Source organism: Branchiibius hedensis (assembly GCF_900108585.1).
Taxonomy (GTDB): domain Bacteria; phylum Actinomycetota; class Actinomycetes; order Actinomycetales; family Dermatophilaceae; genus Branchiibius; species Branchiibius hedensis.
In genome coordinates this window covers 1,145,525-1,258,639 of the sequence record NZ_UESZ01000001.1, presented here as the reverse complement: position 1 = coordinate 1,258,639, position 113,115 = coordinate 1,145,525, and the positions used below count along the sequence as shown (strand labels likewise).

111 protein-coding genes and 2 riboswitches (2 of these 113 only partly in view) are annotated in these 113,115 nt (G+C 66.9%); of the genes, 48 read left to right on the top strand and 63 right to left on the bottom strand.

Features of this window, described 5'->3' with window-relative positions; translation table 11 throughout:
• Positions 1 to 775 carry the 5' portion of an NAD-dependent epimerase/dehydratase family protein gene (locus DR843_RS06205; protein ID WP_109684585.1) on the bottom strand. Its footprint begins 206 nt before the window's first position, so only the first 775 of its 981 coding nucleotides appear in the window; the start codon lies at positions 773 to 775; its stop codon lies beyond the left edge, outside the window.
• 48 nt (positions 776 to 823) lie between these two features.
• On the opposite strand from DR843_RS06205, the gene pafA reads away from it, so the two are divergent.
• From pafA to DR843_RS06190, 3 genes are all read left to right on the top strand, one after another.
• Complete coding sequence (gene pafA, locus DR843_RS06200; RefSeq protein WP_109684584.1) at positions 824 to 2,185, top strand: Pup--protein ligase; 1,362 nt, start codon at positions 824 to 826, stop codon at positions 2,183 to 2,185.
• Between the two features lie 66 nt (positions 2,186 to 2,251).
• Positions 2,252 to 3,274, top strand: coding sequence for an FKBP-type peptidyl-prolyl cis-trans isomerase (locus DR843_RS06195; RefSeq protein ID WP_146202498.1), 1,023 nt, complete (start codon positions 2,252 to 2,254; stop codon positions 3,272 to 3,274).
• A 25-nt stretch (positions 3,275 to 3,299) separates the two neighbouring features.
• Positions 3,300 to 3,716 (top strand): FKBP-type peptidyl-prolyl cis-trans isomerase, encoded by a 417-nt coding sequence (locus DR843_RS06190; protein WP_109684582.1) that lies wholly within the window; start codon positions 3,300 to 3,302, stop codon positions 3,714 to 3,716.
• A gap of 111 nt (positions 3,717 to 3,827) precedes the next feature.
• Here the strand turns inward: DR843_RS06190 and DR843_RS06185 are convergent, their stop codons facing one another.
• The gene (locus DR843_RS06185) at positions 3,828 to 4,907 is read right to left on the bottom strand and encodes a DUF3866 family protein (protein ID WP_109684581.1); all 1,080 of its coding nucleotides are present in this window, start codon (positions 4,905 to 4,907) and stop codon (positions 3,828 to 3,830) included.
• Positions 4,908 to 4,959: 52 nt separating this feature from the next.
• Between DR843_RS06185 and DR843_RS06180 the strand changes: the two genes are divergently transcribed.
• The 6 genes from DR843_RS06180 to DR843_RS06155 all read left to right on the top strand — a co-directional run bounded on the left by DR843_RS06180 (position 4,960) and on the right by DR843_RS06155 (position 11,536).
• Positions 4,960 to 5,940, top strand: coding sequence for a helix-turn-helix transcriptional regulator (locus DR843_RS06180; RefSeq protein WP_109684580.1), 981 nt, complete (start codon positions 4,960 to 4,962; stop codon positions 5,938 to 5,940).
• Positions 5,940 to 6,944: a helix-turn-helix transcriptional regulator gene (locus DR843_RS06175; protein ID WP_109684579.1), complete on the top strand. Its 1,005-nt coding sequence runs from the start codon at positions 5,940 to 5,942 to the stop codon at positions 6,942 to 6,944. The genes DR843_RS06180 and DR843_RS06175 overlap by 1 nt, the downstream gene beginning before the upstream one ends.
• Before the next feature lie 75 nt (positions 6,945 to 7,019).
• Positions 7,020 to 7,331, top strand: coding sequence for a Sec-independent protein translocase subunit TatA (gene tatA / locus DR843_RS06170; RefSeq protein ID WP_109684578.1), 312 nt, complete (start codon positions 7,020 to 7,022; stop codon positions 7,329 to 7,331).
• 43 nt (positions 7,332 to 7,374) lie between these two features.
• Positions 7,375 to 8,211: a twin-arginine translocase subunit TatC gene (gene tatC, locus DR843_RS06165; protein WP_245934021.1), complete on the top strand. Its 837-nt coding sequence runs from the start codon at positions 7,375 to 7,377 to the stop codon at positions 8,209 to 8,211.
• 9 nt (positions 8,212 to 8,220) lie between these two features.
• Positions 8,221 to 11,010 (top strand): DEAD/DEAH box helicase, encoded by a 2,790-nt coding sequence (locus DR843_RS06160; RefSeq protein ID WP_109684576.1) that lies wholly within the window; start codon positions 8,221 to 8,223, stop codon positions 11,008 to 11,010.
• A 4-nt stretch (positions 11,011 to 11,014) separates the two neighbouring features.
• On the top strand, positions 11,015 to 11,536 hold the full coding sequence (locus DR843_RS06155; RefSeq protein ID WP_109684575.1) for a PH domain-containing protein: 522 nt from the start codon (positions 11,015 to 11,017) through the stop codon (positions 11,534 to 11,536).
• 2 nt (positions 11,537 to 11,538) lie between these two features.
• Here the strand turns inward: DR843_RS06155 and DR843_RS06150 are convergent, their stop codons facing one another.
• Positions 11,539 to 12,441 (bottom strand): 5'-3' exonuclease, encoded by a 903-nt coding sequence (locus tag DR843_RS06150; protein WP_109684574.1) that lies wholly within the window; start codon positions 12,439 to 12,441, stop codon positions 11,539 to 11,541.
• 70 nt (positions 12,442 to 12,511) lie between these two features.
• Here DR843_RS06150 and DR843_RS06145 point away from each other — a divergent pair, with 70 nt between their 5' ends.
• Positions 12,512 to 12,985, top strand: coding sequence for an Lrp/AsnC family transcriptional regulator (locus tag DR843_RS06145; protein WP_109684573.1), 474 nt, complete (start codon positions 12,512 to 12,514; stop codon positions 12,983 to 12,985).
• Between the two features lie 10 nt (positions 12,986 to 12,995).
• Positions 12,996 to 14,168, top strand: a complete 1,173-nt coding sequence (locus DR843_RS06140; RefSeq protein ID WP_109684572.1) for a nucleotide sugar dehydrogenase — start codon at positions 12,996 to 12,998, stop codon at positions 14,166 to 14,168.
• A 22-nt stretch (positions 14,169 to 14,190) separates the two neighbouring features.
• On the opposite strand, the gene ybaK is transcribed toward DR843_RS06140, so the two are convergent.
• Positions 14,191 to 14,661: a Cys-tRNA(Pro) deacylase gene (ybaK, locus tag DR843_RS06135; RefSeq protein ID WP_109684571.1), complete on the bottom strand. Its 471-nt coding sequence runs from the start codon at positions 14,659 to 14,661 to the stop codon at positions 14,191 to 14,193.
• A gap of 319 nt (positions 14,662 to 14,980) precedes the next feature.
• Between ybaK and lnt the strand changes: the two genes are divergently transcribed.
• Complete coding sequence (lnt, locus tag DR843_RS06130; RefSeq protein WP_245934020.1) at positions 14,981 to 16,564, top strand: apolipoprotein N-acyltransferase; 1,584 nt, start codon at positions 14,981 to 14,983, stop codon at positions 16,562 to 16,564.
• Positions 16,561 to 17,313 carry a polyprenol monophosphomannose synthase gene (locus DR843_RS06125; RefSeq protein ID WP_109684569.1) on the top strand — a complete coding sequence of 251 codons (753 nt, stop codon included), beginning with the start codon at positions 16,561 to 16,563 and terminating at the stop codon, positions 17,311 to 17,313. The genes lnt and DR843_RS06125 overlap by 4 nt, the downstream gene beginning before the upstream one ends.
• A gap of 81 nt (positions 17,314 to 17,394) precedes the next feature.
• On the opposite strand, the gene DR843_RS06120 is transcribed toward DR843_RS06125, so the two are convergent.
• On the bottom strand, positions 17,395 to 17,751 hold the full coding sequence (locus DR843_RS06120; RefSeq protein ID WP_109684568.1) for an RNA polymerase-binding protein RbpA: 357 nt from the start codon (positions 17,749 to 17,751) through the stop codon (positions 17,395 to 17,397).
• A gap of 206 nt (positions 17,752 to 17,957) precedes the next feature.
• Here DR843_RS06120 and DR843_RS06115 point away from each other — a divergent pair, with 206 nt between their 5' ends.
• Positions 17,958 to 18,506, top strand: coding sequence for an FxsA family protein (locus tag DR843_RS06115; RefSeq protein ID WP_109684567.1), 549 nt, complete (start codon positions 17,958 to 17,960; stop codon positions 18,504 to 18,506).
• 9 nt (positions 18,507 to 18,515) lie between these two features.
• On the opposite strand, the gene DR843_RS06110 is transcribed toward DR843_RS06115, so the two are convergent.
• Genes DR843_RS06110 through DR843_RS06090 form a run of 5 tightly spaced genes read right to left on the bottom strand, consistent with a single transcriptional unit; the run spans position 18,516 to position 25,050 of the window.
• Positions 18,516 to 19,877: an MFS transporter gene (locus DR843_RS06110; RefSeq protein ID WP_109684566.1), complete on the bottom strand. Its 1,362-nt coding sequence runs from the start codon at positions 19,875 to 19,877 to the stop codon at positions 18,516 to 18,518.
• Positions 19,874 to 20,839 (bottom strand): GDP-L-fucose synthase family protein, encoded by a 966-nt coding sequence (locus DR843_RS06105; protein ID WP_172461483.1) that lies wholly within the window; start codon positions 20,837 to 20,839, stop codon positions 19,874 to 19,876. The genes DR843_RS06110 and DR843_RS06105 overlap by 4 nt, the downstream gene beginning before the upstream one ends.
• Positions 20,836 to 21,867, bottom strand: coding sequence for a GDP-mannose 4,6-dehydratase (gene gmd, locus DR843_RS06100; protein WP_109684565.1), 1,032 nt, complete (start codon positions 21,865 to 21,867; stop codon positions 20,836 to 20,838). The genes DR843_RS06105 and gmd overlap by 4 nt, the downstream gene beginning before the upstream one ends.
• 13 nt (positions 21,868 to 21,880) lie before the next feature.
• Positions 21,881 to 23,254, bottom strand: coding sequence for an O-antigen ligase family protein (locus tag DR843_RS06095; protein ID WP_109684564.1), 1,374 nt, complete (start codon positions 23,252 to 23,254; stop codon positions 21,881 to 21,883).
• On the bottom strand, positions 23,251 to 25,050 hold the full coding sequence (locus DR843_RS06090; protein WP_109684563.1) for a glycosyltransferase family 2 protein: 1,800 nt from the start codon (positions 25,048 to 25,050) through the stop codon (positions 23,251 to 23,253). The genes DR843_RS06095 and DR843_RS06090 overlap by 4 nt, the downstream gene beginning before the upstream one ends.
• Before the next feature lie 201 nt (positions 25,051 to 25,251).
• Here DR843_RS06090 and DR843_RS06085 point away from each other — a divergent pair, with 201 nt between their 5' ends.
• Positions 25,252 to 26,046, top strand: a complete 795-nt coding sequence (locus tag DR843_RS06085; protein ID WP_109684562.1) for a WecB/TagA/CpsF family glycosyltransferase — start codon at positions 25,252 to 25,254, stop codon at positions 26,044 to 26,046.
• Positions 26,047 to 26,114: 68 nt separating this feature from the next.
• Here the strand turns inward: DR843_RS06085 and DR843_RS06080 are convergent, their stop codons facing one another.
• Positions 26,115 to 27,554 carry a tyrosine-protein kinase domain-containing protein gene (locus tag DR843_RS06080; protein WP_170119763.1) on the bottom strand — a complete coding sequence of 480 codons (1,440 nt, stop codon included), beginning with the start codon at positions 27,552 to 27,554 and terminating at the stop codon, positions 26,115 to 26,117.
• A gap of 177 nt (positions 27,555 to 27,731) precedes the next feature.
• Between DR843_RS06080 and DR843_RS06075 the strand changes: the two genes are divergently transcribed.
• Genes DR843_RS06075 through DR843_RS06065 form a run of 3 tightly spaced genes read left to right on the top strand, consistent with a single transcriptional unit; the run spans position 27,732 to position 29,335 of the window.
• A complete protein-coding gene (locus tag DR843_RS06075; protein WP_245934019.1) occupies positions 27,732 to 28,031 on the top strand; it encodes a DUF1905 domain-containing protein in 300 nt (99 codons plus the stop codon).
• Entirely contained in the window at positions 28,028 to 28,897 is an 870-nt protein-coding gene (mmuM, locus tag DR843_RS06070) for a homocysteine S-methyltransferase (protein WP_109684559.1), read from the top strand. Before DR843_RS06075 ends, mmuM begins: the two co-directional genes overlap by 4 nt.
• 9 nt (positions 28,898 to 28,906) lie before the next feature.
• Positions 28,907 to 29,335, top strand: a complete 429-nt coding sequence (locus DR843_RS06065; protein WP_109684558.1) for a GNAT family N-acetyltransferase — start codon at positions 28,907 to 28,909, stop codon at positions 29,333 to 29,335.
• Here DR843_RS06065 and DR843_RS06060 read toward each other — a convergent pair.
• Both DR843_RS06060 and DR843_RS06055 read right to left on the bottom strand, forming a co-directional pair.
• Entirely contained in the window at positions 29,329 to 29,832 is a 504-nt protein-coding gene (locus DR843_RS06060; RefSeq protein WP_109684557.1) for a mycothiol transferase, read from the bottom strand. The two genes, DR843_RS06065 and DR843_RS06060, sit on opposite strands and share 7 nt — an antisense overlap.
• 23 nt (positions 29,833 to 29,855) lie before the next feature.
• Positions 29,856 to 30,281 (bottom strand): cupin domain-containing protein, encoded by a 426-nt coding sequence (locus tag DR843_RS06055; protein WP_109684556.1) that lies wholly within the window; start codon positions 30,279 to 30,281, stop codon positions 29,856 to 29,858.
• Positions 30,282 to 30,312: 31 nt separating this feature from the next.
• Here DR843_RS06055 and DR843_RS06050 point away from each other — a divergent pair, with 31 nt between their 5' ends.
• Both DR843_RS06050 and DR843_RS06045 read left to right on the top strand, forming a co-directional pair.
• Positions 30,313 to 31,110 carry an alpha/beta fold hydrolase gene (locus tag DR843_RS06050; protein WP_245934018.1) on the top strand — a complete coding sequence of 266 codons (798 nt, stop codon included), beginning with the start codon at positions 30,313 to 30,315 and terminating at the stop codon, positions 31,108 to 31,110.
• Positions 31,107 to 31,604: a helix-turn-helix domain-containing protein gene (locus DR843_RS06045; protein WP_146202497.1), complete on the top strand. Its 498-nt coding sequence runs from the start codon at positions 31,107 to 31,109 to the stop codon at positions 31,602 to 31,604. Before DR843_RS06050 ends, DR843_RS06045 begins: the two co-directional genes overlap by 4 nt.
• Here DR843_RS06045 and DR843_RS06040 read toward each other — a convergent pair.
• Entirely contained in the window at positions 31,597 to 32,151 is a 555-nt protein-coding gene (locus DR843_RS06040; RefSeq protein ID WP_109684553.1) for a carboxymuconolactone decarboxylase family protein, read from the bottom strand. The two genes, DR843_RS06045 and DR843_RS06040, sit on opposite strands and share 8 nt — an antisense overlap.
• Positions 32,148 to 33,017 (bottom strand): SDR family oxidoreductase, encoded by an 870-nt coding sequence (locus DR843_RS06035; RefSeq protein WP_211310188.1) that lies wholly within the window; start codon positions 33,015 to 33,017, stop codon positions 32,148 to 32,150. The genes DR843_RS06040 and DR843_RS06035 overlap by 4 nt, the downstream gene beginning before the upstream one ends.
• A gap of 18 nt (positions 33,018 to 33,035) precedes the next feature.
• On the opposite strand from DR843_RS06035, the gene DR843_RS06030 reads away from it, so the two are divergent.
• Genes DR843_RS06030 through DR843_RS05995 form a run of 8 tightly spaced genes read left to right on the top strand, consistent with a single transcriptional unit; the run spans position 33,036 to position 41,195 of the window.
• Positions 33,036 to 35,393: an ATP-binding cassette domain-containing protein gene (locus DR843_RS06030; protein ID WP_109684552.1), complete on the top strand. Its 2,358-nt coding sequence runs from the start codon at positions 33,036 to 33,038 to the stop codon at positions 35,391 to 35,393.
• Positions 35,390 to 35,890: a hypothetical protein gene (locus DR843_RS06025; protein WP_109684551.1), complete on the top strand. Its 501-nt coding sequence runs from the start codon at positions 35,390 to 35,392 to the stop codon at positions 35,888 to 35,890. Before DR843_RS06030 ends, DR843_RS06025 begins: the two co-directional genes overlap by 4 nt.
• A gap of 41 nt (positions 35,891 to 35,931) precedes the next feature.
• The gene (locus DR843_RS06020; RefSeq protein WP_109684550.1) at positions 35,932 to 36,729 is read left to right on the top strand and encodes a DUF1295 domain-containing protein; all 798 of its coding nucleotides are present in this window, start codon (positions 35,932 to 35,934) and stop codon (positions 36,727 to 36,729) included.
• Positions 36,722 to 37,192, top strand: coding sequence for a low molecular weight protein-tyrosine-phosphatase (locus DR843_RS06015; RefSeq protein ID WP_109684549.1), 471 nt, complete (start codon positions 36,722 to 36,724; stop codon positions 37,190 to 37,192). The genes DR843_RS06020 and DR843_RS06015 overlap by 8 nt, the downstream gene beginning before the upstream one ends.
• A complete protein-coding gene (locus tag DR843_RS06010) occupies positions 37,168 to 37,956 on the top strand; it encodes a fructosamine kinase family protein (protein WP_109684548.1) in 789 nt (262 codons plus the stop codon). Before DR843_RS06015 ends, DR843_RS06010 begins: the two co-directional genes overlap by 25 nt.
• Positions 37,957 to 38,001: 45 nt before the next feature.
• Positions 38,002 to 39,483, top strand: a complete 1,482-nt coding sequence (gene aspA / locus DR843_RS06005; protein ID WP_109684547.1) for an aspartate ammonia-lyase — start codon at positions 38,002 to 38,004, stop codon at positions 39,481 to 39,483.
• The gene (locus tag DR843_RS06000; RefSeq protein ID WP_109684546.1) at positions 39,480 to 40,796 is read left to right on the top strand and encodes an anaerobic C4-dicarboxylate transporter; all 1,317 of its coding nucleotides are present in this window, start codon (positions 39,480 to 39,482) and stop codon (positions 40,794 to 40,796) included. The genes aspA and DR843_RS06000 overlap by 4 nt, the downstream gene beginning before the upstream one ends.
• 15 nt (positions 40,797 to 40,811) lie before the next feature.
• The gene (locus tag DR843_RS05995; RefSeq protein ID WP_170119762.1) at positions 40,812 to 41,195 is read left to right on the top strand and encodes a DUF732 domain-containing protein; all 384 of its coding nucleotides are present in this window, start codon (positions 40,812 to 40,814) and stop codon (positions 41,193 to 41,195) included.
• Here the strand turns inward: DR843_RS05995 and DR843_RS05990 are convergent.
• From DR843_RS05990 to DR843_RS05975, 4 genes are all read right to left on the bottom strand, one after another.
• The gene (locus DR843_RS05990; RefSeq protein ID WP_109684544.1) at positions 41,185 to 41,535 is read right to left on the bottom strand and encodes a ferredoxin reductase domain-containing protein; all 351 of its coding nucleotides are present in this window, start codon (positions 41,533 to 41,535) and stop codon (positions 41,185 to 41,187) included. The genes DR843_RS05995 and DR843_RS05990 overlap by 11 nt on opposite strands.
• 58 nt (positions 41,536 to 41,593) lie before the next feature.
• A complete protein-coding gene (locus DR843_RS05985; RefSeq protein WP_109684543.1) occupies positions 41,594 to 42,085 on the bottom strand; it encodes a Dps family protein in 492 nt (163 codons plus the stop codon).
• A gap of 386 nt (positions 42,086 to 42,471) precedes the next feature.
• On the bottom strand, positions 42,472 to 42,786 hold the full coding sequence (locus DR843_RS05980; RefSeq protein ID WP_109688628.1) for a DMT family transporter: 315 nt from the start codon (positions 42,784 to 42,786) through the stop codon (positions 42,472 to 42,474).
• Between the two features lie 16 nt (positions 42,787 to 42,802).
• Positions 42,803 to 42,865: riboswitch (guanidine-III (ykkC-III) riboswitch) on the bottom strand.
• A 7-nt stretch (positions 42,866 to 42,872) separates the two neighbouring features.
• Positions 42,873 to 44,075, bottom strand: coding sequence for a cysteine desulfurase-like protein (locus tag DR843_RS05975; protein WP_109684542.1), 1,203 nt, complete (start codon positions 44,073 to 44,075; stop codon positions 42,873 to 42,875).
• A 202-nt stretch (positions 44,076 to 44,277) separates the two neighbouring features.
• Between DR843_RS05975 and DR843_RS05970 the strand changes: the two genes are divergently transcribed.
• The 4 genes from DR843_RS05970 (at position 44,278) to eutC (ending at position 50,159) form a co-directional block, all read left to right on the top strand.
• Positions 44,278 to 46,287, top strand: a complete 2,010-nt coding sequence (locus DR843_RS05970; RefSeq protein WP_245934017.1) for a S53 family peptidase — start codon at positions 44,278 to 44,280, stop codon at positions 46,285 to 46,287.
• Between the two features lie 163 nt (positions 46,288 to 46,450).
• Positions 46,451 to 48,040: an amino acid permease gene (locus tag DR843_RS05965; RefSeq protein ID WP_109684541.1), complete on the top strand. Its 1,590-nt coding sequence runs from the start codon at positions 46,451 to 46,453 to the stop codon at positions 48,038 to 48,040.
• Positions 48,037 to 49,434, top strand: a complete 1,398-nt coding sequence (locus DR843_RS05960; protein WP_109684540.1) for an ethanolamine ammonia-lyase subunit EutB — start codon at positions 48,037 to 48,039, stop codon at positions 49,432 to 49,434. Before DR843_RS05965 ends, DR843_RS05960 begins: the two co-directional genes overlap by 4 nt.
• Positions 49,431 to 50,159, top strand: a complete 729-nt coding sequence (gene eutC / locus DR843_RS05955) for an ethanolamine ammonia-lyase subunit EutC (RefSeq protein ID WP_109684539.1) — start codon at positions 49,431 to 49,433, stop codon at positions 50,157 to 50,159. Before DR843_RS05960 ends, eutC begins: the two co-directional genes overlap by 4 nt.
• On the opposite strand, the gene DR843_RS05950 is transcribed toward eutC, so the two are convergent.
• From DR843_RS05950 to DR843_RS20515, 4 genes are all read right to left on the bottom strand, one after another.
• Positions 50,145 to 51,857 carry a threonine/serine exporter family protein gene (locus DR843_RS05950; protein ID WP_146202496.1) on the bottom strand — a complete coding sequence of 571 codons (1,713 nt, stop codon included), beginning with the start codon at positions 51,855 to 51,857 and terminating at the stop codon, positions 50,145 to 50,147. The two genes, eutC and DR843_RS05950, sit on opposite strands and share 15 nt — an antisense overlap.
• Before the next feature lie 42 nt (positions 51,858 to 51,899).
• The gene (locus tag DR843_RS05940) at positions 51,900 to 53,207 is read right to left on the bottom strand and encodes a glycosyltransferase (RefSeq protein WP_245934016.1); all 1,308 of its coding nucleotides are present in this window, start codon (positions 53,205 to 53,207) and stop codon (positions 51,900 to 51,902) included.
• Positions 53,204 to 55,432 carry a glycoside hydrolase domain-containing protein gene (locus DR843_RS05935; RefSeq protein WP_109684535.1) on the bottom strand — a complete coding sequence of 743 codons (2,229 nt, stop codon included), beginning with the start codon at positions 55,430 to 55,432 and terminating at the stop codon, positions 53,204 to 53,206. The genes DR843_RS05940 and DR843_RS05935 overlap by 4 nt, the downstream gene beginning before the upstream one ends.
• Before the next feature lie 99 nt (positions 55,433 to 55,531).
• Complete coding sequence (locus tag DR843_RS20515) at positions 55,532 to 56,218, bottom strand: efflux RND transporter periplasmic adaptor subunit (RefSeq protein WP_245934015.1); 687 nt, start codon at positions 56,216 to 56,218, stop codon at positions 55,532 to 55,534.
• Positions 56,219 to 56,309: 91 nt separating this feature from the next.
• On the opposite strand from DR843_RS20515, the gene DR843_RS20510 reads away from it, so the two are divergent.
• A complete protein-coding gene (locus DR843_RS20510) occupies positions 56,310 to 57,143 on the top strand; it encodes a hypothetical protein (RefSeq protein WP_245934014.1) in 834 nt (277 codons plus the stop codon).
• A gap of 468 nt (positions 57,144 to 57,611) precedes the next feature.
• Here the strand turns inward: DR843_RS20510 and DR843_RS05925 are convergent, their stop codons facing one another.
• From DR843_RS05925 to DR843_RS05910, 4 genes are read right to left on the bottom strand one after another with little or no spacing between them, the layout of a single operon-like run.
• A complete protein-coding gene (locus DR843_RS05925; RefSeq protein ID WP_109684533.1) occupies positions 57,612 to 58,493 on the bottom strand; it encodes a DUF5666 domain-containing protein in 882 nt (293 codons plus the stop codon).
• A gap of 2 nt (positions 58,494 to 58,495) precedes the next feature.
• A complete protein-coding gene (locus DR843_RS05920) occupies positions 58,496 to 59,725 on the bottom strand; it encodes an ABC transporter permease (protein WP_109684532.1) in 1,230 nt (409 codons plus the stop codon).
• Positions 59,722 to 60,414, bottom strand: a complete 693-nt coding sequence (locus DR843_RS05915; RefSeq protein ID WP_109684531.1) for an ABC transporter ATP-binding protein — start codon at positions 60,412 to 60,414, stop codon at positions 59,722 to 59,724. The genes DR843_RS05920 and DR843_RS05915 overlap by 4 nt, the downstream gene beginning before the upstream one ends.
• Positions 60,411 to 61,727, bottom strand: coding sequence for an efflux RND transporter periplasmic adaptor subunit (locus DR843_RS05910; protein WP_109684530.1), 1,317 nt, complete (start codon positions 61,725 to 61,727; stop codon positions 60,411 to 60,413). The genes DR843_RS05915 and DR843_RS05910 overlap by 4 nt, the downstream gene beginning before the upstream one ends.
• 110 nt (positions 61,728 to 61,837) lie before the next feature.
• Here DR843_RS05910 and DR843_RS05905 point away from each other — a divergent pair, with 110 nt between their 5' ends.
• Together DR843_RS05905 and DR843_RS05900 are read left to right on the top strand one after the other, a co-directional pair.
• Complete coding sequence (locus tag DR843_RS05905; RefSeq protein ID WP_109684529.1) at positions 61,838 to 62,968, top strand: methyltransferase domain-containing protein; 1,131 nt, start codon at positions 61,838 to 61,840, stop codon at positions 62,966 to 62,968.
• Positions 62,969 to 62,989: 21 nt separating this feature from the next.
• Entirely contained in the window at positions 62,990 to 64,177 is a 1,188-nt protein-coding gene (locus DR843_RS05900; RefSeq protein ID WP_109684528.1) for a CapA family protein, read from the top strand.
• Here DR843_RS05900 and rraA read toward each other — a convergent pair.
• The gene (gene rraA / locus DR843_RS05895) at positions 64,174 to 64,647 is read right to left on the bottom strand and encodes a ribonuclease E activity regulator RraA (protein ID WP_109684527.1); all 474 of its coding nucleotides are present in this window, start codon (positions 64,645 to 64,647) and stop codon (positions 64,174 to 64,176) included. The two genes, DR843_RS05900 and rraA, sit on opposite strands and share 4 nt — an antisense overlap.
• A 20-nt stretch (positions 64,648 to 64,667) precedes the next feature.
• On the opposite strand from rraA, the gene DR843_RS05890 reads away from it, so the two are divergent.
• Together DR843_RS05890 and DR843_RS05885 are read left to right on the top strand one after the other, a co-directional pair.
• On the top strand, positions 64,668 to 65,672 hold the full coding sequence (locus DR843_RS05890) for a bile acid:sodium symporter family protein (RefSeq protein ID WP_109684526.1): 1,005 nt from the start codon (positions 64,668 to 64,670) through the stop codon (positions 65,670 to 65,672).
• Positions 65,673 to 65,679: 7 nt separating this feature from the next.
• A complete protein-coding gene (locus DR843_RS05885; RefSeq protein WP_109684525.1) occupies positions 65,680 to 66,135 on the top strand; it encodes a YdeI/OmpD-associated family protein in 456 nt (151 codons plus the stop codon).
• Here the strand turns inward: DR843_RS05885 and DR843_RS05880 are convergent.
• Together DR843_RS05880 and DR843_RS05875 are read right to left on the bottom strand one after the other, a co-directional pair.
• A complete protein-coding gene (locus DR843_RS05880) occupies positions 66,116 to 66,553 on the bottom strand; it encodes an SRPBCC family protein (RefSeq protein WP_109684524.1) in 438 nt (145 codons plus the stop codon). The two genes, DR843_RS05885 and DR843_RS05880, sit on opposite strands and share 20 nt — an antisense overlap.
• 27 nt (positions 66,554 to 66,580) lie before the next feature.
• Positions 66,581 to 67,165: an NUDIX hydrolase gene (locus DR843_RS05875; protein ID WP_109684523.1), complete on the bottom strand. Its 585-nt coding sequence runs from the start codon at positions 67,163 to 67,165 to the stop codon at positions 66,581 to 66,583.
• A 10-nt stretch (positions 67,166 to 67,175) separates the two neighbouring features.
• Here DR843_RS05875 and DR843_RS05870 point away from each other — a divergent pair, with 10 nt between their 5' ends.
• Positions 67,176 to 68,144, top strand: a complete 969-nt coding sequence (locus DR843_RS05870; protein ID WP_170119760.1) for an alpha/beta hydrolase — start codon at positions 67,176 to 67,178, stop codon at positions 68,142 to 68,144.
• Here the strand turns inward: DR843_RS05870 and DR843_RS05865 are convergent.
• The 7 genes from DR843_RS05865 to DR843_RS05835 all read right to left on the bottom strand — a co-directional run bounded on the left by DR843_RS05865 (position 68,081) and on the right by DR843_RS05835 (position 73,667).
• Complete coding sequence (locus DR843_RS05865; protein ID WP_146202495.1) at positions 68,081 to 69,496, bottom strand: hypothetical protein; 1,416 nt, start codon at positions 69,494 to 69,496, stop codon at positions 68,081 to 68,083. The two genes, DR843_RS05870 and DR843_RS05865, sit on opposite strands and share 64 nt — an antisense overlap.
• A gap of 64 nt (positions 69,497 to 69,560) precedes the next feature.
• On the bottom strand, positions 69,561 to 70,538 hold the full coding sequence (locus tag DR843_RS05860; protein ID WP_109684520.1) for a quinone oxidoreductase family protein: 978 nt from the start codon (positions 70,536 to 70,538) through the stop codon (positions 69,561 to 69,563).
• Positions 70,535 to 71,134, bottom strand: a complete 600-nt coding sequence (locus tag DR843_RS05855) for an N-acetyltransferase (protein WP_146202494.1) — start codon at positions 71,132 to 71,134, stop codon at positions 70,535 to 70,537. The genes DR843_RS05860 and DR843_RS05855 overlap by 4 nt, the downstream gene beginning before the upstream one ends.
• Before the next feature lie 5 nt (positions 71,135 to 71,139).
• The gene (locus DR843_RS05850; protein WP_109684518.1) at positions 71,140 to 71,760 is read right to left on the bottom strand and encodes an L-threonylcarbamoyladenylate synthase; all 621 of its coding nucleotides are present in this window, start codon (positions 71,758 to 71,760) and stop codon (positions 71,140 to 71,142) included.
• Positions 71,760 to 72,707, bottom strand: a complete 948-nt coding sequence (locus DR843_RS05845) for a GNAT family N-acetyltransferase (protein WP_109684517.1) — start codon at positions 72,705 to 72,707, stop codon at positions 71,760 to 71,762. The genes DR843_RS05850 and DR843_RS05845 overlap by 1 nt, the downstream gene beginning before the upstream one ends.
• Before the next feature lie 5 nt (positions 72,708 to 72,712).
• Positions 72,713 to 73,246, bottom strand: a complete 534-nt coding sequence (locus DR843_RS05840) for a DUF1697 domain-containing protein (RefSeq protein WP_109684516.1) — start codon at positions 73,244 to 73,246, stop codon at positions 72,713 to 72,715.
• Positions 73,247 to 73,250: 4 nt separating this feature from the next.
• Positions 73,251 to 73,667 carry an OsmC family protein gene (locus DR843_RS05835; RefSeq protein ID WP_109684515.1) on the bottom strand — a complete coding sequence of 139 codons (417 nt, stop codon included), beginning with the start codon at positions 73,665 to 73,667 and terminating at the stop codon, positions 73,251 to 73,253.
• A gap of 17 nt (positions 73,668 to 73,684) precedes the next feature.
• Here DR843_RS05835 and DR843_RS05830 point away from each other — a divergent pair, with 17 nt between their 5' ends.
• Positions 73,685 to 74,311 carry a histidine phosphatase family protein gene (locus DR843_RS05830; RefSeq protein ID WP_109684514.1) on the top strand — a complete coding sequence of 209 codons (627 nt, stop codon included), beginning with the start codon at positions 73,685 to 73,687 and terminating at the stop codon, positions 74,309 to 74,311.
• A gap of 4 nt (positions 74,312 to 74,315) precedes the next feature.
• On the opposite strand, the gene DR843_RS05825 is transcribed toward DR843_RS05830, so the two are convergent.
• On the bottom strand, positions 74,316 to 75,788 hold the full coding sequence (locus DR843_RS05825; protein ID WP_109684513.1) for a glutamate-cysteine ligase family protein: 1,473 nt from the start codon (positions 75,786 to 75,788) through the stop codon (positions 74,316 to 74,318).
• Between the two features lie 58 nt (positions 75,789 to 75,846).
• Here DR843_RS05825 and DR843_RS05820 point away from each other — a divergent pair, with 58 nt between their 5' ends.
• From DR843_RS05820 to DR843_RS05805, 4 genes are read left to right on the top strand one after another with little or no spacing between them, the layout of a single operon-like run.
• Positions 75,847 to 76,995: an exonuclease SbcCD subunit D gene (locus DR843_RS05820; RefSeq protein ID WP_109684512.1), complete on the top strand. Its 1,149-nt coding sequence runs from the start codon at positions 75,847 to 75,849 to the stop codon at positions 76,993 to 76,995.
• A complete protein-coding gene (locus DR843_RS05815) occupies positions 76,992 to 80,075 on the top strand; it encodes an AAA family ATPase (protein ID WP_109684511.1) in 3,084 nt (1,027 codons plus the stop codon). The genes DR843_RS05820 and DR843_RS05815 overlap by 4 nt, the downstream gene beginning before the upstream one ends.
• Before the next feature lie 24 nt (positions 80,076 to 80,099).
• A complete protein-coding gene (locus tag DR843_RS05810; protein WP_109684510.1) occupies positions 80,100 to 81,320 on the top strand; it encodes a pyridoxal phosphate-dependent aminotransferase in 1,221 nt (406 codons plus the stop codon).
• Positions 81,321 to 81,335: 15 nt separating this feature from the next.
• Positions 81,336 to 82,004, top strand: coding sequence for a DNA alkylation repair protein (locus DR843_RS05805; protein WP_109684509.1), 669 nt, complete (start codon positions 81,336 to 81,338; stop codon positions 82,002 to 82,004).
• Between the two features lie 263 nt (positions 82,005 to 82,267).
• Here the strand turns inward: DR843_RS05805 and DR843_RS05800 are convergent, their stop codons facing one another.
• The 22 genes from DR843_RS05800 to DR843_RS05695 all read right to left on the bottom strand — a co-directional run bounded on the left by DR843_RS05800 (position 82,268) and on the right by DR843_RS05695 (position 102,637).
• Positions 82,268 to 83,614: an HNH endonuclease gene (locus DR843_RS05800; RefSeq protein ID WP_109684508.1), complete on the bottom strand. Its 1,347-nt coding sequence runs from the start codon at positions 83,612 to 83,614 to the stop codon at positions 82,268 to 82,270.
• Positions 83,615 to 83,650: 36 nt separating this feature from the next.
• Positions 83,651 to 84,178, bottom strand: coding sequence for an AAA family ATPase (locus DR843_RS05795; protein WP_109684507.1), 528 nt, complete (start codon positions 84,176 to 84,178; stop codon positions 83,651 to 83,653).
• Entirely contained in the window at positions 84,175 to 85,212 is a 1,038-nt protein-coding gene (locus tag DR843_RS05790) for a phosphotransferase family protein (protein WP_170119759.1), read from the bottom strand. Before DR843_RS05790 ends, DR843_RS05795 begins: the two co-directional genes overlap by 4 nt.
• Entirely contained in the window at positions 85,209 to 85,961 is a 753-nt protein-coding gene (locus DR843_RS05785; RefSeq protein ID WP_109684505.1) for an alpha/beta hydrolase family protein, read from the bottom strand. Before DR843_RS05785 ends, DR843_RS05790 begins: the two co-directional genes overlap by 4 nt.
• Positions 85,954 to 88,794, bottom strand: coding sequence for an aminomethyl-transferring glycine dehydrogenase (gene gcvP / locus DR843_RS05780; protein WP_109684504.1), 2,841 nt, complete (start codon positions 88,792 to 88,794; stop codon positions 85,954 to 85,956). Before gcvP ends, DR843_RS05785 begins: the two co-directional genes overlap by 8 nt.
• Positions 88,795 to 88,870: 76 nt before the next feature.
• Positions 88,871 to 88,960, bottom strand: a riboswitch (glycine riboswitch).
• Positions 88,961 to 88,984: 24 nt separating this feature from the next.
• The gene (locus DR843_RS05775; protein ID WP_281268793.1) at positions 88,985 to 89,581 is read right to left on the bottom strand and encodes a MerR family transcriptional regulator; all 597 of its coding nucleotides are present in this window, start codon (positions 89,579 to 89,581) and stop codon (positions 88,985 to 88,987) included.
• A gap of 128 nt (positions 89,582 to 89,709) precedes the next feature.
• Entirely contained in the window at positions 89,710 to 90,216 is a 507-nt protein-coding gene (locus DR843_RS05770) for a bifunctional nuclease family protein (RefSeq protein WP_109684503.1), read from the bottom strand.
• 20 nt (positions 90,217 to 90,236) lie between these two features.
• A complete protein-coding gene (gene ftsR, locus DR843_RS05765; RefSeq protein ID WP_109684502.1) occupies positions 90,237 to 90,908 on the bottom strand; it encodes a transcriptional regulator FtsR in 672 nt (223 codons plus the stop codon).
• Positions 90,909 to 90,922: 14 nt separating this feature from the next.
• Entirely contained in the window at positions 90,923 to 91,384 is a 462-nt protein-coding gene (locus tag DR843_RS05760) for an FHA domain-containing protein (RefSeq protein WP_170119758.1), read from the bottom strand.
• Between the two features lie 15 nt (positions 91,385 to 91,399).
• The gene (gene gcvH / locus DR843_RS05755) at positions 91,400 to 91,789 is read right to left on the bottom strand and encodes a glycine cleavage system protein GcvH (RefSeq protein WP_109684501.1); all 390 of its coding nucleotides are present in this window, start codon (positions 91,787 to 91,789) and stop codon (positions 91,400 to 91,402) included.
• Positions 91,786 to 92,694, bottom strand: coding sequence for a DUF881 domain-containing protein (locus DR843_RS05750; protein ID WP_245934013.1), 909 nt, complete (start codon positions 92,692 to 92,694; stop codon positions 91,786 to 91,788). The genes gcvH and DR843_RS05750 overlap by 4 nt, the downstream gene beginning before the upstream one ends.
• A gap of 16 nt (positions 92,695 to 92,710) precedes the next feature.
• Positions 92,711 to 93,043, bottom strand: a complete 333-nt coding sequence (locus tag DR843_RS05745; protein ID WP_109684500.1) for a small basic family protein — start codon at positions 93,041 to 93,043, stop codon at positions 92,711 to 92,713.
• Positions 93,040 to 93,903 carry a DUF881 domain-containing protein gene (locus tag DR843_RS05740; protein ID WP_109684499.1) on the bottom strand — a complete coding sequence of 288 codons (864 nt, stop codon included), beginning with the start codon at positions 93,901 to 93,903 and terminating at the stop codon, positions 93,040 to 93,042. The genes DR843_RS05745 and DR843_RS05740 overlap by 4 nt, the downstream gene beginning before the upstream one ends.
• A complete protein-coding gene (locus DR843_RS05735) occupies positions 93,900 to 94,472 on the bottom strand; it encodes a CDP-alcohol phosphatidyltransferase family protein (protein ID WP_245934012.1) in 573 nt (190 codons plus the stop codon). The genes DR843_RS05740 and DR843_RS05735 overlap by 4 nt, the downstream gene beginning before the upstream one ends.
• 25 nt (positions 94,473 to 94,497) lie before the next feature.
• Positions 94,498 to 95,127, bottom strand: coding sequence for an MBL fold metallo-hydrolase (locus DR843_RS05730; protein WP_109684497.1), 630 nt, complete (start codon positions 95,125 to 95,127; stop codon positions 94,498 to 94,500).
• Positions 95,127 to 96,215, bottom strand: coding sequence for an S-(hydroxymethyl)mycothiol dehydrogenase (locus DR843_RS05725; RefSeq protein ID WP_109684496.1), 1,089 nt, complete (start codon positions 96,213 to 96,215; stop codon positions 95,127 to 95,129). Before DR843_RS05725 ends, DR843_RS05730 begins: the two co-directional genes overlap by 1 nt.
• Before the next feature lie 46 nt (positions 96,216 to 96,261).
• A complete protein-coding gene (locus DR843_RS05720; RefSeq protein ID WP_109684495.1) occupies positions 96,262 to 96,804 on the bottom strand; it encodes a DUF4916 domain-containing protein in 543 nt (180 codons plus the stop codon).
• Positions 96,805 to 96,817: 13 nt separating this feature from the next.
• Positions 96,818 to 97,855: a tryptophan--tRNA ligase gene (gene trpS / locus DR843_RS05715; protein WP_109684494.1), complete on the bottom strand. Its 1,038-nt coding sequence runs from the start codon at positions 97,853 to 97,855 to the stop codon at positions 96,818 to 96,820.
• 162 nt (positions 97,856 to 98,017) lie between these two features.
• Complete coding sequence (locus DR843_RS05710) at positions 98,018 to 99,547, bottom strand: carboxylesterase/lipase family protein (protein WP_109684493.1); 1,530 nt, start codon at positions 99,545 to 99,547, stop codon at positions 98,018 to 98,020.
• A gap of 18 nt (positions 99,548 to 99,565) precedes the next feature.
• The gene (locus DR843_RS05705; protein ID WP_170119757.1) at positions 99,566 to 100,249 is read right to left on the bottom strand and encodes a GAP family protein; all 684 of its coding nucleotides are present in this window, start codon (positions 100,247 to 100,249) and stop codon (positions 99,566 to 99,568) included.
• Positions 100,250 to 100,298: 49 nt separating this feature from the next.
• Positions 100,299 to 101,984, bottom strand: a complete 1,686-nt coding sequence (locus DR843_RS05700; protein ID WP_109684491.1) for a hypothetical protein — start codon at positions 101,982 to 101,984, stop codon at positions 100,299 to 100,301.
• Positions 101,981 to 102,637, bottom strand: a complete 657-nt coding sequence (locus tag DR843_RS05695) for a response regulator (protein WP_245934011.1) — start codon at positions 102,635 to 102,637, stop codon at positions 101,981 to 101,983. The genes DR843_RS05700 and DR843_RS05695 overlap by 4 nt, the downstream gene beginning before the upstream one ends.
• Positions 102,638 to 102,733: 96 nt before the next feature.
• Between DR843_RS05695 and DR843_RS05690 the strand changes: the two genes are divergently transcribed.
• From DR843_RS05690 to DR843_RS05670, 5 genes are all read left to right on the top strand, one after another.
• Complete coding sequence (locus DR843_RS05690) at positions 102,734 to 104,446, top strand: amidohydrolase (protein ID WP_109684490.1); 1,713 nt, start codon at positions 102,734 to 102,736, stop codon at positions 104,444 to 104,446.
• Positions 104,434 to 105,714 carry a M20 metallopeptidase family protein gene (locus tag DR843_RS05685; protein WP_109684489.1) on the top strand — a complete coding sequence of 427 codons (1,281 nt, stop codon included), beginning with the start codon at positions 104,434 to 104,436 and terminating at the stop codon, positions 105,712 to 105,714. The genes DR843_RS05690 and DR843_RS05685 overlap by 13 nt, the downstream gene beginning before the upstream one ends.
• Positions 105,715 to 105,724: 10 nt before the next feature.
• Complete coding sequence (locus DR843_RS05680) at positions 105,725 to 107,284, top strand: MFS transporter (RefSeq protein ID WP_109684488.1); 1,560 nt, start codon at positions 105,725 to 105,727, stop codon at positions 107,282 to 107,284.
• Positions 107,285 to 107,327: 43 nt separating this feature from the next.
• Positions 107,328 to 108,260, top strand: a complete 933-nt coding sequence (locus DR843_RS05675; protein ID WP_109684487.1) for an FUSC family protein — start codon at positions 107,328 to 107,330, stop codon at positions 108,258 to 108,260.
• A gap of 180 nt (positions 108,261 to 108,440) precedes the next feature.
• Positions 108,441 to 109,790: a lipase family protein gene (locus DR843_RS05670; RefSeq protein WP_170119756.1), complete on the top strand. Its 1,350-nt coding sequence runs from the start codon at positions 108,441 to 108,443 to the stop codon at positions 109,788 to 109,790.
• 63 nt (positions 109,791 to 109,853) lie between these two features.
• Here the strand turns inward: DR843_RS05670 and DR843_RS05665 are convergent, their stop codons facing one another.
• From DR843_RS05665 to DR843_RS05655, 3 genes are all read right to left on the bottom strand, one after another.
• A complete protein-coding gene (locus DR843_RS05665) occupies positions 109,854 to 110,354 on the bottom strand; it encodes a DUF2505 domain-containing protein (RefSeq protein ID WP_109684486.1) in 501 nt (166 codons plus the stop codon).
• 136 nt (positions 110,355 to 110,490) lie between these two features.
• A complete protein-coding gene (locus DR843_RS05660) occupies positions 110,491 to 112,335 on the bottom strand; it encodes a phosphoenolpyruvate carboxykinase (GTP) (protein ID WP_109684485.1) in 1,845 nt (614 codons plus the stop codon).
• 224 nt (positions 112,336 to 112,559) lie between these two features.
• On the bottom strand, positions 112,560 to 113,115 hold the 3' portion of the coding sequence (locus tag DR843_RS05655) for a S1C family serine protease (RefSeq protein ID WP_109684484.1). It continues 437 nt past the right edge of the window; only the last 556 of its 993 coding nucleotides appear in the window; its start codon lies beyond the right edge, outside the window — the gene reads right to left on this strand; its stop codon occupies positions 112,560 to 112,562.

The window sequence follows — 113,115 nt, the reverse complement described above, 5'->3', positions numbered from 1 at the left end:
ATCGCGGTCCGGACCAGGCCGCGACGCCGTGCTCGGTGAGCCATGTCGGCGCGGCGGCGACCACCGGACCCGAGTGGCCCGTGACCGATCGAACCGTCGTCAGGTGGTCCGCGAAGGACGTGGCGGGACCCGCTGCGTCGAAGGTGCCCGCCAGCGCCGCTTCCGCGGCCGCGACCAGCCAGTCCGCCAGGTCGCGCACGTCGATCCACTGCACCGGCTGGTTCGGTGCATCAGGGATCAGCACGGCACCGTCGTCGGTGGCGGGATGGGCGAACCGCAACGGCCAGTAGCCCGTTCGGTCCGTGCTGTCGCCCGGCCCGGCAATCAACCCACTGCGGGCGATGAAACAGCGGTCCTGTCCCATTCGGTCCCGGATCAGCTGCTCGCAGCGGACTTTCGCCTCGCCGTACTGCTCATCGCTGTAGTCACCGATCAGGGCCGGCAACAACGGGGACGTCTCATCACCACCGGGCACTGACTGATCGGCGTACACCGAGCACGACGACACGAACAGCCAATGCCCCACCCGGTCGGCGAGCGCGTCCAGCGCGGTGGTGACCAGCGCCGGGTCACGCGCGACGTCGATGACCGCATCGAACCGCCCCGCCGGGTACGCCTCGACCCGGCTCCGGTCCCCGCGGACGAACCTGACTCCCGACGGCGGTGGTCCCGATCGGGCGCGGGCCATGGTGGTGATCGTGTGACCTCGCGTCACAGCCGTGCGCACGACCTGTGCGCCGAGCCACGCCGTACCGCCCAACACCAACAGGTCCATCCCGCCAGCCAACCAGGCGGGGAGCAGCAGCGCGACTACTGTTGGTGTATGGACCGTCGGATCTTCGGGATCGAGAACGAGTACGGCGTGACGTGCACCTTCGAGGGGCAACGTCGGCTCACGCCGGACGAGGTCGCGCGCTATCTGTTCCGCAAGGTCGTTTCCTGGGGACGATCCAGCAACGTGTTCCTGTCCAACGGTTCACGGCTCTACCTCGACGTCGGTAGCCACCCCGAATACGCCACGCCCGAATGCGATGACGTTCGCGAAGCGGTCATCCATGACAAGGCCGGTGAGCGGATCGTCGAGGGCTTGGTCGAGGACGCGCAGTTGCGCCTGGCCGAGGAGGGCATCGAGGGACAGATCTACGTCTTCAAGAACAACACCGACTCGGCGGGCAACTCCTACGGCTGCCACGAGAACTACCTCGTGGGGCGGCAGGGGGAGTTCCAGCGGATCTCCGATCACCTGATCCCGTTTCTTGTCAGCCGCCAAATCACTTGCGGCGCAGGCAAAATCGCGCTCCTGGGGCACCGCCCGACGTACTGCGTCAGTCAACGCGCCGACCACATCTGGGAGGGCGTATCCAGTGCCACCACCCGGTCGCGGCCGATCATCAACACGCGCGACGAGCCGCACGCGGACGCCGAGCGCTACCGCCGGCTGCACGTCATCGTCGGTGACAGCAACATGAGCGAGACCACCACGATGCTCAAACTGGGCTCCGCGGATCTGGTGCTGCGGATGATCGAGGAGGGTGTCGCGCTGCGCGACCTCAGCCTGGAGAACCCGATCCGCGCGATCCGCGACATCAGCCATGACATCACCGGGCGCAGCCCGGTCCGGCTGGCCAACGGCAAGGAGATGTCGGCGCTGCAGATCCAGACCGAGTATTTCGACCGGGCCAAGGCGTTCGTCGACCAGCGCGGTCTGGTCGATGCGCAGACCAAGCGGGTCATGGACCTGTGGGAGCGCACGCTGCACGCCGTCGAGTCCGGCAACCTCGCCCTGGTGGACACGGAGATCGACTGGGTCATCAAACACACCCTGTTGGATCGGTACGCCGCCAAGCACGGGCTGTCTCTCGATGACCCCCGGATGCTGCAGTTGGACCTCACCTATCACGACATCAACCGCCGTCGGGGGCTGTTCTACCTGCTGCAGCGCAGTGGTCGGGCGGCCCGGGTCAGCACCGACGTGGAGGTTTTCGAGGCCAAGACCCGCCCGCCGCAGACGACCCGGGCCAAACTGCGCGGGGACTTCATCCGCGCAGCGCAGGCGGGTCGACGGGATTTCACCGTCGACTGGGTGCATCTGAAGTTGAACGACCAGGCTCAACGCACGGTGCTCGTCAAGGACCCCTTCGTCGCGGTGGACGCCCGGGTGCAGCGGCTGATTGACGGTATGTGAACCGCTCCTAAGTAACCGGGTTATGGTGAGCCGACCATTCCCCGCTCAACATTGAGGTTTGCATTCGTGCGCCGCACTCTGCGCCTGGCCGCCGCCGGCACCCTGCCCCTGCTCCTGCTCACCGCCTGCGGGAGCGACAGTTCCAGTTCCTCCTCGGCGAGCGGCGCCAAGTCTTCGACCGCGACCTGCACCGCGCCGCCGACCGCGTCGGCTGCTGAGGTGTCCAGCCTGTCGACGGTCACCGTCGACACCAAGGACGCCAAGAAGCCGGTGGTGACTCTGGCGAAGAAGCCGTTCAAGGTCGCCAAGACCGAGACCAAGGTGCTCAAAGCAGGCACCGGTGCAACCCTGACCAACAAAGACCTGGCCACGGTGAACTACACGTTGGTCAACGGCACCTCCGGCAAGGAAGCCGCCAACACGTTCGCCAGCAAGTCGGTGGTCTTCGACCTGACCGACACCACCTTGGTCAAGGGGCTGTCCAAGGCCCTCATCGGGCAGAAGGTCGGCAGCACCCTGACCATCGCGGTGCCGCCCAGCGAGGCGTTCGGCTGCGACGGACAGACCAGTCTGGGGATCACCGAGAACGACACGATGGTCTTCTACATGGACATCATCAGCGCCACCCAACCGCTGACGGAGGCGACCGGCACCCCGGTGGCACCGAAGGCGGGCCTGCCGACCGTGAGCGTCCCCGCCGGTAAGGGCAAGGAAGCCACGATCACGATGCCGAACGCCAACCCACCCTCGACGTTGGTCAGCCAGGACCTGATCACCGGCAAGGGCGCCAAGGTGGCCGAGGGTGACACGGTGATGGTCAGCTACACCGGCGTGATCTGGGCCAACGGCAAGAAGGGCACGGCGTTCGACTCCACCGCCAAGCAGGGTGGCCAGCCGACGACCTTCCAGCTGGCTCCCGGTCAGTTGATCAACGGCTGGGTCAAGGGCCTGGTCGGCAAAACCGTGGGCAGCCGGGTGCTGCTGGTCGTGCCCCCGGCCGACGGCTACGGCACCGCCGGCAACACCCAGGCCAGCATCAAGGGCACCGACACCCTGGTGTTCGTTGTCGACATCCTCGCCATCACCTGATCCGCGACTCGTTAAGGAGCACTCCATGGCCCACGACCCCAACGTCAAACCGGAGATCGACTTCCCCGGCGACCAGCCGCCGACCGACCTGGTCATCGAAGACATCACCGTTGGTGACGGCCGCGAGGCCCAGGCGGGCGACACCATCCAGGCGCACTACGTCGGCGTCGCCTGGTCCACCGGCGAGGAGTTCGACTCCTCCTGGAACCGCGGCGCGCCGCTGCGCTTCCAGGTCGGTGTCGGTCAGGTCATCCAGGGCTGGGACACCGGCATCCTGGGGATGAAGGTGGGTGGCCGCCGCAAGCTGACGATCCCTGCCGACCTGGCGTACGGCGATCGCGGGGCTGGCAACGCCATCGGCCCGGGGGAGACCCTGATCTTCGTCGTCGACCTGGTCAGTGCCGACAAGCCCGGCGCGGGATCGGCGTTCGGCCTGCGCTGACCCGGCTCAGCTAGTCCGACTTGTGCAGCGCAACTCACCCGAAGACCCAGTCTTCGGGTGAGTTGCGCTGCAAAAGCCCGGGAGCAGTGTTCGAATCCAGAGCAGTGTTCGCTAGAGCAGGCTGGCGACGTGCTTGCCGGCGGCCGCGGCAACCAGGAACGCCGCCTCGTCCTGCGCCAGGCCGCGGCCCATGGACTGCATGAGCACGGGTGACTCGTCCAGCACCTCGCGCATCCCGGTGATGTCCACATCGACCCGCCGCAACCGGCCGTCGGTGCTGGCGATCAGCTCGTCGACCTGGTCCGACAGCGACCGGCCGAACTCGGAATCGATCGTGGCGATCGGCACGTCGGCGGGTACGAGCGTGACCCGGCCGTACGCCGTACGACTGTGGTGGGACAGGCCACGGTGCCGGGGACGTTCGTCGGCCTCGGACACCCGCAGCGCCGCCACCCCGCGGCCACCGAGCGTGTGTGCGGCGTTGAGGGTCTCACCGGCCGATGTCCCGGAGAAGCCCCACCGGGTCCCGGTGCCCAGGTTGCCCGGACCCTGACTGACCACGGCCACGTCGGCCCCCAGCACCAGCCGGGCCGCCAGCAGACCGGTGTGCACGTTCACGGCTTCGAGAGTGCCGCCGAAGGCCTGGCCGACGGTGATGGCGCCGGTGAGCCAGTTGGCCCGCCGCAGGCCGGCCACGTTGCGTGAGAAAGCCAGCGGCAGCGCGCCACCGTCGGTCATGACGTAGACGACCTTCGCGTCCGGCTTCTGCGAGCGCAGGCCGGCGATGATGGCCGGTACCGAGGAGTGCAGATCCGCAGCGATCACCGGCATCCCGTCGATCGAGTCGGCGTCCGCCAGCACCTGGTGGTGTGGGCTGTCTTGCTCATCGACACCGAGGACCATGTCCTGCAACGGGGTGTAGCGCGCCTTGACGACGTGCCCCTGAGTGAAGGCGGGGTCGCTGGGCAGTCGGTCCGGTGTGGCCACGACCAGCGCGAGACCGCCGGTGCCCAGACCCTTCTCCAGCGCCGTGACGTTCAACAGCACCCGGTCGCCGACTGCTGGGCGTCCGGTGAGCGCGACGTACGCGATGGCCGGGACCAACTCCTGACCGACCCGCGTCTGCACCTGGCACGCACCGGACCACAATTCTTCGACCGTTTCAACAGTTCCCTGACGCCACTTGATCACGCACGCAGGGTAGTACGGCGCATACCGGTGCCGGTGGGATACCGTCGGCGCTGTGAGCGCACCGTCACCGGCCGTGAAGACCGAGCGGCTGCTCAACCTGGTGATCTGCCTGCTCTACACGCGCCGCCCACTGTCCAAGGCCCGGATCCGCGAGGCGGTCCCGCAATACGCGCAGACCGTCTCCGACGAGGCGTTCGACCGGATGTTCGAGCGGGACAAGGACGAGCTGCGGGAGTTGGGTATCCCGTTGCGGACCGAGCCCCTTGACGCGTTGTTCGACGACGAACCCGGCTACCGGATCGACCAACGCGACTACGCCTTGCCACAGATCGCCTTCGAACCCGATGAGTTGGCCGTTCTGGGCCTGGCCAGCCGCACCTGGCAACAGGCCAGCCTGGCTGGTCCGGCCGCCTCCGCCCTGCGCAAACTCGAGGCGTCGGACGTCGAGCGCGACGCGGCCTCGATCATCGGCCTGGAACCGCGGGTGCGCACCAGTGAGCCGGCTTTCGCGCCGATCAAGGATGCGGTCCTCGACCAGGTCGCGGTGCGGTTCACCTACCGTCGCCCCGGTGGTGCAGCGACCGAGCGCACCATCCAACCGTGGTCGGTGGTCAATCACCTCGGCCGCTGGTACGTCACGGGCTTCGACCAGGACCGTCAGGCGGCCCGGGTCTTCCGGTTGAGCCGGATCGAAGGTGCGGTGCGGCGTACCGGCAAACCGGGGGGCTACCAGATCCCGGCGCATGACGCGATCGCGATGATCTCCGGCACCGACGGGCCGCAGGTGACCGGGCGCGCCCGCGTGCTGGCCCAGCCCGGTTCCGCGCATGCGCTGCGCCGTCGCGCCGTCGCAAGCCGCGACGACCCGTCGGGCTGGACCGAGCTCACCTTGGAGTACGGCGACGCCGAGAGCCTGGCCGAGGAGATCGCCGGGTTCGGTCCGGTCGTGCGCGTGCTCGAACCACCCGAGGTCGTCCAGGGCGTCGTACGCCGATTGCGCGCCGCCCTCGATGCCAACCAGGAAGGTGCGTGATGGCTGTCGAGTCGGCGACGCAGCGGTTGGCGCGGTTGTTGCAGTTGGTTCCCTGGCTGGTCAACCGTCAGGGCATCGACATCGAACAGGCGGCCGCCGAGTTCGGGGTCAGCCGGGCGCAGATCGAATCCGATCTGGCTCTGTTGTTCATGTGCGGAACGCCGGGGCATATGCCCGATGACCTGATCGAAGCCGAGTGGGAGCAGGGCCGGGTCTTCTTGCGCAACGCCGAGACCATCGCCCGGCCGCTGCGGCTGGGCGTCGACGAGGCGCTGGCGCTGATCGTTGGCCTGCGCACCCTCGGCGATGTGCCCGGCCTGGGGGATCGGGACGCGATCGACCGGGCCCTGGCCAAACTGGTCGAGGCCACCGGCGATGCCAGCGCCGCGTCCGCGAACATCCAGGTGCGGTTGGCCGATCTGCCTGCTGCGTTGTTGGCCGACCTGCGTGGTGCGGTGCGCGATCATCGCCGGGTACATCTGCGCTATCTGGTCGCCTCGCGCGATGAGACCACCGAGCGCGACGTCGACCCGATGCGGGTGCTGTCGATCGACGGCCACTGGTATCTCGAGGGCTGGTGCCACCGGGCCCAGGACCAGCGGTTGTTCCGACTGGACCGGGTGGAGTCGTGGCAGGTGCTAGATGAGGACGGCACTCCGCCGCCGGAGGCAGCGCCCCGGGATGTGGCCAGCTTCAACGCCGAGGTCTTCACCAGCGGACCGGAGGACATCGTGGTGACCCTTGCGTTGCAGCCTCACGCCGCTTGGGTTGCGGATTACTACCCGGTCGAGTCGGCGCAGGTGATGCCGGACGGGTCGGTACGGGTGCGGTTGCGCACGGCTGACCTCACCTGGCTGCGGCAACTGGTCTGGCGATTGAGTGGTGCGGCGCGGGTGATCGAGCCCGAGCAGTTGCGCGACGACGTCAGCTGCGGTGCCACCGAGGCGTTGGCGCAATACCCGGATCTGCCCGGCCTAGCCGGTACCACAGGTGACGTAGGGTAGTGCCGAAGCGGTCGGTCTTCCGTGATCGGCCACTGGCGCGGCAGCGCTAGATCTACTGAGGGAGCAGGTCACACCATGCGAGCACTTGAGCCATGGCACATCATCATCATCGTGTTGCTAGTCGTGATCCTTTTCGGCTGGAAGCGCCTGCCCGATGCCGCGCGCAGCCTGGGCCGCTCGGCTCGCATCCTCAAAAGCGAGATCGGCGATATGAAGGACGAGGGCAAGAGCCCTGCCGCCGGCAGCACTGTGCCCGGTGAGACCGTTCCGCCGCAGCAGTCCGGCACTGTGCCCGGCGAATCACCGGTCCAGCAGCCGCCGACCCAGACCTACCCGCAACAGCCCGTGCAGCAGCCGACCAACACCAACCGCGGCACCGGCGCCTGACGCCTGACCACTGACTTCGCTCTGCTGATCCGTCCGGGCGCCCATGGCCGTACTGACCCGTAAGAACAATCCGGAAGCCCGGATGTCGCTGGGGGAACACTTCAAGGAGTTCCGCAACCGCACCCTCATCGCGGTGATCGCGATCTGTATCGCTGCGGTCTTCGCCTGGCTGAAGTACGACGTGAAACAGCCCGACGGGACCCATGTCGGTATCTGGCCGTGGCTGCAGCATCCGATCCTGGAGGTGGCCGCGCGTCACCCGGGGCAGGAGATCGCACCGAACTTCACCTCGATGACCGACGCCTTCGGCGTGAAGCTGAAGGTGTCGCTGTGGGCCGGTCTGATCATCTCCAGTCCGGTCTGGCTCTGGGAGATCTGGGCCTTCCTGGCTCCCGGCCTGACCGGCAAGGAGAAGAAGATCGGCGTCGGGTTCATCGCGACTGCGGTGCCGCTGTTCCTGGCTGGCTGCTGGGTGGCGACGCTGGTCATGCAGAACGCGGTGGGCTTCCTGTTGGGCGTCACTCCCAGCGGTGCCACGAACCTGTTCAGCGCCCAGGAGTACCTCACCTTTGTCACGAAGTTCATCCTGGCCTTCGGCTTCGCCTTCCTTCTGCCGGTCTTTCTCGTCGCGCTCAACATGGCCCATGTGTTCCCCGGGCGCATCATGCTCAAGGGGTGGCGGATCGCGGTGATGGTGATCGGTGTGTTCGCCGCCATGATGAGCCCCACCCCCGATGCCTGGTCCATGCTGGCGTTGATGGCACCGATGGTGGTGCTGTACTTCGCCGCCTGTGGGATTGCCCTGCTGATGGACAAGCGTCGGGACGCTAACCGCCCCGAGTGGTTGGACGTCCCTGATGACGAACGGTCCTCGCTCTAAAGTGGGTTTGTGAGCGCCGCGCAGCCCGAGGACCCGGCCAAGCGGTTCGACCGTTCCCACCTGACCCGCTTCACGGAGTCCTTCGACTTCGAGTTGGACGACTTCCAGATCCGTGGCTGCACAGCGGTCCAGCAGGGCCGCAGCGTCCTGGTCGCAGCACCCACCGGTTCCGGCAAGACCGTCGTCGGTGCGTTCGCGGCCTATCTCGCTCTGCACACCGGGCGCAAGACCTTCTACACGACGCCGATCAAGGCGTTGTCCAACCAGAAGTACAACGAACTGGTCGAGCAGCACGGCCCGGACAAGGTCGGCCTGCTGACCGGCGACTCCTCGATCAACGGCGAAGCCCCCGTGGTGGTCATGACCACCGAGGTGCTGCGCAACATGATCTACGCCCGGTCCAGCACGCTGCTGGACCTCGGCTTCGTGGTGATGGACGAAGTGCACTACCTGGCTGACCGCTTCCGCGGTGCGGTCTGGGAGGAAGTCATCATCCAACTGCCGGCATCGGTCCAGTTGGTGTCCCTCTCAGCGACGGTCAGCAACGCCGAGGAGTTCGGCGACTGGCTGCGAGAGGTCCGCGGCGACACCGAGGTCATCGTCGAGGAACACCGTCCGGTGCCGCTGTGGCAACACCTGATGGTCGGCAAGCGGATCATGGACCTGTTCGTCAACGCCAGCGAGAACGCGCGAGTCAATCCTCAACTGCTGCAGAGTATTTCGGCGCAGGAAGCGGAGTCACGGCACGGCCGGCGCGACGATGCCGGCGGGCCACGGGGCCGCCGCGGTCAGAATCGTGGCGGACCGAAGGGACCGGTGCGCGGTGGCCGCCCCGGCCGCGGACCCAGTCGCCCCGAAGTCATCGAGGCACTGGATCGCGAAGCGCTGCTGCCGGCGATCACCTTCATCTTCAGCCGGGCCGGCTGCGACGCGGCGGTCTCCCAGTGCCTGGCGTGGGGCACCCGGCTCATCCCGCCGGAGCAGGGTGAACGCATCCGTCGCCAGGTGCAGGAACGCGTCACGTCGATCCCCGAGGAAGATCTGGTCGTCCTTGGCTACTGGGAGTTCCTGGAGGGACTGACCCGCGGGTTCGCCGCGCACCACGCCGGCATGCTGCCGACCTTCCGGGAGATCGTCGAGGACCTGTTCACCAGCGGTGACCTGCGCGCGGTGTTCGCCACCGAGACGTTGGCCCTCGGGATCAACATGCCGGCTCGCAGCGTGGTGCTCGAACGGCTGGTGAAGTTCAACGGAGAGACGCACGCCGACATCACACCGGCTGAGTACACCCAGCTGACCGGGCGTGCGGGTCGCCGGGGAATCGACATCGAGGGACACGCGGTCGTGCTGTGGCAGCGCGGCGTCGACCCCGCCGAGGTAGCCGGCCTTGCCTCCACGCGCACCTACACGTTGCGCTCCTCCTTCGTCCCCACCGCGAACATGGCCGTGAACCTGGTCGGACAGGTGGGGCGGCAGCGGGCCACCGCGGTGTTGGAAGCATCGTTCGCCCAGTTCCAGGCCGACCGGTCCGTCGTGGGGGTCGCTCGCTCGATCCAGCGCAACCGGGAGGCGTTGGAGGGCTACGCCGACGCCATGCGTTGTCACCTGGGCGATTTCGAGGAGTACGCCGCACTGCGGCGGGAGCTGAGCGACCTGGAGAAGCAGGCCCGCAAGGCCCGGGTCGCCTCGGAGCACGTCGCAACGCAGGTCTCCCTCGAGGAGCTCAAACCCGGTGACGTGATCCATCTCGCCGAGGGCCGTCGTGCCGGTCTGGGCATCGTGATCACCCCGCACCGGACCGGCAAGGCCTCCTCGCCAGTGCCGACCGTGCTCACCCAGGACGCCCAGGTACGTCGCCTCGAACCCTCCGATGTGGACGGCCCGGTGCGCCCGATCGCCCACATCCCGGTGCCCAAACAGTTCAACCCGCGCAACCCCAAATCGCGTCGCGACCTGGCGGCGACCGTCCGCGCGAAGGCCGGTCGCGACGTCCCGACGGCACGGGAGATCAGCCACGCGGCGCAGGAGACGCAGGAAGCTCGCGAAGCCCAGCGATCGACGTACGACGAGCAGATCGCGACGCTGCGCGCCCAGATCCGGGCGCACCCCTGCCACGGCTGCCCCTACCGGGAGCAGCACGCCCGCTGGTCCCAGCGCTGGTGGCAGTTGCAGCGGGAGACCGAGGGGTTGCAGCGCAAGGTCGACCGACGCACGCACACGGTGGCACGCACCTTCGAACGGATCTGTGACCTCCTGGCCGGGCTGGGTTACCTCGACCCGAAGGGCACGACCGTCACCGACCAGGGTCAGGTGCTCGCCCGGATCTACGCCGAGAAGGATCTGCTGGTCGCGGAGTGCCTTCGCCAAGGCACCTGGCGGCAACTGGACGCTGCGTCGCTGGCGGCCGTCGTCAGTGCGTTGATCTATGAACCGCGCGGCGACGCGACGGGGGAGCCGCCGAAGATCCCCAACGCCGACGTGCGCGATGCCCTGGAGGACCTGCGCGACATGTGGTCCGGCCTGGTCGCTCGTCAGCAGGAGGCCGGAGTGCCACAGATGGGCGAGCCGGACGGTGGCCTGGCCTGGAGTATCCATCGGTGGGCCAGCGGCGGACGCCTCGAGACGGTGCTCCGCGATGGTTCCCTCACCGCCGGCGACTTCGTGCGCCGCTGCAAACAACTGGTCGACCTGCTCGGGCAGATCAAGGACGCTGCACCCGACGAGGGTCTGCGGCGCACCGCGGACCGCGCCGTGGACGCCATCCTGCGTGGGGTCGTGGCCGCGGACAGATTGGATTGAGCGCATGGTCTTCACCGAGGACGAGCTGACCCAGAACGAGTACGTCGTGGCCTCCCTGCGCACCCACAGCAAGGAGATCTGGGGTGCACTGGCGATCCTGTTGGCGACGGCGATCGCGCTCGTGGTCGCACTGGTCTACCTGCACGACAAAGGCACCTGGGTGGTGCTTGCGCTGATCATCGCCGCGCTGTTGATCATTGCGATCTGGGTGCTGCGGCCGATATCCCGTTGGTACAGCACGCATTTCGTCGTGACCAACAAGCGCATCATCACCCGGCACGGCATCGTGTCGACCACCGGTCGCGACATTCCCCTGCACCGGGTCAACGACGTCTCCTCCGAGCAGGGGCCGTTGGATCGCATCCTCGGCTGCGGCACGCTGGTCATCTCGGATGCCTCCCAGCAGACCGGGCTATCGTTCCGCGACATTCCGCAGGTCAAGAAGGTGCAGGTGGAGATCACCCAGCTACTGCTGGACCTGCACGATGGCAGCGACGACGACGGCACCCAGTTCGACGAACACTGAGGTCAGATACCCAGTGCCGTGCGCAACCGGCTGACCGGGTTGCCCACGCGGTAGGTGTCGATGAGGGCAGTCAGGGCCACCGGATCCGCGACCGCTGTCGGCAATGACGGGTCGAAGTCGGCCGGCAGCGGGGCATCGCGTGCCACCTGCACCACTGCCGGGGCCGCGTCCAGGTAGTCACTGGCCGCCGCCAACTTGCTGCGTTGGGAGGGTGTGAAGCCCGCATCCCCCTCTGCCAGCGCCGCCCGCAAGGTGGCCAGATCGCCGTACCGGCCGATAAGGGTGGCGGCCGTTTTCTCGCCGACGCCCGCCACTCCCGGAAGTCCGTCACTGGTGTCGCCGCGCAGGGTCGCCAGATCGGCGTACTGCGCCCCGGTGCGCACGCCGTACCGCTCGAACAAGGCGGCTTGATCGATGACGTCGGGGGCCCGCACGCCGCCCTTGGCGGTGTAGAGCACCCGGACACCCGCCGCGTCGTCGACGAGTTGGAACAAGTCGCGGTCGCCGGTGACGATGTCGACGGGCCCGGTCGCGCCGACGGCCAGCGTCCCGATCACGTCATCGGCTTCGTACCCGTCGCTGCCGACGCGGCACAGGCCGACCGCGGCGAGCAGGTCGACGATGACCGGCACCTGCGGGGTGAGGTCCTCCGGCGACTCTTCCTGCACGGCACTGCCGGGAGTCAGGCGGTGCGCCTTGTACGACGGAATGGCGGCCACCCGGAAAGCGGGTCGCCAATCGTTGTCCCAGCAGGCAACCAGGTCGCTCGGTTGATGGTCGTTGATCAAGGTGGCGATCATGTCGGTGAAGCCACGGATCGCGTTCGTGGGGATGGGCGCACCGTCGCTACGGGCGGGCACCCCGAAGAACGCCCGGAAGTACAAACTGGCCGAGTCGAGCAGCATCAACCGCGATGTCACGAGCCCACTGTGTCAGAAGCCGGCCGCGACGTCGCGAGGCGCTATCTTTCATCACGTGGAAGCGTTCGACCGGCAGATCGTGCAACTCCTGGGCAACGACGGGCGGTTGAGCTTCACCGACCTCGGACGATTGACCGGGATGTCTACCTCAGCGGTGCACCAGCGGGTCCGTCGGCTCGAGGAGCGCGGGGTGATCAAGGGCTATCGGGCCGTGCTCGATTACGAAGCGGCCGACATCCCGTTGACCGCGATGGTGTCCGTGACCCCTGTGGACCCCGCCGCACCGGACGATGTGCCGGACCGGCTGCGGCACCTGGAGGAGATCGATTCGTGCTTCTCGGTCGCGGGGGAGGAGAGCTACGTCCTGAAGGTGCGGGTCGCCAGCCCCGGCCGCCTGGAGGAACTGCTCGCCCGGATCCGTGCGGCCGCCGCGGTGACGACCCATACGACAGTGGTCTTGAGCACACCCTGGGAGGATCGCTGCGTCATGCGGCCGGAACTGGACCAACCACCGGTCGGCGACAACTAACCTTTCAGGCATGGATGCCAAGATCGCGGTCGCCGGTGTGGGGTACGTCGGCCTGTCGAACGCCGTGTTGCTGGCGCAGCACAACGATGTCATCGCGTTGGACCTGGATGCGGCGAAGATCGCGCTGTTGCAGGCGGGTTCCAGCCCGATCGCCGACCCGGAGATCGAGCAGTTCCTGCGCGATGAGCCGCTGCGCCTGACCTTCACGACCGATCCGCACCAGGCGTACGCCGAGGCGCAGTTCGTGATCGTGGCAACCCCGACCGACTACGACCCGCAGACCAACTACTTCAACACCGGCAGTGTCGAATCGGTCGTCGCCGAGGTGGCCCGGATCAACCCCGACGCGGTGGTCGTGATCAAGTCCACCATCCCCGTCGGCTTCACCGCAGCACTACGCGAGAGCACGGGCAACCCCAACGTCATCTTCTCCCCGGAATTCCTGCGCGAAGGCAAAGCGCTCTACGACAACCTGCACCCCTCGCGCATCGTGGTGGGCGAGGACAGCCCGCGAGGCAAGGAGTTCGCCGATCTGCTGCTCGAGGGGGCGATGGACGACGCGCCGGTGCTGTTGACCGACAGCACCGAGGCCGAGGCGGTCAAGCTGTTCGCCAACACCTATCTGGCAATGCGGGTCGCCTTCTTCAACGAGTTGGACACCTTCGCGGTACGCCACGGGCTCTCCAGTCGCCAGATCATCAACGGCGTCAGCCTTGATCCCCGCGTCGGTGGGCACTACAACAACCCCTCGTTCGGGTACGGCGGGTACTGCCTACCCAAGGACACCAAGCAATTGCTGGCCAACTACAACGACGTGCCGCAGAACCTCATCGAGGCGATCGTCTCGGCGAACACCACTCGCAAGGACTTCATCGCCACCGAGATCCTGGCGCGAGCACCCAAGACTGTCGGGATCCACCGGCTGATCATGAAAGCCGGCTCGGACAACTTCCGGGCCAGCAGTGTGCAAGGTGTGATGAAGCGGATCAACGCCAAGGGCGTCCCGATCGTGCTGTTCGAACCCGAACTCGAAGCCGACGAGTACTTCGGCGCACCGGTGCTGCGGGATTTCGACGAGTTCTGCGGACGCTCCGATGTCATCGTGGCCAACCGGCTCGTCGAGGAGTTGGAGCCGGTGCGTGAGAAGGTCTACACCCGCGACCTGTTCGGCAACGACTCCTGAGGCCACGACGTCGAAGGGGCGCTCAGCGCGCGACGGGTGCCACCACGGCGTCCAGCAGTCCCACCAGATCCTGCGGATCCACCTCGATGTCGAAGCCACGGCGACCACCGCTGACCAGAATGCTCGCGTGCCCGGTCGCGGACTGATCCAGCACCGTCGGCAACTGGCGGCGCTGGCCGAAGGGGCTGATACCACCGACGACATATCCGCTGCTGCGTTGCGCGTCCGTGGCTGCCGCGAGGCTCACCTTTTTGACCTCGAGCGTTGCCGCGACGGATTTCAGGTCCATCATCGCGGCGACCGGCACGATCACGACCGCCAGGCCGCTCTCAGACTCCACGATCAGGGTCTTGAACACCCGGTCCGGCGACACACCGAGCGCAGTCGCAGCCTCCTGGCCATAATCGGTGACCGCCGGGTCATGGTCATACACGTGCTCGGTGTAGGTGATCTTGGCGGCGCGCAGCGCACGGGTAGCGGGAGTCGCGGGCATGTCCTCATTCTGCTGGCTGCGGCTGCCAACCCGCCGTCACCCGGCGTGTCGAGCGCGACACGCCGGTAGGACGAAAGAAATCCAGTTTCTCGTTGGCTGATGTTCACCCTTCTGACCAGCGATAACGCGCGTTTGCGCAGGCCACAGGCCGGTTGACAGGACCGTGGGCGACGGAGTTTTCTTGCCTGCGTCGGTAGTTGGTCCGACGGCCCATCGCGGTGGGTCTCGGTCGCAGTTCTAGTAGAAAACGCGCGCACGCATTTACGTGCGGCGGCCCCAACGACGTGGCCGAGACCCACCCGCCGACTACGCTGAGGCAGTGCTGCGCCGCCTCCTTCTTGCCGCCGCTTCCGGTGTCGCGCTCTGGGCCGCGTTTCCCACGATCAACTGGTGGTGGCTGGCGCCCATCGCCGTCGCCGGGCTCGCCCTGGCCACCTGCGGCGTCCGGGCCCGCGTCGGCCTGCTGCTCGGTTTCAGCTCCGGCCTGACGATGTTCGTCCCGGGGCTCGCCTGGTCTGGCACCTACGTCGGGCAGTTGCCCTGGTTCGCTCTTGCCATCACCGAATCTGTCTATCTCGCGGCGATGGGTGGGCTGCTGGCCTGGTTGCAGGGGCCGCCGGGGTCGGCACGGGTGCGGCCGGTGGTGGTCGCGTTGCTCTGGGTCGTGCAGGAGTGGGTCCGCGGCACCGTGCCGTTCGGTGGGTTTCCGTGGCTGCAACTGGCGTGGTCACAGGCGGACAGCCCGCTACTGCCGATCGCCCGGTTCGCCGGTTCGACCGGACTGACGTTCGCGGTTGCTCTGATCGGTGGTCTGCTGGCAGCGGTCGTCCGCGACCGACGTACACCCCGCCTGGCGGTTGCCGCCGCGGCAGGTGCGCTGGCTCTGGCTCTCGCGCCCCTCGCGGTGACCGTGCCCGTGGCCGGGCAGCCGTTGCAGGTGATGGGGATCCAAGGCAACGTCCCGACTGCGGGGCTGGACTTCAACGCCCAACGTCGCGCCGTGCTGGACAATCACGTGCGGCTCACCCAGACCGCGGCCGAGCAGGTCGCCAGCGGGCAGCTACCGCAGCCGCAGTTGGTGGTGTGGCCGGAAAACTCCTCGGACATCGATCCGTTGCGCAACGCCGATGCCGCCACCGAGATCCTGCAGACGGTGGCCGCGATCAAGGCGCCGCTCATCGTCGGCGCTGTCCTGCAACAGCCCTCGCCCAAGGTGTCGAACGCCTCGCTGCTGTACCTGCCGGACAAGGGACTGACCCAGACCTACATCAAGCGTCATCCGGTGCCGTTCGCCGAGTACGTCCCCTACCGGTCGTTCTTCCGCTTCTTCAGCAAGCAGGTTGACCTGGTCCGGGCCGACTTCGTCGCCGGCGATCAGGTCGGCCTGTTCCAGGTGCCCACCACGAGCGGCGTGGTTCCCGTGACCCCGATCATCTGTTTCGAAGTGGCGTACGACGGGTTGGTGCGTTCCGGGGTTGATGCCGGTGCACAGTTGATCGCCGTCCAGACCAACAACGCCACGTTCGGGTACAGCGCCGAGTCAGCCCAGCAACTGGCGATCTCCCGGGTCCGGGCGGTGGAGTTCGGGCGCTCCGTGATCCATGTGTCCACGGTCGGCATCAGTGCGCTGATCACGCCCGACGGGCGCACGCACCAGCGCACCCAGTTGTTCACCCCAGCCATCCTGGACGGCACGTTGCCGCTGCGCACCGAGACGACGCCGGCCGATCGCATCGGGGCTGCGCCGGTCTGGCTGGCTGTGGCCGGCACGGTCGCTGCAGGCGTCCTGCGGTGGCGTCGGCGCGCGGTCATCGCACGCCCAGCTGAGCCCGGTATCGTGGACGACCGACCCGAGACGGCCGACACGCAGTCGGCCATCGATGAGCTTGATCGGAAGACATGACCGCGCATTCCCCGTCCGCCACTCTCGTTCTCCTGCCGACCTACAACGAGATCGACAACCTGGCCCGGGTCATGCATCGCATCCGCTCGGCGGTGCCGGAGGCCGACGTGCTGGTCCTCGACGACGACTCGCCGGACGGCACCGGCAAGCTCGCCGACGAACTGGCCGCTGAGGATCCCGCGATCAAGGTGCTGCACCGAACCGCGAAGGACGGTCTGGGCGCTGCGTACCTCGCTGGCTTCGAATGGGGTCTCGAGCACGGCTACGACTTCCTGGTGGAGATCGACGCCGATGGCTCCCACCCCCCGGAGGTGCTGCCCGCGATGCTGGCCGCCGCCGCCGACGGAGCCGATCTGGTGATCGGTTCCCGCTACGTGCCCGGGGGAGCGGTGGTCAACTGGCCGGTGCACCGTCAGTTGCTCAGCAGGGTGGGCAATCAGTACGTCCGGGTGTTGTTGGGGATGTCGGTGCGTGACGCCACGGCCGGATTCCGGGTCTACCGTGCGGACGCGCTGCGGACGCTGGCCCTGGACACGGTCGAGTCGCAGGGCTACTGCTTCCAGACGGATCTGACCTGGCGTGCGGCCCGGGCCGGCCTGCAGATCCGCGAGTTGCCGATCACCTTCACCGAGCGGGAGTACGGCGACTCCAAGATGAGCGGCGACGTCGTGCGCGAGTCGATGCGCTCGATCACGGGGTGGGGCCTGAAGCACCGAGCCGATCAGGTGCGCTCCCTGGTCCGTCGCTGACCACGCCACGAACGGGTCCGGGCACAAAGAAATGCCCCGATGTGCCGAGGGGCACATCGGGGATTCCCCCGTTCAGATAGCTCAGGCGGTGCGCTGAGCCGACTTCTCGCCGCGGGAGGCACGCAGCAGCGTCAGGCGCTCCTGCAGGAGTTCCTCCAACTCGGGAATGGTGCGACGCTCGAGCAGCATGTCCCAGTGGGTACGGGGTGCCTTGGTGGGCTTGCGGTCCGGCTCCGGGCCGTCAACCAGCTTGGCTTCCGCACCGCAACGGCACTCCCAGATGGCCGGGACGTCAGCCTCGACGGAGAACGGCAACTCGCTGACGTGGCCCTCGGGGCACACGTAACTCACCATCTGACGCTCACTGAACGTGATGCCGTCCTCGGTCTCGAAGGACAAGGTGCTCAAGTTGGTACCGCGCAGGGAACGCTCTGCCATGTCGGTTCCTTCCGACTCGTTCTGATTACAAGGCTGCTCACCACGATGGCGGATCCGGCAGCCAGGCGGGAGGCCGGTCCGGCGCTCCGTACTGTCAATGGGTGTAACGCCCCACCGGCCCCTGGTGTTCCATCCGGATCCTGTGATTTTCCTGTGTTGAGTCCTGCTCGCGGAATCCATCGCCGCTGTCACACGTTCTGCTTGGTATGAACGCCCCCTTGGCTGCCGGCTCCAGTCGCCGCCGTCCCCGCTGGTTCGCGGTCGGGGCCGTGCTGTGGCTGGTGATCGAGATCGCCGTGCTGTACGCCGTGGCCCAGTTCATCGGCTGGGGACCAGCGCTTCTCGTGCTGCTCGCGGTCAGCTTCGCCGGTATCAGCGTGACCCGCCACCAACTGGCCGCGGCCATGCGGACCTGGCGCGAGGGCGGCACCCGATCGCGGTACGGCGCGGAGACCGTGGTCACGCCGGTCAACCCCGCCACGGTCGGCGGTTCCGCGGTCGGTATCGCCGCGAGCATGCTCATGGTCGTCCCGGGCTTCGTCAGTGCCGTGATCGGCGCGCTGTTGCTGATCCCCTGGGTGCGTCGGCCCGCCGGGCGACTGCTGGCCGGTGTGGTCTCAGCGCGGGCGGTGTCCGTGGTCGCCGCAGCGCAGCAGCCAACCGTCCCCGGTCAGACCCATCGTGCGGGCGCCCCGGCCACGGAGGATTCACGCAACGGCTTGCCGATCATCGAGGGCGAAATCGTCAAGGAGTGAGGACGGTCCTCACCTCAGGGTGGCCGGGACCTGGTTTCCGACCGCGGCGATGCCAGCACGGATATCGACCGTGCGGAGGATCGCGGCCCCTGCGGCGAAGAAGACCACCAGGGTCAAGATCGACCAGCGGTAATCGTGCACCCACTGGAAGATCAGCCCGAACAGCAGCGTCCCGAACCAACTCGTGCCGCGTTCCATCGCCTGGTAGAAGCTGAAGTACTTCGTCTCCTCGCCGCTGGGGATCAGGTGACTGAACAACGAGCGGCTCAACGACTGACTGCCTCCCAGGACCATCCCGATGCCGGTTGCCAGCAGGAGCCAGAGCAGGAACGCGCCGCGGGGGAGGAAGAAGGCGACCGTCACCACCACGGTCCAGGCCGCCAGGCTGTACAGGATGCTGCGTTGGGAGCCGAACCGGGCTGCCAACCGGGCGAAGCCCAGCGCTCCGGCGAACGCGACGATCTGCACCCAGAGGATCGTGAGCACCAACTGGTTGTCGCTGAATCCGAGTTGTCGGTTGCCATAAAGACTCGCCGAGCTGATCACCGTCTGGATGCCGTCGTTGTAGAGCAGGAAGGCCACCAGGAAGCGGAAGGTCTGCGGGTAGCGGCGGATCTCCCCGAAGGTCGCCCGCAGCTGGCTGAGCCCAGCCCGTAGAGCAGCGGCGAGCGAGTCGGTCGGACTCTGGTTGCGCACACTGCCGAGTCCGGTCGCGGAGTACCACGCAAAGGCCGCCCACCACAGACCGGAGAGCAGGAAGATGACCCGCACCGCTCCCGTGGTGCTCAGTCCCACTGCGTCGTGCACGCCGAGCAGGACCAGCGCGACGATCAGCAGGAGCGCGCCGCCGATGTACCCGAAGGACCACCCGATGCTGGACACCCGGTCGCGGTCTTCGGCCGGCGTGATGCGCACCATGATGGCGTTGTAGACACTGGTGCTCAACGCGATGCAGACGGTGGAGATCATCGCCAGTACGACGCCCAATCCCCACCGGGTACCCGTCACCAGCGACAACCCCATCGCTGCCAGCGAGCCGACGCTGGCAAAGAACGCCAGCAGGCGGGCGGGTCGCCGCGCCCGGTCGGCGATCGCACCACCCAGGATCAGCAGCACGGCCGCCACGATCGTGCCCGCGGTCAGGGTGTAGGGCACGACCGAGCCGGGGGCGATCGGGACACCCAGGACGTGCAAGTTGGTGCGGCACGTCTGGTCCGTGGGTTGACCAGGGCACGCAGCCGCGTTCGCAACGGTGGTCAGGTAGGGGCCCAGCAGCACCGTGATCGTGACCGTCAGGTAGCCGGTGACCCCCAGATCGTTCCAGTACCAACGTCGCTGCAGTTGCCGCTGCTGCGGGGTGGACACGCTCACCGCCGCAGTGCGCTCTGGTGTTCCAGGAACCACTCGTAGGTCGACGCCAGTCCGCTGGTCAGGTCGATCCGGGATTTCCAACCCAGCGACTCCAAGAAGCTGACGTCCAGTAGTTTTTGCGGCGTGCCGTCGGGTTTGCTGGTGTCCCAATGGGTTTCACCGGTGAATCCGGTGACCTGCGCAACCCGCTCGGCGATCTGTGAGATCGACTCGTCGCGGCCGACACCGACGTTGACCTGTGTTGGTCCGTCGTAGTTCTCCAGGAGGAACAACACTGCGTCGGCGAGATCATCGACGTGCAGGAACTCACGCCGCGGTGTGCCGGTGCCCCAGTTCGTGACCGACCCGGCGCCGTCCCTCACCGCCTCGTGGTAGCGGCGGATCAACGCCGGCAGCACGTGCGATCCCGTGGGGGAGAAGTTGTCTGCGGGACCGTAGAGGTTGGTCGGCATGGCGCTGATCCAGGCGAGACCGTCCTGTCGGCGTACCGCCTGCACCTGCAGGATGCCGGCGATCTTGGCGATCGCGTACGCGTCGTTGGTCGGTTCGAGGTGACCGGTCAGCAGCGCCTCCTCCCGGATCGGCTGCGGCGCCAGTTTCGGGTAGATGCACGACGAACCCAAGAAGATCAGCCGTTCGACGCCGTAGTGACGAGCAGCGTCCAGGACGTTGACCTGGATCTGCAGGTTCTCCGACAGGAAGTCGACCGGGTAGGTGTTGTTCGCCATGATTCCGCCGACCTTGGCGGCGGCCAGGGCGAGGTACGTCGGGCGGTTGGCCTCGACGTACCGGAACACTGCGTCCCGGTCCCGAAGGTCCAGTTCGCTGGAAGAGGCGCCGACGACGTCGGTGAACCCGGCCTGCTCGAGACGGCGCACGATCGCCGACCCCACCAAACCCCGGTGCCCGGCAACATAGAACCGGCGGGAGCGGTCCAACGGACCCGGGATGAAGCTAGTCACGCGACCCAGCTTGGCAGGTCGACCCGATCCACCCAGGGCGTGCCGGCGCACTTCAGTGCGGCAATGTCGGCATCCACCATGAGCCGGGCCAGGGCGTGTCCGTCAACGGACGCCTTCCAACCCAGATCCGCTTCGGCATGTTTCGGGTTGCCGACCAACGCATCCACCTCGGTCGGGCGCAGGTACCGCTCGTCGAAACGCACGTGATCCTGCCAGTCGAGCCCGGCGTGTTCGAACGCGGTCTGCAGGAAATCACGCACCGTGATGCCGACACCGGTCGCCAGCACATAATCATCGGGAGTGTCGGTCTGCAGCATCCGCCACATACCTTCGACGTACTCCGGGGCGTAGCCCCAGTCGCGCACCGAATCCAGGTTGCCCATGAACAGTTCCCGTTGCTGGCCGGCTTTGATGGCGGCGACCGCACGGGTGATCTTGCGCGTGACGAAGGTCTCGCCGCGCCGCGGCGACTCATGGTTGAACAGGATCCCGTTGACCGCGAACAGGTCGTACGCCTCGCGATAGTTCTTGGTGATCCAGTAGCTGTAGAGCTTGGCGGCGGCGTACGGCGAGCGCGGGTAGAACGGGGAGTTCTCGTCCTGCGGTGGGGGAGTCGCGCCGTACAACTCCGACGACGACGCCTGGTAGAAGCGGGTCTCGATGCCCGCCAACCGCACCGCTTCCAACAGCCGGACCGCGCCGGTCCCGGTGACGTCAGCCGTGTGCTCCGGTTCGTCGAACGAGACGCGCACGTGCGATTGAGCCGCGAGGTTGTAGACCTCGGCCGGGCGGATCTCGCTGAGCAACGTGACCAGTCGCGCCCCGTCGCCCAGATCGGCGTAGTGCAGGAACAACCGGGCCTCGGGGTCGTGCGGGTCCTGGTACAGGTGGTCGATGCGTTGGGTGTTGAAGGTGGAGGCGCGACGGATCAGCCCGTGCACCTCGTACCCCTTCGCCAACAGCAGTTCCGCCAGATAGGAACCGTCCTGTCCGGTGATTCCGGTGATCAGGGCACGTTTGCGAGCCATCGGAGTGGTCGTCTCACTTCTCTTGGTTACGGAGTCGTCGGTGGGGTGGTCGATCGGGTCCGCCCGATCCTATGGCGACGGTCCCCGGCGGATGGGGCAGCGCGGCAGATTCCGCGGAATTGTCGGTGATGCCCGCCTCGATGCTGTGCGGCGCGTAGGACATCAGCCGCACACAGACGCCCACCAGGACCATCCACAAACTGCCGGCGCCGTCCCAGGCATCCAACGCCACGAAGGTCCCACAGCCGGTGAAGACGAACAGGCCCAGACCGAAGTCGAGCCGGCGACGCAACGCCACGATCGCGATGGCGACGAGCAGGAAAACGAGGGCGACTCCCAGCCAACCCAGCCGCATCGCGGACAGCACCCACTGCGAGTCGACGGTCGCGGTGATGTCCGTCATTTCGCTGGGGCCCCGGATCAACCAGACGCCCGTCGGGAGGTCACCCAACCCGTAGCCGAACGGCTGGGCGAGCAGGATGCGCGGGAGCAGGGAGTAGATGGCCGCCCGGTACTCCATGCTGTTGGCGAGGGTGTCGGTGCTGGTGGTGACCGGCTGCCAGACCCGACTCGCGAAGTACCACAGCACGCCGAGACCCACCATCACCGCGAAGAGCAGCGTCCCGAAATGCCGACCGATGAACCGCGCAAGACCGGGTACGGCGAGCAGCACCACCACACCGATGCTCACCCCCCATGGACCACGGCTGCCGGTGACGTACACCCCGGCCAACAGCACTGCCAGGCAACTCCACCGCAGCCACCAGCGTCGCACCGCCCGGTAGGTGAAGGGCACGGCGACGCACAACAACACACCAAGGATCAGCGGGTGCTCGGCGCCGACGACCGCACGCGCGGAGTCGCCGCGCACGTACGTCTCGAACTCGGCGTCCCGGCGGAACAACGAATGGCCCGTCGCAAACTCGATGATCGCGAGAACGGCAGTGAGCGTTCCGACCGTCGCGATCGTGCGCGCCAGATAGTCCAGCCCGGCCCGGGAACACGCCAGCACCCAGCCGGCCGCAACGGCGATCGGAAAGGTCATCAGGAAGCGTTGCCCGTTGGAGGAGGCGACCACACTGCCGGAGATCAGCGAACTGAGCGCAAACCCAGCGCCCACCAGGAACAAGGCGGTGAGATAGCCCGCGCCGGGGATGCTCGTCAGCGGGCCGTGCGGGCCGATACCGGTGAGTAAGACGGCAAGAAGTAGCGCTGTGATGACCAGCCGCGGCGGCACGCCCACGATCCGCAGAACATCCAGGTAGTAGACGCACAGCACGAACGCCGGAACCACGATGCGTAGGGTCCAGGTCAGCCGCTCCTGGGTCGGCGGCGGCAGGTGCCGCCCGGTGCTGCCCCGGGTGAGCGCCAGCGCGGAACTGCTCATGCCGCCACCGCCGTCCGTTCGGTGACCGCCACCAGGGCAGTGCGCAGGGACTCCAGATCGTCGTACCAGTACACGTCCGCGGCACCGGCCGGAGCCAACTGGCTGACCACATCGCGCAACTCTTCGTGGACGATCACGGGTCGGCCGGCGGCGATCGCTTCGCACAGTTTGTTCGGCACACCGCTGCCGCCCCGGTTGGAGATGAAGGCCACCGAGTTGCCGGCCAGCAACTGGTCGGTGCTGGCCGCCCAGCCGCGATACACGACCTGGTCGGGCAACGGGCGGGCCGGAGCCGACGGGCCGAAGAGTTCCACGGGTATGCCGACCGGCGCGGTGCGCACCGCCGCGCACAACAGGTCGAGACCGGCCGCATTGTGGAACGACGCGAAATCACCACCGCACACGACCCGCTGCGCCGGCCACCGGAACGCGGGCAGATTGGCCACTGTCGCAGGGGCACTGGCCGGGATGATCTCGACCGGACGCAGCCGGTTCAGGACACCATCAGCCCGGTTGTCGCGCTGGCTGATGTAGGCCGCGGGAAGCATCGGCGACGTGGCGTGCAGCGCGATCATCCAGGCTCCGACCGCCAGCAGTTTGGGATCCGCCGCGGCGAGCCGGGCGCGCCACTGCAACAGCACACTGTCGGACAGGTCGAGGCGCACGGTGCGTCCTTGGCGGTGCAGCCGCCGCGCCAACTGCATCATCGGCGGCGACCCCAGGGCGAGCACGATCAACTCGCCGGCGTCGTCAGGTGCCTCGAAGGTCCGCGCCGCACGCAAGCGATTCCGCAGCGAGACTTCGGATCGGGGGCCGTCGTGCACCCACCGGACCTGCGCGTCCGGGTACATCGCCTGGGCGTGCCGAAGCCGTCCGGCCACACCGGTATGCAGCTCTTCGGGAGTGAACTCGCACAAAATGGTGACCCGTTCTGGTGGCGCGTCCGGGTTGCCCATGCGGCCGCACCGAGCCGCATCAACCCCTTGCAGCGCCGCCGCGAGATCCCATCGCGCGCCGCGTCCGATGACCCGCTTCGCTGCATCGCGAAGGATCACGCGGCGCCACGGGTACGGACGAAGGACGCCGGTGAACTTGTCGGTGAGATACCGGCTGTTACGGAAGCGTAGGTAGGTCGGATAGCGTCCCGGCTCCTGCCAGCCGATCGCCTGCGGCACCAGCAGGACGCGGTAGCCGAGGGTGCGCAGCGCAAGCTGCAGGTCGATCTCCTCGACGTACAGGAAATAGGCGGTATCGAAGTCGCCTACCCGCGCGGTGGCGTCCAGATCCAGCAGCAGCACCGCACCGTCCGCCCAGTCCACGCCGTAGGGCGCACCCGGGTCGGCGAGCGTCGCGCGAGGTTCGCCCTGGGCCCGATGACGGGTCTGGGCATCGGCCAGTAGGTCTCCGCCGGCGGAGAAGACAACCCCCGGGGCCGACACGTATTCCAGGATCGGCGCAGCCACCGCCGCTTGCGGGTCGTTGGCCAATGCGGCGCCGAGCAACCGGGATCCCTCTGCTGACAGGCGTGCTTCCTGGGTCATGACCAGGGCGTACCGAACGCCCAGCTCTCGCAACCGGGCGATCCCGATGTTCGCGGCAGCGGCATAGCCCGGGTTGTCCGGCGCCGGAACGATCTCGCAGCCCGCCAGCCCGCGGCCGTCCAACCCGACCGATCCGGCGCTGTTGTCGACCACGATCGTGTGCGCGGGGGGACAGTCCCAGTGGGCCGACTGCGCGAGGAGTTCCTGGATCGCCTCCGGCCGGCGGAAGTGGATCGTCACCAGACCGAAGTCCACACACACCTCCCGGTCGGAACCGGCGCGGATGTCGAGCCGGTAAAGCTACGCAAGCGTAATGCGCCACATTCTATGAACCAAGTCACATCTGACTGGACAAGACCGAGAAAAAGTTTGTGGCTACCGGAAGGTAGGAAACCATTGACCTACGCTTCCGTAAGTGCTGGAATGTGACGCGTGTTACACCCTAGCCCTGGCCTTGTGAGCCTCCCGTCCCCGCCAACGGAGAGAGTCTTTGCCCGGGGGTACGCCCCGCGCGAAGACCAGCACCGCGTCGGAGGAGTCGACTTCACGGTCGCCACCCTCGACACTGCGGTGGATCAGTTGCTACGCGACGCTGTGGATGAGCACCGGACCCGCGGATGGTCGGTCCGACTCGCGAATGCGTATTCGGTCGTCGTCGCCGACGAGGACAGCAGTTACGCCCAGGTGCTCAACGGTGTCGGTTCCACCTACGCCGACGGAGCACCGATCGAGTGGATCATGAAGCGCCGCAACGTCACTGGCGCCGGCCGGGTGCGTGGCCCGTCGTTGTTCAAAGAGTGCTTGCGCCGCGGTCAGACCCAGGGCGTTCGCCACTTCTTCCTCGGCACGACCGAAGAGACCCTGGCGGCCCTGGTGGCACAGGTGTCCCACGAATTCCCGGCGGCGAAGATCGCTGGTCAGTGGGCGCCGCCGTTCGGCCCCGTCGACGCAGCGTTCGTCAGCGCGGCCCAGGAACGGATCGGCGACACGGACCCGCACATCATCTGGGTTGCCCTGGGCACTCCGAAACAGGATTTCGCCGCTGCGCAGTTGGCGGCCGCGACCGGCGCGCTGTGCGTCGGCGTGGGGGCGGCCTTCGACTTCGTCGCCCAGACCAAGGCCGAGGCGCCGGAATGGATGCAACGCGCCGGTGTCGAATGGCTGTTCCGTCTGGCCAGCGAGCCGCGCCGCCTCGCGCATCGCTACCTGGTCGGCAACGCCCAGTTCGTGCGGATCGTCGCTCGTAGCTGAGGGAAACCACCCCGACACACCAGAAGGCCCCCGGTCGATTCGACCGGGGGCCTTCTGACGCGCGCCCGTCAGTTCTTGCTGCGTTGCCGCCGCACGGAACGCTCACGCGCGGAGCGCGCCGGTGGGTCCAGGTCACGGCCGTAGTAGGTGCCATACCCGCTGCCGTAGTACGACTGCATGTCGCGCTGGCTGAGCTTGTTCATCACGACACCCAGGACGTCCGCGTGCACCTCGTGCAGGCTGCGCAGCGAGGTCTCCAACTGGTGGTCCAGGGTCTTGCCCGCGCAGATCACGACCACGACGCCGTCGACCTGCGTGCCCAGGATTGCCGCGTCGGTGACCGGCAGCAGCGGGGGAGCGTCGATGACGACGAAGTACTCCTTGGCCAAGTCGTCCAGCAGCGTCTTCATCGCCTTGGATCCGAGCATCTCGCTGGGGTTGGGCGGGGTGAGGCCCGCGGCCAACACCGACAGGTTCGGTGTCTCCGGAGCGTCCTGGAGAACGTCGGCCAGGTCGACCCGGTGGGCCAGCACCTCCGCCAGGCCCGCACCGTCCAGCAGACCGAAACCAGTGGCGATCGAGGGCCGACGCAAGTCGGCATCCACCAGGAGCGTCTTCTCCCCGGAGAGGGCGACCGACGCGGCGATGTTGGCCGCCACCGTGGACTTGCCGTCATCCGGGTTGGGGCTGGACACCACGATCACCCGCAGCGTGCGGTCGACGTTCATGTACTGCAGGCTGGTCCGCATCTTCAAGAAGGCCTCGGCGGTCACCAGACCCTCGGTGTCGGTGCGAACCCCCTCGCCGACGACGATCGGGATCGTCCGTTCGGATTTGCTCAACTGCGCGTTCTGCGGCACAGAACCCAGGACCGGCACCCCGAACTGCTCGCGGACCTTGTTCGGATCGCGCAACCGGCCATCCATCTGACTGCGCAACATCGCCAGGCCGATACCCCCGAGCAGACCAACGATGCCGGCGATGATCAGGTCGAGCTTGGTGTTGGGCGAAATCGGCGAGGACGGCAACTGGGCCGGGTCCTGGACGTTGATGCGCAGCGAATTGGCGCCGGATCCCTCGATCTTCGCCACCTGGGCCGCCAGCGCCTTCACCCAGGCGTTGGCGATCGCCTGGGCCTGTTCCGGGCTGCTGGCGTTCGCCGAGATCCGTAGTAGCACGGTATTGGTCGGCTGATCCACGCTGATCTGGTTGATCAGGGCTGCCGGCGTGGTCTGCAAGTTCAGGTCATCGATGACCTGCTGGGCGACGGCGCGGCTCTGGGCGACATCGACGTACGACGTGGCGCGCGACTTGGCGAGTTGGTCACCGAAGGCTGCTTCGGACAGGTTCTGAGGCTGGCCAGCGGTCACGAAACCGGACGATGACGCCTGATACACCTTGGGCTGGAACAGGTCCCAGACAAACATCACCGCGATCGCGGCCAAGGTGGCCGCGACGATGATCTTCCAGTGTCGGCGCAGGATCCGGTAGTACTCATCGATGCGCAAAGGGAACCTCCCGAAGTCGCGGCAAGCGCGAGAACAAACGACCGGAAACGATAGGTGAGCAGCTGCTGGAGTAGCCGCACAGCTGGCTAACTTACCGAACCGGAAAGTGGCGTCCGTCACTTTACCCCAGGGATCCGGCGCAACCTACGGTTCCGGTCAGTTGCCGGGTGCAGCAGGATGCAGTCTGTGGATGTGTCCTTCGTCGGTGAGGTCATCGAGTGGCGCGGACCGGCGCCCTATCTGTTCGTCCCGGTGAGCGATCAGGCCGCCGAAGAGGTCGCGCAGTGGGCCCGGTTCAGTTATGGCTGGGGCTGCATTCCGGTCACCGCGACCATTGGCCATACCCGGTGGCCGACGTCGCTGATGCCCAAGGACGGCCAGTACCTGGTGCCGGTTCGGGTCGCCGTCCAACGTACCGAAGGCGTCGGCCTGGGCGACACGGTCCGGGTCCGACTCGATCTGCGGTTCGAGCGATGACGGTCGTCCTGGACGGCGGACTGTCCAACGCGCTCGTGGACCGTGGTCATGACCTGGCCGATGATCTGTGGACCGCCCGGCTGCTGGCCGATGCTCCCCAGGAGATCGTCGCCGTACACCGCGCCTATTTCGCGGCCGGGGCTCAGCTGGCCACCAGCGCCAGTTACCAAGCCAGTGTGCTCGGATTCACCGCGGCCGGTATGTCAACCAGCACCGCCGAGGAACTCATCCGGCGAAGCGTCCGTCTGGCGCGGGAAGCCACCGACGGCGTCCCGGGTCGGCTGGTCGCCGCCTCGGTCGGCCCGTACGGCGCCGTGCTGGGCGACGGTTCGGAGTACCGGGGCAACTACGGACTGACCGCTGCCCAACTGCGCGACTTCCACGCGCCGCGTCTGGAACTACTGATCGCCGAGCAGCCCGATCTGCTCGCGGTTGAGACGATCCCGGACCTGCTCGAGGCGCAGGTGCTGGTCGATCTCATCGCCCAGTTCGACGTACCGGCCTGGTTGTCCTTCACCATCGACGGGGCCCAGACGCGGGCCGGGCAACCCCTGGCCGACGCGTTCGCCGTTGCCACGGATGCGCCGGGGGTGGTCGCGGTCGGGGTGAACTGCTGCGCTCCACGCGAGGTGCTACCGGCCATCGAACTCGCCGGGCAGATCAGCGGCAAGCCAGCCGTCGCCTATCCGAACGCGGGGGAGACCTGGGACGCCGAGCACCACCGCTGGGTCGGCGAGCCGACGTACGACGTGCGCCTGGTCCCGCGCTGGCTGGACGCGGGCGCCCGGTGGGTGGGCGGTTGTTGCCGCGTCGGTCCAGCGGGCATCGCCCAGGTCGCCGCCGCGGTCGCGGCGCGATCGGCTTGACTGGGGGATGTGGACGAACGCTACGAGCTGATCGACAGCCCACCGCCGGTGGCGGACTACCTGCGGTTGCGCGCCGAATCCGGTCTGACCCCCAAACGCCCGGATCAGGCGCGCCCGGCGTTGGAGAACAGTTGGGCCTGGTGCCACGTCGTGGTGGCGGCCAGCGGTGCGGTGGTGGGGATGGGCCGGGTGATCGGGGACGGCGGCTGGTATTTCCACCTGGCCGACATGGCCACGGACCCACAGCATCAGCGCCGCGGTATCGGCCGTGCGGTCATCGACCACCTCCTGACCGTCATCGAGCAGAAGGCGCCGGCGGACCCGTACGTCACGCTGATGGCCGACGGACCGGGCGTGCGACTGTATGAGTCGGTCGGGTTCGTGCCCTCGGCGCCCACCACGATCGGCATGGTGCGCCGTCAGCTGCGCGCTCAGTAGCGAGTCATACCGAGCACGTACGCCGCCTGCCCGACGTGCTGAAGGTCGTCGGCCGCGATGGAGACAAGCCGGACGGCGAGCGTGACCGGCGGATCCCAGGTGTCATCGACGATCGCGTCGAGGTCGGCATCGCGCAGGGTGCCCAGGTACGCGTGGCTGCGCGCTGACACCGCCTCGAGATAGCCCGCCAACAGCTCGGCGCTCGCCGTCACCTGCGCAGCCTGCTGCCGGGACTGGCCGTACCCGGTAGCCGCGTCGTCGAAGGGCAACGCGAACCGCTGCGCCCAACCGACCGCCGTCCACACCTGCTCCTGACCTGTCACATCAGCGATCTGCGCGTCCTGGACGCGCGCGGTGTGCCACAGCAGCCAGGCCACCGAGTTGTTGCCGCCGGGTGCCGAGGCGAGATCCGCAGCGGTCACGCCGTCGAGAAGCGTCACCGCCTCGAGACGGACCCGGTCGAAGAGATCCTGGAGCAGCTGCGCCGACGTCGTCATAGCGTCACGTTACGGCGCGATGCTCACCCGGGAGACGGGGCCAGTTCGAAGTCCGCGAAGTCGAAACCGGGGGTGACCACGCACGCGACGAGCACCGCTTCGTCACCCGCGGGGCGCGCCGCCTGCCAGTGACCGCCGGGTACCAACGACTGGAACCGGTGCCCCGCTGACGGGTCCGACCCCAGGATCGTGCGATCGGCGTACGCCGGGTGCTCGCCTGATCCGCCCAGGTCCAGCTCCAGCGGGCCACCTCTCTGGTGGATCCACAGCTCATCGGAGCGCACCCGATGCCACGCCGACTCCTCACCGGGCAGCAGCAGGAAGACGATCGCGGTGGCGGTGACCCGGTCACCGATGGTCACCCCTGACCGGTAGGTCTCGGCGTACCAACCACCTTCCGGGTGCGGTTGCAGATCCAGTCCGTGCGCCCAATCGGGAAGGGATGTCATGGGTTCATCGTGGCCTAGTACCTTCGGTGCCGTGGAGCAGACGCAGATTCATGCGACCCAGATCGGTGACGAAGGCGCCCGCATCGTCTTCCTGCACGGGCTCTTCGGACAGGGCAAGAACTTCACCCGGATCGCCAAAGCGTTGACGCCGCAGTACACTTCGCTGCTGGTCGACCTGCCCAATCACGGTCGATCGGAGTGGACTGATCGCGTTGACTACATCGATCTCACCGATCGGGTCGCGCAGTTCCTGCGGAGTGGATTCGCGGCCGACAGCCCGGTGCACGTGGTTGGCCACTCAATGGGCGGCAAGGTGGCGATGGTGCTGGCGCTGCGTCATCCGCAGGTGGTCGACCGGTTGGTGGTCGCAGACATCGCCCCTCGCCACTCCGAGAGCGCCGGTCAGTTCGAGCACCTGTTGGACTCGCTGAAATCACTGGAGCTGAGCAGCATCCGTCGCCGGGGCGATGCCGATGACCAGCTACGGCCACTCGTGCCGGACGATGCGGTCCGCGGGTTCCTGCTGCAGAACCTGCGCTCATCCCCGGATGGTTTCCGGTGGCAGGCGAACCTGGACCTGTTGCGGGACAGTCTGATTCCGATCGCGGGGTTCCCGCAGATCGAGGCCACCTTCGACCATCCGGTGCTGTGGTTGGCGGGGGAGCGGTCGGACTACATCACCGACGCCGACCGACCGGAGATGGAGCGCTTGTTCCCGAGGATGACCTACGTGGTCATCAAGAACGCGGGGCACTGGCTGCACTCCGACCAGCCCGAGGCGTTCACCTCGGCCCTGCGAGTCTTCCTGTCGACACAGCGGTGGCAATGATGGCGTTGAGTGACGCTGAGGTGGTACGCCTGCGTGAGCGGTACGCCGCGGGCGCCCGACAGGTCGATCTGGCAACGGAGTTCGGGATCGCTCAGACGGCTGTGTCGGCGATCGTGAACGGACGCACCCGTGCCGCAGCCGGTGGTCCGATCGCCACTCGTGCCCCACGCCCGGCGCCCCAGCGTGCGGCGAGCTCCCCGCGAAAGACCCTGTCGGACGAACAGATCGAGCACGTACGCCGCCGGGTCGCCGAGGGAGACAAGCGCGCCGAGATCGCCGCTGACCTGGGCATCTCCCGGCACACCATCGACTCGATCATCAGTGGTCGCCGAGGCGCTAGCGCCCCGAAGCCGTTGAGCGACGACCAGATCCGGCGGATCCGTGCGGCGGCGGCCGCGGGCACCTCACAGACCCGGTTGGCGCAGGAGTACGGCACCTCACAGCAGGTGATCAGTCAGATCGTCCGCCGGGTGACGTACGCGCACGTCACCTGAGTGGCGTCTCCGGCTGGATCCGCAGCGCCCGGATCGCCGCCGCCAGCATGTCGTAATGCCCTGCCAACAGGACCAATTCGACCAACTGGCGATCATCGAGGTGCTCAGCGACCTCGGCCCAGGCGCAGTCATCGACGTCGCGGGTCAGCACCAACTGGTCGACCGCCGCCAGGATGACCCGCTGTCGATCGGTCCAATCGCCATCGGCCAGGTCGGTTCCGACCAGGGCGATCTGCTCCCGGCTGAGACCAGCGCCGCGGGCGATCCGGCGATGCTGGTGCAACTCATAGTCCGACCCACGCAGGGCAGCCACCCGCAGGATGACCAGTTCGGACTCCGCGCGGGGCAGGGTCCCGAAGGGCATCAGCCGACCGGCGAAATGCAGCCAGCCCCGAAAGAGCCCCTTGTTGCGCCCGAGTACCCGGAACAGGTCCATCGGTTCGGTCTTCGCCAGTCGACCCCCGGCGCGGGCCAGCACCCAGGCGGTGACCCCGATCTGACCGAGTCGTCCTGGTCGCACCCTCGGGTTCTGCCGTCCGGTACTCATCGCAGACTGCCTTCGGCCCGGTCGGCCATCCGGTTGGCCGCGTGCATCATCGCCGAGTAGGCCGGTGGCACGTAGCGTTGCACGGCATGCAGGGCGCGGATGTCGACGGAGGTGTAGACCAGCGTCTTGCGGGCGAGCATGCCGTTGACGATCCGTTCGGCCGCTAGTTGTGGGCTGACGGCGCGATGCTGGAACCGTCGCCGAAGCCTGGCGAACTGCGCTGTGCTGGTGTCGATCCCGGCGATCCGCATCGACTCGGTGAGCGGTGTGTCGACGGCGCCGGGGCAGGCGAGGGTGACCGCGATCCCGTGTCGCGCCAGGTCGAACCGCAACACCTCGCTGACCCCGCGCACTCCGAACTTGCTGGCGCTGTACGCCGCATGCCACGGCAGACCGACCAAGCCGGCAGCTGACGACACGTTGACCAGATGGCCACGACGCCCGTGCTGGATCATCGCCGGAACGAAGGTCTCGATGACGTGGATCGGTCCCATCAGATTCACATCGATCACCTGCTGCCACTGCTGCGCGGACATGTGCTCGACCTTGCCCCAGATCGCGATGCCGGCGACGTTCAGCACGGCATCGACCGCGGCCGTGCCGGCGTGGACCTCGGCGGCAAGGTCACGAACCCCGTCCAAGGACGTCACGTCAGCGCTCCGAGCGGTGGCGACGATGCCCCCGGAGGCGGCGATCGACGTACGGGCAGCGGACAGGCCTTCGGCGTCGAGATCGGTCAGGTGCAGCACGGCACCGCGAGCGGCGAGGTTCTCGGCGACGGCCCGGCCGATGCCACTGGCGGCACCGGTGATCAGGACGTGGCGGCCGGTGATCTCGGCGCGGCGGGGTCGCACGGAAGACAACATGCCCACCATCATGGCCACATGACGCGCTCCGGACAGTCAACCGCCCCGGCCGACCAACATGACGTGATCACCGTGCACGGTGCTCGGGTCAACAACCTGCGCGACGTGAGTGTGACCATCCCCAAGCGCCGCCTGACGGTCTTCACGGGCGTGTCCGGGTCGGGCAAGAGTTCCCTGGTCTTCGGCACGATCGCCGCCGAGTCGCAGCGTCTGATCAACGAGACCTACAGCGCCTTCGTGCAGGGCTTCATGCCCACCCTGGCACGGCCCGACGTTGACGTCCTGGACGGCCTGACGACCGCGATCATCGTGTCTCAGGAACGCATCGGCTCTGATCCACGCTCAACCGTCGGCACGGTGACCGACACGAACGCGATGCTACGAATCCTGTTCTCCCGCCTCGCAGTTCCGCACATCGGCGGGCCGCCGGCGTACTCCTTCAACACCCCGACGGTGCATGGCTCGGGAGCGATCAGTGTCGGTACGAAGCGGGCGACGAAGGCGACCTTCTCCCGGCTGGGCGGGATGTGTCCGCGCTGCGAAGGCCGCGGCAGCGTCTCCGACTTCGACCTCACAGCGCTCTATGACGACAAGCTGTCGCTGGAGGATGGCGCGCTGAAGATCCCCGGCTACTCGATGGACGGGTGGTACGGGCGGATCTTCAAGGGCTGCGGCTTCTTCCCGGCCGACAAGCCGATCGCCACGTTCACCGCCAAGCAGTTGGACGCACTGCTGCACAAGGAGCCCACCCGGATCAAGGTCGACGGCATCAACGTCACCTACGAAGGGCTGATCCCCAAGATCACCAAGTCCATGCTGTCCAAGGACCGCGAGTCGATGCAGCCGCACATCCGCGCCTTCGTCGACCGGGCCATCACCTTCTCCACCTGCCCCGAGTGCGACGGGACCCGCCTCGCCGAGCCGGCGCGCACCTCGCGGATCGGCCAGACCAGCATTGCCGACGCCTGCGCGATGCAGATCAGCGACCTGGCCGCCTGGGTGCGCTCGCTGGACGAACCGTCGGTCGGACCGCTGCTGGATGCCCTACGCGACAGCCTCGACGCGTTCGACCGGATCGGGTTGGGCTATCTGTCGCTGGACCGGCCGGCGGGCACGTTGTCCGGGGGAGAGGCGCAGCGGGTCAAGATGATCCGGCACCTCGGTTCCCCGCTGACCGACATCAGCTATGTCTTCGACGAACCGTCGGTCGGGTTGCATCCGCACGACATCCAGCGGATGAACGAGCTGCTGCTGCAACTGCGGGACAAGGGCAACACGGTGCTGGTGGTCGAGCACAAACCGGAGCTGATCGCCATCGCCGACCAGGTCATCGACCTGGGACCGGGAGCTGGATCATCCGGTGGCACAGTGACCTTCGAGGGAACAGTGGCCGGGCTGAAGTCGTCTGGGACCGTCACCGGGCGGCACCTGGACGATCGAGCGAGCCTGAAGGTCGACGTACGGCGAGCACGCGGCACCCTGCCGATCCGCGGCGCCCACGCGCACAACCTGCGGGACGTCGACGTCGACATCCCGCTCGGGGTCCTGGTCGTAGTGACCGGCGTCGCGGGATCGGGCAAGAGCTCCTTGATCGAGGGTTCCCTGACGGGGCGGGACGGCGTCGTCGTGGTCGACCAGACGCCGATCCGCCGGTCGCGCCGATCCAACCCAGCGACGTACACCGGTCTGCTCGAGCCGTTGCGCAAGGCGTTCGCCAAGGCCAACGGGGTCAAGCCGGCACTGTTCAGCGCGAACTCCGAAGGTGCCTGTCCGACCTGCGGTGGTGCCGGGGTGATCTACACCGACCTGGGCATGATGGCCGGGGTGAGCACGGTCTGCGAGGACTGTGAGGGCCGCCGCTTCCAACCGGAGGTGCTGGGTTACCTGCTCGGTGGGCGCTCCATCGCGGACGTGTTGGAGATGTCCGCGGGCGAGGCAGAGCCCTTCTGCGCTGAGGTGAAACTGCCTGCGGCAGAACGGATCCTGGCGCGACTGACCGATGTCGGACTCGGTTACGTCACGCTGGGACAACCCTTGACCACCTTGTCCGGCGGTGAGCGGCAACGCCTGAAGCTCGCCGCCCAGATGGGGGAGCAGGCCGACATCTACGTCCTGGATGAGCCGACGACCGGTCTGCATCTGGCCGACGTCGAACGGCTGCTGGCCCTGTTGGATCGGTTGGTGGACTCGGGCAAGTCAGTGATCGTCATCGAGCATCACCAGGCGGTGATGTCGCACGCCGACTGGATCATCGATCTCGGGCCGGGCGCGGGCCACGACGGCGGGCGGATCGTTTTCGAGGGCAGCCCTGCTGACCTGGTCGCCGGGCGATCAACGCTGACGGGGGAGTACCTCGCGGCGTACGTGGGCTCATGACCGACCGGATGCAGCCGTTCGAGGTCGCCAACGCGCTGCGGTCGCACGATCACGATTGGTACCGGCGCCTGGATGCCCGGCTGCATTGGTTCAGTTTCTGCGTTCCGCGGCCCAAGGAGAGCGAGCCGGACCGGTTGGCGATCGCCTTCCGACTCGATCACGCACCGGTCGAGGAGCTCGCGTCCCTACTGAACGTCTCTGCGGGGAACTTCATGGTGCAGACGCCGCAGGCCGGCCCGCTCGCCGGCATCGAACTCAGCAGCGACACTTCCCGGATGACGTTCGACAGCGCAGACGACCTTCAGCCCTGGCCGCTGCTGACCGTGACGTTATGGAATCCGCGCGACATGTGGCACGTCGATGACCAGCTCGTCGAGGCTGCCGCGCAGGCAGAGCAGGCGCTGGATCTGCTGCCGTTGCAACGGTGGCCCTTGGAGACCCGGCTGCTTGGTTGGTTGACGCCCGCACGACACCCAGAATTGTTCACCGCCACCTGACCCCACTTTCGGAGGCTGGTTCGGCGGTTACCGTGGCCGTAATGAATCTCGACATCCAGAACCTCCGACGCGTCGCAGGCGTATCCGCCCTCGCGGTGACGGCGATCCAAACCGTGACCGCCGCCGTTGCGATCCCGCGACAACGACGCGACTACGCCGACGGGGCGTGGGGTCCCGGACTGGCCGCCGTGGCCATCACCGGCGCGGCGCTGGGCACCGGTGATCCGGTACGCCGATGGACCACTGCCGCTCTCACGACCGCCTGGGCCGCGCGGCTGGAGCATCTGATGCTCGGTCGCTTGCGCGGCAAAGACACCGAGGACGACCGCTACACCGACTTCCTCGCGGGATCCTCGACGGCCGCAGTCATCGGCAAGGTGTTTGTGACACAGGCTGTTTCCCAACTACTCGTGTCGGCGCCCACACAGGTGGCAGCAGCCTCGACCCTCCCCAAAGGTCGGCGCCGACTGTTGTTCCCCCTCGGCGTCGCCATCATGGTCACCGGCGCAGTCGTCGAGGGGGTCGCCGACCGGCAGAAGGACACCTACTCAGCGCAACCCCGTGAGGAACGCCCGTCGGTGCTCGACACCGGTCTGTGGGCGTGGTCACGGCATCCGAACTACTTCGGGGACTCGCTGTTCTGGGACGGGGCCTACGTCGCTGCCGCTGCATCGCCACCGGCAGGGTGGACCTTCCCGGCGCCGATTGCGATGAACTACTTCCTGATCTATGCGACCGGCGCGAAACGCACTGAGACAAAGATGCAGGACCGGCCCGGTTACCGCGATTATCAGAAGCGTGTCTCCTTCTTCTTCCCGTGGCCGGGAAAGCATGCCTGACCCGTTACGCATCGTCTTCGTCTGCACCGGCAACATCTGCCGCTCACCGATCGGCGAGAAGGTGTTGCAACGCGAGCTCGATGACGCCGGACTCGGTGACGCGGCGACGGTGACCAGTGCTGGGACCGGCCCCTGGCACGAGGGTGAGCCCGCCGACCCTCGAGCCGCGGACGTCCTTGCGGCCGCAGGCTATTCGAACACCCACACCGCTCACCAGGTCACTGACGAGGACCTCACAGCGGACCTCCTGGTTGCGCTGGACGGCGGGCACGCGCGGGAGCTGCGCCGTCTGGGTGCCCCCGCGGATCGGGTGCGGCTCCTGCGCTCCTTCGATCCGGACGCTGACTCACCGGATGTGCCTGACCCCTACTACGACGGCCCGGCCGAGTTCCGCGACGTGCTCGCCATGGTCGAAGCAGCGACTCCCGGGGTGGTGCAGTGGGTGCGCGACCAGTCACGCTGAGCGACGGTCGCCGCGGCTTCGCCAAAGAGGCACCGCAGTCGGCGATCACCGCGGAAGCCGCCTCCCTGGAGTGGCTGAGGGTGCCGGACGGTCCGCCATTGCCGACGGTCCTGTCGCACGACCCCCAACGGCTGGTCACGGCGTACGTCGAGTCAAGCCGACCGGACCCGCAGGTCGCCGAAGACTTCGGTCGGCGGTTGGCGGCCATGCACTCGGCCGGCGCCGCGGGCTTCGGTGCCGCGCCGCCTGGTGGTCCTGAACTGGCCTGGTTCGGGGCGACCCGGATGCTGAACAAGCCAGTGCCGCAAGAGGATTGGGCCACCTGGTATGCCCGGGACCGGGTCGCTGCCTACGTCAGACAAGCCGTCGACGCAGGTTCGCTGACGCTGGGGGAGTCGGCCGTCTTCGACGAGGTGTGTGAACGGTTGCCGCAGTTGGCCGGACCCGCGGAGGCTCCGGCGCGACTACACGGTGACCTCTGGTCCGGCAACGTGTTGTGGTCCCACGACGGCGCCTGGTTGATCGATCCGGCCGCCCATGGCGGCCACCGGGAGAGCGACCTGGCCCTGTTGGCGCTGTTCGGGTGCCCCCACCTCGAACGCATCCGATCGGCGTACGACGAGGTGTCACCGCTGGCCCCCGGATGGCGCGGTCGGGTCCCGCTGCACCAGCTCTTCCCGCTGCTTGCCCACGTGGTGATCTTCGGGCGCGGCTACGCCGGCCAGGCGCTGGACGCTGCTCGTTCAGCGCTGGATATCGGCTGAAACCGACACTTCCGAACGATCCCGCCCAGCCACTAACGTTCGAGCATGACCACGCGCACCGAAGAGGATCTGCTCGGCTCGAAGCCCGTGCCGGCAGAGGCGTATTACGGCATCCACACCGTCCGAGCGATCGAGAATTTTCCGATTTCGGGCATCACGATCAACGACGTCCCCGAGTTCATCCGCGGCATGGTGCAGGTCAAGAAGGCTGCGGCGCTGGCGAATAAGGAGCTACGCGTCTTGCCGGTGGATGTCGCGGATGCGATCGTCGCCGCCTGCGATGCGATCCTGGATGAGGGCCGGTGCATGGATCAGTTCCCGGTCGATGTCTTCCAGGGCGGCGCCGGCACGAGCGTCAACATGAACACCAACGAGGTGGTCGCCAACCTGGCCCTCGAATTCGTCGGCTATGACAAGGGCCGCTACGACGTGATCAATCCCAACGATCACGTCAACAAATCCCAGTCGACCAACGACGCCTACCCGACCGGGTTCCGGATCTCGACGTACACGATGGTGCAGAGCCTGGTTCAGGAGGTGCAGGAGCTTTCGTTCGCGTTCTCGGCCAAGGCCCAGGAGTTCGCAACGGTGCTGAAGATGGGCCGCACCCAGTTGCAGGATGCGGTGCCGATGAGCCTGGGCAGTGAGTTCGAGGCGTTCGCGGTCAACGTCCACGAGGAGATCACCCGGCTGCGCACCGCGGCGGAGCTCCTTTTGGAAGTGAACCTGGGCGCCACCGCGATCGGCACCGGACTGAACACACCCCCGGGCTACCCGGCGGCCGCCGCCCGGCACCTGTCCCAGGTCAGTGGGTTGGGCACGGTCCCGGCAGCGCACCTGGTCGAAGCGACGTACGACAACGGTGCCTACATCGCGGTGCATTCGGCGGTGAAGCGGCTGGCGACCAAGTTGTCCAAGATCTGTAACGACCTGCGGCTGCTGTCTTCTGGACCGCGAGCGGGTCTGCACGAGATCAACCTGCCGGAAATGCAGGCCGGCTCCTCGATCATGCCGGCGAAGGTGAACCCGGTCATCCCCGAGGTCGTCAACCAGGTCTGTTTCAAGGTCATCGGCAACGACGTCACGATCACGATGGCCGCGGAGGCCGGCCAACTGCAGCTGAACGTCATGGAGCCGGTGCTGGCGGAGTCACTGTTCGAGTCGTTGCGGCTACTGACCAACGCGTGTGCCACGTTGCGGACCAAGTGCATCGTCGGAATCACCGCCAACCCGGAGGTGTGTCAGGCGTACGTCATGAACTCGGTCGGCATCGTCACCTATCTCAACGAGGTCATCGGCCACCACGCCGGCGACCAGGTGGGCAAGGAGGCTGCCCGCACCGGCAGGGGAGTGCGCGAGGTGGCCCTCGAGATGGGGCTGCTCAGCGAGACGCAACTGGATGAGCTGCTGTCGGCCGCCAACTTCCTCAACCCGACCTTCGCCGGCCGACTGTACGCACCCGACGAGCGGGGGATTCCGCTGCCGCAGAGCCCTCCGACGACCGACGCTGACGCACCGGCGTCATGATCGTCCTGCAGTTCCTGGTCGTTCTCCTTTTCGTTTTCATCGGAGCCCGACTCGGCGGCATCGCCATCGGTCTGGCCGGCGGCGCCGGTGTCATCGTTCTCGGTCTGCTCGGACTGCAGGTCGACCCCAAAACCGGTGTGCCGTGGGACGTGCTCGGCATCATCATCTGCGTCATCGCCGCGATTGCGGCGATGCAGGCCGCTGGGGGATTGGAGTTGCTGGTCTACCGCACCGAACGGCTCCTGCGGTCAAGACCAAGCAACATCACCTTCATGGCGCCGGTCGTCACCTATTTCATGACGGTCCTGTCCGGCACCGGCCAGATCGCCTTCTCAACGCTGCCGGTGATCGCGGAGGTGAGCAAGGAGGCCAAGATCCGGCCGTCGCGGCCGTTGTCGATTGCAGTCGTGGCCTCCCAGATGGCGATCGTTGCCTCGCCGATCTCCGCGGCGACGGTCGCCATGGCCGCCGTTCTTGAGCCAATGGGCGTCGACTTCATCAAGATGCTCACCATCTCCGGTATCTGCACGTTGACCGGCTGCATGATCGCCGCGTTCGTGGCGTCCAGACTCGGCTGCGAGTTGGAGGACGACCCGATCTACCAGGACCGCCTGGCGCGTGGTCTGGTCTCGCAGTCCGATCCGGCGGCGCGGGAGAACTTCACACCCCGCAAGGGAGCCGCGCTGTCGCTGATCATCTTCGCCGTCACCCTCGTGGTGGTGGTGCTGTACTCCACGGCGATCTCGGAGTCAGTCGGCCTGATCAGTGATCCGACGATCGACCGGTCGGCCGCGATCATGACCTTCATGATGCTGGCCGCGTTGCTCATCGTGGTCTTCTGCAAAGTCGAACCGCCCGCGGTCATCGAGACACCGACGTTCCGGGCCGGGATGAACGCAGCCGTCTGCATCACCGGCGTCGCCTGGTTGGGAAACACCTTCGTGCAGAACCACGTTGAAGACATCGAGCGCATCGGCGGCGACGTGATCCACGACCATCCGTGGATGTTGGCGATTGTCCTCCTGCTCGCATCGGCGTTGCTCTACTCCCAGGCGGCCACCACGATCGCGCTAATGCCGGTCGCGGCGGGAATGGGCGTGTCCGCCTCCGCGCTGCTCGCCTCGTTCCCAGCGGTGACCGGCCTGTTCCTGTTGCCGACCTACACCACGGTGGTGGCCGCGATCGAACTCGACGACACCGGGACGACCCGGATCGGCAAATACCTGTTCAACCACTCGTTCATGATCCCGGGTCTGGTGGCGGTCGCCAGTTCGATCGCCCTGGGCTTCGTGATCGCTCCGGTCCTGATCTGAATCGCGAGGATGCCAATGCGCTCACGCCTCATGTCGATGGTGTCGCTGGGCACCGTGGCGGTGATCCTCACCGGCTGCTCCGGCGACACCGGCGCCGACAACGTGCCCGCGCCCCGCGACGAGGCCGCGTTCATCGCGGCCGTCAAGCAATACCAGACCGAGCAGATCGATCGGGCTGAACTGATCCGCCAAGGCGATGCGGTCTGCGAATCACTCTCAGATTCCGCGGACGCCGACGGGCTCTACCAGGCGCTGGTGAACAACGCAGACGCTGGAAGTGGCCCGTTCTTCGGCGAGCCCCGCCTGGGGGTGATGTCCGCGGCCGTGAAGTATTTGTGCCCCGAGTGGGCTGAAGTGGATCACCAACAGCAGGGGAGTGCTACGCCGCTCAGATCGTGAGGTGATCGACACCCAGGTCGCGTAGATCCACCCGGCTGCTGGCGTGACCGCCGAGCCAGACGGTGACGTTGCGGCGCAGGTCCAACTCCTGGGGGACCCATTCGCTGACCCAGGCCGTGACGGCCTGGTCAAGGGAACCGGTGCTGGGCTCGATGCGCTGAATGGACACCCGGGCTGGCGCGGTCAGTCCGTCGAGGCTGCCCGCCGGCGCTTCGATCAACACCTGGCCGTAGGCGTCAGCGGGCAGAAGCGCCAGCGCAACAGCGATGTCGTCCAGGTCGGCGATGTGGCCGGCGATCAGGACGTGCTCCAGCGGCAGGCGACGACGATGGGACCTCACAAAGTTAAGCATAGCCTTACCTTCGTGAGGTCCGCCATCGGCGTCGCCGTGAGTGTGGTTATGCGGCGATGTGCGCCTGCAGGAGCCAGCGGTCCTTGGTCAGGCCCCGCTCGATCTCGATGGCGACATCCTGGCTGCTGAGGTCGATGTCATCCAGGCCGGTGACGGCTGCGCGCACGGTGACCAGCGCGGCGTCGATCAGGCCGACGACCTGCGCCACGGTGGTTTCCCAGGGCTGGAAGCCGTCGGACAGCGCGGGCAACGTGGACTTCGCGGCGACGGTGGCCAGGCGAGCGTCCAGGGGCAGACCCAGAGCGACGACGCGCTCGGCGGCGGTGTCGGCGAAGCCCTGGGCATCGGAGACAACAGTGTCGAGCAACTCGTGGATGCCGATGAAGCTGCCGCCGCGCACGTGCCAGTGCGCCTGCTTGCCGTTGACGACCAGCGCCTCCAGGTCAAGCACGACCGGCGTCAGGAACTGCGCGGCTCCGGCAGCGACCTCGTGCGAGGCAGCGAGCGTGGTGGGGGCTTCGGTGGTTTTGGTGGCCATGTCGAACTCCTAGTGTCGCTGAACTGAAACTTGAATGATTCCAGGATGGTCCAGATTGGCCTGCGTGACAACGAAGAGCAGGCTGGCCTAAACAACACCAGACCAGACTGACTAATGTCCGATAATCTACATTATGTCAAGTAGTTGTCTGTGTATTGAATCAGATGCAATCATCCGTCTAACCATCCACTGCTACCCCGTGCGAGATCGTCGGCGGCCTGCCGACCTGCGCAAACGGCTGCGAAACGCAGCGGTTCGATGGTGGCAGCGAGTTCTTGAGCCGTTTCCAGGTCGCCTGTCGCTACGACACGACACGCCGCTGACCTTCATGGATGCGTGTAATACAGAACGTAAGACAATCATCGAAGTGCGAACCGGGCGCAGCCTCAGTTGGCGAGTTTCAGACCGATGACGCAGGCGACGATGCCGACCAGGCACACCAGTTTCAGGACCGAGACCGCCTCAGCGCCGGTCGCCATCGCGTAGATCACCGTGCCGGCCGCGCCGATCGCCGTCCAGATCGCGTACGCCGTGCCCACTGGCAACGTCCGCAACGCGTAGCCCAGACCGATCATGCTGGCGACGGTCGCGACCACAAAGATCGTTGAGGGCAACCACCGGGAGAAACCGTCGGACTTGCTCAGCGCGGTAGCCCACACCGCTTCGAGCCCACCGGAGACAATCAGAATCAACCACGCCATCGCGGCCACGACCTTCCGTGGCCGTCTTGTCGCTGTCCGGGTACGGCTCCCTCGTCCGGCGCCACGATCGTGGCCCCCTCATTGTCTCAGAGAGCCGCGTGCACGGCGGCCACCAGGCGTTCCACCTCATCGACACTGGTGTACGGCGCAAGCGAAACCCGCAGCCCGCCGGACTCCCCCAGGCCCAACGCCTGCGCCGGTTCGTAGGCGTAGAACGTCCCGGCCGGTGCAATCAGCTGCTGGGTGGCCAACTCGTCGGCGATCATTGCTGGGTCGGCATCAGTGAAGGTCAGCAGCGTGGTCGGCGTACGCCGTTGCGCCCGTGAGTGATTCACCACCCGCCCGTCGGCGATCAGATCCGCCAGACCGTCATCCAGTACGCCGAGCAGCCAACTCTCGTGGGCGGCGAACGCCTCGTGCGCCGACCGAAGGCGTTCCCGGCGGGTCTCCCCTTCGCCCCACGATGCGATGAAGTCCACGGCCGCCGTCGCTGCGGCCAATTGCTCATACGGCAACGTACCCAGCTCGAAACGCTCCGGTGACTCGTTCGTCGACGGCAGCAGCTTGTCCGGCGAAACATCCTGCAGCAGAGTCGGATTCGCGATCAGGACACCGCAGTGCGGTCCGAAGAACTTGTACGGCGAGCACACGTAGAAGTCCGCGCCGAGCGCAGCGACATCCACGAAGGAATGGGCTGCGTGATGCACTCCGTCCACCCACACCCACGCACCCACCTCGTGCGCCGCGGCAGACAGTACCGCCACGTCCGGACGCGAACCAATCAGGTTCGACGCACCCGTCACCGCCACCAGTCGGGTCCGTTCGGTGATCGCAGCGGCCACTGACTCGGCGGTGAACTGTCCTGTCTCCGCGTCGAGTTCGAGCCAGCGCACCGTGACGTTGGCCCGCTGCGCGGCGATCACCCAGGGGCGGACGTTGCAGTCATGGTCCAGTTGCGACAGGACGATCTCAGTCCCACTCCCCCACGTGCGCGCCAGAGTCCGGGAGAAGTCGAAGGTGAGCGCCGTGGCCGAGCGGCCGTGCACGATGCCAGCGGCGGGCACACCAGACAGATCGCCGTACGCCGACCTGAAGTCATCGACGTACCACGCGGCGTTGCGGGCGGCCAGGCTCCCCGCACCACGGTTCGACAGTGGCGCCTGGAGGGCGCCGAAGATCGCCTGGGCCACCGACGACGGAGTCTGTGTCCCGCCAGCACCGTCGAAGTACGCCTCCCCCGCGGCCAGGGCCGGGAAGTGCGATCGGAAGGCGGTGACGTCGAGTTCCATGCTGCGACCCTGTCACACCCGCCCCTCCCAGCCAACGTTCAGCCTGGCCCAAGGTTTCATTCAGCCCAATCTGCCTGCGGCACAGAATCTTTCGTCTGAGCGATCCACAGCGCCGAATCAACCATGCGGCAGCTGATCAACAGGTAGTTTGCCGGAGGTGCGTCATATCGACGGACTATTCAAGAGATAGAGGACTGCCAGTATGGGATTGCGCAAGAACCGGCGGCGGACGTCGCAACAGGTGGCTGCCGTTACCGTCACACTCGCCTTGAGCGTCGCAGGAGCCGCCGCCGCCAATGCGTCGGTTACCGCCGACGGGTCCGTGAAGTACACCGGCTCAGTCCCCAAGTGGGCGGTCAGCGCCCAGGACGCGGGAGCCGCACCAGCAGACGACACCGTCGAGGGCGAGATCTACCTCAACCTGCAGGACAAGCAGGGTGCCGAGGCGTTGGCGACCGCGGTCTCCACGCCGGGAAGCCCGCTCTACCGCCACCCGTTGACCCCCAGCCAGTGGATCAGCCGCTTCTCCCCCACGGCCAGCCAGTACGCAACCGTGGTGAACAAGCTCAAGGCCGAGGGCCTCACCATCACCGGTACGCCGGCCAGCCGGCTGTACGTCGTGTTCCGCGGCACGGCCGACCAGGTCAACGCCGCCTTCTCGACCTCGATGCACCTCTACCACCACGCGGGCACCCGCCTGGCCGCTCCCGCCAAGGCGCCGGCGCTGCCGTCCAGCATCGCCCGGTTGGTCAGTGCGGTCAGCCTGGACCAGTCGCGGCTGCAGACCCGGCCGAACCTGGTCTCCCCCGGGCACGTCGACAAGGCCTCGGGTTCATCGACGCTGAACCAGCCCAAGGCGCAGGCCCGCAGCACGCAGCAGACGACCCCGTCCACCACGGCCGCGTGCTCGCAGTACTGGGGCCAGTACACCTCGAGCGTGCCTGCCGCCTACAACGGCCAGACGACTTACCCGACCAACATCTGTGGCTACGACGCCAAGCAGTTGCGCTCCGGGTACAACCTGAACACCTGGAACACCCTGGGCGTCAACGGTTCTGGGCAGACTGTCGCGATCACCGATGCCTACGCCTCGCCCACCATCGTCGCTGACACCAACGCGTTGGCAGCGCAGAGCGGCGAGCCCGCGCTGGGCGCGAACCAGTACCAGCAGATCGTCCCGGGCACCTTCTACGACGAAGAAGCCTGCGGCGGTCCCAGCGGCTGGCAGGGTGAGCAGTCCCTGGATGTGCAAGCCGTCCACTCGATCGCTCCGAAGGCCAAGATCCTGTACGTCGGTGGTTCCAACTGCGGCGGTGGCCTCGACATGGCCCTGTCGACGATCATCGACCAGAAGCTGGCCACAGTGGTCAGCAACAGCTGGGGCGACGTCGGCGAGGATGTCCCGGCCGAGGTCCTCGCCGGTGAGCAGAACATCTTCGTGCAGGCTGCCGGCGAAGGGATCGGCCTGTACTTCTCCAGCGGCGACAACGGCGACGAGGCCGCTGCTCTCAGCACCCCCGAGCCGGACTTCCCCGCGTCCGACCCGTTCGTCACCTCGGTCGGCGGTACCTCGATGGGTATCGACAAGAAGGGCAAGCTCGCGGTCGAAACCGGATGGGGCACGGCGTACCAGCGGATCCTGGACAACGCCGACGGAACGTCGACCTACGCCGGTGCGCTGCCGGGGTCGTTCGGCGGCGGCGCCGGTGGCGGGATCAGCACGCTGTTCGCCGAGCCCGCGTACCAGAAGGGGGTCGTCCCCAACTCGCTGTCCGGTGGCAAGCGCGTCTCCCCCGATGTGTCCGCGCTCGCTGACCCGTACACCGGATTCCAGATCGGGATCAGCCCGATCACCGATGACGGCACCCTGGCCACCGCTGACTACGAGAACGAGACCTACGGCGGCACCTCCTTGGCCTCGCCGCTCACCGCCGCGATGGTGGCTCTCTCGCAGCAGTTGACCCACTCGAGCGTCGGGTTCGCCAACCCGACGCTGTACACGCTGAACCGCTTCGTGCCCGGATCGTTCCGGGACGTGAAGCCGTCGAGCACACCGGTCGCGGTTGAGTACACCTCGGCCTCCAGCGGCCACCGGTTCTTGATCACCATGGACAAGGACACCTCGCTCACGACGACCGCCGGGTACGACGACGTCACGGGGATGGGCGCGATGTCGTTCAGCCTTGCCCAGTTGCTGGGCCGGGGTCGCTGACCGGAGCGTCGAACCAGTTGCGGGGCCGGGCAATTGCCCGGCCCCGCCGTACGTTTCGGTCGTTTTCACACCACGTCCCATGAGCACGCGGCACACTGGTCGCACAGCGAACGCCCCCGCCGTCGTGGGTCTGCTTGACCGACCGCGGAAGGACACACCCGCCATGCCCGAAGGCTATGAACCCCTCGACGACGAAGCCCACCTGGCCAGCCTGGGCTACAAGCAAGAGTTGTCACGCAACTGGTCGGGGTTCTCCAACTTCGCCATTTCGTTCTCGATCATCTCGATCCTGGCCGGGTGTTTCACCAGCTTCGGACTGGGCTGGAACAACGGTGGCCCGGCGGCGATCGCCTGGGGGTGGCCGATCGTGGCCGCGTTCATCATGGTCATCGGTTTCTGTATGTCCGAGCTGGTGTCGGCCTATCCCACCTCGGGCGGAATCTACTGGTGGGCAAGCAAACTCGGCGGCCCCAAAGCGGGCTACTACACCGGTTGGCTGAACCTGATCGGGTTGCTCGCGATCGACGCGTCCGTCGCCTACGGCTGCGCGAGCTTCTTCGACACCTTCCTCGGCTACTACAGCGACTCCTGGGCCGCCGGCTACTCGTTGACCCGCGTCTTCATCGAATTCATCGTGATCCTGGCCCTGGCCGCCGCCATCAACATCTTCTCCAGTCACCTGCTGGCGATCCTGAACAACATCTCGGTGTGGTGGCACGTCATCGGCTCACTGGTGGTTGTCGCCATCTTGTGGTTCTTTCTGAAGTCCGGTGCCCACCACGCCTCGCTGTCCGACGTCTTCACCAAGACGATCAACAACACGGGCTTCTTCGGCGGACACACCAGCGGCTGGGGCTTCCTGCTCTACGTGCTGCCGCTGTCGGCCATCCTGACCCAGTACACGATCACCGGATACGACGCGTCGGTGCATTTGTCCGAGGAGACCAAGTCCGCGGCCAACTCTGCTGCCCGAGGCATCTGGCGGTCCATCTTCTACTCCGCCATCGGCGGCTGGATCCTGCTGCTGTCCTTCCTGTTCGCCGTACAGGATTCGGACAAGGTCAGCGAGGGCGGCGGATCGGTCTTCGCGATCTTCGGTCAGGCCCTCGACCCCAAGGTCGCCGGTCTGGTCGTCCTGATCTCCACCGCCGGGCAGTTCTTCTGCACCTGCGCCTGTATGACCTCCACCAGCCGGATGTTCTTCGCGTTCAGCCGGGACCGCGCCGTTCCTGGCTCGCGGTACTGGTCGCGACTGAACGCCAAAAAGGTGCCGGTCTACGCCGTGATCGCGGCGGCCGTCATCGCTCTGCTGCTCACCCTGCCGGCGCTGGTCAAGGTCGACGTCAACGGGGCACCGGTTCCGGTCGCGTTCTTCGCGGTCGTGTCCATAGGTGTCATCGGGCTCTATCTGTCCTTCGGTATCCCGATCTTCCTGCGCTGGCGAGCCGGGTCGACCTTCCGGGTCGGGGCGTGGAACAACGGGCGCAAATACCGCTGGATGAACCTCGTCGCAGTCATCGAAATCGCGGTGATGTCCATCGTCGGTCTGCTACCCACGCTGAACGTCGGGGTGCCCTGGGTCGATGGCTTCTCGATGAAATACGTCAACTACGCGATCATCGTCGTCCCCGTCGCGCTCTTTGCGCTGTGGATCTACTGGCATGTCTCGGTCAAGCACTGGTTCACTGGACCGATCACCACTATCGGATCATCGACCTCGACCGACCAGGAACCGGAGCCAACAACCGCGTGAGATACCGCCAGACGATCAACCAGCGCAGCTACGAATTCGATGGGCTGGTCGACGTCCTCGCCAAAGCGACGCCGCTGCGATCGGGCGACGTGCTGGCTGGCTGCGCGGCTTCGTCCGGGGCGGAACGCGCTGCGGCGCAATGGGTTCTGGCCGACCTTCCGCTGTCATTATTCCTCAGCGAGTACGTCGTGCCGCCCGAGACCGACGACGTCACCCGACTGATCCTGTCGGCCCACGACCCAGACGCATTCGCTGCTGTGGCTGCGCTGACGGTCGGTGGATTCCGGGAGTGGCTACTGGAGGCCGCCGGCCGTGGTGACCACGCCTCGCTGGCGGCGGTGCGCGCTGGACTCACGCCCGAGATGGCAGCAGCCGTCAGCAAGCTCATGCGCAACCAGGACCTGATCGCCGTGGCCGCGGCATGCCACGTCACGACAGCGTTCCGCGACACCATCGGCCTACCCGGCCGGTTCTCCACGCGCTTACAGCCCAACCACCCGACCGACGACCGCACCGGCATCGCAGCCAGCGTCCTGGACGGGTTGCTGCTCGGATCCGGTGACGCCGTCATCGGTATCAACCCCGCTTCGGACAATCCCCGACGAGTCGGCGAGTTGCTCCAGCTTCTCGACGACATCATCACCCGGTACGAGATCCCCACACAGTCCTGCGTCCTCACCCACGTGACCACCACCCTCGAACTGATCGGCGCTGGTGCCCCGGTCGATCTGGTCTTCCAATCGATCGCCGGGACCCAACGCGCCAACGAGGGATTCGGTGTCGAGCTGGCGACCCTCGAGGAGGCGCTCGCCGCTGCCCGGGAACTGCGACGCGGCACCGTCGGCGACAACGTCATGTACTTCGAGACCGGTCAGGGCGCCGCACTGTCCGCCGACGCGCATTGGGGCACTGACGGCCGCCCGGTGGACCAGCAAACCCTCGAGGCCCGCGCCTACGGCGTCGCCCGGGCGTTCGAACCGCTGCTGGTCAACACCGTCGTCGGGTTCATCGGCCCGGAATACCTCTACGACGGCAAGCAGATCATCCGGGCAGGACTGGAAGACCACTTCTGCGGCAGGCTGCTCGGCCTGCCGATGGGTGTCGACGTCTGCTACACCAACCACGCCGAAGCCGACCAGGACGACATGGACACCCTGCTGACCCTGCTCGGTGCGGCCGGCTGCACCTACGTCATGGGCGTGCCCGGCGCCGACGACGTCATGCTGGGATACCAGTCGACCTCGTTCCACGACGCGCTGTATCTACGGCAGGTCCTCGGCAAACGGCCCGCACCGGAGTTCGAATCCTGGCTGGACCGGCTCGGGCTGTTGGCCGGGGACGGCAGCATCCGCGCTATCGACCCCAGCGCCAGTCCGTTGCGGGAGTTGGCGTGAGCGATGATCTGTGGCAGCGACTGCGCGCCCACACACCCGCCCGGATCGGTATCGGTCGATCAGGCACCGGAACCCCCACGGCCGCAGTGCTTTCCACGACCGCCGCGCATGCGGCAGCCCGTGACGCCGTGCACGCTGAGCTGGACGTGCCGATGCTGCAGCGCGATCTCGAAGGGCTCGGACTCGGCCCGGTCTCAGTGGTGCCCTCGGCGGCGCCGGACCGATCGACGTACCTGACCCGGCCCGATCTCGGCCGCACGCCCGGCGGGCCGCTGCCGACCGGTGGCGACGCCGACGTGGCGGTGGTCCTCGCCGACGGACTGAGCGCAGTCGCGACCCAGACGCACGCCGTACCCCTGTTGGCAGCGCTGCTGCCCCTGTTGGACTCCCCCACCACCCTGGCCGCCCCGGTGATCGCCACCCAGGCCCGGGTGGCCCTCGGCGATCACATCGGTCAGGCGGTGGGTGCGCAACTGGTGCTGGTGCTGATCGGTGAACGACCGGGCCTGTCCGCCAGTGACTCCCTCGGGGCCTACCTGACGTGGCGACCGCAGCCGGGCATCTTGGACTCGGCCCGCAACTGCGTCTCCAACATCCGACCACCGCACGGACTCGACTACGACACGGCCGCGCGCACCATCGCGGCACTCATCACCGGCGCCCGACAACTGCGCGCGACGGGGGTGCGCCTGAAGGACGTCTCCGCTGCGCTACCGGCGGGCTGATCGAGCCCTCAACCGGTCCTCGAACGGGCGCGCAACGGCCAGACCGGCCAACACACCCAGGGAGATCGTCACCAACGTGGTGCCGGTCGTGACCAGGGTCGCCACCGCAGTGCTCCCGCCGCCGACCGCGGTGGTCACCCCGACCAGGCCGAGGGCACCGGGCACCAGCAACCAGAACCCGGGCAGGAAGCTCACCAACGGTGGCGGACCCGTGGGCCGCGTCGAGACGATCATCGCGGCAGGCGTCATGAAGAACGCGCCCACCATGGCGGACACGGCGCTGCCGAACAGCACACCGCCGACGACCTGCCCGGCGTAGGCGACGACCAGGACCAGCAGGATCCAGCGTCGCGCCCCTGGTCGGGCCGCCTTGTAGAAGACCAGCCCGACCCCGTAGATCAGCACGCCCGCCCACGGTGCCAAGGGTCCGAAGAACGACTGTCCCGCGTTGCGCGTCAGGCTGGCGGGTACGCCGAGCAAGGAGGCCGCCGCCGTGATGCCGACCGCCAGCAACGCCAACTGCATCAGCCCAGCGGTCAGCCGGGCGGATCCCGACACGATCTGTTTGGTCACCAGGTCGATGGTTCCGTTGGTCAGCTGCGCTCCCGGCAGGAACGTGATCAACGGCGGGATCAGCACCGCCAGGGGATTGAGGTCCCAACCGGTCCTGGCCAGCAGGAACGTGATGACCGCAACGATGAACGACGTCGCGAGCACGACCATCGCCGAGTACACCGGCTCGATCCGTGCGGTCCAGCGCAGGACGAGCGCGGTGAGGATGCCCAGCACGGCGGCGACCGCGAGGTCGAGGGGATTGGCGCCCAGCAGCAGTGCGATACCGATGCTCATGGCGGCGTATCCCGCGATCTGCACGACGGCCGGATACGGATAGTCCGCATCAGCGATCGCACTCAACCGGGCCAGTCCGTCGCGTGGGGTCAGGCGCCCGTCGCTGGCCTGATCGGCGACCTCGGTGATGCCCTGCATCTGGCCGAGATCGATATCCCGCTCCCCCGCGCCGACGGCCGCCGTCGCGGAGTCCTCGACCCCGGAGACCGACACCAACAACGCTGTCGGCAGCGTGATGATGGCAGCCTGCGGCGCTCCGCCGGCCGTCGCCACTTTCCGCAGCGTGTGGTTGACCTGGATCAGCGGGGCACTGATGTCGAGCATCGCCTCACCCAGCACGGTCAGGAACCGCAGCAGGTCCCGCCGGTCGCCCGGGGAGTCCTGGGCGGGACTGTCCGCAGGGGGTGTCGCCTCGACGGGTTGACCCGCAGCCCGGCGGCCAACGGTCCGGGTCTTGACCCACCACACCACGCCCGCAGCGATCGCCGCGAGCACCACGATGACACCGGTCAGAGCCAACGGCCACGGAACGTCGCCACTGGCAGCCGCGGGGCGGCTGATCCATTCGACCTGGGTGCTGGTGCTGGTCGAGGTCGTCGTGGACGTGACCGTGCTGGTGAGCGGATTCGTGGTCTGGGTGGTCTCGGCCGACGTCTGCGGTGTCGACGGCTCGGAGGTCTGCCCAGCGGGAGCCGACGTGGACGTTTGGTTCTCGGTCGGCGTACTCGGCGTGGTCGTGGTGGTTGGAGTTGTCGTTGCCGGGCTGGAAGTGTCTGTCGTCGTGCCGGTCGTCGGCGCCGTACTCGTCTCCGTCGGGGTGTCGGTGGCGGCAGGCAGTGAGGTGGGCACGGACCTACCGAAGCAAACCAGCCTGAGAAGGGCCAATCAGCCTCAGCAGGCGACCCCTTCCAGGGAGTGGGTCAAGTAGCCCAGCATCGTGTCGAGAACGACCGCTCGATCGAACTGCAGCGCGTAGTCCACCGCCTTGTTGCTGTGCGCAACCCACTCCTCCTGCGTCATCGCCACCACCGATCGCAACGCCGCAGCGATGGCATCCGGATCACTCACCGGCACGATGAGAGCAGTGTCACCCACCGCTTCGGGTACGCCGCCGGTCTCGGTGGTGATCACCGGACCGCCGCCGGCCAGCATGTTCTCGACCAGAGCGATTCCGAAGGTCTCGACGAACTCCGGACGCGGCAGGGTCGGCAGCACGAATGCGGTGCAGCCGCGCATCAGGGCCGGCTTCTCGTCGTCATCCACGTCCGTCAGGACGGTGATCCGCTCGGCCAATGGCGATGCCGCGGCCATGTCCCGCACCTGCATCTCCTGCGGACCCTGACCTGCGATGATCAGCCGGACCTGGTCACTGATGCCGCTGCGCTCGTACCCGGCGATCAGGTCGGCAATGCCCTTGGCCTTGACCAGCCGGGACAGGAACAGCACGTACCGCTCCCCCGCCAGGCCGCGCCGCGCCATCACGGCGTCGGCCTCCGCTAGCGGGATCGACCGGTACGACGCGGTGTCCAGCGCCGGGTAGGACACCTGGATCCGCCTGCGGCACTCGTACGCGAAGGAGGTGCCGTGCCGGGCGTCGAGTTCTGCGGCCTCCGCGACGATCAGTTCCTTGGTGTAGCGCGAGACCGCCAGCACACAGTCGTTGGTGAGATACGCCGACAACAGGTGGACCGCGGCGCCGTACCTGTCCTTCTCGACGCAGTCGCGGATGACGTTCGTGATGTCCGAGCCGACCGCCTCCGCGATCGTGAGTACGTCGAGTGGCAGCCCCACGCGCTGAGCGACGGTGAGCGCGTCGGTGACGGCCGTGGTGTGGGGTGAAAGGTAGAGGCTCAAACAGATCGTCGGGATCCCGTCGGTGAACAGTTCGACCAACCGGCCAACGAGGCCGGCGTACCACCGGCCGTCCACGACCCGGTAATCCCCCACCGGCTCAGGGCGTTCCACGGTGATGCCGGGGCTGTAGGGCTGCACACCGTCCAGCGGCTTCAGCGGCAAACCGGCCGCCTCCAGCCGGTCCAGCGGCCAACTGAGGATGCGCACGTCGGTGAAGCCACGCTGCAAGGCCGCCTCCGCGATGTTGCGTGCTTCGACCGAATGTCCGCAGATGACCGGGTCCGCCCGGACCACGATGACCAGGCGGCGGTACCGCTCGAGAACGACTTCCGGTGCTGGCATCATTTCGTAACCCCCGTTGCGAGTGCGATTGCCCCGACGCTGGGCCGGGACGGTGGCCGGAGCGACGATCCCCAATCAGAGGGGGTGTCGCCCAGGGTGATGTGCAGCTCTCCGCCACGATGCAGATCGCTCATGCTCAACCAGGTCTGCGGGACCTCGACACCATTGAGGCGGACAGACTGGATGTACTGCGGTGCGGTGTCCCGACTCGGTGCCCGGAAACCACTGGTGCGTAGGAAGATCTCCGACTCGGCGGTGCGGATCTCGGCCTCCTCGAATGCCGGTGGGTGAAGGAGTACGAGGTTCTGACCGGCCACCGGAAACAACCCGAGGCTGGCCCAGACGTACCACGAGGAGATCGCGCCGGAGTCGTCGTTGCCCGCGAGGCCGCCGGGTCCGGTGCCGAACATCTGGTGGACGGCGGCGTGGACGACCTCGGCCGTACGATCGGGGCGCCCGGCATAGTGATACGCCCATGGCGCCTCCATGTCCGGTTCGTTGTTCATTCCCTCGAACCGGCCCAGTTCGTAACCTCTTTCGAGTTCGTCCCGGCCAGGACGCAGCCCTGGTTGCACGACCGCCGGGGCGCCATAGCCGAAGAATCGGTCGAGTAACTCCACGAACCGGTCCTCGCCGCCGGCAACCTTGATGCGAGCAGCCATGTCGTGCAGCAAGCGGAACGAGTAGTTCCACGGACCACCCTCGTAGAACGTGGATTTCGCCATCAGCCCGGTGTCGGGGTCGAACGCCGCCGGCCAACCGGCCGCCCACGGTGCAAGGTCGGCAACGAGCGCCTGGTCATCGATGGAATCGGCCACCACAGCGGCGCACCAGTAACCGAAGGCCAGATCGAGAACGTGACTGATCGGATGGGTGATGCCGTCGCGCAGGTACTCCTCGCCGTACGTGCGGCGCAGGTCGGCGTGCATGTGCACGACCGCTCGGTCCCAGTCCACGCCGGGCATCCGCAACTGACACAGATCGGCGAACAGCGTGTGCGCCAACGCACTTCCCTGCCGGGAGAACCGGTCGGCGCCCTTGGCCATGCGGTACCCGATCGGGAAGTTGCCTTCCTCCTCGCAGATCTTCAGCAGGGCATTGGCCAGGTCGACCGCCCGCTTCGGCCGAAGCAGTGTCATCAGCGGAAGTTGGGTCTTGTAGATGTCCCACATGGTGCACAGGTCGTAGACGAACGGACCGTTGGTCGGCCAGAACGGACTCTCGTCCTTGGCGAAGCACGGCTTCATCAAGGAGTGGTAGAGCGCGGTGGCCATGACCGTGCCCTGATCCTGGTCGGGCGTCGAGACGGTGATCTGCGACAGGTGATCACGCCATACGTCCTGCGTCTGCTGTCGACGGGCGTGGAAGCCGCCCACCAGATTGCCGGTGTCGGCTGCGAGGTTCACCTTGGCTTGTTCAGTTCCCCGCAGCGAGAAGCCCATTCGCAACTCGACTGTCTGACCGGCCACGGACGGCCCGGCCCACATCAGACCAAACGGTCGCAACGTGGTCGGCCGGATGTCGGCGAAATCCAGTCGTGAGCCCCCCGGCATGATGCGCCGGTCGTACCAGAGGACCTGCCGGAAGTCAGAAGCGTCGCATTCCAGATGTACGGCGAGCGGGGCCCCTTCCATGACCACCTCACCGCGCGCACTGCCCTGGCGCAGGAACTCCAGGTGTGCGCGCAACGGGGTTGTCTCGCCGTACGGAATGGCCAGGCCGCCGGTCGAGAAGTCCACGACCAGACGTGCGTCGCGACTCTCGGGGAAGGTGTATCGGTGCACGGCGCTCTTGGGGCCGACCGTTATCTCACAGACGATCCCGGTCTCGAGCTCGGCCCGGTAGTAGCCCGGTTCGGCGTACTCGTTGCGCACCTGCCACGCGGTGCCCAGGTCGTCCAACGTGCTGAGCATCGGCGTGACTCGAAAGTAGTTGTAGTACTTGCGGATTGCGCCGGTGCCCGATTGCTGGAAGTGGGTGAATCCCGATACCCGCATCCGGTCGGCCATCGGCACCGGCAGGCCCTCGGTGCCCAGTTCGTAGATGCCGTAGCCGGTCGGGTACGCGCCGGAGTAGGCACACGCCGACACCATCCCGAACGGGTACGTCGCACCGGGATGGGTGTTGCCCACCTGCGGTTTCGGCCACCACCAACTCGCCGCGATGCCGTGCGGCTGCGGCAGGTCGGTGGCAGCGGTGCCGATGAACGGATCGACCAGGTCGAACATGGCGGCTCCCCTCGGGCGAGTGGCGCGGTCTGTCGTTCGACGGTAGGTGAGCTATGTGTCGGTTTCGTTACGGGTAGGCGACAGTCCGGACGCGGTTGTTCACCGCCGCATACCACCGCCGGGCATTCCGCCGCCGCTGAAGCCACCACCGGTGAAGGCGTTCTCGTTGGTGGAACTGTCCGCACCGAGGGTCGCGGTGAGGTCTGCCAGCACCACCTGGGTACCGGCATCCAGCCCCGTGACCTGGGCTTTGCCGCCACCCACGGTGCCTACCGTCACTGACTTCGTGGTGACTTGGTCATCACCGGAAACCACCTGGATGGTTGCCCGTCCGGTGGCCACCATGGTCAGTGCCGAGGCCGGAACGGTCACGACGTTCGTGACGCTCTTGGTCGTCACTGCGACCTGGGCCTGGGAATCCTGGGCCAGCGCCTGTGGTGGGTCATCAACCGTGATCGTGACCGGGTACGTCGGAGTGCTGCTCGTACTGTCGGCCGGCAGGATCCCGATCTGGGTCACCGAGCCGGTGACCGTGCCCCCTCCCCCGGCGGGTGTGACGACTGCGCTCTGCCCGATCGCCAGAGTGGGCAGCGCCGATAGCGGTACGTCGACCGTCACCTGGGCAGCACCCGATCCGATGATCGTGATGCTCGATGAGGTCGACGCGTCTTGACCGCTGGTCAGTCCAACACTGGCGACTGTGCCGCTGATCGGAGCAGTCAAGGTGGCTGAGTCGACCGCCTGCTGGGCCTGGGTGACCTCTAGTTCGGCGGCACTGACGGTCATCGTGCCGCCCCCACCGGAGCCTGAGCCCCCAGTGCCTGAGCCCCCAGTGCCTGAGCCCCCGGTGCCTGAGCCCCCGGAGGCTGAGCCCCCGGTGCCTGAGGCAGCGCCCGAAGCCGCGCTGCCGGAGCCGCTACCGGTCCCGGTGCCGGTGCTGGCCGAGCCACCTCCCGTGGTTGTTTTGCTCCCGCCGGTGCCGCCGGTGCCAGCCGCGCTGGTGGGGGACGCGCTACTCGTCGGTGTGGACGACGAACCGCCGGAGCTACCGCCCTTGGTGCTGGTGCCACCGCCGGTGGTGCCGGATGATCCGCTGCTGCCGCCGCTGGACTTCGAGCTGAGTTGGTCCAGCAGGGAGTTCAACTGGGTGAGCGTCGACGAAGCCTGCTCGAACGTCGCCGAAGCGGTCTGGGTCGCAGACACGCAGGCCTTGACCACTGCCGGGTCGAGCGAGGCGGTTGACGCGCTCGAGGAGCTGCTGCTCGGCGTACTCGTCTCTGTGGGCGTGCTGGTCTCGGTGGGCGTACTGGTCTCGGTTGGCGTGCTGGTTTCCGTAGATGTACTGGTCGCCGTCGACGCTGTGCTGGTCGGCTGCGCCGTACTGGACTGCGTGCTCGTCGGGCTGGAGCTTGTGGGGGTGTCGGTGACGTCGCGGCCAGCGGATCGCGACGTGCCGCCGGTGGTGCCTTGTGAGCCGCCTGCGGCCATCACCGGGGCGCACGTCGTCTGCTGCTCCTGCACCGCTGCCTTCATCGACCGGACCTGCGCAGACAACGTCTTCGACAGTGCCTTCAGTTGCGTCGTGTCGCCGTCGGAGATCTTGGCGCCCGACCCAGAACCGCCGGACGCGGCCGGTGTCGAAGCGGCCGGAGTCGAGGCGGCGACCGTGGGCGCTGCAGTGGCGTTTCGTGACGACGAGCTGGCTGACTGACCACCGGACGAACTCTTCGCCGAGGACGAAGCAGTCGCCGATGGGGTGCTTCCGGCTGATGACGTCTTGGACGTCGTAGTGGTGCTCGTCGTCGTGCTGGTGGTCGCTGCGGCGGCCTTTGCCTGGGCGAGATCCGCTTGAGCCGACAACAGATCGGCATTCAGACCCGAGGTGTCCATCGTGGCCAGCTTCTGTCCGGCCGAGACAGTGTCGCCAACGGCAACGTCGACGCCGGTGACCTCACCCGAGCTCGGGAAGGATGCGGACACCTGGTTGACCCTGGCCACCGAGCCACTGAGGCTCAGCTGACTACTGACCGAGCCGGTGCTCGCCGTCGCCAGCCGGTAGTGATCGGACAGGGCGTCTGCGGTGGCCGCATGGGCCACCCCGTAGGTCACCGCTCCCGTGACGGCGACCACGCACAACCCGGCGGCGGAGCCGAGGACGACTCGACGCCGCCGATCGGGATCACGAAGCACTGGGCGCTCCCCCGTTGCCGCCGCCGAATCCGCCCATCTGCGAGGTGCATTCGCCATTCACCGACTCACTGATCGTGAGACTGGAGGCCGTGAGCACTGAATTGGTGGTCGTGCCACGGGCCTCGACACACTTGCCAGCCTGAATCGCTGAGGCGCTTGCGGTCGACTGCTTGGTGTACGTCGTGCTGGACGACGTCGTCGCGGTGACCGCCTTCGCGGCGCTCCCGGTCGTCTGGAAAACGAAACCGCTCCCGGTGACCGAAGTGACCTTGCCGGTCAGACCGCCCATTCCGCCGAAGCCACGACGCCCGGTCTCGGAGCCACCGGTGCTCGATGGTGAGCTGCTCGCGGTACTGGCGGTGCAATCAGTCGCCGGCAGGATCGTCACCGCCGTCGCCGTCACCGAGCTGGGCACGGTGTAGCTCGGCATCGAGCCCGTGGGGCGGGTGCCGCTGGTGGGCGCTCCCGTCGGTGCACCCGAAGGCCGCGCGCCCCCCGATCCGGAGAATTGCTGCTGCACCGATACACAGGCGCCCGTCGTGAGATCGCTTGCGCTGCCGGTGGTTCGGTTGCTGATCTTGGTGGCGCTGCTCCACTTCACGGAGCTGGTGCTGCCCTGCGAGGTGGTCGCGGTCAGGGTGGTTCCACTCACCGACGCGATCACGCCGCTGACGCCGGGGCTGAAGCCGCGTCCGCCACCCGGGCCACCACTTTGGCCGCCGCCCCCGGCGGCGGCACCGGTCGGCGTACCCGCGGCGGCTGCGGTGCTGGTGCCACCCGAGGAACAACCGGCGACCATCACCGCCAGAAGGGCGGCACCGCCGAGGCTGATCACCTTGTCGAACCGACGAATCTGTTGGGATCGCAACATACTTACTCGCTCCTCAGAGCTTCGATGGGTGCCAGTCGGGCGGCCCGGCTGGCTGGATAGACACCGGCACCGACGCCGATGACGACGGACACCGCGAGGGCTAGCAGCGCCGCCTCGAAGGACAGCGCGACCGGTTGGTCGAGGAAATGTGGGAGCACCAGCGCACCGACCACACCTAGGGCGATGCCCAGCGCCCCACCGGCGAGACCGAGAATGCTTGCCTCCGTGAGGAATTGCTTGCGGATCGTCCGTGGCGTGGCGCCGAGGGCTTTGCGCAGACCAATTTCCCGGATCCGCTCGGTGACCGACACGAGCATGATGTTCATGACCCCGATCCCACCGACCAACAGTGAGATTGCGGCGATGCCCGCCAAGAGAACGGTCAGGGTCTTCGTCGTGCTCGTCGCGGTGTCGACCAGTGACTGTTGGCTGCTGATGGAGAAGTCAGCACTGCTGACCGTCACTCCGTGGGCCGTGGCCAGCGCGTTCGTTGCTTCCTGTTTGGCTGCGGCCAGGTGATCGCTGCTGGCCGCCTCCAGGTAGATATTGGACACGCCGTCCGAACTGGAGGTCGCCAACCGGTGGGCGTAGGTCGTTGTCGGGATGACCACCGTGTCGTCCTGGTCGACGTTGTTCACGGTGCCGGCAGAGCTGAGCACACCGATCACGGTGAAGGTCTGCCCATCGATCGTGACCTGCCGTCCAACCGGGTCCGGCGTGCCGGAGAACAAACTGCTGACGACCGTACTTCCCAGCACCACAACGGGATTGGCATCTGCGACGTCGGCCGATGCGATGAACCGTCCGCTGGACACCGAACGGGCGCGCACCTGCAGCCAACTGGGCGTCGTACCCACCACCGTCGTCGTGGTGTTGCTACTGCCGTTGACGACGGAGAAGGATCCGCTGGACGTGGCAGCCACGCCCGCGACGTCGGGCACAACCGTGGCGTTGGCGAGCATCGTGGCGTCCGACTGGGTCAGGGTGGTCGCCGATCCGGCGGCTCCGCGCACGCCGGCCGAACTCGTCGTACTGCCCGGGGTGACCACCAACAGGTTGGTGCCGAGCGCGTTGATCTGGTCGGCCACCTTCTGTTGGGCGCCTTGGCCGAGTCCGACGGTGAGCATCACCGCCGTGATCCCGATCAGGATGCCCAGGACCGTGAGCCCGGAGCGCAGCCGACGAGCGCCGATGGCGTCGAACGCGCTGCGGATGGTTTCCGCCCAACTCATGCGGCGCTCGTCTCGGTGAACAACTGCCCATCCCGGATACGTACGGCGTGTGAGGCCTGCGCGGCCACGTCAGGTTCGTGGGTGATGACGACCACGGTGCGACCCTGGTCGTGCAGTTCGTGGAACAGTTGCAGCACATCCTGGGTAGCGACGGAGTCCAGGTTCCCGGTGGGTTCGTCGGCCAGAATCATTGCCGGATCGGTGACCAAAGCCCTTGCAACAGAGACACGTTGCTGCTGGCCACCAGACAACTGGGTGGGCCGGTGGTCGAGGCGGTCGCCCAGGCCGACCCGGCGCAGCGCCTCCACGGCCCGCTCCTGCCGCTCCGCGCGCCCGACCCCCGCGTAGACCAAAGGAAGCTCCACGTTGCGCAGAGCGGATTGGGATTGCAACAGATTGAACTGCTGGAAGACGAAGCCGATCTCGCGGTTGCGCACCTGCGCCAGTTCGGATTCCGACATCTGGGAGACGTCTTCGCCAGCCAGTTCGTAGGTGCCTTCGCTCGGGATGTCCAGACAACCCAGGATGTGCATCAGGGTGGATTTGCCTGACCCGGAGGGTCCGGTGATCGCCAGGAAGTCACCTTCGGGCACTTCGAGGTCGATCCCGCGCAAGGCGTGGACCTGCAGATCACCGGTCCCGTACGTCTTCGTCACGCCACGCAGCGCAAGGATGGTCGGCGTGCTCACGGCGCCTCCGCTGCGGGTGCCGCCGTGCCACCCGCACGTGCACCGCCGAACGCGCCCGGGCCGCGGGAGGTGACCTGGACCATCTCACCAGCCGCCACACCGGACAGCACCTGCGTCCGGGTGCCGTAGACCGATCCAGTGCTGATCGCCACCTGCTGGGTTGACCCGTTCTTGGAGACCGTCACCACCGACTTGCCGTTGCTGGTCGAGATTGCTGTGGTCGGGACGGTGAGCACGTTGTTGACGGACTTGGTGGTGACCACCACCGACGCGCTGGTGCCGACGTAGATGCCCGACTCGGTTCCCGACACCTTGACCACCACCGGGAAGGTCGCGGTGCTGCCGGTGGAGGTGGTCCCGACGATCCCCACGGATTGGATGGTTCCGGGCAACGCGGTGCCAGTCGTCGTACCCGTCGATCCCGAACCCGTGGATGACGAGCCGGATGACGATGAACCCGAACCAGACGAGCCCGAACCACCCGAGGAGCCACCGAATCCGCCGCCGCCACCGAATCCGGGGAAGCCTCCTCGGGAGTTGCCAGAAGAACTACTGGCGGTCGAGATACTGACCTGTGTGCTCTGACCCTTGGCCAGTTGGGCCAGGTCGGCCGAGCTGACGTTGGCATTCACCGTCCATGACGAGGTGTCGACCAGGACGATGGCCGATGAGGAAGAGGACGAGGAGCCTGACGCGCCGTCGCCACCTGCCCCGCCGGAGCCGCCGCCCGCACTACCAGCCGCGCCACTACTCGAGCTACTACCCGAGGTGTCCCCGGCGGCGATGTTGACCGTCGCGATCGTGCCGCTGAAGGGTGCGGTCATCGACGCGGCGGCAAGCGCCTTCTGCGCCTGGGTGACCTTGCTCTCGTCGGATGCCACCGTGGCTTTCGCGGCTGCGATCTGAGTGGATGTCCCACTGTCCTCGACGGATTCGAGGTTCTCCTGCGCGCTGGACAGGGTGGACTTGGCGGATGCCAGCGATGCGGCCAGATCGGTGTCGTCGATCGTGGCCAGGACCTGACCCTTGGTCACCTTGTCCCCGACGGCCACGTTGACCGCGGTGACCGTTCCGGAACTGGCGAAGTCCAGATCCGCTTCCTGCGCCGGTGCGAACGTTCCCGAGATCGTGAGGGTCTGGCTCACCGTTCCGACGGTCGCCGCTTGCAAGGTGGTCGTGGTCTGTGCTGCGGCCTGAGTTTGGTTGTCGCTGCGGTGGGTAGCCCACCAGCCGACCCCTGCGCCGCCGGCGACGACCACGGCAACGGCTCCCGCGATCGCCCGGCGACGTACGCGTCCCGGGTGCTGTGTCATGACTCGGCACGCTAGGAACCTGAGTTTGTGCCGGACTGTCGCGATCTTGTGTGCGACCTGTCGCCGACCGACCAATCCTGTGAACGACACCGACCACCTACAGTGGGGCGATGCGTTGCGGCTATTTTGACGAGCATCGCTGCCGCAGTTGCGAGCTCATGGGCGTCCCGTACGCCGACCAGCTGGCTGACCTCGATCGTCACCTCCACGAGGCACTCCCCTCCGTGCCCGTCGGAGCCTGGTCGCCGCCGGCCTTCGGTCCGGAGTCGCACTTCCGGAACAAAGCGAAGCTGGTTGTCGGCGGTCGGCGTGGTGCGCCGACCCTCGGCATTCTCGACCCGGCCGGTCATGGCGTGGACCTGCGCGAGTGCGGCCTCTACGAGCCGGGATTGCACGCAGCCCTGCCGCACCTGGCGGACTTCATCGCGGAAACCGGCCTCACGCCGTACGACGTGCCGAGCCGCACCGGAGAACTCAAACACCTGTTGGTGACCCACTCCCCCGACGACGAACTGATGGTCCGCTTCGTGCTGCGCTCGACCGGTCAACTGGCCAAGTTGGAGCGCGCGCTACCCGAGCTGTACGCCCGCCTCCCGCAGACCCGGGTGGTCACAGTCAATCTGCTGCCGGAGCACCGGGCCGCCACGGAAGGGCCTGAAGAACGGGTACTCAGCCAGGACGCGGAGCTGCCGATGCGGTTGCCCGAGCTGACTCTGTATCTCGGCCCGCAAGCCTTCTTCCAGACCAACACCACCGTCGCGACGATGCTCTATCGCCAAGCCCAGCAATGGGTTTCGACGCTGCGGCCGAAGGTGGTGTGGGATCTGTTCTGCGGAGTCGGCGGCTTCGGTCTGCACGTTGCCGCCGCCAGTCAACCGGCCGTGCTGCGCGGGATCGAGATCTCGCCGGCCGCTGTCGCCGCCGCCCGGCATGCCGCCGCCGCGCTCGACCTACCCGGCACGCGCTGCGTCTTCGAAGCGGCCGACGCCGAGCAGGAGTTGCGCTCGGGTGCCACGGGGCTGCTCATCGTCAACCCGCCCCGACGCGGGATCGGCGCACTGGCCGAGCGCATCGAGCAGTCCGCCGTCCCGCATGTCCTGTACTCCAGCTGCAACGCGGCCTCGCTCGCCCGCGATCTGAGCGCGATGCCGTCACTACAGCCGGTCGCGGCCCGCGCCTTCGCGATGTTCCCGCAAACCAGGCACCACGAGGTCCTGGTGTTGCTGCGACGTTCCGGCTAACTGGCTGGGTACAGTTCGCCCATGCGCGCTCTGCTACCTGCCGCCGCCTGCTTGAGCGGTCTCCTCGCGCTGGGTGCGTGCTCCAACGACTCCGGCAAGCCGCCGGCCGCGATCACATCGGCCCCTGCCGCCTCGTCGGCCGGGTCATCGTCCAGCACACCCGGCTCCGATGTCGCTACCGGGACAACCGTGACCGTCGCCGCTTCGGGCGACATCCTGATCCACGGTCCGGTCCGCCGCAACGCGGCCGCGTTCGCCAAGCAGCAGGGCAAGACGGGGTTCGACTTCGACCCGATGTTCGCGCCGGTCAAGGCCGCGCTGAGCAAGGCCGACGTGACGATTTGCCAGCAGGAGACCCCCGTCTCGGCCAACGACACGAATCTCGAACACACCGGGCTGGTCTACAACGCGCCGAAGGAGATCGCGGCGGCCGAGAAGAAGGCCGGCTTCGATGGCTGCTCCTTCGCCAGCAATCACACCTGGGACATGCAACTGGCCGGTGTCCAACAGACCCCGGTCACCCTGGAGAGGGCCGGGCTGAAGGTCGCCGGCGCCACTCCCACAGCGAGCGGAGCAGGCGAGCCCGCGATCTATCAGGTGGGCAAGGTGAAGGTCGCCCAGTTCGCCTACGCCTACAGCGTGATCAACAAGGCCGGCCCGAGTCCCGAAGTGCCCTCGAGCGCCCCCTGGTTGAAGGATGCGTCATGGCCGGCAGAAGGTGTCACGGGCATCCTCGCCGAAGCTAAGAAGGCCAAGGCCGCCGGCGCAGACATCGTGGTGATCAGCATGCACTGGGGCAAGGAATACCAGGAGGCCCCCACCAGCGAGCAGACGACGTACGCCAAGGCCTTGCTCGCCTCGCCGTACGTCGATGCGATCTATGGCGCGCACGCGCACGTGATCCAGCCCTGCTCGACGCTGAACGGCAAGTACGTCTTCTACGGGATGGGTAACTTCCTGTCCAACCAAGGCCAGGGGCAGGCCTCGATCCTCACCGACGCCAACGCGGACGGGGTGATCCCGACGGTCACCTTCACCAAGACGGCGAACGGTTGGTCTCAGACCGCCACCTATCAGCCCACGCACGTGGACATCGCCGGGCACCACATCATCAACCTGACCTCGCCGACGCAGAACCCGACGGCGTACGGGCGGGTGGTGAAGGCGATGAGCAGCCTCGGGAACTGCCAGGCCACACCGGTCGGCTAGCCGCGCTCGACCAGGACGCCGTCGCGGTCGGCCCATACCGTCGATCCCGGTGTGAACGTCGCGCCGCCGAAGGTGACCGGTACGTCGACCTCGCCAGCGCCGTCCTTGGCCGACCTACGCGGGTTGGAGCCCAGGGCGAGGACTCCGACCTGCAGCGTCGCCAGGACCTCGGTGTCGCGAACCGCACCGTTGATCACGATCCCGGCCCAGCCGTTGTCCGCCGCAGCTTTGGCGATCAGATCCCCGCACAGCGCGCTCTCGATCGAACCGCCACCGTCGACGACCAACACCCGGCCATCGCCGGGAGTGTTGAGCAACTCCTTCACGATGGCGTTGTCCCGGAAGCACCGCACGGTCGTTGCCGGTCCGCTGAACGCCGAACGGCCGCCGTACGTGCGCCACGGCAGAGAGCTGGAATCCAGCGCCTCGCCCAGCCGGTCGTATACGTCGGCTGTCGCCTCGGAAGTCACGCTGCGTAGGCTAGCCGACCGTGGGGTGGCTGAAAAAGATCGGTATTGACGGGTTCGTACTGTCCATTTTGCTGGCCGTCGTGGTCGCCTCGGTCTTCCCGGCGAGCGAGGCCTTCGCCCCCAGCCTGGACAAGATCGTCGCCATCGCGATCGGCCTGCTCTTCTTCCTGTACGGCGCTCGGCTGCACCCGCGCGAAGCCCTCGACGGCCTGGCGCACTGGCGACTGCACCTGCTGATCCTGTCCTTCACCTTCGTGGTGTTTCCGCTGGTCGGGGTGGCGATGCGGGCCTTGTCGCCGTGGTTGCTGTCGGCTCCGCTCTACACCGGCGTGCTCTACCTGACCCTGGTGCCCTCCACCGTGCAGTCCTCGATCGCGTTCACCTCGATCGCCCGCGGCAACGTCGCCGGCGCGATCGTCAGCGCCTCCGCGTCCAACCTGCTGGGGGTCTTTCTCACCCCGCTGCTGGTCGTGGTGATGGTCGCGGTAGGGCTGATGGGCGTTGACGGCGACATCCAGATCACCGGCAGCGCCGTCGTCGACATCGTCGTCCAGTTGCTGTTGCCGTTCATCCTCGGCATGCTCGCCCGGCCGTTGATCGGCGGCTGGGTGAAGAAGAACGCCGCGTGGCTGAAGTACGTCGACCGGATCTCCATCCTGCTGGTGGTCTACTCGGCGTTCAGCGAGGGCGTCCGCGAAGGGATCTGGGGCAAGGTCGCCGTCTGGCAGATCGTGGTCCTGGTGGTGCTGTCGGTGCTCCTGGTCCTGTTCATGTTGTGGCTGACCCGGTGGTCGGCGCAGCGGCTCGGGTTCAGCCGCGCGGACATGATCGCCATCCAGTTCTGTGGGACCAAGAAGTCGCTGGCCAGCGGTCTGCCGATGGCCGCGGTGTTGTTCTCCGCAGGCACGGTCGGGTTGATCGTGCTGCCGCTGATGATCTTCCACCAGATCCAGTTGATGATGTGCTCCTGGTTGGCCGGTCGCTACGCCCGCGAACCTGTTGCCGACGCGCCGAGCCCGGCATGATCGCGGTATGACGTCGTTGGAACTGACTACCGAACTGGTCGCGCGGGGCCCCGCGGCAGCCATCGTGCTCACCGACGAGCAGGTCGCCGCCTTGAGCAGCAAGAAGGTGTTCCCGGTGACGGTCACCATCGGCGATCGATCGTTCGCGGGCCGGGTGGCGCGGATGGGCGGGGAGAACCTCGTCGGGCTCAGCAAGGCGGCCCGGGCTCAGCTACAGGTCGAGGTGGGGCAACGGGTCGACGTGACCCTCCGCCCCGACGAGGCACCCCGCAGCGTGGAGATCCCGCCTGAACTCGACGCCGCGCTCGACCAGGATCGTACGGCGCGTGCGGCCTTTGACGCCCTGTCACCGTCGCGACGCAAGGAGTTGGCACGGTCGGTCGCCGACGCCAAGAAGCCGGAGACGAAGGCGCGGCGGGTGGAAACCGTCCTCGCGCAGTTGGTTACGCCTTCTGCTCGATGATCCCGGGCATCTCGCGCTCCATCTGCGCGGCGATCTTGGCGAAAGCGATCTTCAGGAACGGACTGGCCACCTTCGCGATGCCGTTGAAGGTGACCTCCGAGCGGTACCGCAGATCGAGCGCACCGTCGCCGATCTCGGTGAGGGTGATGTCATCGATCGACGTGGCTGTCTTGTTCGTCCCCTTGAAGATGATCCGCTGCGGATCGTCGCGGGTCAGCTCGTAGGTCAGATCGGTCTTGCGGCCGAACACCTCCGACACGTTGTCCCATTTGGTGCCCTGCGCGATCGGACCGTCGTCCTGCTGGACGCAGGACACCGTGCCCGGGTCCCAGTCGATCGCGTTGGCGAAATCGCGCAGGTAGGCACGGGCTCGCTCGACCGGGACATTGACGCGGAAGGTGCGCTCGGTGGTGACCATGGCCCAACCCTGACACGGCCGGTCCGGCTAGAGCACACCCGGGACGGTGGACTCCTCCACCGACCCGTAATCGATCGGGTACGCCGATCGGTCGCCATCCGCCTCGTACCGGGCGACCTCCTCGAGCAGGTCGAGTAAGCCTATGGGCCAGACGATTTCGGCTGTGCGCCGCAATTCCAGCTCGCTCCACCAGGACCACGAAACCATCGTGATCCGTTCTTCCGCGGTGTGCCCGGCGGTCGAGATCTCGAAGGTTGGAACTCGCGCGAAGAAGAAGGTGTCGTGCTGGTCGATGACCACATCCGTGTAGCCGTGGACGACGTGGCGCACCATGATCGGCCCCGCGAGTTGCTCGTCGGCCAACTGCAGCCCAGTCTCCTCGCTGACCTCCCGGATCGCCGCGACCCGCTCGGACTCCCCCTCCTCGATCCCGCCGCCGGGAGTGATCCACCAGTGCGAGTCGTGCATCCCAGGGTCGGTGTCGGTGAACAACAGCACCCGGTTCTGCTCGTCCAGCAGCAGGACGCGGGCAGTCCGCCGGGTGCGGTGCGGGCGTTCGTGCGCCGGGACCGGGATGAGGGTGCGGACGGGCTCTTCACTCGCGTCGTTCACACTGCAAAGTGTGACAGCACCGACCTATCAGCGCTGGCGTCCGGCGCTACAACTCATCCGCCCGTTGGCCGCTCGACACCGGCACAGCCTGCGCGACGTCGAAGCCAGCCAGTCCCGACTGTTCATCACCCGCGGTTGCCCCGTCCCTGGTGGCGAGCCGCCGTTCACGATCGACATCTACCGCCCGGCGCGGCGCCCCGAACCACTGCCGGTGCTGATCTGGTGGCACGGCGGCGGATTCGTGGTCGGTGACAAGAGCGCTGTGTGCTGTCTGGCCACCGGTATCGCCGATGCGACGGGGTGGGTGGTGATCTCGGCGGATTACGCGCTGAGTCCGGAGTCGGCGTACCCGACCGCTGTCCTGCAGGGGCACACGCTCCTGAGGTACGTCGCAGGGAACGCCGCCGCCCTCGGAGTCGACCCGCAGCGGGTCGTCCTGGGCGGCGACTCCGCGGGCAGCGGACTGGCGGCGCAACTGGTGGGGATGCAGACCAACCCGCGGTTGGCCGGGCGGATGGGCACGACACCAGCCGACGTCACGGTGACCGGGGCGGCGTTGTACTGCGGGCCCTCGAACATGGACACCCTGGCGCAGACCGGCTTCCCCTTCCTGAAACTCTTCCTTCCCGCCTACACCGGGCGCCGAGATTGGCGGTCCCTCAGTCGTCTCGACGAGTTGTCCGCAGTGCGTTGGGTGACACCGAACTGGCCGCCGACCCTGCTCACCGGCGGTGACGCCGACCCCATGACGTCCCAGGTCATCGAGTTGCGGGACACTTTGCAGCGCAACGGAGTTCGCACGATCACGGATATCCATGAGGAAACCGGCGAGGGACTTGGGCACGAGTACGAATTGCGTTACGACACCGTCGCCGGTCGCCACGTGCTCGATCTGACGGCCGACTTCCTGCGCGGTCAACGAGGGGAGACCCGCAGCGCGGACACCGAGTCCGCGTCCCCGGTCAGCACCAGCCCCTGATGGACGGGAGTGATCGTCGTATTGATGGTGCGCGGTGCTTGGTTGGTACGGCGGCCTGCACGATCACACGGCGCGGTCTGCGACCCGACGCGTTTCATATCCTCCGCCGTCATCTCGGGGCGAATGACGATGGTGGTGCGGTATTCGCACCAGTTCTGGTCGCCGACGGCGGTGTCGTGGGCTCCGCTGACCGGGTCGACGGCCACGTAGCCGTGTCCTGTCGAATAGATCCACCAACCGCGCGCGTCGCTCGGAACGGCGCTGTCATCGGCCAGGTTGTGCGGATCGCTCCCCAGCGGAATCTGCCACGTCGCGGTGCCGGTGGCCGGGTTGAATCCCTGGATGGTGACATCCAGGCCTTGATACGTGACCTTGGCGGCGGGTCCGTCACCGGTGATGATCTCGGTCCCCCGCACCGCGCACCGCACGAAGGCGGGTTGCTCCCCCGGATGTGACGCGCCGCAATCGGTCAGCTGGCCGCGGCCGGTCCACGCGACGTGCCCCGACGCCTGTTCGATACCCAGCGACCGGATCTTACCGAGGTCGATCTGCCACGCGCCGCCTTTCTTCTCCCCCGGGAACAGGTCGATACCGACCATGTGACTGCGGTCGTCGGACCAGGTCCACCAACCCCGGTCGGTGCTCGCACCGGGCGCCATCGTCTGCAACGGCAGTGACCACTGCTGCACGCCGTCCTTGGTGTAGGTGAGCATTTCCGGATCTCGTTGGAGCGGATCGGACAACCCATCGCCCAAGGTGCGTCCGGTGGGCAGGGTGAAGCTGGTGAGCTCGCCGGTGCGCAGATCGGCCCGCCACGTGGTGTCCTCCGTCCGGCCGCAGAAGGCCCGGTCGTGATCGCACGCCTGTGGCGTTGCGCGCCACAGGGTCTTGTTGGTCTTCGTCTGCTTGCCGGTCTTCAGATTGACCAGCCACATGGGTGCTGAACCCTTGAGATCCTCGTTCTCACCGTAGAAGGCCACCGTGTCGCCGAGCGTGCCGTAACCCACCGCGACGCCCTGTGTAGCGCCGGAGGGTGAGGCACCGATCCGGAACCGGTCCTTGCCGTTGGCGAGGTCGAGACCGAACGCATACAGCTGGTTGCGTTGCACGCCCAAGAAGAAGACGGTCGAGCCGACGACGGTGAACTCTGTGGCCGGCTCGATGTCCTTGCGAGTCCAGGCAACCCCGTGCACCGCACGCTGACCGGCGGGTACTGCGACGGGCGACGGTGTTGCCCCAGATGGTGTTGACCTGGAGGGTGTGCCGGACTGGGTGGGGGCGGTTGTGGAGCACGCCGCCAGGCCGGCGACCAACGAGAGAGCGAGGGCGGCACGTCGTACGGTGAGGAACATGCTCGCACCGTACGAGCGTTCGACGCCCTCGCGCCGAGTCCACCGGCCCGACCTGTGGACAACCTCAGAACGTGAGGATCAGCTTGCCCGTCGTCGCCCGACCTTCCAACGCCTCGTACGCCGACACCGCGTCAGTCAGCGGGTACTCGCCACCGATCTGCAACTTCAGCGAACCATCGGCCAGGGCGCCCAGGATGTCCCTGGCTCGCCAGAGCAACTCCTCGCGCGTCTGCAGGTAGGCACCCAGTGAGGGCCGCGTGACGAACAGTGAGCCCAGTTGGTTCAGCCGCTGCAGGTCGAACGGCGGTACCTGGCCGCTGGCACCGCCGAAGAGCACGCCCATCCCCCGGGGTCGCAAAGACTTCAGCGACGCATCGAAGGTCGCCTTCCCGACGCCGTCGTACGCCACGTCCACACCGCGACCCGCCGCCGATCGCACGGCAGCCGACAGATCGTCAGCGGACAGGCCGGTGTAGTCGATCGTGTGCGCAGCGCCGAGGCCACGGGCGATCGCCAGCTTGTCCGAGGTGCCGGCCGTTGCCACGACCGTTGCGCCCTTGGCGGTGATCAGCTGGACGAGCAACTGACCGACACCACCAGCGGCGGCATGCACCAGAGCGATCTCGCCTTCCTTCACCGGCCACGTCGAGTTGACCAGGTAGTGCGCGGTCATGCCTTGCAACATCGCAGCCGCTGCAACATCCAGATCGAGACCATCGGGCACCGGAACCACCAGTGCGGCAGGCAGATTCACCAGTTCAGCGGCGCTGCCGGGAGACTGTCCCCAGGCGACGCGGTCACCGACCGCCACGTCAGTGACGGCTGAGCCGACCTGCTCGACGACACCCGCGCCCTCCTCACCGAGAGTGAAGGGGGTGTTCTGCGGGTAGACACCCTGACGCTTGTAGACGTCGATGAAGTTCACGCCGGCAGCAGCAACGCGGACCTGCACCTGGTCAGGCGCTGGTGCGGGGATCTCCACGTCGCGGACCGCGAGGACGGACCGGTCGCCGTGTTCGGTGACAACGAGTGCTCTGCTCATGAGAAAACAGTAGGCCGGTAGAGCTGCACCGCACCCACCGGAGCGTATCCGGCGGCCAGCGCGGCGTGCGTGCTCGCGACGTTCCCCGGAGACACTGCGACCACCACCGGCTCATCGGCGAGCCGCCGGGCCTCCAGCAACAGGTTGCGCCCCACCCCCTGCCCACGCAGCGCGGGCGCTACCTCAAAGGCCGCTTCGAGGTAGCCGGCAATACCGCGACCGAGCACCAGCACACTCGTCCGATCGCCGAAAACCCTCACCTGCGAGCGCAACTCACGCGCACGACGTACACGCGGGTGGTCGTTTAGGTCGTGGCGCTCGGTGAGCTCCCCAGGCTCCGCGAGTGGCTCGGCAATCAGGATCTGGTCGAGTACGTCGATCCACCCGTCCGCGCCCGCCAGGGCTACCAGCACGCGCGGGTCGTGCGCTCCCCCGAAGCCATCGACCCCCAGCTGCGTCAATTCCTCGTCGCTCCACGAATCCGGCGCACTGACAAAGGCGTGCCCGGTCAACGCAATCACCGCGAACAGTCCGGGTCGCCAGGGTGCAACCCGGGTCCAGCCACCATCGACCGGCGGGCGATCCAGCAGATTCAAGCGATTCACTCGAACCGGGACGGGTCACCGGCACCGACGCGGACGACCTCGGGGTACCCCGCGGAGAAGTCCACGACGGTCGTCGGCTCGGTCCCGCATTCACCGGAGTCGATAACCGCGTCGACCTGGTGATCCAACTCCTCTTTGATCGCCCAGCCGTCGACCATCGGCTCCTCCTCGCCGGGAAGCAGCAGGGTGCTGGACAGCATGGGCTCACCGAGTTCCTCCAGCACGGCGCACGCCACCGGGTGATCGACGATCCGGACCCCCACGGTGCGCTTCTTGGGATGCAGCAGCCGGCGCGGCACCTCCGAGGTCGCCGGCACGATGAACGTGTAACTACCCGGGGTCGCCGCCTTGATCGCCCGGAAGGTTGCGTTGTCCAGCTGCACCAACTGGCCGAGTTGACTGAAGTCGTGGCAGACGATCGTGAAGTGATGTTTGTCGTCCAGGTGCCGGATCCGCACGATGCGGTCCTTAGCGTCGGCGTTGCCGAGCATGGCGCCGAGTGCGAAACAGGAATCGGTGGGGTAGGCGATCAGGCCCCCGTCGCGCAGGATGTCCACGACCTGCCGGACGCTGCGGGGTTGCGGATCGGCCGGGTGGACGTCGAAGTAGCGGGCCATCACCCCACGGTATTGGCTGGAACGCGTTTGGCGTAGGCCGCCTTGACCTTGGCCCTCGTGAATCCGGTCCCTTCGTACAGACCGAGCGCGCCGGTCGGATTCTGCGAGTCGACATCGAGCTCCGCCCGCTCGAAACCGGCCGCCTGAGCGGCCCGGAGCGATCCGAGCAGGGTTGCTTTCGCCAGTCCGCGGCCGCGCGCCGCCCGGCGGGTGCCGACGATCCCGATGTAGAACTCACCCTCGACGTACCGTGAGGCCAGCGTGAACGCCAACACCTCGCCGCCCGGGCTGATGGCAATCCGGGACAGGTCGGCCCGGAACGGACGACCGAGCATGAAGTCGTCCCACTTCTGCGGCGACCACACGGTCGAGCCCCAGTGGTCCCGGAAGGAGTCCGCATGCGCCAACCGGATGGCTTCGCGCTGGTCAGCGTCCGAAGCGTCGACCGGGATGACATCGCCCGCAGGCACGGCGATCTCGGCATCGGGAAGATCGGCGATCACCATCTGGGTGAAGTAGCGCACCGGTTCGTAGCCGCAGTGCTCCAACAGGCCCCGCACATCCGCACCCTCGGTCTGCCCGGGAACGCCGAGGTGGATCGGCGTATCCGGATGCCGGGTCCGTGCGACGGCAACAGCGCGAGTCTCCATGCGCTGCAACAGGTCTCGGCCGATGCCTCGGCGGCGGTGACTGGGCAGAACGCCCCCGCCGAGGTCGCAGCGCACTGCTCCCTCGTTGTTCAGGTCATAGACGCGGACCTGACCGTAGGCGACCATCGTGTCGCCATCCCACACGGCCCAGGTGTCCTTGCGTGGATCGACACCAGCCTCGGTCAGTTCCTCGGCGAGGTCCGCCTCGTCGTAGAACTCACCGGTACCGTCGGCGACCGCCAACTCGTTGGTCAACCGGCTCCAGGCCGGGACGTCGTCGATGGGTGTCCAGCGCATGGGTTCTATCGTGCCCAGCGCTCCACCAGAGTGCGAACGACTTTCAGATCCCGCGTCGTCGCGACGTGCCCGCCGCGTTCCAGTCGGGCGTTGCTGAGCTTCGCTTCGTGCGTGGATTTGGCCAGCCACCAGGCGACTTCGCCGGCCCGGGCGTGCAGCCGTTCACCGTCGACATCCCAGGCGTCCAGTTCCTGCACCTTCTCGTGGCCGATCGGGTCGGCGAAGAACGTGACGTACTGCCGGGTCGACTCCGGCAATGGACTGACCAACCCCTCCACCCAGTCCAGCGTCTCGCGCAACTGCGCAGGTGTCCGCACGATGCACGGCACCTCGAAGCCGAACTCGCCCTCGATCACCTGTTCCAGCGACCTGCGTACCGCCGCCGCACTCCGCTTGCGGGTGCCGATCAGTAGGTTGCCGCTCTGGATGTACGTCTCCACCTCAAAGCCGCCCGCTTGCAGCACTTCTCGCAGACGCGCCATCTTGACCCAACGAGGGGCGACGTTGACGGCTCGCAGCAGAACGACGTACTCACTCAACGGGTCAGTCGACCTTCATGACCACGTCGGTCGGCAACAACACGGTCCGGCTCACCGTGCAGAGCCGCTCATGCGATCGGCGTACGGCGTCCGGCAGCTCCGCGCGCGCCGCGTCGCCCGCCTCGCCCTCGGGGAAGCGCACGGTGAAGGTGACGTCGATCGGGCCCATGTGGTTGCCCTGTTCGTCACGTAACTTGTCGCCTTCGGCGACCACGTCGAACCCCGTCGGCTCAGCGCGGCGGGTCGTGAAGATGTCCACGTCGATGGCGCTGCAGCCGGCGATGGCGGTCAGGAGCAACTCCACAGGACTGAACAGGTCGTCGCTGGCGTCGCCGAACTCCAACGTGCCGCCGCGGGCGTTGGTCGCGGTGAAGTGGCCGGCGGAGGTGCGGGTGATGCTCACGCTGCGGTGGTTGGTCATTCCACTAGCGTAGAGAGGTGACCCAGCATCCCGACCGCAAGCACTTCCCGGACAATTGCATCGTCCTGATCCGGCACGGTGAGACCAAGTGGTCTCTCACCGGGCAGCACACCGGCGTGACCGACCTGCCGTTGCTGCCGGAGGGCGAGAAGGGCGCTCGGCGGGCCGGCGAACTGATCAAACACCTGGACATCGGCCATACGTTCGTCTCGCCGTTGCTGCGCGCCCGTCAGACCGCCGAACTGGCCGGGCTCAAGAACTACGAGATCGATGATGACCTGCGCGAGTGGGACTACGGCGGCTACGAGGGCCTCACGACCGATCAGATCCGGGAGAAGATCGGCAATCCGGACTGGGAGATCTTCACCAACGGCGTGGTGCCCGGGGACACCCCCGGCGAGACCGTCGAGGACGTCTCGGCCCGGGTGAGCCACGTCGTCAACCGGGTCCTACCGCTGCTGGAGGAGTCGAATGTGGCCCTGGTGGCGCACGGTCACTCGTTGCGCATCTTCGCGGCGACCTTCCTGCAGAAGAACCCCCGGTTTGCCGGGCAACTCCGCCTCGACGCGGGCGCCTTGTCGATCCTGGGTTACTACCACCAGTACCCGAGCATCGAAGTATGGAACCGTCGCGAGCGAAGCTGAGGTCTCACCAGGTGTGCACTGGTGCGTTGTCGCCCATGTGCTCCAGATAGCGCTCTAGCAATCCCGCCAGCGCGGTACGCCGATCAGCCCCCTTGCGCTCCAACTCCTCCACGCACGCGACCTGCCAGGAGGCGCCGTTCACCTCGCGCCGACACCGCTCCTCGATGATCCCCAGGTAGCGTGCCGCCACGTCGTGCGCGACCCCGCGATGGGCCAGCCCGTCGTACGCCAACGGCACCAGATGCCGCTGGACCAACTCGACCGCCGTCACGGTCCCGTAGCCGGGCCAGTAGACCTCCGCCTCGATCCCCCGGCGGGCGCACTCGGTGAAGTTGGCGTACGCCGCGGCGAAGCTCATCCGGGTCCACACCGGTCGCTCGTCGGCGGTGAGCCGGTCCATCAGGCCGAAGTAGAAGGCCGAATTGGCAAGGGTGTCAACGATGCTCGGCCCCGCCGGCAGAACCCTGTTCTCCACCCGCAGGTGTGGCTCGCCACCCACCACGTCGTAGATCGGCCGGTTCCAGCGGTAGATGGTGCCGTTGTGCAGCCGCAACTCGGGCAGGGCGGGTGCGCCTCCATCCTCGAGGACGGCGACCGGATCCTCTTCAGAACACTCCGGCAACAACGCGGGGAAGTAGCGCACGTTCTCCTCGAACAGGTCGAAGATGCTGGTGATCCAGCGCTCCCCGAACCACACCCGCGGCCGGACCCCTTGGTTCTTCAGCTCGATCGCGCGAGTATCGGTGGCCTGCGCGAAGAGCTCGACCCGCGTCTCCGCCCACAGGCGCCGGCCGTAGAAGTACGGCGAGTTGGCACCCATCGCCAGCTGCAGCCCGGCGACCGCTTGGGCGGCGTTCCAGTAGTCGGCGAACTGCATCGGCTCGACCTGGAGGTGCAATTGCACTGAAGTGCAGGCGGATTCGGGGGCGATCGTATCGGCGTACGTCGCCAATCGCTCCCCCGTCATGCCCTGGATGTCGATGAAGATGTCCTCACCACGGGCGTTGACGATGGATTCGTTCAGCGCCTGGTACCGGTTGTTGGCGCTCATCCAGTCGGCGTCGAAGTGCTCCGGCATCAAGGTGGGCAGGATCCCGATAGCGCAGATCCGCACGTCGAGTTCCCGGGCGCGACGCTCCGCCTCGTTCAGGCTGGCCCGCAACTCCTCCTCCAACTTCCGGGGAGCATCACCGGGCAACGCACGCGGCGGGACGTTGAGCTCGATGTTGTATTGGCCCAACTCGGTTTGATAATCCGGGTCGGCGATGGCCTTCAGGATGCTGGCGTTCTTCATCGCAGGCTGCATATCGGCGCCGACGAGGTTGAGCTCGATCTCCATCCCGGTCAGCCGCTTCTCGGCCGGAAAGGCATGCGTGCGCAGCATCCGCTCGAAGACGTCGAGGTCCTGACGCACCTTCTCCCGGTAGCGCTGACGGTCCTCGCGCGTGAATCCGGTACCTGCGACCTCGTCACCCATGGGCACAGCCTAGGCGCGCCTCGTCGAGGCTGTCAGAGGTCGCGCTTATGGTGCAGCCATGCGGTTCTTGCACACCTCCGACTGGCACCTGGGACGCTCGTTCCACGGGGCCGGGCTGCAGGCTGCACATGAGCTCTACCTCGATCAGCTGATCGAGGTCACCCGCTCCGAAGGCGTCGATGCGGTGCTGGTCTCCGGCGACATCTACGACCGCGCGATTCCCTCTCCGGAGACCGTGGCATTGCTGGACGACGCGCTCTCCCGGCTGCTCGACACCGGCGCCGCAGTGATCGTCACCAGCGGCAACCACGATTCGGCCGTGCGCCTCGGCTTCGGAGCGCGGATGCTGGAGTCCGCCGGGCTGCACATCCGCTCCCACCTGTCGTCAGTGCGGCGACCGATTCCGGTCGGCGACGGGTTCGTGGTGCCGGTGCCCTACCTGGACCCCGCGGGGGTCGCGGACTCACTCGGTGCCACCGAACGCACCCACGCCGCGGTCCTGCGGGCGGCCCTGTCAGATCTGCCCGCAGGTGAGGGTCCGATGGTGGCGATGGCGCACACGTTCGTCACCGGCGCGACCTCCTCGGACTCGGAACGGGACATCAGTGTCGGCGGCCTTGCCGCAGTGCCCGCCGCCGTGTTCGATCAGTTCGACTACGCAGCGCTGGGGCACCTGCACCGACCGCAAGCGGTGACTGACTCGGTGGTCTACTCCGGGTCACCGGTCGCGATGTCGTTCAGTGAGGCCGACCAGGTCAAGGGCACCGAGTTGGTCACCATCGCAAATGGCGTGCTGTCGCGAGAGACGATCGCCGCACCAGTGGAGCGACCCGTGGTCCGCCTGCGCGGCCCGTTGACCGAGCTGTTGTCCTCGTCGGCTTTCACGTACGCCGAGAGGGCGTGGTGCGAGGTCACGCTGACTGACCCGACGCGGCCGTTGGGGGCCATGGATCAGGTCCGCCGCCGGTTCCCGCACACGCTCAGGCTTCAGTTCTCCTCGGACACAGTCGATCTTTCGACTCGCCGTGGGTACGCCGAAAAGGTCCGGGGCCACAGCGAATTCGACGTCTGCTGCGGATTCCTGTCGCATGTGCGCGGCGGCACCGGCGCCTCCGAGCAGGAGTCGGAGTTGTTGCGTTCGGCTCTGGCATCGGCGGCCCGGGTCGAGCGCGAGGAGGCCTCCGATGATGTGGTGCGCAGCGCATGAGAATTCATCAGCTGACCGTGTCCGCCTTCGGACCGTTCGCCGAGACCCAGGACATCGACTTCGATGCCGTGGGGTCAGCAGGGCTGTTCCTGATCCACGGTCGCACCGGCGCCGGCAAGTCGAGCCTGCTGGACGCGATGTGCTTCGCGCTGTTCGGCAGCATTCCGCGGCAACGGGTCTCGAATGCCGCGGTCAAGGTCGCCAGTGACCACGCACCCGGTGAGCAACCAACGGTCAGCATGGAGTTCTCCGTGGCGGGCCGCCGGCTACGCATAACCCGTACCGCCAGTTACGAGGTGGTCGGCCGCAAAGGGCAGAGCACCACTCGCCGGTCCACGGTCCGGCTGGAGGAGTTGCGGGCCGGGCACTGGCAGGAGCAGGCCGTCAAGGAGCAGGAGACCGGAGAGTTCATCAAGCGCACTCTCGGTCTGGACCTGCAGCAGTTCGTCCAACTGATCCTGTTGCCACAGGGCGAGTTCGCGGCCTTCTTGCGCGCCAAACCGGACGACCGCGGTGTCCTGTTGGAGCGACTGTTCGCGATCGATCGGTTCCGCGGAGTGGAGTCGTGGCTGACCGAGCGACGCTCGATGGCGCGCGCTCGACGCGACGAGGCGTCCGTCGCGGTGGTGCGCTGCAGGGACCGGATCGAGGAAGTGCTGGTATCCAGCGGCCGTGCGGAGTCGCTGCCGGAAACAGACCTACCGTCGGCGGTCACAACATTGCTGGTCCAGCTCGAAGACGCTGCAACCGAGGCGATGACCCGGGCACAGACTGCGGCTGACGCAGCGGTGGTCGCGCGACGGTCCTTGGTCGAAGCGCAGCAGCGAGCGGCCCGGCGCGCTGAAGCCGCTGCTGCGATCGCCGAGCGGGATGCCCTGCTCGGCGCGGCCGGCCTACAGACGGACCGACGCTCACGGCTGGCAGCAGCACGCCGCGCCCAACAGGTCGATCCGCTCGCGGAGGCACACCGTGCTCGGGTCACGCGGCACGCTGCTTCGCAGGTCGCGGTCGAGACGGCCGTTGCCGCACTTCCGACGGCATTACAGGGCAAAGGCACCGACGATTGGTGGCCCCGGTTGACGGCAGCGCTTGCTGCGGGTGGTGCAACCCTGGCGGGCCTGCCACCGCTGACGGCATCGCTGCAGCGGACCGCCGAGCGCCGGAACCAGTTGCGCGACAAGGGTGCAGCGACTGCGGCGGTGGTGGAAGAACTGCAGCACAGGCAAGCCGCGGTGGTGGCCACGCGGGCGACACTGCACACGACAACGGCGTCCGCGCCAGCGGTGACGGCCCTGTCCCACTCGGTCAACGCGGCTGTCGCAGCCCTCGGCAAACTGTCCGACGTCGCCGGCACGATCGCCGCCGCGCGGACCGCATGCGAGTCGGCGCTGCGCACCGCGGCGGCCACCGAAGCAGCCAGCTCTCGGGCCCGGACCGAACTCGACCGACTGCGCGCTGCCCGGCTGGCAGGCATCGCGGCAGAGCTCGGGGCCGACCTCGAGGATGGCGACGCGTGCCCGGTCTGCGGCTCGACAACGCACCCCAGTCCGGCGACCCCCACGGCTGACGCTGTCACCGCCGATGACGTGGCCGAGGCTTCGAGCGTGGCGGACGGTGCCCTCGCCGCTGCGGCCGCCGCCGACCAGGCCCTTGCCGCCGCCCGAGCCAGACTGACCACCTTGGAGGCTCAGTGGAGTGCTGCGCACGCTGACCTGCCGGCCTGGGACGACGTCAGCGCGTGGCTGCCCGCCGATGCGATGTCGGCTGCAAGCTCGGTCTGGTCGGCGACCTCGCCAATCGAGCCGGGCGTCCTCGACGGACTCGTGGGCGCGGCTGCCGTGGTGCAACAAGATGCAGCACACGAAGTCGAGCGAGTCAGCGACGCAGAACGCGCACTGGCCGAACTGGACACGGCCGCAGAGCAGGTGGCAGCCGAACTCTCCGCGGCGACGGCCGATCTCGCGACCGACCAGGCGCGTCTGACGGACGCCGAAGCAGAGCTCGCCGAGCTCCACAGCACCATCGAGGGGGCGCTGCAGGTTCACGCGGACACCTGCCCCTGCGGGAGCGACCCCGCGGGGCACGCAGCGGCCAGCACCGCGGTCGATCAGGTGGTGCGGCTGCTCACGACGGCCACCACCGATCAGGAACTCGTCGAGCAAGCAGCTGCTGACCTGGCTACCGCGTTGGCCGCCCAGGACTTCCCCGATCTCGCCAAGTACAGCGAATCCCGTTGCAGCGCAGCGGAAGTGGCGTCGATAGAGGCCGCCATCTCCGACTACGACGCCCGTCTGCAAGCGACCACCGCGGTGCTCGAACTGCCGGCCGTCGTCGCCGCTTGCGCCGCGCCCGCAGAGGACCTGTCCGAGTTGGAAGCGGCCGCCGCCCATGCAGAGGAGCGCGCCGACCGTGAGCGGGCGGCGGCGACCGCACTCGAAACGACGGTCACCCGGCTACGCACCTTGTCCGCTGACCTCGCAAGCGTGCACTCGGCGTACGTTGCGGCGAATGAGAAGTTCGCCACCATTGCCTCACTCGCCGACACGGTCAACGGCTCCGGCGAGGACAACACCCTCCGAATGCGTCTGTCCGCCTACGTGCTCGCCGCGCGACTGGAGTCGGTGACCACCCTCGCCAACGAGCGGCTGACCGCGATGAGTGACGGCCGGTTCACCCTCGAGCACAGCGACGCGCGGGCCAAGCACGGCGCGCGCAGTGGTCTGGGCCTGGTCGTCCGGGACGCCTGGACCGGACAAACGCGCGACACGGCCACGCTGTCCGGGGGCGAGTCCTTCATGGCGTCGCTGTCACTGGCCCTCGGGTTGGGCGACGCGGTCCTGGCAGAGACCGGCGGACGGCCCTTGGAGACCCTACTGGTCGACGAAGGTTTCGGGTCACTCGATCAGGACACCCTGGATCGAGTGCTACAGGTCCTGGACGAATTGCGGGCGGGCGATCGTGTCGTCGGGATCGTCAGTCACGTCCCGGACCTGCGCCAACGCATCCCCACCCAGTTGGAAGTCCGCCGCTGCGAGACTGGTTCGACTGTCCGCATCCGGGACGGAGCCAGCGCGGCGTAACCCGACCGGTGCGATAATTCGGCCGTGGCCCGCGATATCCGACAGTCCAAGAAGCTCCAGCACGTGCGGTACGACGTGCGCGGCCCGATCCTGGTCGAGGCCGAGCGCTTGGAAGCCGAAGGGCACCGGATCCTGAAGCTGAACATCGGCAACCCGGCCCCGTTCGGTTTCGAGGCGCCCGAGACGATCCTGCAAGACATGGTGCATCACCTGCCCAACGCGCAGGGGTACAGCGACTCCCGTGGGATCTACTCGGCCCGTACGGCGGTCGCCAACTTCTACCAGGCCGAGGGCCTGACCGACGTCCGGGTCGAGGACGTCTTCATCGGTAACGGCGTCAGCGAGATGATCTCGCTGGTGCTGCAGGCGTTTGTCGACGACGGCAACGAGATCCTGGTGCCGGCGCCGGACTACCCCTTGTGGACCGGAGCGGTGTCCCTGGCCGGCGGGACACCGGTGCACTACCGCTGCGACGAGGCCGACGACTGGAACCCCGATCTGGCCGATATCGAGTCCAAGATCACCGAGAACACGCACGCGTTGGTCGTCATCAATCCCAACAACCCGACTGGTGCGGTCTACTCCCCCGAGATCCTCCAGGGTCTGGCCGACATCGCCCGGCGGCACGACCTGGTCCTGTTTGCCGACGAGATCTACGAGAAGATCCTCTTCGACGGCGCCGTTCACCACCACCTGGCGGCATATGCCGCAGAGGACGTGCTCTGTCTGACCTTCAGTGGACTGTCCAAGGCGTATCGGGTCGCCGGGTTCCGCAGCGGCTGGGTCACCATCACCGGACCCCGGCGGCGGGCAACCGACTTTCTCGAGGGCCTGACTCTCTTGGCGAATATGCGGATGTGCGCGAATGTCCCTGCGCAGCATGCGATCCAGACCGCGTTGGGTGGATACCAGTCCATCAACGACCTGCTGCTCCCGGGCGGACGGCTGCTCGAGCAGCGCAACGTCGCCTACGACATGCTCAACGCGATCCCGGGGGTGTCCTGCGTGAAGCCGATGGGGGCGCTGTACTGCTTCCCGCGGCTGGATCCGCAGGTCTACCCGATCGCCGACGATGAGAAGTTCGTCATCGACCTCCTGCGGGAGACCAAGATCCTGGTCACGCACGGCACTGGGTTCAACTGGCCCGAGCCCGACCATTTCCGGCTGGTGACGCTGCCCTCCGTCGAGGACCTCACCGAGGCGCTGACCCGGATCGGCGACTACCTGGCCACCATCCGCGTCTGACCGTCCACCCGCTCGATGAGCGCCGTCGAGGTTCTGGTGCAGGACATCCGCCGCGAGTTGCGCGCGGCTGCCGACCCACTGCTTGCGCCTGGCCAACAGCAGTACATGAAGTCCGCCATGCCCTACCTCGGCGTCCGCGTACCCGCTGCTCGACGGATCGCGCGGGCAGCCGTACGAGACATCACCGACCCAGTCACGGTTCGTGCCGCAGCGCTGCGACTCTGGGACGGGGCAACCCATCGCGAGGAACGGTACGCCGCGCTCGCGCTTCTCGCGACTAAAACCATTGCCGGACAGCGCGATTCGATGCCTCTTGTCGAGCACTTCATTCGCACCGGCCAGTGGTGGGACTACGTCGACGAAGCGGCGCACCGGCTCCGGGAGTTGCTCGACGCCGGCATCCCCGGGGTGCCCGATCTGCTGCGCGGTTGGAGCCGGGACCCGGACTTCTGGATCCGCCGGGCGGCGATCATCGCGCAACTCGGCCGCGGCGAAGCCACCGACCTGGTATTGCTTACCGACGCCATCGAACCCAGCCGTGAGGACAACGAGTTCTTCCTTCGTAAGGCGATCGGCTGGGCGCTGCGGGATGCCGCTCGGGCACACCCCGACTGGGTGCGCACCTACCTGGCGACCCACGTCCTCTCGCCGCTCAGCCGCCGGGAAGCCGCCAAACACCTCTGAGAGGTATCAGGCATCGAAGGCGGCCCGCAACATCGTGTCGAACCCGAAGGTGCGCAGAAGCTCCCCCGCCCCCGTCCCCGGAGATGTCGCCCACGACGGCGAACTGCGCTACAACGCCGTCCGGAGACATGCCATCGACGGAACGCGCGCACCACCAACTGTCTCGCGATTCGACGAATTCAGCTGTGCACGAACAGTACTCGTATCACCTGCGACCTTCGGTGAGGAGTAGCTCTGCCGGGCAGGGAGCTGCCCTCGTTGTCCTACGGGTCATCCTTGCCCGACGCTCGCCGGAGCGCCCAGCGCCATTCGAGATCGAGGAGATACTCCTCAAGCGGCGACCACGCCTGGGAGGGTTCATTGACCAGCGGAGGCCGCGTCGTGGCCTGCAGTCCCCCGCTGCTGACGAGCACCTCACGGGCATGACCGGTCACATGCCACGCCGGATGTTCCTTGACCAAATTGCACCACTGACAGTCGCCTTCGGCGTTGTCTGCGCTGGTCGCGCCTCCCTTCGCGTGGGCAGTGATGTGGTCGATCTCCTTGATGGGAGCACCGCACCAAGGCGTGCGGCAGCGCCGGTCGCGCCACTGCACGAACTGGGCGAGCAACCCGCGGAAGAACCGGCTCTTGCTCTCCATCCCGACCAACTGGCCGCTACCCGGATGGACGAACAAGCGACGTACGTCGACGCCGTCCTCGCGCTGGGACAGCAACTCGCGCACCTCACCGGCCGGGATCGGCCCATAGCCAGGCAGGTAACCCGGCTCATTGCCCGAGATGAGCGAGTCGATGGGCACGACGAGATTGACGTGTACGTCGACTGGTTCCGTCACGGGGTCCCGACCCGAGACACGGTGCACCAGAAGGTCTGCCATCCACTGCCGCGGAGTTCGATCTGGCCCTTTCTCAGGGCGGGGCTGCCGCTTCGCGGCGTTCGCGCCCTTACGCAGCGCTTCCAAGCAGGCGCGACCCTCAACAGCAGGCAGGAAAGCCGACAGGTGCGCCATTCCGTCACGCGCCGACCGAAGACTGACGTGTCGATCGGCGCGGGCGGCCTCCGCGCGGCGTGCCGCGAGTTCGGGATCAACCCGGTGCGCCGCGGTCCGGACATCGTCGGACAGGTGACGGTCCGACGTCCGGCCAAGGGTGTCTGCCACCTTCTCGATGACGCGGTCTCGGTCCTCGGGTGTGAGGCCATCGGTCTCCCGGCGGATGATCCCGGCCTGCTCCTCATTCAGCTCACCGGTCCGCATCGCCTCACGCACCGGTTCGGCGGCCACGGTCAGATGCGCGATACGCAGTAGTCGACCGGCCTGCACCGGAGAGCGACGCCGCGCGAGTCCGAGCTGAGCGGCGACCACCCGGTCGGTGTGTGACGGGAGTACGAAGCCCCGAGCAGCATCCTTCTCCGCTTGCTCGCGATGCAGAGCGACCGTGACGTCGGCCTGCCGCGCCGTCAGAGTGTTCTTGAGGTCCTCCATACAGCGGACCGCTTCCCACGTCGGCTCATCGAGCTCCACCTCGGCGATCCACTCCTGGAAGGCGCGCACCACCGAGGGCACATCGGACGCTGCGTCCGGGTGTCGCTCGGCGATGATCTGGGCCATGGATCAGACCCTAGGTGCGACCACCGACAGCCTCCCTCAGCGCTGGCTTGGCGGTCGTTTCCAGCCAGCGACGCGGGCGATCGTCGTGCCCGTACAGGCCCTGGAACTGGTGGCGTCGATGACCGATTCATCGAGCCCTGTGACGAGGTCTAGCGGTCGATACCACTCGCGCATCTCCGCCTCCCCGAACTCATCCCTGTTCGGCTTGGTCATGTGTCGGCGCACGGTCTCCTCGAATGGGACGTCGAGATAGTAGGCGGCGAAATAGCCACTGTGATCGGCCCGCAAACCGCGAAGCAGGTCGCCATAAACCGAAGAGTTGAGGATCCCCTCGATCACCACGTCGAGACCTCGCGCGAGGCACCAGCGCGCGGTGTCGCCGATGAGATCGACAGCGAGCGTGCCGGGGCGGTCGTTGGTTTTGAGGAGGTCACGTCGTATCGCATCCTGTCCGATCCGCGCAATTCGGCCTTTGTTAGCTGTTTGAAGGTCTGCGGCGACACACGACTTTCCGGATCCGCTGTTGCCGCGAATCACCACCAGCCGGGGCCCGACGACACTCATGCGCCGACCACTCCCAGGGATGCGACGGTAAAGCGTCGCCGGATCGCAGCCGCCAATTGCGTTGCAGCCGAGCGGTACTCCGGAAGAGCCCGGCTGCGGGCGAGTGCGTCGAGCGAATGGCATAGGCGGTCCGGCACCGGCGGGGCGGGCCGATCTGCGCGCTCCGGCCACCCCGTAGAAAGGGTGGGAAGGAGCCAACTGATCGACAACCAGCGCCACGCATCAGCCGCCAACTCCACGTCTTTCTGCACGGCCCGCCAGGTGGAGTCGTCGCATACGAAGACCTCGCGCCACCGCCCGAGTGCCGACCGCCCCAACCCCGGCGGCAACCGCCAGGCGCACCAACACGACGGCCACGGGACCAACAGATAGGCGAGGTCCCACGCCAGGTGGCGGACCGTCGCAAACTCCAGATCGAGGAAGTAGGCGCCCTCGTCGGTCAAGAGATTGTTATCCGGGCACATGTCACCTGCCGACAACACCTCCAGTGACGTCTCGAATGAGCCCGCTACGTCGCGCAATTCAACGAATCCATGACGTACGTCGACCCCCAGGTCGGCCGCCTGCGTCACCAGATCGTCAGCCGCTTCGTCGAGTGGGCCGGGCATGTAGTCAGCCAGAGAATCGGGCACCAGCACCCGTGCCTTAACACCGGCACGGTGGAACCGGGCTAATCCGGTCGCCCACGCGAGCAGCGCACGCCGGGTCAGCAGCGGATCACCGGTCAGCATGCGGGAGGCGAGATCCGGGTGGTCGCCCAGGTCGGACATGATGAAGAGGTCGGGGGCATGGGCGACCAATGTGGGTGTGACGGTGGATCCGACCGCCGAAAACGCCTCCAGCGCAGCAACTTCCGGTGACGGCTCGGGAATCAGGCGGCGTTTGGCGACAACGGTGTCGGCTTCGACCGAGGATCGACGCAGTCGCAGTACCTGATGTCGGGATCCGCTCGGCAGCGGGTCACCGACGAGGGCCAACGGCTCACCGAGCAGTGTCGATGCGAGTTCCACTGTCTCCTGAACCTGGTCGGTCACCTGGCCAACGTTGCCACAAGCCAATTCGTCGTGACAGTCAATAACTGGTCCGCCGCCGAGGAATGCGACAGCACGTTGAAGATGTGATCGGCCCCGTCGATCTCGACCAACGCACGGTCCGGCGCATCTGCGACCAACCGGGAAGACGCGGCCGGCGAGACGACTGTGTCCGCTGTGCCGCACACCGCCAGTACCGGGACGGTGACGGCCGCGGCCGCCGCACCGAGGTCCATCGCCCGGAACTCCTCGAGCCACTGCCGGGAGAATTCGAAGGTGCGGTACCCGAGATCGATGACCGCCGAGGACGCGCCGTCACTCAGCACCCCGGGAAAAGCGCCAGCCAGATCGGACGTAGTCAGCACCCCGGCGGACCAGGTCACGAGAGCGGCGAGTGCGGGATCCTGAGCCGCGAGCAGCAACGCGATCATTCCGCCCTGGGACATCCCCAGCACCGCTACCCGGGAGACGGACGGCTGCCCACGCAACCACGTCACCGCCGCTTGAGCATCGGACAATTCCGAGGTCACCGTGAAATCGGTCTGCGGCCGGGAGCTCGCCCCACAACCAGCGAAATCGATGCGGAGAGAGGCAATTCCGCCTGCCACAAGAGACTCGGCCAACCGGACGAAGAGTCCGCCTACCTCGTCACGCTCGCTCGCCGTACCGTGCAACAACAGCACCGCCGGAGACGGAGAGGTGCCGGGCGACACGAAATCACCCGGCACCTCACCAATCAAGACCTCAGTCACCGACGTGCTCGAACGCCTCCGGCGACGGGCAGGAGCAGATCAGGTGCCGGTCGCCGTACGCGCCATCGATCCGGCGCACCGGCGCCCAGTACTTACGCAGCGGGTCGACCCCCGCCGGGAAGGCAGCCTCCTCACGCGAGTACGGGTGCTCCCATTCACGGACCAGCGAAACCGCCGTGTGCGGAGCGTGTCGCAGCACCGAATCCTCGGCGGACACAACGCCATCGATCACCTGCTGGATCTCGGCGCGGATCGCGATCATCGCATCGCAGAACCGGTCGATCTCTTCCAGGGATTCACTCTCGGTCGGCTCGACCATCAGCGTGCCGGCCACCGGGAAGCTCATCGTCGGCGCGTGGAAGCCATAGTCGATCAGTCGCTTGGCGACGTCGTCGACCGTGACGCCGGACTCCTTGGTCAGCCCCCGCAGATCCAGGATGCACTCGTGCGCGACCAGGCCGCCGTCACCGGAGTAGAGCACCGGGTAGGACGAATTCAACCGCGCGGCAATGTAGTTCGCGTTCAGGATCGCCGTCTCCGTCGCCTGGGTCAGGCCCGCGCCGCCCATGAGGCGTACGTAGGCCCAGGAGATCGGCAGGATCGAGGCGGACCCGAACGGTGCGGCCGAAACCGGACCGACCGCCGAGGGCGCGAACGGCGTACCCGGCAAGTACGGCGCCAAGTGGCTACGCACCGCGACCGGGCCGACGCCCGGACCACCGCCGCCGTGTGGGATGCAGAACGTCTTGTGCAGGTTCAGGTGCGACACGTCGCCACCGAACTTGCCCGGCTGCGCTAGTCCCACAAGGGCGTTCAGGTTCGCGCCGTCGATGTAGACCTGCCCACCGGCCTCATGCACCAGATCACACAGCTCGGTGATCGTGTCCTCGAAGACGCCGTGCGTCGAGGGGTAGGTGACCATGATCGCCGCGAGGTTCTCCCCGTGCTGCTTGATCTTGATCTTGAGGTCGTCCATGTCGATCTCGCCGGTCGGCGCGGTCTTGACGACGACGACCTTGAGCCCGGCCATCACCGCCGAGGCCGCGTTCGTGCCGTGCGCCGACGCGGGGATCAGACAGATGTTCCGGTCGCGATCCCCGTTGGCCTCATGGAAGGCGTGGATCGCCAGCAGACCTGCGAACTCCCCCTGGGAGCCGGCGTTGGGCTGCAGCGACACGGCGTCGTAGCCGGTGATCGCACACAACCACTGCTCCAAATCGTCGATCAGCGAACGGATCCCGACGCTCTGGTCCGCCGGCGCGAACGGGTGCAGATTGGCGAACTCCGGCCAGGTGATCGACTCCATCTCCGTGGTCGCGTTGAGCTTCATCGTGCACGACCCGAGCGGGATCATGCCCCGGTCCAGGGCGTAGTCGCGGTCGGCGAGCGTGCGCAGGTAGCGCAGCATCGCCGTCTCGCTGTGGTGGGCGGAGAACACCGGGTGGGTGAGGAAGTCCGACGTACGCCGCAACTCGGCCGGCCAGGCGACCTCACCTTCCAGCGCGGGGACGGCCGTGAGCCCGAACGCGGCGGCCAGATCGGCCAGGTCTGAATCGGTCGTCGTCTCGTCCAGGCTGATCGAGACCCGGTCGGCGTCGACGCCGTGGATGTTGATGCCGTTCGACAGGGCCGCCGCCACCAACTCCGCGCCGCGACCGGGCGCGACCACGGTCAGCGTGTCGAAGAAGGCGTCCGAGGCCAACTCGTAACCGGCAGCGGTCAGGGCGGCCGCCAGCGCACGCGTCTTGTCGTGCACCTGCTGCGCGATCCGGGTCAGTCCGGTCGGGCCGTGCCACACGGCGTACATCGAGGCCATCACGGCCAGCAGCACCTGGGCGGTGCAGATGTTGGAGGTCGCCTTCTCCCGGCGGATGTGCTGCTCCCGGGTCTGCAGCGCCAGGCGGTAGGCGGGCGCACCGTCCGCGTCGACGGACACCCCGACCAGGCGGCCGGGCAGGTTGCGCTCCAGGCCGGAGTGCACCGCCATGTACCCGGCGTGCGGGCCACCGAAGCCCATCGGGACCCCGAACCGCTGGGTGGTGCCGACGGCGATGTCAGCGCCCCATTCCCCCGGCGGCTTCAGCAAGGTGAGTGCGAGCAGGTCCGCGGCCGCAGTGACCAGAGCACCGGTCTCGTGCGCTTCGGCGACCCGCGCCGACCAGTCGGTGATGGAACCATCGGCGGACGGGTACTGCACCACGACACCGAAGACCTCGCGATCTCCCGCCAACGCGCGCAGGGAGTCACTCGACCGCAGGTCGGCGACGACGACGTCGAGGCCGAGCGGCACGGCGCGGGTGCGGGTCACCCCGATCGACTGAGGCAGGACCTGCTCGTCGACCAGGAGCACGGCGTCCTTGGCCGCCTTGCTCGCCCGGCGCATCAGCGTCATCGCCTCGGCAACGGCGGTCGCCTCGTCCAGCAGAGAGGAGCCTGCGACATCGAGGCCGGTCAGGTCGATGACCATGGTCTGGAAGTTCAGCAGCGCCTCCAAACGGCCCTGGCTGATCTCCGGCTGGTACGGCGTGTAGGCGGTGTACCAGGCCGGGTTCTCCAGGATGTTGCGCTTGACCACCGGCGGGGTGTGGGTGCCGTAGTAGCCCAGTCCGATCATCGAGGTGAGCACCGCGTTCTGCTCCGCCTTGGCCCGCAACTCCGCGATGACAGCCGGCTCGGACTCAGCGGCCGCGACGTCCAGCGCGGCAGGTTGGCGGATCCCACCCGGGATGGCCGTGGTGATCAGCGCGTCGAGCGACGGCTGGCCGATCGTGGCGAGCATGCGCTCGACGTCCGGGGACGACGGGCCGATGTGCCGGGAGACGAAATCAGTCATGACAGTCCTGAGGGGTTGAGACGAACGCAGAGGTACGGCGTCTCCCCCTCTGTCAGCACACGACCTTCAGAGCAGCCTCTTCCGGATGGTCCTGGTGCCTGAGAGGTTCTGGGGAGAGTTGCCCCGTCGGCGCTTCCCGAAACGGAAGCTCTCCCATCCGGCGTCGAAAGCTAACCCCGAGTATAGGCGGTCAGCTCACGTTGCGGCGCTGGCGCCGGGCACGCAGCTCATCACCGGGGTGCTCAGCCGGTGTCGCGGCATCGGGGCGTTCGCTCGGCAGTTCCGACAACGACCCTTCGACCTCGTGCCAGACGGTGCCGAGGGCGATACCGAAGACGCCCTGACCGCCACGGACCAGGTCGATGACCTCCGCATCCGAGGTGCATTCGTAGACGCTGGCACCATCCGACATCAAGGTGATGGAAGCCAAGTCCTCGATGCCACGGTCGCGCAGGTGGCTGACCGCGACGCGGATCTGCTGCAGGGAGACTCCGGTGTCCAGCAACCGCTTGACCACCTTCACCAACAGGATGTCGCGGAAGCTGTAGAGGCGCTGGTGCCCCGACCCGGAGGGGTTGCGCACGGACGGCTCGACGAGCCCCGTGCGCGCCCAGTAGTCCAGTTGCCGGTAGGTGACATCGACCGTGCTGCACACCACGGGGCCGCGGTAGCCCACGGCTTCGGTCATCTGCTCGGGCAGGTCTGGGGTGAACAAGGCGCCTTGTAACGGCGCGGGAGTGCTGCCGCGGCCGTCCTGCGCGCGGTTCGGAGCCTCGTTGCGGGCCACGGCTACCTCCGGATTTCTGTTCTGGTTGCTGGTTAAAGCTATGGCTGGGTGCGCGGGTGGTCAACGAGCACGCTCGGCGTGTCGCAACCCATCGGCGTACCCTAAGCGTTCACTTGAGGGTTAGACATCTAGGCGGGTGGTTCGTGCGGAGCATCGGAATCCGGGCCCAATTCGAAGTCTTCCGCGGACACGTTGTCCAGGAACTCGCGGAATTTCTCAACTTGTTCAGCTTCTTCCTCTTCGTCGGCGATCTCCACCCCCACTTCATCGAGGACCTGGTCGGCGACATAGATCGGGATGTTCGCGCGCAGCGCGATCGCGATGGCGTCGGAGGAACGCGACCCGATGCGCCGATCCTCGTCGATCACCACATCGGCGAAGAAGACCCCCTCCTCCATCTTGGTAATGACCACAGAGGACAGGGCGTGGCCAAGACCGTCGATCAGGTTCACGATCAGATCGTGGGTCAACGGCCGGGGAGGAACCACGCCCTGCTGGGCGTAGGCAATCGCGGTCGCTTCCGGGGCGCCGATCCAGATCGGCACGTAGCGCTGACCGCCGCGCTCGCGCAACAGGATGATCGGCTTGTTGGTCGGCATCTCGACCCGCACACCCATGACCTCGACTTCGCGCACGACCCCACGCTACCCCGCGATCAGGGTCGCGACAGCCGCGATCGGACCAGGGCTACGTGCAGGCCGAGACATTCGCGCAACAAGTCCGACGACTCGACGTCGGTGGTCGCCGCCATCTGTCGGACCAGATCGACTTCCCGACCGGCGGCCAGGTGGAACAGGCGCAGGTGGCGCCCTTCGACCCCGTGGCGCAGGAGGTTGGCGGCAGCGGCGGCCACCGCCAGGTCGCCTTCGTCGAAATAGCCGTCCTTGTCGGCGCGCAGCAGCCCGAAGGCTTCGAGATCGGCCAGCGCCGCCCGGTCCAGACCCGCACCCTGGCGCAGTTCGGCCGCGGTCAGTCGGGCACCGCGACGTACCTGCAGGTCCAGGTCACGCACGTCCGGGTCCGGCTCGGGCGCAGGTGGCACCGGCAGGGGCACCTCCTGGGACGGCGTCAGGCCGCGCTCGTAGGCGTCCAACGCCTCAGAGATCTTCTTCAGCGGCCAGAACCGGTCCCGCTGACAGGTGAGCACGAAGCGGAGTCGGTCGACGTCGGCGGCGCTGTAGCGGCGGTACCCAGAGGCGCTGCGGGTCGGGCTGACCAAGCCTTCAGCGTCCAGGTAGCGCAGCTTGGAGATGGTCAGATCCGGGAACTCCGGTTGCAACACTTGCAGGACCGCCCCGACGGTGCGGCCACGTTCGGCGATGGCCACCTGCGGACGGCGATTCAGCTCGACGGCGGCGCGTCGTAGAAGACCAGCCGGAACTTTCCGATCTGGACCTCGTCGCCGGTGCGCAACACCGTCGAATCGATCAGCCCGCCGTTGAGGTAGGTGCCGTTGAGGGACCCAACATCTTGTACGGCGAACCCCGAGTCCGTGCGCCGGAAGACGGCGTGCCGGCGAGAGACCGTCACGTCGTCGAGGAAGATGTCGCTGCTGGGATGCCGCCCCACGCTGACCTCATCGGCATCCAGCAGGAAGCGAGCGCCGGTATTCGGTCCGCGCTGGGCGATCAGGAGTGCGGTGCCGGGCCGGAGCGCATCCACGGTTGCCCGGTCCGCGGCGGCCAGCGCTGTCGGGCCGGCACCTTCCGGCACCGGCTGCCCACTGCCCGGCTCAAAGAACGCGGTGGCGTCGGCGGGCGGCGGCTGCTCAGCGGACTCTGCGGCGTCGCCTTCACCCATCATGCAGCTAACCCTAGATCAGTCGAGCGACGCGATGTAGGCCGCTACGTCCTGCAGGTCGCCGAGGGAGGCACCCTCGGCCAGGCGCAGCTCGTACATCCAGCCCTCGCCGTACGGGTCACTGTTGACCAGTTCGGGCGTCGCGTCCAGGGCCTCGTTGACGGTGACGACCTCACCGGCCAGCGGCGAGTACAGGTCGCTCACCGATTTGGTCGATTCGACCTCACCGACCGAGTCACCGGCGGCGACACTGTCACCCACCTCGGGCAGGCTCACGTAGACGACGTCTCCCAGTGCGTCCTGGGCGAAGGCGGTGATCCCGACCCGCACCACGCCGTCTGCACCTTCGCGCACCCATTCGTGGTCGGTGGTGTAGTGCAGGTCGTCGGGGTAGTCCAGGTCGCTCATGAGCTCTCCTTGGCGGTGGCGGACGGTTCGGGTTGAGCGTACTGAGGGGTCTGTGCGGGCTGCAACGCGGTCACCTTCACCTGCTGGGAACTCGTGACGGTTGCTGCCGCTCCCATCGATCGAAGGCTCTCGACGACCCCGCCGGGAATGGCCATCGCAGTGGACATGGTGTGCGGATCGCCAATGGCGAGAATGGTGTACGGCGCCCTGATCGTGTGTCCGCTCACGGTCAGACCGGTGTCGGAACTGCCACCGAACCAGGTGCTGACGATGACGCGTTGGTCATTGATCTGGATCGCCTCGGCGCCGGCGTCGCGCAGCTCTTCGACGGTGTCGAGCAGATTGGCCGCCTGCACCCCTTTTTCGTTGTCCTGGATGGTGATGATGATCCCCGGCCCGGTCGCTGGCAGCGTGCCGTTCAGCACGCCGAGCATCTCCAGTCGTTCCTTGGCGGCCTGCAACGCTGCGGCGTCGCCGGTGGAGTTCTTGAGTTCATCACGCGTCGTGGTCAGCCGGTCGGCTTCCTGCTCCAGGCGGGCAGCCTGACTGTTGACGCTGTCCAACAGCGCCACCAGCTCGTCCTGGCGCAGATCCTCCAGACCCCCGGCATCGGTTTGCTGGATCTGGGTGGTGATCCCGAAACCGAGCAGGACCGCCAGCAGCGCCGCGAACAGGTTGGCTTTGGTGGCACGAGGTCGTCCCATCCGCGCCAGCGTGCGCCACGCCGAACTCGGCGGATCCGCGGGCGGTTCATGGGCGTCTGCAGCGTCCTGGGCCGGGTTGATCACCAGCGGCTCGCCCAGCGACGTGGGTCCCGCGGTTGCACGGCGGGCGGGCCGCTTGCGATGCATCGCATGGTGCGGCCGGTGCTCGGGGCGGGTGGCCTCGGGGTCGTGTTCGGTCATGTCTTCGGCGTTGGACTCAGGCGTGGAAGATGTGCCGGCGGATCGCGGCCAGGTTGCTGAAGATCCGCAGGCCGAGCACGACGACGACCGCAGTCGACAGCTGCGATCCGACCCCGAGTTGGTCCCCGAGGAAAACGATCAACGCCGCGACGATCACGTTGGACAAGAAGGAGACGACGAACACCTTGTCGTTGAAGATTCCGTCGAGCACGGCACGCACCGCGCCGAAGACGGCATCCAGCGCCGCGATGACTGCAACCGGTAAGTAGGGCTGTAACCACAACGGGACATCCGGGTGAAGCACGACTCCGACAACCAGACCGATCAGGAGCCCGATGGCGGGGATCACTGGTTCTTCTCCTCTGGGACGGTGGCGTAGGACAACACCGGAGCCGGTGCGGCGGGTAACGACTGTTTGCCGGTTCGCCACGACGCGCGCAGGTCGAACGACCCGGTCAGATTATCCAGGTAGGCGCCCGAGGCCGATTTCTGAAACGCCGAACGCATCGAGGCCGGACCGATCGCCACGATGTCGTACGGCGGTTGCAGTGGCCGGAAGTTGACCAGGATCGCCTGACCCGCGAACCGAATGGCGCTCAGCGACGTCAACCGTTGACCGTTGATCGCGATTGCCTCTGCCCCGCCCTGCCACAGACCGTTGACCAGGATCTGCATGTCGGTGGAGGTCAGTCGTCCGTTGGAGTCATCCAGATCCCGCGGGTCGTCGCCACTCCCGGCGGCAGTGTCCTTGGCATCGTTGACCTCCAGAACCAGGCCGTCACCTGTGACCGGCAAGGTGCCCGAGGTGGTCTCCGCCTGGGCCAAGCGCGCGGCGAGGGCATCCTGGTCCTCCCGTTGGAGGGCCTCGTTCTGCAAGGTGGTGATCTCCAACTGGGTGCGCTGGATGGTGGCGTTGGCCTTGTCGATCCGGCTCTGCGCCGAGTCGACGCGTTGGATCAGGGCGTCCTTCTCGGCCTGGACCTGGGTGTGCGGGATCCGTAGGGCGAGCGCCGCCACGGCGATCGCGAAGCCGACCAGGACGCAGGCGATGATGACCCCGGGCGAGCGCAGGGAGGTTTGTTGCGGCAACCCGGCGGCCCGGCGTTGCGCCGCGACCTGCTCGTAGGAGGGGTCCAGGGGGTGCTCGGTGATCTCTCGGATCAGCGACATCGAGGCCGCGGGATCGCGGGGCTTGGTCGGAGTGCTCATGACACGGCCGCGATCATCCGCCGGATCTGGATAGCGTAGAGGAACCCGGCGAACCAGTACAACGCCGTCCCCCACCACACAAAGCCCCACCCGACCCAGTTCGCCAGGGTCGCGAACGGCAGGTCGGTTGCGCCGAGCAGCACCAGCGGGAAGCCGACGACCAAGCACAACGTGGCGGCCTTGCCGGAGAAGTGCACCGCGGGGATGGGCAGCCGGTGCGCGCGCAGCGACGGTCCGAAACTGAACACGAACACCTCCCGAGCCAACAGCAACACCACCAGCCACCACGGAATGATCGAGCGGATCGCCAGACCGACGATGGTGGCGATGATGTAGAGCCGGTCGGCCAGCGGGTCAAGAAGCTGACCGACCCGGGAGGTCAGGTTGTACCTGCGGGCGATCTTGCCGTCCGCCCAGTCGGTGAAACTCGAGACCACCAGCACCCAGAACGCCCAGACGTCGTGGTGCGAGAGCAGCAGCCACAGGTAGAGCGGTATGCCCAGTAAGCGAAGCAAGGACAGCGCATTGGGCACCGTCCACACCCGCCAGGGAATCTCCTGCTCGACCACGCCCCGAATGCTATGCGAACTCAGGTCAGTGACCGCGGTCGATCCACTCCTGCCGGTGCGGCGCTTCAGCACCGATCGTGGTGTCGTCGCCGTGTCCGGTGTGCACGACGGTCTCCGGCGGGAGAGCCAGCAGGACATCGGTGATCGAATCGACGATCGTCGGGAAATCACTGAAGGAACGCCCGGTCGCGCCCGGACCGCCCTGGAACAGCGTGTCACCGGTGAACACCGCACCGAGGTCGGGAACCACGAAAACACTTGCGCCTGGGGCGTGTCCGGGAGTGTGCCGGACAACGAGCGTCGTACCGGCTACCTCGAAGGTCTGACCGTCGGTCAGTGGAGCCGGCAGCGGGACGCCGGGATGGGCCAACTCCCACAACGGCGCGTCGGCGGGGTTGAGGTAGACCGGCGCGCCCGTCGCCTCGGCCAGGGCGGGCGCGGCATCGACGTGGTCATCGTGTGCGTGCGTCAGCAGAATCGCCACCACTTCTCGCCCGGCGACGGCATCGGCGATCGCCGCCGCGTCGTGCGCGGCGTCGATGACGATGACCTGCTGGTCGTCACCGATCAGCCAGACGTTGTTGTCGACGTCCCACGTCCCGCCGTCCAGGCTGAACGTTCCGGACGTCACGACCTTCTGCACTTCGACGGCCATCAGAGCACCACCACCGAACGCAACACTTCGCTGCGTTGCATCTTGGCGAACGCCTCTTCGACGTCGCCGAGCCGGATCGTTTCGCTGACGAACTTCTCCAACGGCAACCGACCCTGAAGGTACAAATCGGTGTACGTCGGGAAGTCCCGCTCGGGTAGGCAGTCGCCGTACCACGAGGATTTGAGTGCGCCGCCTCGACCGAAGAACTCGATCAGCGGCAGTTCGGGGGCCATCAGATCTGGTGTGGGTACGCCGACCAGCACCACCGTGCCCGCCAGATCCCGGGCGAAAAAGGCTTGCTTGTACGTCTCAGGGCGACCCACTGCGTCGATCACCACGTCGGCGCCGAAACCGCCGGTCAGTTCTTTGACGCGCTCGACGGCGTCCTCGTCTTTGCTGTTGACCAGGTCGGTTGCCCCGAAGTCCTGCGCCCATTTCAGCTTGCGGTCATCGACGTCGACGGCGATCACGGTTGTCGCACCGGCGAGGACAGCGCCCGCGATCGCTGCGTTGCCAACACCGCCGCAGCCGATGACTGCGACCGAATCGCCACGGGTGACTCCACCGGTGTTGATCGCGGCGCCCAGACCAGCCATCACGCCGCAGCCCAGCAATCCAGCGACCGCCGGCGGCGCCGCCGGGTCGACCTTGGTGCACTGCCCGGCGGCCACAAGCGTCTTCTCCACGAAGGCGCCGATCCCGAGGGCGGGGCTGAGTTCAGTGCCGTCCTCGAGCGTCATCTTCTGGGTGGCGTTGTGCGTGGCGAAGCAGTACCACGGCTTGCCCTTCCTGCAGGCGCGGCACTCGCCGCACACCGCACGCCAGTTGAGGACGACGTAGTCACCCGGTTCGACGTTGGTCACACCCTCGCCGACCGACTCGACGACACCTGCGGCTTCGTGGCCCAGCAGGAAGGGGAACTCGTCGTTGATCCCGCCCTCGCGGTAGTGCAGATCGGTGTGGCAGACCCCGCACGCTTGGATGGCGACGACGGCCTCGCCCGGACCCGGGTCCGGGATCACGATGGTGGCCACCTCGACCGGTGCTCCCTTGGCGCGTGCGATGACTCCGGTTACCTTCTGCGGCATGCCTGACTCCCCATCCGTGGTGTGTTCTTTCTTACTGTAAGAGACATCAGCCCAGTGACTCCGTGTAGGCCAGCGCCTGCCGCAACAGATGCGCGCGACCACCGTCCAGCTCAGCGGCGATGCTCGGGTCGATCGCTTCCTGCGGGGTCAGCCAGGTGAGTTCGAGGGCGTCCTGTCGCGGGTCGCACTCCCCCACGACCGGCACCACGTAGGTCAACGCGACAGCGTGCTGGCGCGGATCGTGCAACGGTGAAACCCCCGGAACGGGAAGGTATTCGGCTACCGAGAAGGGCACCGTGCTGACCGGAAGGCGCGGGAAGGCGGCCGGCCCGAGGTCCTTCTCGAGGTTGCGCATGAGCGCTTCGCGCACCGATTCCCCGTAGAAGACGCGCCCCGAAACGAAGCTTCGGGACATCTCCCCCGTGGCCGACCCGCGCAGCAGCAGACCGACGTGCTCGATGCTGCCAGTGTCGGCTACGCGCACGGGGATGGCCTCGACGTACAGCATGGGAACTCGCGAGCGGGTTTCCTGCAGGGCCAGTTCGGAAAGCCAGCCCGGATTCGGATCGGGGGTGCGCAGCGTCGCCATGGACCCATTGTGCTCAGTAGGTCATTCCCATCGCCGCCCGCACCCGCGACAGGGCCTGCTCCGCGACGTCGTTCGCTCGTCGGTTTCCGGAGTGCAGCACGTCCTGCACCAACCTCGCATCGCGGGCGAACCCATCGCGGCGCGCGCGGTGCCCGGCCAGGTAGTCGTTCACCGACTCGGTGACCAATGCTTTGAGTTCCGCTGCGCCGTGGACCCTCTCGGCGATCGCCTCCGGCGACTCGCCCAGCACCAGGGCGGCCGTGGACAACAGTCCCGAGACACCCGGACGGTTGTCCGGATCGAAGGTGATGACCCGCGCACTGTCGGTCGGCGTACGACGGATGAGAGCAGCGGTCTCGTCGGCGGACATCGACAGATTGATGGCGTTGCCGAAACTCTTGGACATCTTGCGCCCGTCCAAACCGGGAATGTCGGGGGTGTGCGTGAGCAGCGCTTCCGGGACGCGGAAGGTGACGCCGTACCGATCATTGAAGCGGCGGGCGATGGTCCGGGTGAGTTCGACGTGCGGCAGGTTGTCCTTGCCGACCGGCACCAGATCTGCATCACAGAACAGGATGTCGGCGGCCTGGTGCACGGGGTAGGTCAGCAGCAGTCCCGACAGCGCCCGACCGGAGGCGGCCAGTTCCGACTTCACCGTGGGGTTGCGGTGTAACTCGGCCTCGGTGACCAGCGAGAGGAACGGCAGCAGCAGCTGGTTGAGCGCAGGAACCGCCGAGTGGGCGAAGATCACCGAACGTTGCGGGTCGATACCGGCAGCCAAATAGTCCAGTACGGCGGACCGCACATAGCTGCCGATCTGCCCCGTTGTCTCCCGGTCGGTGATCACTTGGTAGTCCGCGATGAGCACGAACGTCTCGATCCCGCTGTCCTGCAGCAGAACCCGGTTCTGGATGCTCGCGAACAGGTGGGCCAGATGGAGCGGCCCGGTAGGTCGATCGCCGGACAACACCCGATGGTCACCGGGGTCGGCGCGCAACTGCTCCAGCGCGGGCATGCGGTCGAGGGTGGCTTGGAACGAGGCGGTGCTCATGGTCTCTCCTGCGGGGTCGGGGCCGCCGGCAGGCAAGGGAAAAGGGCTGCCGTGGCAGCCCTTTTCGTCAACGGACGTACGTCGATCGGCTGCTAGTGCAGCAGCCGCCAGTTCTGGACGGGGATCGAACGCATAAGCCGAGGATACAGCTCCCGACGGGGATCAGTGGAAGCTGATGACCTGCTCCCCCCACGCCGATCGGATCTCTGCGTCGAGGTCATCGACCACGGTGTCAGTTGCGTCGATCACCAACGTCGCGCGCTGCTGGTCGTCGTACACCGGCCAGGCCGGCCCCTGCGCACAGTCAGGACTCTGGCCTTTGACGAAGGCGGTCCAGCGTTCCTGCATACGCCGCGAGATGGCCTCCCCCTTGCGGCGACCGCCCAACAGGAAGGTCGGATCCTTCGGTCCACTGCTCAAATTGCCCCACAGATAGGGCAATTCGGTCGCGTGCGTGGCACCGAGCTTGATGATCCGCAGGAACGGGGTGGCGTAGTCGAAGCGATAGAGGTACGTCTCCGCGATGGTGCTGTGTCCTTCGACCGCCCACACCGTCGGCATCCGGAAACCGAGGTCGCGGGCGATGCCCATGCCGAGGACCTTGTAGCGGACGTCCTCGTACGCGTCGAGGACCTGCTCCTTGCTCGGCAGCTCCATGGCTGGGTTGTCCTGGTGCAGGTTGGCGTACATCGTGTCCAGGCCCTGCTCGCTGATCGGCACCAGCGGCGATTTCATGTATTTGAACAGGGCGGCCTCGTCCTTGTTCGTCCCGATCAGCAGAGGTACGGCGAGCCCCCGGCCCTCGTGCAACACGACATCCGGCGACTCCGGCAGCAGATCGCCGTCGATCACCGGAATGAACGGCAGGACACCCGGATCCGTTTCGGGCACATAGGAGTACACCTCCATCGAAGCATCCACGATAGTGTCCGGGGACACCGCACGCAGGGTGGCCGAATCGGTCCGGGCCACACCCAGTTGCTTCACGAACAAGTCGGCCACGGCGTGGGATCGCTCCTGGCCGTAGACACTCGAAGCTGGCGAGGACTGTGCGATCGCTCGATGGAACAAGCCCTGCGCCGAAGGGGTCGCAAGAAGCGTGGTCACCAGACCGCCGCCGGCCGACTCCCCCGCGACCGTGACCTGGCCGGGGTCACCACCGAACGCGGCGATGTTGTCCTGCACCCAACGCAGCGCCAGCAGTACGTCGCGCAACGCGAGGTTGTTGTCGGCATCCGGGAGGACACCGGTCAGGTCGACGAAACCGAAGCCACCGAGCCGGTAGTTGATGGTCACCACGATGATTCCACCGGTCTTCACCAGCGCGGTCGCGTCATACAGCGGCTGACTGGAGGCACCGAACGTGTAAGCGCCGCCATGCACCCAGACCATCACCGGAAGTGGGGTTGCTCTGTCCTGGGGCGCCCAGACGTTCAGTGACAGGCAGTCTTCATCGAGGACCGCACCCGGCGGCAACGGGACCGCCGGCGCCTTCTTCTGCGGGCAGACCGGACCGAATTCCACCGCGTAGTAATCAGTTTCGAGACGTGGCGCCGCGACCGGCGCACGCCAGCGGCGCTCACCGGTGGGAGCCAGGGCGTAGCGGATACCCCGCCACGACAGCACGTCGTCGTCGATCCGGCCGGTGAAGTTGCCAGCGGGTGCCTCGACGGTCAGGGAGTTCTGCGTCATGGTGCTTGCCTTTCTAGGTCAGTGCAGGAGGGCTTGGATGGTGTGGGCCAGTTCGGAGGCCGCCAGAATCCCGAAGAGGGTCGCCATGATGAAGGCGTTGTGCGCGATGAGGTCGGTCTTCAGACCCTCCATCCGCTCCCGCGTCGTCGGCGACCCGCTCGCTGCCGCCAGCGTCAGCAGGATCATGGCCAGCGAGCCCACCGTCGCAAAGAGCGTCGACATGAGCAGGATGAAGACCGGATTGTGATTGTCTGCGGCAATGATCGTGCCCGCCTTGATCAAGGCCGGGAAGTTCTTGCTCTGTGTCAGTCCCATAGCCAGTCCGAGCGTCGCTGCACCGCCGATCGAGATGGTCTCGGTCTTCGCCAACCAGCCCGGCGTCTTCGCAGCCGACCCGGGCGGTTTCGGGCGTTGCCGCCAGTTGAGGATCGCCAACGCCAGGAAGGCAAGCCCGATCACCGCACTCGCGACCACACTGACGGTGCTGTCTTTTGCACCGGTGGCTCTGACCGCCGCATGGGTACTGAAGGCGGTCCCCGCCGTCACCGCGATTCCGATGGCGGTGTAGACGGCCGTGAAGACGATGGCCGCCGACCGGCCGCGTGTCCCCAGCGCCATGGCGACGACCGCGATGATCGGCAGCGGCGAGATGATCAGGCTGGCGGCCAGCGGGATGAGTTGAGTGAGCGACGGAGAGGACACGCCGAGAACGTACGACCACCCCAGGTCGGCGGAATCCGGAATGTTCGGCCTACACGACAACCCGGGTGTAGCTGTGCTCCAGCGGGATCAACGCTTCGAGTACGACGCCCTCCGGCTCTTGGTGTAGCCACGCCCCCGCACGGGCTGCGGCGGAATCCTGTCGCAGCACCGATGCACCGGACCGAGCACCAACGCTGATCACTTGCACGAGCAGCGACGATCCGGCGCCGGTGGCAACGGCCCGACCCACGACGCGGATGGGAGCCCCGGGAGCGTGCTTCACCGCGTTGAGCAAGCCTTCGGCGATGACCTCGTAGGCGTCTGCGGCCGCCGCTGGTTGCGCTTCGAGGTCGTCGCGCACCGCGTCCTGGATCCGGTCCTCGATGGTGACGACGCGACCCCACGTGTTGATCAGCGACGTGAACGCCGACCAGCCCGGGCCCGCAGTGTTCGTGTCGAAGACCGCGCCGACCTGCTCGACGACGGCGCGAGCCTGCAGGATCTGCGCGTTGTCCGTCGGATCGTGGGCCAACAGGACGCACGCCGCCTGCAGATCACGGTGCAGCAGCCCACTCGCCGTGAGGAGCGCCGTACGTGATGTCGCGGTGCTCAACCTGGCGCTCCGGCTGGCCTGTGCCACAGCGGCGTTCAACCGCCGTTCGGACACCTTGCGCGAGTTCATGGCGCCGTAGCAGAGGCTGGCGGCGAGGGCGAACATGGGATACGCCACGACCGGTATCAACACCACGACGCCGCTGCGGTGGCCCATCACCACGGAACTCACGGTGATCCCGGCTCCGACGCACACCGACAAAACCAGGAACAGGACGGCCCGTCGGCGCGGCAGGTATCGGTGAGGTAGCCGTCGTGGCACGAGGTCCGCGAGCGTCCCGCCGATCGCCAGCACGATCAGGGAGCTGATGACTTCGCGCGCCGAGAGGCGGAAACAGCCGTAGGGCAGGAAGATCACCAGGTAGAGAGCTACGACCAGACCGACGGGCGGCAGGCGCAGGCGTGGTCGTCGTGGTTCGTCGAGATCGACGGCGACAGCTCGATGCATCGGCGGCAACGGCCCGTTGGCTTGTTGAGCCAGGGCATGGCTGGTCGGGCGCACCCGCTGGTGGGCGAATTCGCCAGCGACATCGGCGAGATCGGCTCGCGATGGCCAGGTCGCAATCTCCGCACCGAACTGCCGGGTGCAGGCCTTGATCGCCGTCCTGGCGGCCTCGTCGAATTCGGCGGCCCGTTGACCAGTGCTCTGCAGCTGTGAAAGAGCCTGCCGCAGCAGTACATTCACCCGTCGTCGGGTGCGCTCTGCATCGACGGCGACAGCAATCACCGAGATCGTCACGGTCCAGACGATCACGTTGGTGACGATTCGTAGATCGTGTTGCCCGGCGTCGGGTGGGTGGCCTCCGAACGCCGTCATCAACCCATCCTGCACGAAGGGCCTCGATACGCTGGCGACCCCGACGCCCGCGAGCACTGCCGCCGCTCTCTGCACCGGTGCTGACAGCAACCGCTCGAGCATGGCGGCCACGGCGAGGATGGCGGCGAAGACCACCCACGCAGCGACTGACGCGAGAACGGCGGGCAGCAGGTCCGCGCGCTCGTGCAGCGTGAGCAACGGCCCCATGACGGTCACTGCCAGTGCCCCGGTGAAAGGGAAGACGGGCCAGGTGATGAAGTGTCCGGATCCGACTACCCGGCGCCACGACTGGCCGAGGTTGATCATCGTCCTGGCCCGAAGGCCGCGATGTACCGCGCGGCAGCCACCACGCGTGGGTTGATGGCCGGGTCGGCACTGATGTTCAGCCGCTGGAAAATACGACTGATCGAGCGTTCGACCGCCCGCACCGACGAATCCGTGGTCTCCGCGATCTGTTCGTTGGAGGCACCCCGCGCCACCAGCGCCAGAATCTCCAACTGGTGTCTGGTCAAGGTGCCCAGACCTTCCCGGTCGGGCCCGGCGGACCGGGAAGGCGCGGCGGCCGGTTGCACGGTGAGGGCGGCCTCCAGCGCGTTGAGCAGGTCCTCCGGCGAGTTGATCTCGTCCTTGCCGACGAAGACCGCGCCACGCACTCCCATCGCAGTTGCCCCGGCAGCCGCGCGCGGGAAGCTGGAGACGAAGACAATCCCGAGGTGCGGAGCCAGACCGTGCAGCATCAGGGCGAGTTCGGCGCCATCGGGCCGACTGCCGAGGTCAATGTCGGTCAACAGCGCATCGGGATCGAAGCCGGGAAATACCCGCAGTGCGTCATCGGCGTCGCCCACGCCTCTGACTTCCCAGCCATGGCGCTTGAGGGTGTCGCAGATCAGTGTGCGCATCGCGGACTGGTCCTCTACGACGAGGACCCGTCGCACCCATGTGTCCTGCACAGCTTTCATGCTAGGCACGACTGAGGATTCCTGCCTCAGACTTGCTGTCGTATCAACCGACCACTTTTCAAAGTCGGTCGCTGCGGGCTGAGTAGCTTGCCCGCCATGGACCGAATACTCACTGCGAACACCGTCATCACGATGGACCCGCGTCTTCCCCGCGCCGAAGCCGTTGCTGTTTCTGACGATCGCATCGTCGCGGTCGGTACGCTCGCCGCTTGTCAGGCGGCACTGCCGCAGGCCGACCTTGTCGACACCAAGGCCGCCGCCCTGATGCCCGGATTCATCGACGCGCACTCACATCCGGTCGTGACCGGCCCGGGCGTCATGCCGCCCAACTACTGGATCGCTCCGTGGTTCGCCCCGAAGTGGGACGACGTCCTGGCCATGTTCCAGAAGGCAATCGACGAGACGCCGCCGGGCAGTCCGCTGGCGTTCTCCGGTTTCGATGCGTTGTTGCACGAACACGACGCCCCGGATGCTGCCTCGCTGGACGCCATCTTCGGCGACCGCATGGTGTTCGTGCAGGACAACTCCGGCCACGCGGGCTACGTCACCACCGCCGTGCTGAAGAAGCTCGGATTCATCGACAACCCGCCGAAGGACCCGGTGGGCGGGTCCTTCGAGCGCAACCCGGACGGCAGTCTGAACGGCCGGGCCCATGAGGTTCCCGCCATTGAGGTCTTCGCCCAGCCGGTCGCCGACGTCTTGCTCTCCCAGGGCAACCCACTGCAGGGCGCCGTCGAGTACTACCTGTACTTCGCCGCAGCGGGAATTACCTCGACCTCCGAGCACACCTACCGCGCGTCGGTGAAGTCCGCCTATGAAGCGTTGGCGAAACTGCCGTCTTGTCCGCTGCGGATCTCGCTCTATCACATGTCGACCGAGCCCGATGCGGGCGATCCGTTCACCTCCGATGTGCCGGAGAACATGCTGCGCAAGATCGGGGTGAAGCTGTGGGCCGACGGGTCACCGTGGATCGGCAACGTGGCGATGAGCACGCCGTACCTGGACACGCCGACGACGCATGCCGCGGGGATCGTTCCGGGCCTGCATGGCGAGGAACAGATGAACTACTCACGCGCGCAGTTGGATTCGCTACTCGACCAATACGCACCACAGGGTTGGCAGATGTCGTTCCACGCCAACGGTGATGTGGCGGCCGACATCGTGCTGGACGCCTTTAGCCGCGCGCTCGACAAGCACGACTTGTCCGGCACCGACCACCGCTGGCGGATCGAACACATCGGGGGCGCCCGCAAGGACCAGTTCCCCCGGATGGCCCAGATTGGCGTGGTTCCCTCGCTAGGCCCCTTCCAGTTCTCCTACTGGGGTGACCTGCTCGACGGCAAGATGTTCGCCAGCGAGGTGGGCTCCCAATGGCAGCGCGCCCGCGACGCATTCGACGCCGGCCTGAAGGTCTCCTTCCACAACGACGGCAGTGTCAGCCCGCCGATGCCGCTGCGCAGCGTGCAGTCGATGGTGACCCGGCGCACCGTCAGCGGTCAGTTGCACGGCGCCGAGCAGGCGATCAGCGTCGACGAGGGCCTGCGCGCAATCACGATCAACGCGGCGTACTCGTTGCGCCACGAGGACCAGGTCGGCTCGATCGAGGTCGGCAAGCTGGCCGACTTCGTCCTGCTTGGCGCCGATCCGTACGCGGTGCCGGTCGACACGATCGAGAAGATCGAGGTTCTGGGCACGTGGGTGGGCGGTTCACCGATCGACATGGACGAATTCGCCTCTGCGGGAGAAGGTCTGCCGAAGACCGACATCGACCAGATGATCGCTCTCGGGGTACCGCTATGCCAGCACTAGAAACGCGAGCCGCGCTCGACAAAGCCGCAGCGGCAATCCATCCAGACCAGGTGTCCTGGCGCCACCACCTCCATCAGAACCCAGAACTTTCCAACCGGGAAGCCAACACTGCTGACTTCATCGTGGCCAAGCTGGCCGCCTTCGGGATCGAGGAAGTCCACCAGGGCATCGCTGGTCACGGGGTGGTAGCAATTCTGCGTGGCGGGCTGCCGGGCTCGGGGGTGGCCGGTCTGCGCGCAGACATCGACGCCCTGCCGGTCAAGGAGACCTCCGGGGTCGACTTCGCCTCGACGGTCGTCGACGAGAACTACCCGGGCGGGCCATTCCCCGTTGCCCACGCGTGCGGCCACGACTGCCACACGGCCACGCTGCTGGCCGCTGCCCAGGTGCTGGCATCGGTCAAGGACCAGCTACCGGGAACCGTGATGTTCATCTTTCAGCCGGCCGAGGAAGGACCGCCGCCGGATGAGACCGGCGGCGCGCAAGCGATGGTGGACGCCGGTGCGTTCACCTCTGCGTCGCCGACCATGGTCTTCGGGATGCACGTTGCGCCGATCCCGCTTGGAACCGTCGGTGTGCACGTCGGAAACTCCTACGCCGCCTCCTGCCTGGTGAAGGTCCGAGTGCAGGGCCAGCAGGTGCATGCCTCAACGCCGTGGTACGGGATCGATCCGTATCCGGTTGCGGCGCAGATCATTTCAGGCAGTGCTCAGATCTACCGGCAGATCCCCGCGACGAACCCGGTGACGGTGTCATTTGGCCACCTTGAGGACGTCGGCAGGTTCAACATCATCGGCGACCATGTCCTGCTCTGGGGCACCATCCGGTGTCTGGACGACGGAGACATGGCCACCGCCCAGGACCACCTTCGCGTCCTGGTGCAGAACACCGCCGCGGCGTACGGCGCGACGGCAACCGTGGACTATCTGCAGGACATTCCCCCGGTGAACAACACGCCTGACTGGGTGAGCAAGGTGCGCCCGGTGATCGAGCAAGTGATCGGCGCGGAGCGTGTCTTCGACTCGCCGGCCGTCCTCGGCTACGACGATATGTCGGTCTTCGTGCGTGAGTTCGGCGGCGCCTACTTCAACTACGGCGTCCAGGACACCCACCTGGTCGGCAACTCGGTCGCTCCGGTCGAGGGCGGCCGCGGGATGGCCATGAACCATAACCCGGAGTTCTACGCCGACGACGACAGCCTCCTGGACTACCTGCGCATCTTCGTCCACGTGGCATACGAGCACCTGTTGGACCTGGCTCAGCACTGAAGGAGCAGCTATGCCCGCACGAGTACCGATAACCGAGTCCAACCGTTCCGGCACGTCGACGCACCAAGACATCTCTGCCCGCCATGCCATGGGTCTGGCTGCGCTGTTGGGTCTCTTCACCGGTATCCAGGGCGCGGACCCCGGGATCGCCAGCACGGCGTTGCTGACCTCATCGAGGGCGCTGCACATGGACCCCGCGACGCAAGCACTGGCCTCCAGCATCTCCACGCTGATGCTCGCGGCCACAGTGATCTCGACCGGTTTGCTGGCCGACCGTTTAGGACGCAAGCGCGTGTTGCTAGGCGCCCTTCTGCTGGCAGCGTTGGGCGACGCAGTCGCAGCTGCAGCCATGAACCCGGCGATGTTCCTCATCGGTCGCGCGATTGCCGGCATCGCGCTGGGGGCGGTCTTCGGCTCGTCGTTCGCATACCTGCGAACTGTCACCCCCGAAGGCAAGTTGGGGGCGGCCATGGGCGTCTTCTCCGGTGCCGGCGGCGTGGTGCCCGTCCTATCCGGATACGTCGGCGGTTACTTGATCGCCGTCAACTGGCGATTGGCCTTCCTCATCATTCCGGTACTGTCCGTGCTCGCCTTCGTGGCCGCCCTCGTCTTCCTGCCGACCGTGCCGAAGATCAGCGGTGGACCGCTGGACGTCATGGGTCAGGCGACGCTCGCGCTTGGCATCGTTGCCATGCTCTACGGGTTCAGTCACGCACCGGCCGGTGCCAGCTCACCGCTGACCTGGGGTCCGCTCCTGGGTGGGATTTTGTTGCTCGTCGGGTTCCTTGTGCGCGGCCATCGCATCGCGCACTCGTTCTTCCCGATGTCCCTGCTGCGCAACCCTGGATTCCTGGCGGCGGTCTGTATCGGCTTCGGCTTCAACCTGTTCCAAGGAGTCGGGGTGTTGCAGGTCGGCAACCTGTGGCAGTTCGTTGACGGCTGGTCTACCTTCACCGTGGCTCTCGCCTTCGTGCCGATGACCTTGCTGAGTATCGCCGCCTCCGTCCTTCTCGGCGGTCTCAGTTTCGAGCGCAGCACGCTGATCGCCGGAATCGCTTCGGTCGCGTCATGTCTCGCCTTCGCGGCGGTCCTGGTCAGTCGCAACTACCTGGCGATATTGCCGGCGCTGCTGCTGATGGGGATCGGGTTCGCCGGGCTGGTTCCCTACGGATCGCTGATCCTGAAGATCGCCCCACCGGAATCGTTCGGTGTGGTCACCAGTTCACGTACGACGATCGGCCAGTTCGGATACTCGGTGGGCCTGGCCGGTGGCATGGTCCTGCTCGATGCCATCACTGGTAACCGCGTGACCCATGACCTGGTGAAGCAAGGTGTGACGCCGCCGGATCTCGGCGAGGCCCTCACCGCGGTCCACAAGTACACCCAGTTCGGGTCCACGCCGGCGGGACAGAACGGGCAGGCTCTGGTGACCGTCGCGCATGACGCCTACCGTTCGGCCTTCGTCGTCACCATGACGGTCACCGCGCTGGTGATCGCCGCACTTACTGCGATGGCTCTTGTGGCGCACCGGCGGTGGGTGGCGGCCCGTGTGGCAACGGCGTCGAGCTGACCCTGCTCGACCGCGGGTCTCCGGCGTTCGGATCGCCGTTGCGGTGGTGCTGGCGTATGCCGGGTTAGCCGCTGTCGCCCTGTCACCCTGGCCACAACTGATCGGGCTGGCGGTCCTGGGGATCAACCCGGTCTGGTCAGCCATCGGGGCTGATGCCCGCCAGTTGTGGAGCCTGATCGGCGTCATCGCGATGACGGCGGCCCTGGCGGTAGCCACGTCGGCCACCGGCCGCTGGCAGCTGCTACTCGGCGTACTGCTGACCTGTGCGCTCGCGGCGTACTCTGCGCGCTTGGTGCGGTTGGGGATCCATCAGGCCGGCGCCTTCACCCTGATGCTCGCGGCCTATGTGATGGTCGACCCGGGCCGCGCCATCGACGGCATTGCAGCCACGATGCCGCTCTGGCGGTTGATGCTGCTCATAGCGCTGGTTCCAGGGGGTTGCGCGCTATGGGCGACCGTGGTGACACGGCTGCTCGGAAGGGGCAATCTGCCGACACCCCGACCGGTGGTGGCGGATCTGCCCTACGGGCCACTTCTGGGCGGACTCGCCTCGGTGTTCCTGGCCATTTGTCTGATCTGGTTTCCCGGGACGGAAGTTTGGTGGGTCGTACTCACCCTGGTGTGCATCTTGCGGCCGACCCGCGCGGAAACCGCGACCAGGGAGCGCTACCGCGTCTACGGGACACTGCTTGGTGGCATAGGCGCGGGTCTCATCGGTTGGCTCGTGCCGCATCAGCCGGTGTGGATCGTGTTGGGCGCCATCGCTATCGCTGTAGGCACGGCCATCAACCTCAACGGCGGACCGTATTGGAAGTGGTCGACACTGGTCACGTTCGCGGTCGTGATGTTGACCTTCACCCCGCAGACCGTTCTGGACGGGGACTTGACGCGAGTCGCTGCCACGCTGGTGGGAGTCAGTCTTACTGTCGGCGCCATGGTGTTCGTCGACCGCTGTTGGCCATCCCTGCGTCACTGAACGCTCCTCTGCGCCGGGGATGTTCGGTCAGCACGACAGCCGCAGCCAACTCCCGATCGACGTAAGCACACTGCTTGCACACAGCCGACTCCTTGTCCGTTCCTGGACGAACCCGCACCCGGTCGCTGTCGAACACGAAAGGCGTTTGATATGTCCGATCCCAGTCGTCCCGTGCCGGGGATGTCCAGGCAAGCCCTGGCTCGCGTCCGACGGTGCGTTATCGCCGTGGTCGTCCTCTGCCTCGTTACCGCAGGCATGTTCCTGATGCGACCCGCCAGTGCGCTCGCCGCACCCGCGCCGACATCAACGCAACCGGCCACGACCGTGCTGAACCCGTCGGTGGACCCGTTCTACACCCCCAACGTTCCACTGGCACCTCTCAAGCCCGGCACGCCGATCAAGACCCGGACCGTGCGGGTGATCACCAGCCAGAACAAGAAGACCGGCAAGACCACCAGCATCAGCGCCACCCAGGTGCTCTACCGCACGACCAATGCCTTGGGCCAGCCAGCCGCTGCAGTCACGACGATCATCCGACCGCGGGTCAAGGGCAAGCTCAAGCTCATCTCGTATCACGCGCCCTACGACACACTGGGCTCGCAGTGCGACCCGTCGTACACCTTGCAGGGCAGCGGAACCGGGGCGCCGCAAGAGGTGGATCTGATCGCCGCGGAGCCCCTTCTCGCAGAGGGCTACACCGTGGTGATCCCGGACTATGAGGGACTGCAGGACCACTGGACTATCGGCAAGGAGTCGGCGTACGCCGCACTCGACAGTGTCCGCGTCAGCGAGAAGATCCTGCACGCACCGAGCTCCACGCCTGTGGGCCTGATGGGCTACTCGGGTGGCTCGGTGCCGACTGGCTTCGCCGCGGACCTGGCGCCGACCTACGCCCCGGAACTGACCATCGTTGGTGCGGCGGCGGGTGGCGTCCTGGTTGACCCGGCGCACAATCTTCCCTACATCGACGGTACCCCGTTGTGGTCCAGCGTCATTCCGGCGTTGATGTACTCCTACAACGCGACGTACAACCTGGACATCAACCAGTACCTGTCGACACAGGGAGTTTCGGCACTGCAGCACGTCGCGGGCCAGTGCCTGACCGAGTTCCTCGGGAATCCTGGCAATATCACCGACAGTTCACTGCTTCAGCCGCAGTGGCCCTCACTGCTGAGTATTCCTGCTCTGATCCACCCGCTCAACGACAACATCATGGGTGCGAGCGGCGTTCCGCGCACTCCGATGTTCCTGGGTGTCGGAAACATCAGTCCGAACTCCGGTAACCCCCCGCAGCCCGGCGATGGAATCATGTTGGTCGACGACGTCGCGGGCTTGGCCACCCAGTACTGCAAGGAACACGTCAAGACCCAGTTCAGGATCTATCCCAAGCTCAACCATTTCCAGGCGTTCCTTCCCTGGTTAGGCGACGCGAACGCGTTCATGAACGCACGGTTCGCCGGGAAGTCCGCGGTCTACTGCAAGGGCATTCCGCAGGGCGTGCCGTTGACGCCGTTGCCGCCGATTAAGTAGGTACCACCAAACGCGTCAGCGCCGCCGACCACATCCGGTCGGCGGCGCTGTCGCGTTTGCGGGTCACCCGTGGCGGCGGGCGTCCCACTCGTGCGCGGTGGCCTCCTCGGCCTTGATCGCCTTGATTATCTCCGGTGCGCCCATCTTCTCGATCTTGCCGCCGATCACCGGGATCTTCGCCTTCAGATCGGCGTCGATGCCCACGGTGCTGCCGGTGCCGTTGGGCTTGATGTAGGTGAACCCCTTCATCGAGATCGGCTGGCCCTTCATGTCCACCGTGAGGTCCCCACGCCGACTGCCATCGGCCTGTTTGGGTCCCCAGGAGATCGTCTCGAGGACGTCTACCTTGTCCCCCACCACCTTCTTGACCAGATCGGGCACGTCACCGGAGGACATCAGGCGCTGCACCGTGCTGGTGTGCGCCTCGCCGTTCGCCTCCACCTTGCTGGAGTAGGTGATCGCACCAGCGGCCTTGCACTTGTCGTCCTGGTACTGCGGATTGATCGCGTCCTCGTAGACCTCGTCCGGCGTCGAGGTCAGATCCCAGCTCAGTTCAATCTTCATGCGGACAACCTACTGCAAAGTAACCGCGAATGTGACCCAGGACACTTTCCCTGTCACGCGACCCTTCTGCAGCGCAACTCACCTGGAATCGCGAGTGCGAGGTGAGTTGCGCTGCAAAAGTCGAGGGGGCAGCCGATCAGGCCTCGGCGTCGAGAGCCTTCGCTACCCGCTCGTGCGCGTCCCAGATCTCCTGCGGCAGTCCGTTGAACTGCTTCAGGTGCGCCTCCCGCAACTCGATCTCCTGCTTCCAGCGGTCGACGTCGATCGCCAGCAGCTGCTCGAGATCGGCATCGGAGATGTCGAGGCCGTCGAGGTTGAGCTCGTCCTTGGTCGGAACGACACCCACCGGTGTCTTGGTACCGGTGGCCCGGCCCTCGCGGTAGTCCATCATCCACAGCAGAGCCCGCAGGTTCTCGCTGTAGCCCGGCCACAGGTAGCCACCGTCGGCATCGCGCTGGAACCAGTTGACGTGCGCGAAGAGCGGCTTGTCGGTGAGTTGATCCAGGATGTTCAGGAAGTGCTGCGCGTAGCGGCCCTCCGGCAGCGCCAGGAACGGACGCATCGACATCGGGTCGTAACGCAGTTGCCCCGCAACGCCTTCCGCCGCGGCGGTGGCTTCGGCGCCCAGCGTCAGGCCGTCGTACACACCCTCGGCCGGGTCGTCGATCGCGCGGATCAGCGGCTCACGGTCGCGGGTGCGGCCGCCGTAGATGATGCCGTCGATCGGCACGCCCGCCGGGTCGTTGTAGTCCGGGGACTCGTTCGGCACGTTCGACATGGTCGAGGTGAAGCGGCAGTTCGGGTGCGCCCAGACGAAGTCCTTGCTGCGCTGCTCGGCCTCCGGACGCTCGGAGATCAGGTTGCCCTTCCAGTCGCGCCAGCCGGTGACGTCGCTCGGGTAGTCGGGGGTCTTGCCCTCCCACCAGGTCTCGTGGGTGTTCACGTCGTAGGCGGTGTTGGTGAAGATGGCACCGGTCTTGGGCTGCACGGCGGCCAGCGCGTTGGGGTTGGTCTTCTCGTTGGTGTCGATCGCGACACCGAAAACACCGAACTCCGGGTTCATCCCGTAGAGCTTGCCGTCGTCGCCGACCCACATCCAGGCGATGTCGTCGCCGAAGAACTCCACGTAGTAGCGGTCGCCCAGCGCGTCCGGCGGGACCATCATCGCCAGGTTCGTCTTGCCCGAGGCGCTCGGGAAGCCACCGGCGATGTGGTACTTCCTACCGGTCTGCTTGTCGTGGATCGCGATCAGCATGTACTGCTCAGCCAGGAACTTGCCCGAGGCGCCGCCGTCCCAGTTGGCCTGGCGCAGGCCGTGCGCGATCTTGCCCAGCAGCGCATTGCCGCCGTACGACGAACCGAAGTGCAGGATGGTCCGCTCGTCGGCCACGGTTACGAAGTAGCGCTTGTCCTCCGGGGTGCCCTGACCAAGGTTCTCCAGGTCGCCGGTCACGTGGACCGCACGCACGAAGCTGGTCGGGTCGGCCAGCGCGTTGAAAGTGTCGACACCGACGCGGGCCATCCGGATCATCTGCAGCACGACGCTGCGGTTGTCGGTCAACTCGATACCGGCGGCGTAAGCCTCCAGCGGGGAGCCGGGCGCCGACATCAGGTATGGGATGACGTACATCGTCTTGCCCTCGGACGCACCGGTCATGTTGCCGATGACGACCGGCTTGATCTCGTCGCTGTGCCGCCAGTTGTTGTAGACACCCTTGTCGTCGGGGTTGCTGGTGGCGACGATGGTGCGCTCCTCCGAGCGCGCCGTGTCCTTCCAGTAGCTCTGGGAGTAGTACAGACCCTCGCCCGCGGGCTCGAGCTCGCCGGCGTCCAACGCCTCCTGCAACAACCGAGCGTCGTCGCTGGCGCTGACGACCTCGATCCGATCGGGGCGGGTCACGTCCGCCCACTCCTGCACGTATTCGATGACGGCAGGGTTGGTCAGGCCCGCTGCGTTCAACACCTGTGCGACGTCAACCATCGTTTCGGGTCACCTTCTGTTGTTGTTACTGAGTGGTAGTGATCCCAATTTAGTCGCTCCCCCGCCGAAATCATCACGATTCGAACGCCTTCCAAAGCGAAAGTTGTGCGCTTTTGTGGGATCTACCAATGGGTACGTCTCGTGGTCCCGTCGCAACCCACACGAACCACCCTGCCCCCACGGGTTCGCCCATCCCGGGCCGCTGTGGGCTGGATCACACCGGCTCAGGCGGCCAGCGTCAACGAGCCACCCGCGGCGGACACGATCTGCTTGGCTACGGTGACCGCCGTGCTGATCGGGATCGCGTACCCCACCGACCGACCCGTGGCACTGGCTGCGGTGTCCATACCGACCACTTCGCCCTCGTCGTCAAGCAACGGCCCACCGGAGTCCCCGGACTGGATCGCGGCATCGGTCTCGATGAGGCCGGTCAACGACTCGGAGGGGGTGCCCTGTTCGGCTTGGGTCGTCACCTGCTGGTCCAGTGCCGTCACCGTGCCGGATGCGGCCACCAGGGAGCCTGTACCGCCGGCGTTGCCGACACCGGTCACGGTGTCTCCTGTGGCCAGGTCATGGTCGTCATCGAGGGTGACGGTGCTCAGGCCGGAAGCGTTGGCCAACTTCAGCACCGCCACGTCGTCGGTCGCGTTCGTGCCGACCACCGTTGCGACGTACGTGCGTCCGGTCGAGGGGATGGTGACGCGGATCGCGTCACTGTCCTCCACGACATGGTTGTTGGTCAGCACCAGACCGGTCGAGGTCAGCACCATCCCGGTGCCT

What these genes read in the sequence shown, in the direction of transcription:
- DR843_RS06045 (WP_146202497.1), top strand. Translation starts at nt 31,107, where the DNA reads ATGATGGCGTTGAGTGACGCTGAGGTGGTACGCCTGCGTGAGCGGTAC.
- DR843_RS05860 (WP_109684520.1), bottom strand. Translation starts at nt 70,538, where the DNA reads ATGAGCAGAGCACTCGTTGTCACCGAACACGGCGACCGGTCCGTCCTC.
- DR843_RS06190 (WP_109684582.1), top strand. Translation starts at nt 3,300, where the DNA reads ATGGCCCACGACCCCAACGTCAAACCGGAGATCGACTTCCCCGGCGAC.
- DR843_RS05995 (WP_170119762.1), top strand. Translation starts at nt 40,812, where the DNA reads ATGCGCTCACGCCTCATGTCGATGGTGTCGCTGGGCACCGTGGCGGTG.
- DR843_RS06060 (WP_109684557.1), bottom strand. Translation starts at nt 29,832, where the DNA reads ATGACGACGTCGGCGCAGCTGCTCCAGGATCTCTTCGACCGGGTCCGT.
- DR843_RS05800 (WP_109684508.1), bottom strand. Translation starts at nt 83,614, where the DNA reads ATGGCCCAGATCATCGCCGAGCGACACCCGGACGCAGCGTCCGATGTG.
- DR843_RS05850 (WP_109684518.1), bottom strand. Translation starts at nt 71,760, where the DNA reads ATGGCCCGCTACTTCGACGTCCACCCGGCCGATCCGCAACCCCGCAGC.
- DR843_RS05685 (WP_109684489.1), top strand. Translation starts at nt 104,434, where the DNA reads ATGCCAGCACTAGAAACGCGAGCCGCGCTCGACAAAGCCGCAGCGGCA.
- DR843_RS05670 (WP_170119756.1), top strand. Translation starts at nt 108,441, where the DNA reads ATGTCCAGGCAAGCCCTGGCTCGCGTCCGACGGTGCGTTATCGCCGTG.
- tatC (WP_245934021.1), top strand. Translation starts at nt 7,375, where the DNA reads ATGGCCGTACTGACCCGTAAGAACAATCCGGAAGCCCGGATGTCGCTG.
- DR843_RS20515 (WP_245934015.1), bottom strand. Translation starts at nt 56,218, where the DNA reads ATGACCGTCAGTGCCGCCGAACTAGAGGTCACCCAGGCCCAGCAGGCG.
- DR843_RS05905 (WP_109684529.1), top strand. Translation starts at nt 61,838, where the DNA reads ATGCGTTGCGGCTATTTTGACGAGCATCGCTGCCGCAGTTGCGAGCTC.
- DR843_RS06120 (WP_109684568.1), bottom strand. Translation starts at nt 17,751, where the DNA reads ATGGCAGAGCGTTCCCTGCGCGGTACCAACTTGAGCACCTTGTCCTTC.
- DR843_RS05720 (WP_109684495.1), bottom strand. Translation starts at nt 96,804, where the DNA reads ATGGCGACGCTGCGCACCCCCGATCCGAATCCGGGCTGGCTTTCCGAA.
- DR843_RS06140 (WP_109684572.1), top strand. Translation starts at nt 12,996, where the DNA reads ATGGATGCCAAGATCGCGGTCGCCGGTGTGGGGTACGTCGGCCTGTCG.
- DR843_RS06095 (WP_109684564.1), bottom strand. Translation starts at nt 23,254, where the DNA reads ATGAGCAGTTCCGCGCTGGCGCTCACCCGGGGCAGCACCGGGCGGCAC.
- ybaK (WP_109684571.1), bottom strand. Translation starts at nt 14,661, where the DNA reads ATGCCCGCGACTCCCGCTACCCGTGCGCTGCGCGCCGCCAAGATCACC.
- gcvP (WP_109684504.1), bottom strand. Translation starts at nt 88,794, where the DNA reads ATGACTGATTTCGTCTCCCGGCACATCGGCCCGTCGTCCCCGGACGTC.
- gcvH (WP_109684501.1), bottom strand. Translation starts at nt 91,789, where the DNA reads ATGAGCGACCTGGACTACCCCGACGACCTGCACTACACCACCGACCAC.
- DR843_RS05900 (WP_109684528.1), top strand. Translation starts at nt 62,990, where the DNA reads ATGCGCGCTCTGCTACCTGCCGCCGCCTGCTTGAGCGGTCTCCTCGCG.
- DR843_RS05725 (WP_109684496.1), bottom strand. Translation starts at nt 96,215, where the DNA reads ATGCCGCAGAAGGTAACCGGAGTCATCGCACGCGCCAAGGGAGCACCG.
- DR843_RS05970 (WP_245934017.1), top strand. Translation starts at nt 44,278, where the DNA reads ATGGGATTGCGCAAGAACCGGCGGCGGACGTCGCAACAGGTGGCTGCC.
- DR843_RS05730 (WP_109684497.1), bottom strand. Translation starts at nt 95,127, where the DNA reads ATGGCCGTCGAAGTGCAGAAGGTCGTGACGTCCGGAACGTTCAGCCTG.
- DR843_RS05710 (WP_109684493.1), bottom strand. Translation starts at nt 99,547, where the DNA reads ATGACGCAGAACTCCCTGACCGTCGAGGCACCCGCTGGCAACTTCACC.
- DR843_RS05695 (WP_245934011.1), bottom strand. Translation starts at nt 102,637, where the DNA reads ATGAAAGCTGTGCAGGACACATGGGTGCGACGGGTCCTCGTCGTAGAG.
- DR843_RS05865 (WP_146202495.1), bottom strand. Translation starts at nt 69,496, where the DNA reads ATGTTCCTCACCGTACGACGTGCCGCCCTCGCTCTCTCGTTGGTCGCC.
- DR843_RS05805 (WP_109684509.1), top strand. Translation starts at nt 81,336, where the DNA reads ATGAGCGCCGTCGAGGTTCTGGTGCAGGACATCCGCCGCGAGTTGCGC.
- DR843_RS05795 (WP_109684507.1), bottom strand. Translation starts at nt 84,178, where the DNA reads ATGAGTGTCGTCGGGCCCCGGCTGGTGGTGATTCGCGGCAACAGCGGA.
- DR843_RS06075 (WP_245934019.1), top strand. Translation starts at nt 27,732, where the DNA reads ATGCAGTCTGTGGATGTGTCCTTCGTCGGTGAGGTCATCGAGTGGCGC.
- DR843_RS06015 (WP_109684549.1), top strand. Translation starts at nt 36,722, where the DNA reads ATGCCTGACCCGTTACGCATCGTCTTCGTCTGCACCGGCAACATCTGC.
- DR843_RS05835 (WP_109684515.1), bottom strand. Translation starts at nt 73,667, where the DNA reads ATGACCAACCACCGCAGCGTGAGCATCACCCGCACCTCCGCCGGCCAC.
- DR843_RS05845 (WP_109684517.1), bottom strand. Translation starts at nt 72,707, where the DNA reads ATGCGCTGGACACCCATCGACGACGTCCCGGCCTGGAGCCGGTTGACC.
- DR843_RS06030 (WP_109684552.1), top strand. Translation starts at nt 33,036, where the DNA reads ATGACGCGCTCCGGACAGTCAACCGCCCCGGCCGACCAACATGACGTG.
- DR843_RS06040 (WP_109684553.1), bottom strand. Translation starts at nt 32,151, where the DNA reads ATGAGTACCGGACGGCAGAACCCGAGGGTGCGACCAGGACGACTCGGT.
- DR843_RS06125 (WP_109684569.1), top strand. Translation starts at nt 16,561, where the DNA reads ATGACCGCGCATTCCCCGTCCGCCACTCTCGTTCTCCTGCCGACCTAC.
- mmuM (WP_109684559.1), top strand. Translation starts at nt 28,028, where the DNA reads ATGACGGTCGTCCTGGACGGCGGACTGTCCAACGCGCTCGTGGACCGT.
- DR843_RS05815 (WP_109684511.1), top strand. Translation starts at nt 76,992, where the DNA reads ATGAGAATTCATCAGCTGACCGTGTCCGCCTTCGGACCGTTCGCCGAG.
- trpS (WP_109684494.1), bottom strand. Translation starts at nt 97,855, where the DNA reads ATGAGCACCGCCTCGTTCCAAGCCACCCTCGACCGCATGCCCGCGCTG.
- DR843_RS06115 (WP_109684567.1), top strand. Translation starts at nt 17,958, where the DNA reads ATGAACGCCCCCTTGGCTGCCGGCTCCAGTCGCCGCCGTCCCCGCTGG.
- DR843_RS05925 (WP_109684533.1), bottom strand. Translation starts at nt 58,493, where the DNA reads ATGTTGCGATCCCAACAGATTCGTCGGTTCGACAAGGTGATCAGCCTC.
- tatA (WP_109684578.1), top strand. Translation starts at nt 7,020, where the DNA reads ATGCGAGCACTTGAGCCATGGCACATCATCATCATCGTGTTGCTAGTC.
- DR843_RS05690 (WP_109684490.1), top strand. Translation starts at nt 102,734, where the DNA reads ATGGACCGAATACTCACTGCGAACACCGTCATCACGATGGACCCGCGT.
- DR843_RS05680 (WP_109684488.1), top strand. Translation starts at nt 105,725, where the DNA reads ATGCCCGCACGAGTACCGATAACCGAGTCCAACCGTTCCGGCACGTCG.
- DR843_RS05660 (WP_109684485.1), bottom strand. Translation starts at nt 112,335, where the DNA reads ATGGTTGACGTCGCACAGGTGTTGAACGCAGCGGGCCTGACCAACCCT.
- DR843_RS05820 (WP_109684512.1), top strand. Translation starts at nt 75,847, where the DNA reads ATGCGGTTCTTGCACACCTCCGACTGGCACCTGGGACGCTCGTTCCAC.
- DR843_RS06175 (WP_109684579.1), top strand. Translation starts at nt 5,940, where the DNA reads ATGGCTGTCGAGTCGGCGACGCAGCGGTTGGCGCGGTTGTTGCAGTTG.
- DR843_RS05825 (WP_109684513.1), bottom strand. Translation starts at nt 75,788, where the DNA reads ATGGGTGACGAGGTCGCAGGTACCGGATTCACGCGCGAGGACCGTCAG.
- gmd (WP_109684565.1), bottom strand. Translation starts at nt 21,867, where the DNA reads ATGGCTCGCAAACGTGCCCTGATCACCGGAATCACCGGACAGGACGGT.
- DR843_RS05885 (WP_109684525.1), top strand. Translation starts at nt 65,680, where the DNA reads ATGACGTCGTTGGAACTGACTACCGAACTGGTCGCGCGGGGCCCCGCG.
- DR843_RS05700 (WP_109684491.1), bottom strand. Translation starts at nt 101,984, where the DNA reads ATGATCAACCTCGGCCAGTCGTGGCGCCGGGTAGTCGGATCCGGACAC.
- DR843_RS05985 (WP_109684543.1), bottom strand. Translation starts at nt 42,085, where the DNA reads ATGGCCACCAAAACCACCGAAGCCCCCACCACGCTCGCTGCCTCGCAC.
- DR843_RS05980 (WP_109688628.1), bottom strand. Translation starts at nt 42,786, where the DNA reads ATGGCGTGGTTGATTCTGATTGTCTCCGGTGGGCTCGAAGCGGTGTGG.
- DR843_RS06150 (WP_109684574.1), bottom strand. Translation starts at nt 12,441, where the DNA reads ATGCTGCTCGACTCGGCCAGTTTGTACTTCCGGGCGTTCTTCGGGGTG.
- DR843_RS06155 (WP_109684575.1), top strand. Translation starts at nt 11,015, where the DNA reads ATGGTCTTCACCGAGGACGAGCTGACCCAGAACGAGTACGTCGTGGCC.
- DR843_RS05910 (WP_109684530.1), bottom strand. Translation starts at nt 61,727, where the DNA reads ATGACACAGCACCCGGGACGCGTACGTCGCCGGGCGATCGCGGGAGCC.
- DR843_RS05940 (WP_245934016.1), bottom strand. Translation starts at nt 53,207, where the DNA reads ATGATGCCAGCACCGGAAGTCGTTCTCGAGCGGTACCGCCGCCTGGTC.
- DR843_RS06055 (WP_109684556.1), bottom strand. Translation starts at nt 30,281, where the DNA reads ATGACATCCCTTCCCGATTGGGCGCACGGACTGGATCTGCAACCGCAC.
- DR843_RS06020 (WP_109684550.1), top strand. Translation starts at nt 35,932, where the DNA reads ATGAATCTCGACATCCAGAACCTCCGACGCGTCGCAGGCGTATCCGCC.
- DR843_RS06025 (WP_109684551.1), top strand. Translation starts at nt 35,390, where the DNA reads ATGACCGACCGGATGCAGCCGTTCGAGGTCGCCAACGCGCTGCGGTCG.
- DR843_RS06035 (WP_211310188.1), bottom strand. Translation starts at nt 33,017, where the DNA reads ATGTTGTCTTCCGTGCGACCCCGCCGCGCCGAGATCACCGGCCGCCAC.
- DR843_RS05920 (WP_109684532.1), bottom strand. Translation starts at nt 59,725, where the DNA reads ATGAGTTGGGCGGAAACCATCCGCAGCGCGTTCGACGCCATCGGCGCT.
- DR843_RS05750 (WP_245934013.1), bottom strand. Translation starts at nt 92,694, where the DNA reads ATGACCGAACACGACCCCGAGGCCACCCGCCCCGAGCACCGGCCGCAC.
- DR843_RS05880 (WP_109684524.1), bottom strand. Translation starts at nt 66,553, where the DNA reads ATGGTCACCACCGAGCGCACCTTCCGCGTCAATGTCCCGGTCGAGCGA.
- DR843_RS06000 (WP_109684546.1), top strand. Translation starts at nt 39,480, where the DNA reads ATGATCGTCCTGCAGTTCCTGGTCGTTCTCCTTTTCGTTTTCATCGGA.
- aspA (WP_109684547.1), top strand. Translation starts at nt 38,002, where the DNA reads ATGACCACGCGCACCGAAGAGGATCTGCTCGGCTCGAAGCCCGTGCCG.
- DR843_RS05760 (WP_170119758.1), bottom strand. Translation starts at nt 91,384, where the DNA reads ATGATGGGTGAAGGCGACGCCGCAGAGTCCGCTGAGCAGCCGCCGCCC.
- DR843_RS05665 (WP_109684486.1), bottom strand. Translation starts at nt 110,354, where the DNA reads ATGAAGATTGAACTGAGCTGGGATCTGACCTCGACGCCGGACGAGGTC.
- DR843_RS05975 (WP_109684542.1), bottom strand. Translation starts at nt 44,075, where the DNA reads ATGGAACTCGACGTCACCGCCTTCCGATCGCACTTCCCGGCCCTGGCC.
- DR843_RS05935 (WP_109684535.1), bottom strand. Translation starts at nt 55,432, where the DNA reads ATGTTCGACCTGGTCGATCCGTTCATCGGCACCGCTGCCACCGACCTG.
- DR843_RS05740 (WP_109684499.1), bottom strand. Translation starts at nt 93,903, where the DNA reads ATGAGCACTCCGACCAAGCCCCGCGATCCCGCGGCCTCGATGTCGCTG.
- DR843_RS05965 (WP_109684541.1), top strand. Translation starts at nt 46,451, where the DNA reads ATGCCCGAAGGCTATGAACCCCTCGACGACGAAGCCCACCTGGCCAGC.
- pafA (WP_109684584.1), top strand. Translation starts at nt 824, where the DNA reads ATGGACCGTCGGATCTTCGGGATCGAGAACGAGTACGGCGTGACGTGC.